The following is a 109,729-nucleotide window of genomic DNA, read 5'->3' as shown; positions in this document are numbered from 1 at the left end:
GCCCTTGGCGCCGGCACGGCCGGTGCGGCCGATGCGGTGGACGTAGTCCTCGGGATCCTCCGGCAGGGTGTAGTTGATCACGTGGCTGACATCCTCGATATGGATGCCGCGGCCGGCCACGTCGGTCGCCACCAGTACCTGGATCTCGCCCTCGCGGAACTGCTCGAGGGTGCGGATGCGCTGGTTCTGGGGCACGTCGCCGGAGAGCATGGCGGCGTTGATGCCGGCCTGCTTGAGCAGCTCGTCGAGCTTGCGCACCAGGTCGCGGCGGTTGCCGAAGACCATCACCCGGTCGAAGCTCTCCTGCTGCAGCAGCTTGACCAGCAGGCGCTGCTTGTCCTCGTCGCCGACCAGGTAGACCCGCTGGTCGATGTCGGCGGCGTTGTCGACGGTGACCGCGATCTCCACGTGGGCCGGCTCATGGGTCCACTGGCTGGCCAGGTTGAGGATGTCCTCGGTGAAGGTCGCCGAGAACAGGAAGGTCTGGCGCTCTTCCTTCTTCGGCGTATGGCGGATGATGCGCTTGACGTCGGGGATGAAGCCCATGGAGAGCATGCGGTCCGCCTCGTCGAGCACCAGCACCTCGACCTGGGTCAGGTCGACGTCGCGCTTCTGGTGGAAATCCAGCAGCCGGCCCGGGGTGGCGACCAGGATATCCAGCCGCTTGCCCAGCCCCTCCAGCTGCTTCTGGTAATCCATGCCCCCCACCACGCTGGCGACATTGAGCTGGGTGAAGCGCGCCAGCGCCTTGGCGTCCTTCTCGATCTGCAGCGCCAGTTCCCGGGTCGGCGCCACGATCAGCGCCCGGGGGGCCCCGGGCTTCTGGCCGTCCGGCGCCTCCTCCTCGAGGAAGTAGGCGAGGATCGAGATCAGGAAGGCGGCGGTCTTGCCGGTCCCGGTCTGGGCCTTGCCCACCACGTCGCCGCCGAGCAGCGTGTGGCGCAGCGCCTCGGCCTGGATCGGCGTGCAGTACTCGAAGCCCTGGGCGTGGATGGCGCGCATCAGCGGCAGCGGCAGATCGAAGTCATGGAAGCGCCACTTGCCCGCGACGGCGGGAACCTGGAACTGGCGCAGGTCCCAGTTCGACTGGCGGCGGCGCGGCTTGCGACGGCGACGCTTGGGCTTGCGGTTCTCGGTCTTGGCCGGTGCTGTGGTCTGTTCCGACTCGCTCATAGGCTGTGCTGTCTCGTCCATGTAGTGGATGAAAGCGTCTCGGGAGGTTGCGTGACGCAAACGGCCATTGTACCAGCCTCCGGCGGCGAGGGCCCGCCCGCTGTCGAAGCGGTGGCTGCGACTGGTAGAATGGCGGCCAGTATCCAAGGAGCATGCGTCATGACACGCAGAAAGAAGACCCGATCGCTGGCCGACAAGGTGACGATTCGCACCGGCCGGCGCAAGGACTACAAGCAGTGGCGCCACGAGAACCCCGACGAGGTCACCTCGTCGCGCCGCTACACCCAGAAGAAGCGCCAGCAGCGCAAGCTGCAGGCGGCCCGCAAGCTGACCCGTCAGGAGACCGGCCAGTCCATCGAGATCCATCCCGACAAGCCCGAGAACAAGGACGACTGACCGATGCGCCTGGTCTCATTCAACATCAACGGCATTCGTGCCCGCCTCCACCAGCTCGAGGCGCTGATCGAGGCGCACCGCCCGGCGGTGATCGGCCTGCAGGAAACCAAGGTCCAGGACAGCGAGTTCCCGGTGGCCGCCGTCGAGGCCATGGGCTACCACGTCTATTTCCACGGCCAGAAGGGGCACTATGGGGTGGCCCTGCTGTGCCGGGACGAGCCCGAGGCGGTCTACCGGGGCTTCCCCGACGACGGCGAGGACGCCCAGCGCCGACTGATCGGCGTGCGCCTGTGCGGCGAGGACGGCGCACCGCTGACGGTCTGGAACGGTTACTTTCCCCAGGGCGAGAACGTCGACCATCCGGTGAAGTTTCCCCACAAGCGCGCCTTCTACGCCCAGCTGAGCCGCCTGCTCGCCGAGCAGCACTCCCCCGAGGAGCGCCTGGCGATCATGGGCGACTTCAACATCTCGCCCGAGGACATCGACATCGGCATCGGCGAGGCCAACCGCAAGCGCTGGCTGCGCGAGGGCAAGACCAGCTTCCAGCCGGTGGAACGGGAATGGCTCGAAGGGATCAAGGGCTGGGGGCTCACCGACAGCTACCGGGTCTGCCACCCCGAGGTGGACGACCGCTTCAGCTGGTTCGACTACCGCTCCAGGGGCTTCGACCGCGACCCCAGGCGCGGCCTGCGCATCGACTACATCCTGGTGACCGAACCGCTGGCCGGGAAGGTCCGGGAGGCCGGCATCGACTACGAACTGCGGGGCATGGAGAGGCCCTCGGATCACGCCCCGGTGTGGGCCGAGCTGGACTGCTGAGGCGTAGTGGAGCCGGTCTCCCCGGCTCCGTCGCCCTGCCCTTCCGGCAGGCTGGCTAGCCAGGCCTCGGCTCCTGCCTCGCCGAGGGCCAGGGCCCGCTCCAGGGCCCGTTCGGCGAGCGCCCACTCGCCCCAACCATGGGCCAGTTGGCCCAGGTGCAGCCAGTCCTCGCCGGCCCCGCTACGCTCGGCAAGCGCCTCCCAGGCGGCCAGGGCCCGCTCGCGGTCCCGCGCCGCCTGCCAGGCCCTGGCCAGCAGGCGGCGGTTGGCCGGGTCGTCGGCCAGCGTGCCCTCCTCCAGCGCCGTGGCGAGCAGCTCGGCGGCCCGGGCCGGGGTGCCGCCGGCCAGGTGCAGGCGAATGCGCTGACGGAGGTCGTCGCGCCCGGTCAGCACGCCACGTCGCCAGCCCGCCTCCCAGAGCGCCGCCGCCCGGCCGGGATCCCCCAGCCGCTGGGCCAGGCCCGCCGCCCGACGCCAGGCCTCGGGGTCGTCCTCGGCGTTCTCCAGCCGACGCTCCAGCACGGCCAGGGCCGAGGCCTCGTCGCCGGCGCGCTGCAGCACGCTGGCGGCCAGCGAGGCCTGCGTCCCGACCGGCTCGCCGCCGGCCTCCAGGGCCCGCCGAACCCAGCGCGCCGCGGCCTCCCAGTTCGTCTCGGCGGCCAGCAGCCGGGCCATCCGCCAGTGGTCGTCGGCCGCACCGCCATGGCGGGACAGCCAGTCGGCGAGCAGCCCCCGGGCCTCCTCGGCCTGGCCGGCCTCGAGGCGCAACCCGACCTCCTGGCGCAGCCAGCGGTCGGCCTGCGCCGCCTCGACGCCCTCGGTGGCGCGGGCGCTGGCCAGGTGATCGGCGGCGGCCCGGGCGTTGCCGAGGCGCGCCTCCGCGCCGGCGGCGAGCTGCAGGTAGAGCGCCCTGGCCCAGCGGTCCGCGGCATTGCCTCCGGCCAGGCGCTCGGCCTGGGCCAGGGCCCGCCCGCGCACCTCGCCGGCGGCGTCGGCCTGGAGGCGCTGCTCCAGGCCATGCAGGTCGCGGATGATACCGCCCGGCAACGACGGGGCGGCCAGCACGGGAGTCACCAGGCCCAGCCAGGCGCCCGCCAGCAGGCCGGCCAGGGAAAGCGTTCGCGTCATGTGCTCACCTCAACTGGAATTCCAGGCGCTGGCGCGCCCGACGTCGCCCGTCGGCCTCGGCGAAGCGCCAGTCGGCGATGGCGCGGCGGGCGGCACGCTCGAAGACCCGCGCCGGCTCGGCCTCCAGCACCTCGATGCTGCCGCGCTCGACCCGGCCATCGGGGGCGATGATGAACTGCACCAGCACATACCCCTGGAGGCCGCGGCGACGGGCCCGGGACGGATACTCCGGGGGCACGCGGCGGGTCGCCTGGGCCGAGTTGCCCACGTCCACGGGCTCATTGGAGACGGCCTGGGACGACGCGGGCGACGCCGAGGCGGACTCGCTGGCCGGCGCCGGGCTCGGCGAGGGCTCCGGGCTGGGAGACGGCTCGGGATCCGGTTGCGGCTCGGGCTCGGGCTGAGGTTCGGGTTGCGGTTCGGGCTGCGGCGGCGTCTCGGTGAGCTCCGGCAGGGACTCGTCCAGGGGCACCTCCGGCGCCTCCATGGGCGGCAGCTCCGGCTCGGGCAGGGCGATGGTGCTGTCCACGGCCGGCGCCGGGGCCGGCTCCGGGGGCGGTGTCGGCGCACTGGGTGGCGGGGGCGGCGCGGCGGAGGCCGGCACCGGCTCCGGCGCCGGTTCGGCCGGCACCTCGGCCAGCGCCAGGGTCAGCTCCTGACGGGGCTCGGGCTCGGCCTGGGGCGGCACCACCAGGAGCGCCAGCAGCAGGAACAGCGCCAGCGTCAGCGCTGTTCCGGCGAGCAGCGAGACCGGCAGCCGCATCAGGCGCCGCTCCGCTGGGCGGCCACGGCCACCTGCTCGACGTCGGCCTCGCGCAGGCGGTCCATCACCTCGATCAGCACGCCGGTGGCCGCCTCGCGGTCGGCCTGGATGACCACCGAGCCGTCGTCGCTGACCAGGCCGGCCACCCTGGGACCCACCCGGTGCAGATCCACCGGCTCGCCATCCACCCAGACCGCCCCTTCCGGGGTGATCGCCACCAGCACCTGGACGTCCGGGCGCGGGGTCGCCGCGCTGGACTCCGGGCGCTCGATCTCCACCCCGCTCTCCTTGATGAAACTGGTGGTGACGATGAAGAAGATCAGCATGATGAAGACCACGTCCAGCATCGGGGTCAGGTTGACCTCGCTGGTCTCCTCGCCGGCGGTGGCCAGTCGGCGTCTACGCATGGGCGTCCTCCACGGCGCGGGCCAGGCGGTCATGCAGCCGCTGGTCCTCGCGCCGGATGATGTGTTCGAGACGGGTGATGAACAGCAGTCCCACCACCGAGACCGCCATGCCGCTCAGGGTGGGCAGGGTGGCCCGGGCCACGCCGTCGGCCATGGCCCGGGCCTGGTTGACCTCGCTGACGGCCAGGCTGTCGAACACCGTGATCATGCCGGTGACGGTGCCCAGCAGGCCGAGCAGCGGGCAGATCACCACCAGCAGCTTCAGCCAGGGCAGCGGGCCGCGCAGCCGGGCGATCAGCTCCCGCGCCCAGACCTCACGCAGGGTCAGGGCGCTCCAGCTGGCGTGGTCGGCCCGCGCCACCCAGCGCGCCACCAGCGCCCGGCGCGCCGGGCGGTAGTGGAGTCGGAAGAACCACCAGCGCTCCAGGGCCAGCGAGAACAGCAGCACGGCCACGCCGACGATGACCACCAGAACGGGGCCACCGGCCTCGACCAGCCGCGCCAGGGGCTCAAGCCAGGGCATCGGCATGGCGCGGCGCTTCACGCGGGGAGGCGGTGCGGCCCGCCTCCAGGGTGTCGGCGAGCACGGCGCTGGCCCGGCCCTCCAGGGTGCCGATCAGCGCGCGACTGCGGCTGGACAGCGCCGTGTGGGCGAACAGCAGCGGCACGGCGGTGATCAGGCCGAGCACCGTGGTGACCAGCGCCTGGCTGATGCCGCCGGCCATCAGTTGGGGGTCGCCGGTGCCGAACACGGTGATCGACTGGAAGGTCACGATCATGCCGGTGACCGTCCCCAGCAGGCCCAGCAGCGGCGCCACCGCGGCGAGCATCTTGACCAGGCCCTGGCCGCGCTCGAGGCGCGGCTGCTCGGCGAGCAGCGCCTCATCGAGGCGGGCCTCCAGGGCCTCGGGGGCGTGGCCGGTGCCGAGGGCCTGGAAACGCTGAAGCGCCCGGCCCAGGGGGTTGTCGTCGCGCAGCCGCGCGAGATCCCCCAGTTGGCGGCGCAGGGTCACGGTGACCCGCAGCAGGTAGAGATACTGGCCGAGCGCCACCAGCAGGCCGCCGAGGCCCAGGGCCACCACCACATAGCCCACGGCGCCGCCCTGGCGGAAGCGCTCCCAGAGGGTCGGCTGCCGAGCCAGGGCCTCGAGGACCCGGCCGTCGGCGGGATCGAAGGACACCACCTCGCCCTCGCCGGCCTGGAAGGCCTGCAGGCGCTCGGCCACGCCGGCCGGGGTATGCGGCAGCACCGTCAGGCGGCCGTCCTCGCCGGCGCGCTCCAGCAACTGGCCGTCGCTGGCCGCCAGCAGGTCGCCGAGGCGGATCACGGTGCGCTCGGCCACCTCACCGTCGGCGCCGGCCACCGGCGCCTGCAGGCCGACCACGCGGGCGGTTTCCCGGGTCAGGCCCATCAGGCTGTCGGCCAGGGTGGCGAGCTGCTCGGCGCGCAGGATGCCGTCGGCGTCCAGGCGCGGCGGCAGGCCGGCCTCGGCGCCCAGGGTCAGCCAGCCGGCGCTCAGCTCGTCGCGCAGCTCGCCGCTGACGCCGGCCACCTCGTCGAAGACCGCCTCGAGGTCACCGCCCTGCTCCTGGCGACGGGCCTGGAGGGCCTCGAGCTCGGCGGTCTGGGCCTGCTGTCGGCTGTCCAGGGTCTCGCGGCGCTCCCGAACCTCGGCCAATTCGGCACGGGCCTGTTCGAGGGCGGCGTCGAGGGCCTGCTCGTCGTCGACCAGCTCGGCCAGCCGCGCCCGGTCCCGAGCCTCGGCGGCCTCGCGCTCGGCGCGCAGGGTCTCGAGGGGCGCGTCCGTCGCCGCGGCGCCCTCCTGGGCCTGGGCCAGCAACGACATCCCCAGCAGCAGGCCGGCCAGCGCGGCGCGCAGGGTAAGGTTCCGGATCATCAGGCGTCCTCCCGGGGTTGCGAGACGGGCAGGTCCAGCAGGGCCGGGGCGCGCTGCTCCCGGGCGATGGCCAGCCCCTTGCGGACCTCGGCCAGGGCGGTCTCGTCCAGGGGGCGCCACTCGCCGGGCTCGGCCTGCCAGACGCCGCCCCGACGGCCGTCGGGAGTCAGGTAGTACCAGCCCACTCGGCCCAGGCGCAGGAAGTCCACCTCCCGCGGGGTCTCGCCGGGCAGCTCGCCGCGCCAGGTATCGAGCTCGCGGCCGTAGTCGAGCTCGGCCTGCCAGGCGGCCAGCACCCGCTCCAGTTTCTCGGCGGTATCGAGCTCGGGGTCGGCCAGCAGGGGCTCGAGGCTGTCCACCCGGGCCAGGCGCTCGTCGCGCAGGAAGGGCATATCGCCTTCCACCCAGGTGCGCAGGCGCTCGACCATGCCGCGCATCAGCCCCGGCAAGGCCTCGCGGGTCTGTGACAGGGTGTCGAGGGCCTCGCGGCGTTCGGCCAGGGTCGCGGCCTGTCGCTCGACCAGGGGGGCCAGCTCGGCGTTGTAGCGGCTCAGGCGCCGGGTCTCTTCCCGAGCCTGACGCAAGGCCTTCAGGCGCTCGCGAACCGCCTGATCGGCGCCGTCGATGCGCGCCTGCAGCTCGGCCTGGGTGCGCTGGGCCGCGATCGCCTCCTCACGCAATTCCGTGGCGGGGGCGCTCGCGGCCGCCGTCAAGGCGAGGCCGGCCAGGCTCCAGCGAATCCATGATGCTCTGTTCTGCACTCTCGTCTCCCGGAAGGTGCGCGGAATGCCAGGCACGCTACCTCAAACAAGAATAGTTATCAATGTACATGGCGGCTGGCGTCATTTGACGGAGGGAGCCATGAACAACGATAATGAGAATCCTTATCATCCTCTGCAGGGCGTCTCATGGCTATCGACCGACCCCGGCTGCACTACACCTGCATCTTCCTTCACGTTTCCTTCCGGGCCATCCGGCAGTCGGTCGACGAGGGTCCGGGCGGCGACGCATCGCCGTGCTGGCTGGACACGGGATCGATCAGGATGCTGCTGGGCGAGATGCATCGCTGCCGGGTCGAGGCCGCCTCCCAGGCGGACCTCTGCCGTGCCCTGGACGGCGCCATTTCCCACGTCGGCCTGCTGCTGCTCCAGTGCCCGGGCGGGCTCGACCGAGGACATTGCCGCCGGCACCTCGACGCCATCATCACCCCCTTGGGGCACGCCACCCGTCTGGCCATGCCGCGGCCGGCCCCCCGCGGCCACTGGCAAGGCTCGGCGCGTCGCCTGTTCCGCCGCCTGGGGCTCGGCTGACGTCCCTCCCGGAGACAAGAAGGGCCGGCCTCCCCTGCGGGAGACCGGCCCCTCGATATCGGCCACACGCGATAGCGTGCTACCGCTGGCGTTCAGAAGCTAGAGCTTGCTCTCCAGCTCCGGGAGGGCCTCGAAGAGATCCGCGACCAATCCGTAATCGGCCACCTGGAAGATCGGCGCCTCCTCGTCCTTGTTGATCGCCACGATCACCTTGGAGTCCTTCATGCCCGCCAGGTGCTGGATGGCCCCCGAGATGCCCACGGCGATGTAGAGCTCCGGGGCGACGATCTTGCCAGTCTGGCCGACCTGCATGTCGTTGGGCACGAAGCCCGCGTCCACCGCCGCCCGCGAGGCGCCGATCGCCGCCCCCAGCTTGTCGGCGATGCCGTCGAGCAGCTTGAAGTTGTCGCCGCTGCCCATGCCCCGGCCGCCGGAGATCACCACCTTGGCCGCGCCCAGCTCGGGACGGTCGCTCGCGGCCAGCTCCTCGCCGACGAAGGACGACAAGGCATTGTCGACCACGGTATCCACCGCCTCGACGCTGGCGGAGCCCGTCTCGGCGACGGCATCGAAGGCGGTGGCGCGCACGGTGATCACCTTGAGGGCGTCGTCGCTCTGCACCGTGGCGATGGCGTTGCCGGCATAGATCGGCCGCTGGAAGGTGTCGGCACTCTCCACCGCGATGATCTCGGAGAGCTGGGCCACGTCCTTCAGCGCGGCCAGCCGCGGCATGACGTTCTTGCCGGTGGTGGTGGCGGCGGCCAGCACGTGACCGTAGTCGTCGGCCAGCGCCACCAGCAGCTCGCCCAGCGGCTCGGCCAGCTGGTGGGCGTAGACGGCGGCATCGGCGACGCGCACCCGGCTCACGCCGTCGAGCCTGGCCGCGGCGTCCGCGATGGCGCCGACGTTCTCGCCTGCCACCAGGACATCGATGTCGCCGCCGCTGTCCTGCTGGATCGCCCGGGCCGCGGCCACCACGTGGGCGGTGGCACCGGCCAGTTGGCCGTCGTGATGTTCGGCAAGGACCAGGATACTCATGAGATCACCTTCGCTTCGTTCTTCAGCTTGTCGACCAGCTCGTCCACCGAGCCCACCTTGACGCCGCCCTGGCGCTCGGCCGGCGGCTCGACCTTGACCAGCGTGAGCCGTGACGCCACCTCAACGCCCAGCTCCTCCGGGGTCTTGACGGAAAGCGGCTTCTTCTTGGCCTTCATGATGTCCGGCAGCTTGGCGTAGCGCGGCTCGTTGAGGCGCAGGTCGGTGGTGACGATGGCCGGCAGCGCGAGTTCGACGGTCTGCAGCCCGCCGTCGATCTCGCGGGTGACCCGGGCCTTGTCATTCTCGATGACCACCTCGGAGGCGAAGGTGCCCTGGGGCCGGCCGGTCAGCGCGGCGAGCATCTGGCCGGTCTGGTTGTTGTCGCTGTCGATGGCCTGCTTGCCGAGGATGGTGAGGCCCGGCTGCTCCTCCTCGACCACCCTGGCCAGCGCCTTGGCGGCGCCCAGCGACTCGACGCGCTCGTCGGTCTGGATGTGGATGGCCCGGTCGGCGCCCAGCGCCAGCGCGGTGCGCAGCTGTTCCTGGGCGGCCTTGGGGCCCACGGTGACCGCGACCACCTCGGTCGCCACGCCCCGCTCCTTGAGCCGCACCGCTTCCTCCACGGCGATCTCGCAGAAGGGATTCATGGCCATCTTGACGTTGGTGAGGTCGACGTCGGAGTTGTCCGGCTTGACCCGGATCTTGACGTTGTAGTCGATGACGCGTTTGACCGCGACGAGTACCTTCATGTTGTCCTCGCTTGGTTCAGTTTCGGAACCTTGGGTAACGGGAGCGGGCATCGCGACACGATGCCCTGCCCTCTTAGAACCGACCGGCATGCCCTTATATGTTTCATGCAAGCGTTTGATAGGCGCCGCACCAAAAAACCCCACTAATGTGCCACAGCCCGGGCGACCACAACAATCCTCGCCATCCCGGGAAACGGCACTCGCGGCGCCTTCCCCCATCGTAAGGGGTGCCCCTTTGACGGTATTATGCCTATCATGGGTCGGACCTAGAAGCAAACGACCGTTTTAAAACCTATCGACGTTAGTGGTGCCCTCGGGACCCGGGCGTCGTCGCCGTGGGAGGAGACACATCCGATGACTGAACAAGTAGAGCGCGACTCCATGGACTTCGACGTGGTCATCGTCGGCGCCGGCCCCTCCGGCCTGGCCGCGGCCTGCCGCCTGATGCAGCAGGCCAATGAGGCGGAGCAGGAACTCACCGTGTGCGTGGTCGAGAAGGGCTCCGAGGTGGGCGCCCACATCCTCTCCGGGGCGGTCTTCGAGCCCCGCGCCCTCCAGGAGCTGTTCCCCGACTGGGAGGCACGCGGCGCGCCCCTGACCACCCCCGCCGTGCGCGACGAGCTCTACCTGCTCAAGGACGCCGAGAAGGCCCAGAAGCTGCCCAACGCCCTGGTGCCGCCGAGCATGCACAACACCGGCGGGGACATCACCCGCTATGTGATCAGCGCCGGCAACCTGTGCCGCTGGCTGGCCGAGCAGGCCGAGGAGCTCGGCGTCGAGGTCTTCCCCGGCTTCGCCGCCCAGGAGGTGATCGTCGAGGATGAAGCGGTCAAGGGCATCCTGATCGGTGACATGGGGGTCGCCGCGGATGGGTCGCCGAAGGATGGCTATATGCCGGGCATGGAGCTGCGCGCCAAGTACACCCTGCTCGCCGAGGGCGCCCGGGGCCACTTGGGCAAGCGCCTGATCGAGCGGTTCGACCTCGATGCCGGCAAGGACCCCCAGCACTACGGCATCGGCTTGAAGGAGCTGTGGGACATCCCCGCCGACAAGCACGAGCCGGGCCTGGTGCTGCACGGCTCCGGCTGGCCGCTGGACAGGCACACCCACGGCGGCTGGTTCCTCTACCATGCGGAGAATGCCCAGGTGGTGGTCGGCCTGATCATGGACCTGTCCTACCGGAACCCTTACCTGTCGCCCTTCGACGAGTTCCAGCGCATGAAGCACCATCCGGTGCTGGCCAGGCACCTGGAGGGCGGCAAGCGGGTCGCCTACGGCGCCCGGGCCATCGCCAAGGGCGGCCTCAACTGCCTGCCCAGGATGACCTTCCCCGGCGGGCTGTTGATCGGCTGCGACGCCGGCACCCTGAACTTCGCCAAGATCAAGGGCCTGCACACCGCCATGAAGTCCGGCATGGTGGCCGCCGAGGCGGTCTTCGAGGCCCTCGCCGGCGGCGACGAGGGCGGCGCCGAACTCACCGCCTTCGAGGGCAAGTGGCAGGCCAGTTGGGCCTATCATGAGCTCGACGAGAGCCGCAGCTTCGGCCCGGCGATCCACAAGTACGGCACCCTGGGTGGCGGCGCCTACAACTTCCTCGACCAACTGCTCGGCGGCAAGCTGCCGACGGTCCACGACACCACCCCGGACCACGCCACCCTGAAGAAGGCGGCCGAGTGCGAGAAGATCGACTACCCCAAGCCGGACGGCAAGCTGTCCTTCGACAAGCCCTCCTCGGTGTTCCTGTCCAACACCAACCACGAGGAGGACCAGCCCTGCCACCTCAAACTCGCCGATCCCGAGCTGCCGATCCGCGACAACCTGCCCGAGTATGCCGAGCCGGCCCAACGCTACTGCCCGGTCGGCGTCTACGAGGTGGTCGAGGACGAGGCGGGCAAGCCGAAGTTCCAGATCAACTTCCAGAACTGCATCCACTGCAAGACCTGCGACATCAAGGACCCGGCGCAGAACATCACCTGGGTGGCGCCGGAAGGCGGCGGCGGGCCGAACTACCCGAATATGTAAGCCGGAAGAAATGAAGAAGGAAGAGGTTCTTCTTCCTTCTTCAAGGCGCGCAGCGCCGCTCTTCAAACTCCAGGCGAAGCCTGGCGCAGCGCTTCCACCACCCGCTCCTGCTGCGCGGCCTCGAGGTAGGCATGCATGGGCAGGCTGAGGATGCGCTCGCATACCGCCTCACAGGCCGGCAGTCGACACCGGGGGTCGGCCAGGGCCGGCTGTCGATACAGCGGAGTGGGGTAGTGGACGGCGGTGGGAATGCCCGCCCCCGCCAGGCCCGCCTGGACCCGCTCCCGCTCGGCCACCTGGATGCTGTACTGGGCATGGATGCTGACGTTGCCGGGCGCCACCACCGGGCGCTCGACCGGCAGTTCGCCCAGCAGACGATCGTATCGCGCGGCCACGCCCCGGCGACGGCGTAGTTCCTCATCGAAGTCGTCGAGCTTCACCAGCAGGATCGCCGCCTGAAGGGTATCCAGGCGGCTGTTCATTCCCAGCCGCACGTGGTGGTAGCGGCCCGCCTCGCCATGGCGGGCGATGCTGCGCAGGGTCTCGGCCAGGTCGCCATCGTCGGTGAACAGGGCCCCGCCGTCGCCGTAGGCGCCCAGCGGCTTGCTGGGAAAGAAGCTGGTGGCCGCGACGCGGCTCAGGCCACAGGAGGGCCGGCCGTGCCGGCTGGCCCCGAAGCTCTGGGCGGCGTCCTCGAGCACCGCGAGCCCATGGCGTCGGGCCAGGACCTTCAACGCCGCCATGTCGGCGCACTGACCGAACAGCGAGACCGGCAAGATGGCCCGGGTACGCGGGGTGATCGCCGCCTCCACCCGCTCGACGGCCAGCAGGCAGGTCCGCGGATCGATGTCCACGTAGACCGGCCGGGCGCCGACCAGGGCCACGCTCTCCGCCGTGGCGACGAAGCTGAACCCGGGCACGATCACCTCGTCACCGGCGCCGACGCCGAGCCCCCGCAGGGCGATCTGCAGGGCATCGGTGCCGCTGGCGCAGGTGATGCAGTGGGCGACCCCGACCCGCCGGGCCAGCCGCCGCTCCAGCGCCTCCACCTCCGGGCCGAGCACGTAGCGGCCATGGCGTAGCACGGCTGCCATCGCGGCCTCGAGACGCGGTCCGAGGCGCGCCTGCTGGGCCCCCAGATCGATGAAGGGCATCATGTCGACTCACCCCGGGCCTGCACCATGGCCTGCAGCTGGGGGTGGGCCTCGCCGTCGCGAGGCGCCTCGGGGGTAGCGTGACGGATGGCATACACGGTTTCCAGGCAGTGACGCACGGCGTCGATGCCGAAGCCGCGTCCGGCCAGCACTTCCCGGTAGCTGACCGTATGCAGGTCCTCGAAGCCGCTGGAGAACTCGAAGGCCTCGCCGTCGCAGAGGATCGCCCGGTAGGTGGGCTGGCGGTCGCGCACCTCCTCCGGCAGGTCCTCGGCATCGATGGAGAGAAACCAGCGCACCCTGGCCTGTTCGTATTCCAGGTAGCCGGCGGCCTTGTGGTCGTCACTGTAGTGCAGCACCAGGCGCTCCAGCGCGCCGAACACCAGGTGCAGCATATCGAAGAAGTGCACGCCGATATCGGCCTCGACCCCGAACGACCGGCGCGGGTCGCCCTTCCAGCTCGCCTGGTACCAGGGTCCCCGGGAGGTGATATAGGTCAGCTCGACGTCGTACTTGGTATCACGCGCCTCGGCCACTACCTTGTCGCGCAGCTCATGGATCGCCGGATGGTGGCGCAGCTGCATGATGCTGTAGACGCGCCGGCCGGTCTCCTGCTCCACGCAACGCAACTCGTCGAGTTGGTCGGGGGTGGGCACCAGGGGCTTCTCGCAGATCACGTCGCAGCCCAACTGCAGGCCGGCGACCACATGGGCAGCATGCAGATGGTTGGGGGAGCAGATCGCCATGTAGTCCAGCGCCCGCGTCCCCTGACGCTTGAGCCGCCAGGCGTGTTCCAGGAAATACTCGAATTCGGTGAAGAAGGCACAGTCGGTCGAGATGGAATCGATGATGCCCACCGAGTCGTTGATGTCATAGGCCGCCACCAGGGCGTTGCCGGTGTCCTTGATGGCCTGCATATGGCGCGGCGCGATATAGCCGGCGGCGCCGATCAACGCAAAGTTCTTGCTCGCCACGGTATCGCCACTCCCTCCGCTGCCCTTCTTCGCACGCTGCGGGAAGCACCGAGGTCAGAGTAGACGCTGGCCAGCGGAGGCTCAACGCGTCTCACCGCGGCGACACTATTCACCTGGCACTTCCCTGTGCCGCGAGTAACCCGACATAAAAGCTTGCCGGGTTACTCGTGATCACCGCGGGCGATGGGTCGGGCGGGATCACGGATCCACTCGCTCCAGGAGCCGGGATAGAGCCGGGGCAGCGGTCGGCCGGCCACGGCGTAGGCCAGGATGTCGTGGCAGGCGGTGACGCCGGAGCCACAGTAGGCGATCACCGCGTCGCCCTCGGGGAGCTCCGCGTCCAGCACCTCGGGGGCCTTGAAGCGGCCGCTCTCGTCGAGGTTCTCGGCACTCGGCCGGCATACCGCTCCGGTGATATGCCCCGCCACCGGGTCCACGGGCTCGGCCTCGCCGCGGAAGCGCTCGCGGGCGCGGGCATCCACCTTGAGGGCGCGGCCGGAGAACACCTCGTCGGCGTCGACGCGGACGGCGTCGCGGTAGGCCGGCGTCCAGTCGCTCGGGGGCGGCAGGGGCTCACGGCCCAGCGGCAGCTCGCCGCCGGCATCCTGCCAGGCCCGAAGGCCGCCATCGAGCACGCGCACCTCGGGATGACCGGCCCAGCAGGCCAGCATCCACCAGGCGCGGGCCGCGGCCAGCTGACCGCCCTGGTCGTCGTAGACCACCACCGCGCGCCCGGGGGCGATGCCCAGTCGCTGGATCACCGCGGTGAAGGCCGCCGGCGGGGGCAAGGGGTGACGCCCGCCCGCGCCGGCGGGCGCGGCCAGGTCGCGGTCCAGGTCCAGGTGCTGGCTGCCGGGCACATGACCCTCCCGCCACAGCCGGTCGCCGGCATCCGGGTCGCCGAGCCGGGCTCGGCAGTCCAGCACCAGGGGGGGAGATTCGCCCTCGAGGGCGCGGGCCAGCTCTCTGGCCTCGATCAGCACACGATTCATGCGCGTTCTCCTTCCAGCAGTTCGATGGGCGCCCGACGGGCGATCAGCCGGCGTCGGCCGGCCCGGTGGAAGCGCACCTCGATCACGGGGTTGTCCGGATCCCCTTCCACCACGCTGATCTCGCCCTCGCCGAACACGGCATGGGTGAGGCGCTGGCCGACCCGGAAATCGCTGGCAGCCGGGGGCATCCCCGTCGGCACGGTGGCCTCCTCGATGGACAGCGAACGGCCCAGCGCCCCGACATAACGGCGTACCAGGCCCGGATGCGCGACCGCCAGCGGCGCCTCGCCCTCGCCTTCCCCTGCCAGGTGCTCGGCGACCCGCTGGCCATCCTGCCAGGCGGTCTCGCCGAGGAAGCGACTGGGCCGGTGGTCGCCACCGTCATGCAGCATGACCAACTGCTCCCGGGCCCGGGTGATGGCCACGTAGAACAGCCGACGCTCCTCCTCGAGGCGCGAGGGGGTCAAGGGGTTGTCCCGGGTGTAGTGGGGAAAGTCCTCCTCGTTGAGGCCCGCCAGCACCACCAGTGGCCACTCCAGGCCCTTGGCCCCGTGCACCGTGGTGATCAGCACCCCGTCATCGCGATTCTGCACCGGCCGGCGCAGCAGCTCGATGAAGGCCGCCAGGTCCGTCGCCTCGCCGGCCTGCTCGACCAGCACATCGAGCAGCCGCACGTCCTCCTCGCCCTTGTCGCGCCGTGCGGCGGCGCGCTTGAGCACCTTCTCCGCCTCCACGCTCTCGATCACGTGCTCGAGCAGGCGGGCCGGCGTCCAGCCGGCATGCCGGGGCAGCTCGCAGAGCAGCGCCCAGCGACGCTTCAGGGTCCGCCGCTGATGGGGCCTGAGGCCGGTCAGGAGGGGGTCGTGACGCTCCGGCCAGCGCCGGGTCTCGGCCAGGCGGGTGGCCAGCGCCACCAGGCGTTCCCGGGCGACGAAGGGGGTGGGCTGGGCGAGCAGGGTCAGCAGGTGGCCGGGATCCTGCAGCAGGCCGGCGTCCTGCGCCAGCATCAGGTAGCCCGCCAGGGCCTCCACCAGGGGCAGGCGAAACACGAAGCGATCCTCCCGGGACAGCCGGAAGGGCACCCCCTCGCGCAGCAGGGCCAGTTGCAGGGGCACCGACAGGGCCCAGCTGCGCACCAGCAGGCAGGCCTCGTCGAGCGCCCGGCCCCGGCGCTGCCAGCCGGCGAGTTCGCCGAGCAGCCCCTGGGTCCCCTGCCCCACCGCCAGCCGGGTGGCGGGGGTGCCGGGCGCGGCCAGGCAGAGCTGGTCGGGGCGACGCCGGTTGGCGGCGATGGCATGGTTGGCGGCCAGCGCCAGGGCATGACCGTGGCGAAAGGTGGTGGACAGCGGGTAGTCCCGCGCCTCGCCGAAGGTGGCGGTGAAGTTCTCGAGCATGGTGTCGGGGTGCGCCCCGCGCCACTCGTAGATGCACTGGTTAGCGTCGCCCACCGCCATCACCGCCGCCTGGTGCCCGGCCAGCACGGCCAGCAGGCGCTGCTGGGCCTGGTTGATGTCCTGGTACTCGTCGATGATGACGTGATCCAGGAAGCCCTGGACCCGCCCGCGCAGGGCCGGGTCGGCTTCCAGCGCCCGCAGGGGGCGGTAGAGCAGATCCGAATAGGTCATCAGGCCCTGCTCGGCCAGCAGGGCCTCGGCATGCTCGAAGGCGGCGACGAAGTGCTCGCTGTCCTCGCCGACATCGAGCCGGGCATAGAGTTCGGCGGGACTCGCCATCTCCGCCTTCACCAGGCCGCAGAAGTGGGCCAGGGCCTCGAGCTTCTCGGCCTCCAGTGCCGCCTCGCCGGGCTCGGGCAGTTCCTGCAGGGCCTGCTGGGTGGCATGGCGCAGCAGCCGCTCCAATTGCCAGTCGGCGGTGAGCAGCTGCCGGGGGGCGAGCGCGCCCCAGCGGGTCAGGCTCCGGGAGAGGCGATGCCCGAGGGAATGGAAGGTGCGCACGTCGGGTAGCGGCTGGCCGGCCGGGGCCATGGCCGCCAGCCGGGCCTGGAAGTCCTCCCGGGCGGAGCGGTTGAACATCAACACCAGGATCCGCCCCGGCGTCACGCCCCGCTCGAGCAGGTGCAGGACCCGGGCCACCATGGTGGTGGTCTTGCCCGCCCCGGCCACGGCCGCCACCCGGGCGTGGCCGCCCGGGTGGCCGACCACGGCCCGCTGCTCCGGCGTCAGCCTCATGGCGCCTCGCCGTCCAGCCGCCCCAGTGGCTGCCAGGCACCGCCGCTGGTCAGGCCGAGCGTCTCGCCGCGCCGTTCGGCGAGCTCCGCCAGGCGGTAGAAGACGTTGCGTCCCAGGCGTGCGGCGAGGCCGAAGCGGACCGGCACCTCGGGCACCGCCTCGCCCCGCGGCGTGGTCGTCACGACCAGGCGATGGGCGTCGTCGAGGCACAGCCGGTCGCCGACATTGGTGGTGAGCCACCAGTCGCCGGCCGCATCCGGCTCGGCATTGACGATGACGAAGGGATGGTCCTCGACGCGGATGCGCTGTTTCTCCACGGGGGTCACCAGGTAGTAGTCACCGTCGGCCTCGCGACGCAGGATGGTCGACAGCAGGCGCACCAGGCGCGGCCGGGAGATCACGCCGCCCTCGTGGATCCAGCGACCGTCGGCGGCGATGGTGAGGTCCATGTCGCCGACCCGCTCCGGCGCCCAGCGCTCCAGCGGGGGAATCTCGCCCTCCGGCTCGATGCCGGCCAGCAGGGTCTCCAGGTTCATGCTGCCCTCCTCGCTTGCGGCGACGGCCGCTAGCCCACCAGGCCTGCCCGGGCCAGGGTCTCACGGATCTCGGCCGGCGCCTCGGGGGCGGCCGCCCGGAACAGGCGATAGAAGTTGGCGGTGGTCTGCATGGCCACCTCCTCGACGCTGATGCCCCGCTCGGCGGCGATGCACTCGGCCACCTCCACCACCCAGGCCGGCTCGTTGGGCTTGCCACGATGGGGCACCGGGGCCAGGTAGGGGCTGTCGGTCTCGATCAGCATGCGGTCCAGCGGCAGGCGCCTGGCCAGCTCGCGGATCGCGCTGGCATTGCGGAAGGTGACGATGCCCGACAACGAGATGTAGAAGCCGTGGGCGACCGCCTCCCGGGCCATGTCCAGATCCTCGGTGAAGCAGTGCAGGACGCCCCCCACCCCGGGGTCCACGTGTTCGCGGATCAGCGCCAGGGTGTCTTCCCGGGCCTCACGGGTGTGGATGATCACCGGCAGCTCGAGCTCGGTGGCCGCGACCAGGTGGCGACGGAAGCGCTCGTGCTGGACCTCCCGGGACACGCCCGCGTAGTGATAGTCGAGACCGGTCTCGCCGATGGCCACCGCGCCGAAGCGCTCGGCGCAGTCCTTGATGGCCGCCACGCTGGGCTCCTCGGGCACCTGGTGGAGGGGGTGGACCCCGGCGGAGATCACCACGTCGTCGTGCGCCCGGGCCAGGGCGGCGATCCCCGGCACCTCCTCCAGGGTGACGGCGATGGCCAGGAACTGGCGCACGTCGCGGGCCCGGGCGGCGTCCAGGGCGGCGGCGACATCGCCGTCATGGGTGCGGGGATCGAGACGATCGAGATGGCAGTGGGAGTCAATGAACATGAAAATCTTCGGCGATAGGTGACTAAAAGTTATAAGAGGGAAGAAACAAGAGGGAAGAAAAACATATAGCCTGTCTTCCCTCTTCCCTCTTCCCTCTTCCCTCTTCCCTCTTCCCTCTTCCCTCTTCCCTCTTCCCTCTTCAAAGGGTGTAGGTCGGGGCGCCCTTGTCCAGCTGGCCGGCCAGCAGGTTCTCGATATGGTCGCGCACCCCCTGGTCCTCGGCGCTGAAGTGGATGCCGATGCCCGGCACCCGGCGTCCGGAGACGCCCTCCGGGGAGACCCACACGACCCGGCCGGTCACCGGCACCCGCTCGGTCTCGTCGGGCAGGGTCAGCAGCAGGAAGACCTCCTGGCCGAGCTCGTAGCGCTCCCGGGTGGGCACGAAGATGCCGCCACGCTCCAACGCCGGCATGTAGGCCGAGAGCAGGGTCGGGATGTCCTGGATGGTCAGGGAGAGGGCTTTCTGTGCGGCCATCGATCGAGCCTCCTTCATCAAGAGCGCAGCAGCGCGGACCAGCGGACCAGCCAGGCCTCGAGCACCAGCTGAGGATTGGGGTTGCCGCCCTCGGCCAGCAGGCGCCGTTGTTCGCGAGCATAGTCCAGGAGCCGGAACCAGTCGCGGACCCGGCCGTTCTTGACCGCCTGACGATACAGTGGCAGCAGGTCGGGATTGCGCAACGCCTCGGTGCCCCCGGACAGCCCCAGACGAATCAGGTCCTCGAGCCAGGCGATACCGTACCACAGGATGGCATCGATGGACTGGCGATCAAGGCGGGCGGCCTCGGCCACCGGCTCGGCGCCCCGTACCAGGGCGTCGAAAGTCTCGTGCAGCTGCTGGCGCAGCCCCCGGGCGTCCGGTTCGGCGAGTTCCAGGGCGCGCAGCGGCAGGCCGCCGGCGGCCCGCCACCAGAAGCGGGCCTCCTCCTCGCCGCCGAGGCGCTCGGCGAGCCAGTCCAGGCAGTCGGCCTCGGCCGGGGGGGCCAGACTCCAGTGCTGGCAGCGGGAGCGGATGGTCGGCAGCAGGTGCGAGGGAATGTCCGAGAGCAGCAGGAAGAGGGTCCGCCCGCCGGGCTCCTCGAGGCTCTTCAGCAGGGCGTTGGAGGCGGCCACGTTCATGGCCTCCGCGGGGCTGATGACGATCACCCGATAGCCGCCCTGCTGGGCGGTCTGGGCGACGAAGCCGTTGACCTCGCGGATCGGGGCGATGCGGATCTGGCGCTTGCCCTCCTCCGGCGCGACGCGCAGCAGGTCGGGATGGTAGCCGGCGGCCAGCATCCGGCAGGCATGGCAGCGGCCACAGGCGAACTCGCCGGGAGCGGCGCACAGGGTGCGGGCGATCAGCGCCTCGGCCAGGGAGGGCTTGCCGACCCCATGGGGTCCGGAGAACAACAGGGCATGAGGCAGGCGACCGCTGTCGGCGAGCCGCACGAGTTCGCGCCAGCGCGACGCCAGCCAGGGCAACGGACGCACGGGGGCAGCCTCGCTCATCGCCAGGCCTCCAGACGGCGGTCGAGGGCCACGCCCAGCTCGGCCCGGACCGCCGCCAGGGGCCGGTCGGCATCGACCACCAGCATGCGCTCCGGGGCGGCGGCGGCCCGTGCCAGGTAGGCCCGGCGGACCGCCTCGAAGAACTCGGCCCGTTCGCGCTCGAAGCGGTCCCGCTCACCGCCGTCGCGGTCGAGCCGGCCCGCCAGGCGACGCTGGGCGGCCTCCATGGGCATGTCCAGCAGCAGGGTCAGGTCCGGCTGCAGGCCCTGCTGGACGAAGGCCTCGAGCTCGGCGATGCGCCCGGCCGCGATGCCGCGTCCCCCTCCCTGGTAGGCGAAGGTGGCATCGGTGAAGCGATCGCAGACCACCCAGGCGCCGCGGGCCAGGGCCGGGCGCACCAGCCGGGCCAGGTGCTGGGCGCGCGCGGCGAAGACCAGCAGCAGCTCGGCGTCGTCGTCCAGCGGCTCGTCCGTGGCCGGGTCCAGCAGCAGGCCGCGGATGGCCTCGGCGCGAGGGGTGCCGCCGGGCTCCCGGGTGCGCACCACCTCGAGGCCCCGGGCCTCGAGGTGCTCGGCGACCCAGGCCAGGTTGGTGGACTTGCCCACCCCCTCGCCGCCTTCCAGGGTGATGAAACGTCCGCGACTCGACATAGGGCCTTCCCGGTTGGGGTGAATGGATCAGCGGTTGCGGATATACCGGTTGACGGCATTGTTGTGCTCGCGCAGCGACCGCGAGAAGTGATGGGAGCCGTCGCCCCGGGCCACGAAGTAGAGGGCCTCGCCCTCGGCCGGCGACACCGCGGCCGCCAGGGCGGCCCGCCCCGGCAGGGCAATGGGGGTGGGCGGCAGCCCATCGATCACGTAGGTATTGTAGGATGTGGCCGCGCGCAGGTCGGCACGGGTGATGTTGCCGTCGTAGGCGTCGCCCATGCCGTAGATCACGGTGGGGTCGGTCTGCAGCCGCATGCCCCGCTCGAGGCGCCGCGCGAAGACCCCGGCGATGCGCCGGCGCTCCTCGGGCACCCCGGTCTCGCGCTCCACCAGGGACGCCAGGATCAACGCCTCGTAGGGGGTCTCGATGGGCAGCCCCTCGTCGCGCCCGGTCCAGGCCTCCTCGAGCATGGCGTCCATGCGCGTCATCGCCTGACGCAGGATCTCGAGGTCGCTGACGCCCTTGTGATAGCGATAGGTATCGGGGAAGAAGCGCCCCTCGGGATGCTTGCCCTCGCGCCCCAGCATCGCCATCACCTCGGCGTCGCTGCGCCCCCGGGTGCGGTGCTCGAGCTTCTCCGCCTCGTCGAGTGCCGCGCGCATCTGGGCGAAGGTCCAGCCCTCGGGGACGGTCAGCGGGTAGGTGACCACCTCGTGGCGGTCCAGCAGCCCGAGCATCTCCCGGCCGGTCATCTCCGGGGTCAGGCGATACTCCCCCGGGCGCAGGTCGGGCACCGCCTCGGGCTCGAGCCGCGTCAGCAGGCGATAGGCCCAGGCGTCGGCGATGACGCCTTGCTCGGCGAGCTCGGCGATCACCTGGTGGAAGCCCGCCCCGCCCGGCACCTCATAGAGGGCCGGCGAGGCGATGGCCAGCGGTGCCTCGAGCCGGGCCTGCCAGTAGCGGTATCCCCCGCCCAGGGCCAGCGCCAGCAGGATCACCAGTGGCGGCAGGAGCTTGATCACACGGGGCATGCGTTGTCCTCGTTCACTCGGTTGAATCGCCCGGCTGGCGCGGGTAACCCAGCAGCCCATGGGCCTCGGCCTGGAGGGCCCGGTGGTGACGCCCCGGCGACCAGCGGGCCAGCGGGCGCCCCTCGGCATCATCGAGGCGGGTCAGCGGCCAGACGCCCTGCACGGAGTTGCCCAGGCACACGGCCTCGCTGCTCGCCAGCACCTCGGGGGAGGCGTCCACCTCGCGGAGGTCCAGACGAGCCAGCAGCGCCTCGCGCAGGGTGCCGGCCACGCCGCAACGGTGCAGGCGAGGCGTCTCCCAGTGACCCTCGCGCCACCAGAAGAGGTTCATGCAGGTGGCCTCGACCAGCCGCCCTTGGGTATCACTGAGCAGCCCCTCGGCGATCTCGGGATCGGACCACTCCGCCCGGGCCAGCACGTTTTCCAGCCGGTTGAGGTGCTTGAGGCCGGCGAGGCGTGGCTGGATCGCCAGGGAGAGCTGGCAGTGGCGGACCCGCACGCCCCGCCAGCGCGACGGCGAGGGCGAAAACGGCGCGACCTGCCAGCGCAGGCGGGGCGTCGGGGCGTCGGGGGGCAGGTAGCCGCGTCCACCGCTGCCGCGGGTCAGCACCAGCTTGAGCACCGCGAGGCCCTCGCCGGCGCGGGCCGGGAGGGCATCGAGGGTCGCCCGGGCCGGCAACGCAATGCCCAGCGCCTCGCCGCCCCGGGCCAGCCGCGCCAGGTGCTGCTCCCACAGCAGCGGCACGCCGTCGCGCACCAGTACGGTCTCGAAGAGGCCGTCGCCATAGGCCAGCCCCCGGTCGTCGAAGGGGACGCCCTCGCCGGGGACGGGCTGTGCCGGCGACCCGCTCACACCCTGGAGAAGACCAGGGTGCCGTTGGTGCCACCGAAGCCGAAGGAGTTCGACAGGCTGATGTCGATCCTCATCTCCCGGGCGGTATGGGGCACGTAGTCCAGCACGCAGCCTTCCTGGGGGGTGTCGAGATTGATGGTCGGCGGCGCCACCTGGTCGCGGATGGCCAGCACGCTGAAGACCGCCTCGACGGCCCCGGCGGCCCCGAGCAGGTGGCCGATCATCGACTTGGTGGAACTCACCGCCACGTCCCGGGCCGCATCGCCCAGGACCCGCTCGACCGCCCGGCTCTCGGCCAGGTCACCGGCCGGCGTGGAGGTGCCGTGGGCATTGATGTAGTCCACGGTCGCCGGATCGAGGCCGGCATCGCGGATGGCATTGCTCATGGACATGGCGGCACCCCGACCATCTTCCGGCGGCGCGGTCATGTGATAGGCGTCGTCGCTCATGCCGAAGCCGGTGAGCTCGGCGTAGATGGTCGCGCCCCGGGCCTGGGCGTGCTCGAGTTCCTCGAGCACCATGACGCCGGCCCCGTCGGAGAGCACGAAGCCGTCGCGGTCGCGATCCCAGGGGCGGCTGGCCGCCGCGGGGTCGTCGTTGCGCGTGGACAGCGCCCGCGCCGCGGAGAAGCCGCCCAGCCCCAGCGGCGTGGTGGCCATCTCGGCGCCACCGCAGACCATCACGTCGGCGTCGCCGTAGGCGATGGTCCGGGCGCTGTAGCCGATGTTGTGGGTGCCCGTGGTACAGGCCGTGGTGATGGCGATGTTGGGCCCGCAGAAGCCATGCTGGATGGCCAGGTTGCCCGAGATCATGTTGATGATCGAGCCCGGCACGAAGAACGGCGAGATGCGCCGCGCGCCGCCCTTCTGCAGGGCGCTGTGGTTGTGCTCGATCATCGGCAGGCCGCCGATGCCGGAGCCGATGGCCACGCCGATGCGGTGGGCGTTGTCCTCGGTGCACTCGATGCCGGCATCGCTGATCGCCTGGGCACCGGCGGCCACCCCGTACTGGATGAACAGGTCCATCTTCCTGGCATCCTTGGGGTTCAGGTAGGGGCTGATGTCGAAATCCTTCACCGAGCCACCGAAACGGGTATTGAAGCCACTGGCATCGAAGTGCTCGATGGGGGCGATACCGCTCTGGCCGGCCAGAATGTTGCCCCAGCTCTCATCGACGGTGTTCCCCACTGGCGTGACCAGGCCCAGCCCGGTCACTACAACCCTTCTACGAGCCATCAGCTTTCCTCCAGACATCCGTAGTGACACGACCCTCGACGGGCCTTCTTTGCGCGCATTATACCCGAGTCCACCCCCGCTGTGACCGACGAAGGACAGCCCCATAGCACGAGAGCCGCCCTGCGCGGCAGGACGGCTCTCACCGGGGCTCGCTGCCCCGGATACACCTCAGCAAGCGGTGTCGAGCACCCTTACTGGTGGGTGTTGACGTAATCGATGGCTTCCTGAACGGTGGTGATCTTCTCGGCTTCCTCGTCGGGGATTTCGGTGTCGAATTCCTCTTCGAGCGCCATCACCAGCTCGACGGTATCCAGGGAATCGGCGCCGAGATCTTCGGTGAATGAAGAAGAGTTCTGGATGTCTTCTTCCTTGACGTTCAGGCGCTCGGCCACAACCTTCTTCACGCGCTCTTCGATGGTGCTCATTATGACGTACTCCAGTCGTTCACGTTAGCCGTTCTGATTACCAGCCGTTTCAATTCCGCGAGCCATAAGCTGCGGGGTAGTTTATAGACCGCTCTGGGTCGACGCAACCGCCGCATGACGCGGCATTACCGCATGTTCATGCCGCCATTGACGTGCAGTGTTTCGCCGGTGATATAGCCGGCCGCCTCGCTCGTCAAGAAGCCCACCGCGGCGGCGATCTCCTCGGGCTGGCCGAGGCGCGACAGCGGGATCTGACCGAGCAGGGCCTGGCGCTGCTCCTCCGGCAGGGACTCGGTCATGTCGGTGGCGATGAACCCCGGGGCCACGGCATTGACGGTGATGGCGCGGGATGCCACCTCGCGGGCCAGGGCCCGGCTGAAGCCTTCCATGCCGGCCTTGGCCGCCGCATAGTTGGCCTGACCCAGGTTGCCCATGGTCGCCACCACCGAGCTGATCGACACGATACGGCCGAAACGGGCCCTGGTCATGCCACGCAGGCAGGCCTTGCTGACCCGGTAGACCGACTTCAGGTTGGCATCCATGACCGCGTCCCACTCGTCTTCCTTCATGCGCATGAGCAGGTTGTCACGGGTGATGCCGGCATTGTTGACCAGGATGGTCGGCGCACCGAACTCCTCGCCGATGGCCTTGAGCAGCGCATCCACGCTGGCCTGGTCGGTGACGTCCAGGCGGCGCCCCGCCCCCTCGAAGCCCTGGGCCTTGAGGTCGGCATCGATGCGCTCGGCCCCGGCCTCGCTGGTGGCGGTGCCGATCACGATGCGCCCCTGGCGACCCAGTTCATGGGCGATGGCGCGGCCGATGCCGCGACTGGCCCCGGTGATCAGGGCGACTCTACGCTCGGTTGTCATGCTCTCTTCCGTTCTCGTCCAGGAGATGGGTCAGCCGTTGGCCGACGGTGACTGGCCGGCCGCTTCACGGGCCAGCTCCAGAGCCGCCAAGAGGCTGTCGGGGTCATTGACCGCCAGCCCCCGGCTGCCCCGGGCGATACGCTTGTTGAGCCCGGTGAGCACCTTGCCCGGCCCGCACTCGATGAACACCTCGGCGCCCTGGGCAGACATCGCCTCGATGCACGAGGTCCAGCGCACCGGCTGGTAGAGCTGCTCGATCAGGCGCGTGCGCAGTGTCTCGACGTCGGCATGGGCCTCGGCGTCGACATTCTGGACCACGGTATAGCGCGGCGGCCGCAGCTCGATGCGGTCCATGGCCTCGGCCAGACACTCGGCGGCCGGACGCATCAGGTCGCAATGCGACGGCACCGACACCGGCAGGGGCATGGCGCGCTTGGCCCCGGCCGCCTGGCAGGCGGCAATGGCCCGCTCCACGGCGGCCTTGCTGCCGGCGATGACCACCTGCCCGGGGGCATTGTAGTTGACCGCCGCCACCACGTCGCCTTCGCCGGCCTGGGCACAGGCCTGCTCCACGGCGGCGTCGTCGAGGCCCAGGATGGCGGCCATCGCGCCCTCGCCCATGGGCACGGCCGCCTGCATCGCCTCGCCGCGCAGCTTGACCAGCCGCACCCCGTCGGCGAAGGGCAAGGCACCGGCGCAGACCATGGCGCTGTATTCACCCAGGCTGTGCCCGGCCATGGCCCCGGGGCGCGGCCCCTCGAGCTCCTGCCAGACACGCCAGATCGCCACGCTGGCCGTCAGCAGCGCCGGCTGGGTACAGGCCGTGGCATTGAGCGCCTCGGCGGGGCCTTCCTGGACCACCTGCCAGAGGTCATATCCCAGCGCATCGGCGGCCTCCTCGAAGGTCGCGCCCACTACGCTGTAGCGCTCCGCCAGCTCGCGCAGCATGCCGATCTGCTGGGAGCCCTGCCCGGGGAAGATGAGGGCAAGGGGTTGTGTCATGTCGATCACCTTTGCTCTTGTTGGCTTGCATCGTCCCCGGCCGCGTCCGTGACGCTCGGGGCAATGATCCTGGCTCCACTGTCGACTCGGTCGTCGACGACGGCCGAGTCGACGGCGGACCGCCGGTGGTCGAGTTCCATGGCGAGCCGGTCCGGCAGGCCATGGCGCACCTCCTGCACCGCCCGCGCCACCGCGAAGTGGAATCCCGCGGCATCGGCGCTGCCGTGGCTCTTGACGACGATGCCCGCCAGCCCCAGCAGGCTGGCGCCGTTGTAGCGCACCGGGTCCAGCTCCCGGCGCAGGCGCGCCAGGGCGGGCCTGGCCAGCAGGCCGACCAGCCGGCTCGACCAGTGGGCCTCGAAGGTCGCCTGCACCCGGCGCACCAGCATCCGCGCCAGGCCCTCGCTGGCCTTGAGCACGGCATTGCCGACGAAGCCGTCGCAGACCACGACATCGACCTCGCCGGAGAAGATCCCGTCGCCCTCGATAAAGCCGAGATAGTTCAGCCCCTCGAGCCGCCGCAGGGCCTCGTCGGCCCGCTGCACGCTGACGGTCCCCTTGGTGCCCTCCACCCCGACGTTGAGCAGGGCGACGCGCGGATGCGCGAGACCGTCGACATGGCGCGCCATGACCTCGCCCATCAGGGCGAAGTCGATCAGGCGGGCCGCCTCGACATCGACGTTGGCGCCGAGGTCGAGCAGGTAGCAGCGGCCCTCCTCGCGGGTCGGGATGGCCGTGCTGATCGCCGGACGCGGCACGCCGCCGACCGTCCCCAGCGCCCGCCGGGCCAGGGCCATGAGGGCTCCGGTGTTGCCGGCACTGACGCCGGCCTCGGCCCCGCCCGCGGCGAGGCAGTCGAGCATGGCGGCCATGCTGGTGTCGCGCCCATGGCGCAGGGCCTGGGCGGGACGCTGATCCTCACGCACCACGGCCGGCGCATCCTCGACCCATAGATGCGACGACGCCGCGGCCAGTGGCCGCGGCAGCCGGGAGATCTCCTCGTCCAGCAGGCGGGCAGGGCCGAACAGCCGGATCTCGAGATCGGGGTCGGCCATGACGGCACCGGCGGCGCCTACCACGGTGGCGCGGGGACCCAGATCCCCGCCCATGGCATCCACGGCTATCCGCATGTCAGCGGCCAGGCGTCACGGCAAAGAGGGCGTCGTCGCCTCAGGCGTCGACGACCTTGCGACCGCGATAGAAGCCGTCCGGGGAGACGTGGTGACGCAGGTGAGTGGTACCGGTCTCCTTGTCCTGGGACAGCGCCTGGCCGGTCAGGGCGTCGTGGCTGCGACGCATGCCGCGCTTGGAACGGGTCTTGCGGTTCTGTTGAACTGCCATGAGATATCACTCCAGAGTGAATCGATGAGTATCAGGTTTTGCCCTTGAGGTGCTTGAGCACGTCGAAGGGACTCTTGGGGGACGCCTCCGACGCGTCGGAGGCCGCCCCGCTGCTCAGCTGGTCGCGCGAGACCGCGCAATCGGCCTCGTCGTGGTAAACCACCTGGGGCAGGCTGAGGATGAGCTCATCCTCGACCACCCCCAGCAGGTTCAGCTGTTCGTTCTCCACCAACACCGGCTCGTGGGTGCTCGGCAGGTCGGCCGCCAAGGCGTCGCTGGTGACCATGCCCAGCAGGAAGTCGCTGGCGACGTCCTGGGCCATGGGCGAGAGGCAGCGGCGACAGGGCAGCTGCAGCTCGGCCTCGAGATGACCGCTGATCACTCGACGCCCCTGGGCATCGATGGTGAAGTCCAGCCACACCCGGGCGTCACCCCGCTGCGCCCCGACCTCGTCGGCGAGCCGCGGCAGGTCGGCCAGCGCCACCAGGCCTTCGAGATGTTCGGCATGCGCGGCGAGCCTGTAAGGCTCGACCCTGCCAGGGAGTCGTGAGGTCAACATAGGCGCGCAATGATAGGCACTCCCCCTGCCCCTGTCAAAGCCACCGTGATTCGCGGTTACAATGCCCGCGGGGCGCAGGGTTGCGCCCTCGCCACAGCGGCGTTCGACCACCTCCGGAGGACCTCCCATGCCACGCCTGGTGCTCGCCTCGAGCTCCCGCTTCCGCCGCCAGCTGCTCGACCGTCTGGAGATCCCCTACGCCTGGGACAGTCCCGACATCGACGAGACGCCCCGCCCCGGAGAATCCCCCCGGGCGCTGGTACACCGCCTCTCTCTGGCCAAGGCCGAACGACTGGCCGCCGACTGGCCGGACCACCTGATCATCGGCTCCGACCAGGTCGCGGTCTTCGACGGCGAGGCGCTGGGCAAGCCCGCCGACGAGGCCGCCGCCCGCGCCCAGCTGGCCCGCTTCTCGGGACGCCGGGTCAGCTTCCTGACCGGGCTGGCGCTGATCGACACGCGCCACGCCAGCCACCGGGTCTGCCACGAGCGCTACGACGTGATCTTCCGCCGCCTCGGCGCCGACGAGATCGCCCGCTACGTGGCCCGGGAACGCCCCCTGGACGCCGCCGGCAGCTTCCATATGGAAGGGCTCGGCATCAGCCTGTTCGAGCGGCTCGAGGGCGACGATCCCAACACCCTGGTCGGCCTGCCGCTGATCCGGCTGTGCGCGCTGCTGCGCGAGGCCGGACTGGATCCGCTGGGCGTGCCGTAACAGGGACGAGAAGAAGAGGGAAGAAAGGGATGGCCACCCGTCTTCCCTCTTTCTGCCGCGAAGCGGCGTCCTTCCTTCTGCTCTCTTCAATAGAGCTGATAGCGCAGCGGTGAATCGGCCCGCGGCACCCCGACCCATTCGGCGACGACGCGCCCGAAGCGCCGCGTCAGCCGCTCGAAGGGATCGAGCCGCGGGGTGTAGTCCTTGACCCGCGGCGTCTCGAGGCGCGCCCGGGCGATGCCGTCGAGGCTGTCGAGGTCATCCACCAGCCCCAGCGCCCGGGCCTGCTCGCCGGTCCAGATCAACCCGCTGAACAGCCGCTCGTCATCGGCCAGCCGCTGGCCCCGGCCGGCCTTGACGTCCTCGATGAACTGGCGGTGAGTGGTGGACAGGACCTTCTGCCAGAACGCCCGCTGATCGGCGGAGATCTCCGAGAAGGGGTCGAGGAAGGCCTTGTTCTCGCCGGCCGTGAAGACCCGTCGCTCCACGCCGAGCCGGTCGATGGCCTCGTCGAAGCCGAAACCGGCGTGGATCACCCCGATGGAGCCGACCAGGCTGGCCGGGGCGGCGACGATCTCGTCCGCCGCCGCGGCGATATAGTAGGCACCACTGGCACCGATATCCTCGATCACCGCGATGATCGGCTTGTCGCCCGAGGCGCGCAGGCGCATCAGCTCGTCATGGATGCGCTGGGACTGGACCGGGCTGCCGCCGGGACTGTCGATGTGCAGCACCACCGCCTCGGCCCCGGGCGCCTTCCAGGCCCGCTCGACCCCCTCGAGGATCCGCTCGGCGTTGGCCGGGGACTCGCGGTCGATGACGCCCTCCACGCGCACCACCCCCAGGTGCGGCCCCTCCGCCGCCACCGGCCCCGGCACCAGGAAGAGCCCATAGAGGGTGGTGGCCAGCGAGGTCAGGATCAGCAGGACGAAGAAGAAGCGGAAGAACAGCTTCCAGCGCCGCGAGCGCCGCTGCTCGGTGAGCACCCCGTCGATCCAGCGGTCGAGCATCGCCTGCTGGGCGAGGCGACGTCGCTCGCGCAGCGTCTCGGCATCCTCCGCCGAATCGGCGGGCGCCGGCTGCCCCTCCCTCGCCTGGCGCGCCTGCTCGGCGGTGAGCTCGGGGCCCCGGGTCCACTTGTCGTCGTGTCGATCGTCGGCCATGAAATGCTTGCCTCCCTGCCGCCGCTCAGGCGTGCAGCCAGTCGATGAGTTCGGGAAAGGCCTCGGCGGTGAACACCGGTCGGCTCGCCGCCAGGCGCTGCGGGGCGTGCACGCCGTAGGTCACGGCGACGCGATCCATGCCCAGGGCCCGGGCCATCTCCAGGTCGTATTCGGTGTCGCCGATCATCACCGCCTCCTCCACCGCCACGCCGAGCTCCTCCAGCAGCTCCTCCAGCATCCGGGGATGGGGCTTGGAGCGGGTCTCGTCGGCGGTGCGGCTGGCATGGAACCAGTGGCCGCAGTCGCTCTCGCGGAAGATCCGGTCGAGCCCCCGCCGGCTCTTTCCGGTGGCCACCGCCAGGCGGGTCGCGTCATCGGCGCGCAGCCGGGCCAGGCCCTCGGCGACCCCGGGATAGAAGGGCATCGGGGTGACGTCCCCCTCGACGAAGTGGTAGGCATAGCGCCCCCGCAGCGCCTCGGCACGCTCGGGGTCGATACCCGGGCAGAGCCGCGCGATGGCCTCGGGCAGGCCCAGGCCGATGATATCTCGCACCTCGTCCTCGCCGAGCTCCCCCCAGCCGATTTCGCGCCCCGCGGCCTGCATGCAGGCGACGATGCGGGCCACGGAATCCATCAGGGTACCGTCCCAGTCGAAGATCATCAGTCGATAGCGCATGGGCATCCCCTCAGCGGTCCTGGCGTGCACGGGCGAGCACCGCGTCGAGTTCCTCGCCCAGGGGGGCGCGGATCTTCACGGGCCTGCCACTGGTGGGCTCGGGAAAGGTCAGCGCGGCGGCATGCAGGAAGAGCCGCGACAGCCCCAGCCGGGCGGCAAGACGCCCGCCCTCCCGGGTGCCGTACTTGTCGTCGCCGAGCAGCGGGTAGCCGGCATGAGCGGCATGCACGCGGATCTGATGGGTACGGCCGGTGATCGGCTCCGCCTCGACCAGGGTCGCGCCGGCGAAGGCCTCGCGCACCGCGAAGCGGGTACGGGCCACCTTGCCGGCCGGATCCACCCGCACGCGCCGCTCGCCATTGCCGGCGTCGAAGCGATCCAGCCGCGCGCTGACGAAGTCCCGACGCGCCGGCCAGCGCCCGGCCACCAGCGCCAGGTACTGCTTGGTCATCTCGTGGCGCTTGAGGGCATTGTTCAGGGTCAACAGGGCGGGACGCGACTTCGCCAGCAGCAGGCACCCCGAGGTATCACGATCGAGACGATGCACCAGCTCGAGGAAGTCCAGGTCCTCGCGAACCTGGCGCAGGGCCTCGATCAGGCCGATCTTGACCCCGCTGCCGCCATGCACGGCGAGCCCCGAGGGCTTGTTGATCACCAGCCAATCGCGGCCTTCCAGCAGCACACTGCCGGCCAGCAGGTTGCGCAGGCTGTCGCTGACCTCGCGCACCGCCTCCCGGGGAGCCAGCCGCAGCGGCGGGATGCGCACCACATCCCCCAGCGCCAGCCGGGTGTCGGCCTTGACGCGTTTCTTGTTCACACGCACCTCGCCCTTGCGCACGATGCGGTAGATCAGCGCCCGGGGCGCCCCCTTCATGCGCGTCATCAGGAAGTTGTCGACCCGCTGGCCCACCTGGCCCTCGGTCACTTCCACCCACTGTACTTCGCGGCCCTCGGCCATGCCGGCACTCCACTGGCAACCTGCGGAAAAGCCGCATTCTATCGCAGTGCGCGCCATCCTGCCGCCCAATTGCCGGTCACCCCCTTTACTGTTATATTGCCAACTCGCTCCAGTGGGCCGACTCTGGCCCGTTCGAGCGCCTGCACGACAGACACGCAGGCCGGAGCGAAAAGATCAGGCCGCGACGACACTCGCCGATTCGAGGTCCCGCCGCCGACAAGCAAGCGATACAACGCCACGCCCGCCCCGCCCCGATGAACGGGCGGCGATCACGGGATACGTACAACATCGTGCCGGAGGCCGGCGTTGGCGAATCGATGAATGCCAGGTGTTGGCGGTGACCGCAGGGCCGGATGGGCGAAGACCCGCCGAGACATGTCCTGCCTCCGCCCCGTACTCAACATGATCATGCCGTGCCGGGCGGCCTCCACCGGAGCCCCGACACGGCCGGGCGCAGTTCCGCATCCGCGACATGCGCTGAGCACAAGCACGCAGCACCCAGCGGTTCGCCTTCGCCGACGCACGGAAGCCTCTCGGGCTTGACCGATCGTCGTGAGAGGCCTGGATTTCGAGACAAGTTTGGTGATCCCGGAGACGAATAGCACGCTATTGAACAGCCGGAATCGCACGACATTGGCCGGAAACCGGGCCTTGCCACCCGTCGGTATCAGGTGAGAGAGGCTCCCTGGGCGCCCACCGGCGCGTCCATCTTGCGAGACGACATGAAACGGATGCTCATCAACGCGACCCAGCCCGAAGAGCTGCGCGTCGCCCTGGTCGATGGACAACGCCTCTACGACCTGGACATCGAATCCGGTGCCCGGGAGCAGAAGAAAGCCAACATCTATCGCGGCAAGATCACCCGCGTGGAACCCTCCCTCGAAGCCGCCTTCGTCGACTTCGGTGCCGACCGCCACGGCTTCCTCCCCCTCAAGGAAATCTCCCGCGAGTACTTCGTCAAGGAGCCCTCGGGCCGCCCCAGCATCAAGGAAGTGCTCAAGGAAGGCCAGGAAGTCATCGTCCAGGTCGACAAGGAGGAGCGTGGCAACAAGGGCGCGGCCCTGACCACCTTCATCAGCCTGGCCGGGCGTTTCCTGGTGCTGATGCCGAACAACGCCCGCGCCGGCGGCATCTCCCGGCGCATCGAGGGCGAGGAACGCAGCCAGCTCAAGGAAGCCATGAGCCAGCTGACCGTGCCCGACAAGATGGGTCTGATCGTGCGCACCGCCGGCATCGGCCGCTCCACCGAGGAACTGCAGTGGGATCTCGACTACCTGGTGCAGGTCTGGGAGTCGATCACCGAGGAGGCCGGCAAGCGCCCCGCCCCCTTCCTGATCTACCGGGAATCCAACGTCATCATCCGCGCCATGCGCGACTACCTGCGCCAGGACATCGGCGAGGTGCTGATCGACAGCGAGCAGGTGCACCAGGAGGCCCTGGCCTTCATCCGCCAGGTGATGCCCTCCTACCAGCAGAAGATCAAGCGCTACGCCGACGAGGTACCGCTGTTCTCGCGCTTCCAGATCGAATCCCAGATCGAGACCGCCTACGAGCGCGAGGTCAAGCTGCCGTCCGGCGGATCCATCGTCATCGACCACACCGAGGCGCTGGTCTCCATCGACATCAACTCGGCCCGGGCCACCCGCGGCAGCGATATCGAGGAGACCGCGCTGCAGACCAACAGCGAGGCCGCCGACGAGATCGCCCGCCAGCTGCGCCTGCGCGATATCGGCGGCCTGGTGGTCATCGACTTCATCGACATGAGCCCGGCGCGCAACCAGCGCGAGGTCGAGAACCGCATGCGCGACGCCCTCAAGCTCGATCGCGCCCGGGTACAGATCGGCCGCATCTCGCGCTTCGGCCTGATGGAAATGTCCCGCCAGCGCCTGCGCCCCTCCCTGGGCGAGACCAGCGGCGTGGTCTGCCCCCGCTGCGACGGCCAGGGCACCATCCGCGACGTGCGCTCCCTCTCGCTGTCGGTCATGCGCCTCCTCGAGGAGGAGGCCATGAAGGAGCGCAGCGCCCAGATCCGCGCCATCCTGCCGGTGCCGGTGGCCACCTACCTGCTCAACGAGAAGCGCGGCGTGCTGGCCGAGATCGAGCGTCGCCAGGGCGTGCGGGTGGTGCTCTTGCCCAACCCGGACATGGACACCCCCCACTACGACGTGCAGCGCCTGCGTGACGACCATGTCGACGAGGAAGGCACGGCCAGCCTGTCCAGCTTCGAGCTGCCCACCGAGACCGAGATCGGCAAGGAGCCCGAGGCGGCCTTCGGCAAGCCGGTCAAGCGGGACGAGGCGGCGGTCAAGACAGTGGTCCATCACGAGCCGGCGCCCGCCTCGCTGCAGCAGGAGGCCCCCGCCAAGGTGACCGACGAGAAACCGGCCGCGGCCGCGAAACCGGCCCCAGCGCCCCGCCCTGCCCCGGCCGCCCCGGCCACCCGGGAAGGCGTGCTGGGCCGCCTGGTGAAGGGCTTCACCCGCCTGCTCGGCGGCGAGGAGGCCAGCGGGCCGTCGGCGGCCCAGCCGACCGCCCCGCGCCAGGACGAAGAGCGCAAGGCCCGCGATGCCCGCCCGTCCGGCGGCGCCCGGGAGCGTGACGACAAGGCACCCGGCGGCAACGGCCGCCAGCGGCAGCGTCGAGGCCAGCGCAGCGAGGGGAGCCGCGACGACAGCCGGGCGCCCAAGGGACGCCAGGTTGCCGAGGACAAGCCGGACCTGGCGGAGAGCCAGGGCCGCGGTAACCGCGGAGGCCGGGGTCGTCGCCAGGATGACACCCGCAGGCCCCAGGATGCCCGCAAGCCCCAGGAGGCTCGCAAGGGGCAGGATGGCCGGGGCAAGCCCCAGGACACCCGCAAGCCCCAGGACACCTCCGGGCAGCGCGTCAAGGCCGATACCTCGGCCCCCCAGAAGGCCGAGGCACCGGCAGAGGCCGCCAGTGCGGATGCCAAGCCCAAGCGCACGCGCAACAACCCGCGTCAGCGGAGCCGCCAGCATGCGCTGAACCCTCAGGCCGAAGCCGAGCAACAGCGCCTGCAGGCCGAGGCCGCCCAAGCCGCGACCGGCGAGGCCCCGGCGGAGACCGGACAGAAGCCCGAGACCGAGCCGCAGCCCCAGGCGGAAGCCAAGGCCGAGAAGCCCGCGCCCCAGGCCGAAGCCAGGCCGGCGGCCAAGGCCGAGAAGCCCGAGCCCCAGGCCGAAAAGCCCGAACCCAAGGCCGAAGCCAAGCCGGCGGCCAAGGCCGAAAAGCCCGAGCCCCAGGCCGAAGCCAGGCCGGAGGCCAAGGCCGAGAAGCCCGAAGCCAAGCCGGAGCCCAAGGCCGAGAAGCCCGAGCCCCAGGCGGAAGCCAGGCCGCAGCCCCAGGCCGAGAAGCCCGAGCCCCAGGCGGAAGCCAGGCCCCAGGCCGAGAAGCCCGCGCCCCAGGCAGAAGCCAAGCTGGCGGCTCAGGCCAAGCCGCAGCCCCGGGCCGAGAAGCCTGAGCCCAAGGCGGGAGCCAAGCCGGAGGCCAAGGCCGAAAAGCCCGAGCCCCAGGCCGAAGCCAGGCCGGAAGCCAAGGCCGAGAAACCCGAGCCCAAGGCCGAAGCCAAGCCGGAGGCCAAGGCCGAAAAACCCGAGCCCCAGGCGGAAGCCAAGCCGGAGGCTCAGACCAAGCCGCAGCCCCAGGCCGAGAAGCCCGAGTCCCAGGCCGAAGCCAAGCCAGAGGCTCAGGCCAAGCCGCAGCCCCAGGCCGAGAAGCCCGAGTCCCAGGCCGAAGCCAAGCCGGCGGCTCAGGCCAAGCCACAGCCCCAGGCCGAGAAGCCCGAGTCCCAGGCCGAAGCCAAGGCCGAGAAGCCCAAGGCCGAAGCCAAGCCGGAGGCCAAGGCCGAGAAACCCGAGCCCAAGGCCGAAGCCAAGCCGGGGGCTCAGGCCAAGCCGCAGTCCCAGGCGGAAGCCAAGCCCGAGCCGCAAGACGCGGCCTCAAGCGAGGAAAAGGCGGCCGCGCGTCGTCGCCGGCGCCGTGCCCATAACGACCCGCGGGAGATCCGCCGGCGCGAGCAGGAGGCGAAACGCCAGGAGGGCAACAAGGGCTGATCGCGGCCCTGCCCGGTGATGGCAAACGCCCGTGGCCTTGGCCACGGGCGTTTTTCGTTACAGGGAGGCGTTGTCGGATCGGGGCCGTCGGCGGGCCCGAGGAGAATGGCGCTAGACGGCGCGAGCCTCGGCGAGGCGCGGCTCACGCTCGAGCGCGATACCGAAGCGACCCTGCACCTCGGCGGCCACGGCGTCGGCAAAGCGCAGCAGCTCCTCGGCACTGCCCCCGCCATGATGCACCAGGACCAGCGCCTGACGGTCGTGGACCCCGAAGTGTCCCCGACGCCAGCCCTTGAGGCCGCAGCGGTCGATCAACCAGCCGGCAGCGAGCTTGACCCGCCCCCCCGGCTGGGGAAAGTGCGGCAGGTCGGGGTGGGCCTGCAGCAGACGCTCGGCCGCGGCCGACGACACCACCGGGTTCTTGAAGAAGCTGCCGGCATTGCCCAGCATGGCGGGATCGGGCAGCTTCTCGCGGCGCACGGCGCAGACCGCTTCGGCCACCTCGAGGGGCGTCGGCGCGGCACCGACCCGGCTCGCCAGGTCGCCGTATGCCAGGCGGGGAGCCGCTCGACGCGACAGGCGCATGACCAGCCGGGTGATCACCACCCGACCCGCCAGGCCCCCCTTGAAGACGCTGTCACGATAGCCGAACGCACAGTCCTCGGGGGCCAGGATGGCCTCGCGGCCGTCATCGAGATGCACCAGGTGCACGGCCTCGAGGACGTCGCAGAGCTCCACGCCATAGGCGCCGATGTTCTGGATCGGTGCCGCGCCGCAATGCCCCGGGATCAGCGCCAGGTTCTCCAGGCCCCAGAGGCCGCGTCGCGCCAGGGACATGACCAGCTCGTGCCAGACCACGCCGGCCTCGGCATGCACCCTGACCCCGTCGCCGCCGTTGTCCTCGAGCCACCACTCGGCCATGGCGGGACGCAGCACCAGGCCGGGGAGGCGTGCGGGAAGGATCAGGTTGCTGCCGCCGCCGAGCAGCAGGGTCGGCCAGGCGCGGGCCCGGGCCGTGTCCAGCGACTCGCGCAGCTGGGGCAGGGTCCGCGGCGCCGCGACACGCTCGGCGACACAGGGCAGCCCCAGGGTATTGGCCCCGGCGAGATCGACCTCGTGCTGCAGCGCGTGATTCAAGAGCCGGCCTCCAGGCGCCGGCGCACCGCCGCCACCAGGCCCAGGGACGCCGCCTCCACCAGGTCCAGCACCTCCTCGAAGCCCTGGTCGCCGCCATAGTAGGGGTCGGGGACCGCACGGCCCTGAAGGCCAGCGAAGTCCAGGAAAAGCCCCATATGGGCCTCGCTACCGGCGGGACGCTGCGCCTCCAGGGCCGCGAGGTTGTCCTGGTCCATGGCCAGCAGGTAGTCGAAGCGTGCGAAGTCGTCCGCCGCCAGCTGGCGGGCCCGCAGGGCGGAGAGGTCGAGGCCGCGTTCGGCGGCCGCCAGCCGGGCGCGGGGATCCGGTGCCTTGCCCACGTGCCAGGGACCGATGCCGCAGGAGTCGACCTCGACGCGTGCGGCGAGGCCCGCCTCGTCGAGGTGGCGCCGGAACATGGCCTCTGCGGTGGGCGACCGGCAGATGTTGCCGAGACAGACGAAGAGCACGCGCATCACCGACCTCCCCCGGCGGCCCGCACCGCCTCGCGAACCCGCTCCAGGTCCTCGGCGGTATCGACGCCTGCCGGATGCGGCTGGCTCGCCAGGGCGACCTGGATGGCATGGCCATGGTGCAGGGCGCGCAGCTGCTCGAGCTGCTCGAGCCGCTCCAGGGGGGATGGCGACCAGTCCCGGTACTCGGCGAGGAAGCCGACGCGATAGGCATAGAGGCCGATATGGCGCAGCCAGGCATCGGTCTCGAGCCACTCGGGCCGGGAGGCGAAGGCATCGCGGTCCCAGGGGATGGGCGCCCGGGAGAAGTACAGCGCGCGTCCCGACAGGGCCCGGACCACCTTCACCGCATTGGCGTTGAAGAGCGTCTCGACGTCGCCGATGGGCTCCGCCAGGGTGGCGATCGAGGCACCGGGATCGGCGAACAGGCGGCTCGCCACCTGGTCGATCAACGCCGGTGGCAGCAGCGGCTCGTCGCCCTGCACATTGACCACCACCGCCTCGTCCGCCAGCCCCAGCCGCTCGGCCACCTCGGCCAGGCGGTCGGTCCCCGAGGGGTGGTCGTCGCGCGTCATCACCACCTCGGCACCATAGCCGGCCATCGCCTCGCGGATGCGCGCGTCGTCGGTGGCCACCACGACCCGGCCGGCGGCACTGGCCTGCGCCTGGCGCCAGACATGGGCGACCATCGGCTCACCGGCGATCTCGAGCAGCGGCTTGCCCGGCAGCCGCGTGGAGGCGAAACGTGCCGGGATCACGGCGATGAAATCCTGCATGGGTCCTCCTCAGGCCTCGCCGTCGCGACCGGCCGACGGCCGCAGTTTCTCGTCCACGTCCAGCGCCCGGGCATCTTCCGGCAGCATCACCGGGATGCCGTCGCGCACCGGGTAGGCCAGGCCGTCGAAGCGACAGATCAGCTCCTCGGCCTCGCGGTCGTACTTCAGCTTGCCCTTGCACAGCGGGCAGACCAGCATCGCCAGCAGTTCCTTGTCCATGTGTCACGCCTCCGTGATCAGAGTCGGCGCCGCCGGTACGGCAGGCGCCCGGATGGTCATAGCGCCGCCAGGCGCGTGTCGAGCCACTCGACGAAGCCCGGCGCGGGGGCCGCCTCGACCTCGAGGACCCAGGTGCCGGGTCCGGCCAGGTCGCGGCACTTGACCGCGTCCTTGGCGGTCATCACCACCGGCAGGTCATCGCCGAACGCCAGGTCCGCGGCCGTGAAGCGGTGGTGGTCGCCGAAGGGATGGGGACGCACCGCGAGTCCCAGCCCGCGCAGGGTGGCGAAGAAGCGTGCCGGTCGGCCGATGCCCGCCACGGCATGCACCTCGCCGGCGAAGGGCGGCGGCGCGGCCGCTCGCCGCTCGCCGCCGGCCAGCGGCCGCCAGGCGGTCGGCGCCAGAGTCATGGCGTGGCCACTGGCGGGCAGCGGACGACGAAGCTCGCCGTTGATCATCACCGCATCCACCGAGGCGAGTCGCCCCGCCGGCTCGCGGAGCGGCCCGGCCGGCAGGCAGCGCCCGTTGCCGAGCCCCCGATGGCCGTCCACCACCAGGATCTCCAGGTCGCGCCCCAGCCCGAGATGCTGCAGGCCATCGTCGCTGAGCAGGATATCGCAGCCCTCCTCCAGCAGCCGCCGCGCCCCCCGCGGGCGATCCGGATCCACCACCACCGGCACGCCGGTCTGGTCGGCCAGCATGCGCGGCTCGTCGCCACAGGCCGCGGCCGGAGTCTCGTCGATCAGGCACAGCGGATAGTGCGCCGCACGACCGCCATAGCCCCGCGACAGGATGCCGGGCGACCAGCCCCGCTCTCGCAGGTGACGGGCCAGCCAGGCCACCAGCGGCGACTTGCCGGTGCCGCCGAGGGTGATGTTGCCGACCACCACCACCGGCACCGGCGCCCGCCAGACCTCCCGCCGCCCCTCGGCATAGGCCCGGGCCCGACGCTCGACGGCCAGCCGATAGAGCGCCTCCAGCGGCCGCAGGGCCCGAAGCCAGGGCGAGCCGGCATAGGCCGCCCGGAGCCAGCGCTCGCCGAGCCCCGCGCTCATGCCGGCTGGGGATCCTGGAACTGCAGGCGATGCAGGGCCGCATAGGCGCCATCGCGGGCCAGCAGCTCGGCATGGGAGCCCTGCTCGACGATCTCGCCGCCCTCCATGACCAGGATGCGGTCGGCCCGCTCGATGGTGGAGAGCCGGTGGGCGATGACGAAGGTGGTGCGGTTCCGACAGACTTCCTCGAGGGCCGCCTGGATATGCCGCTCGGACTCGGTGTCCAGGGCCGAGGTGGCCTCGTCGAGCACCAGCAGCGGCGCGTCCTTGAAGATCGCCCGGGCGATAGCCAGTCGCTGGCGCTGGCCGCCGGAGAGCATCACGCCGTTCTCCCCCACCACGGTGTCGTAGCCCTTGGGCAGCCGTTCGATGAACTCGTGGGCGTGGGCGGCCCGCGCCGCGGCCTCGATGGCCTGCGGCGAGGCGTCATCCACCCCGTAGGCGATGTTGGCGGCGATGCTGGCATTGAACAGGGTCACCTGCTGGGACACCAGGGCGATCCGCCGGCGCAGCGGATGCAGGCGGTAGTCCTCGAGGGACACCCCATCGACCAGGACCCGGCCGGCGGTCGGCCGATAGAACCGCGGCAGCAGGCCCATCAGGGTCGACTTGCCGCTGCCGGAGCGGCCGACGATGGCGACCATCTCGCCGGGCGCCACCTCCAGCTCGATGCCCTTGAGCACCTCCGGCTGGTCCTCGCCGTAGGCGAAGCGCACGCCCTCGAACCGCACCCGGCCCTCGAGACGCCCCGGCTCCACGGTGCCCCGATCCTCCTCGGGCGGCTGCTCCAGCAGCCCGAACAGCTCGCCGGCGGCGGCGATGCCCTTCTGGATGGTGGCGTTGATCTCGGTGAGCTGGCGGACCGGCTTGGCCATCAGCGCTGCGGCGGTGATGAAGGCGACGAACTCCCCGGGGGTCATGTCCGCCATCAGCGCCGGCGACATGGCCAGCCACACCAGCAGCGCCAGCGACAACGCCACCAGCAGCTGGATCACCGGGGTGCTGGTGGCCTTGGTCAGGGCCTCCTTCATGCTCTGGCGACGATTGATCTCGCTGGCCCGGGCGAAGCGGGCCTTCTCGAAGGCCTCGGCGCCGTGGGTGCGCACCACCCGATAGCCGGACAGCGCCTCGGAGGCCACATGGGTGACCTCGCCCATGGAGCGCTGGATGCGTCGGGAGATGCGCCGGAAACGCTTGCTGGCGTAGCTGACCACGCCGCCGATCAGCGGGGTCACGGCCAGGAACAGCAGGGTCAGCATCCAGTTGGTCCACAACAGGTAGGCGACCAGGCCGACCACGAAGAGCCCCTCGCGCAGGAGGATGGTGATGGCCTTGGTGGCGGCGCCGGTGACCTGCTCCACGTGGTAGGTGACCCGGGAGATCAAATGGCCCGAGGAGTGCGCGTCGAAGAAGCGCCCCGGCAGGTGCAGCATGTGATTGAAGACGTCGCAGCGCAGGGCGTGGACCAGGTTGCGGGCCACGTTGCTCATGAAGTAGGTGCCGAGGAAGGTGCCCAGGCCCCGGGCGGCGAACATGCCGACCACGAACAGCGGCAGCATCATCCGGAAGCTCGCGTCGGGATTCTGGATGCCGTCGATCAGGCGCTTCATCATCTCGGCCAGGGCGGTGCTCGAGGCGGCGTAGATGACGTAGCCGACGATGGCCAGGGCGAACGCCTTCCAGTGGGGCCTGACGTAGCCCAGCAGGCGCTTGTAGAGGGTCCAGCCGGAGTGTTCGATCACGGTGTCTCCGCTTCAGTGGATGTCGCCTCGGCGGTGGCGATGCGGACCTGCCGGATGCCCAGGGCCCCGGCCCGGTCGAGGACGCGCACCACCGCGGCATGGGCGGCACGGCCATCGGCTTCCACCACCAGGCCCTGCTCCCGGGCGCGTTCGGCCTCGGCGGCCAGCGCCGAGGCCAACTCGCCAGGCGCCAGGTCACGCTCGCCCAGCCGGTAGTCGCCGCTGGCGGTGACCACCACGGTGACCGGCGAGACCTCCGCGGCCACCCCGGTCTCGCTCTCGGGCAGCTCGAGCTCCAGCGCCTGGCGAGTCTCGAAGGTGGTCGAGACCATGAAGAAGATCAGCAGCAGGAAGACCACATCGATCAGCGGGGTGAGGTTCACCTCCACCGGCTCGCGTCGCGTGCGGGGGACCCTCATGAGGGCTTCACCCGCGGCGCACGGCGCCCGTCGGCCTCCTGCCGATCGTCCTCCTCCTGGGGCTCATGGCGCTCCGCCAGGGTCAGGTCCCCCGGGTAATGCGCCAGGAACTCCACCACCTGCCCGGCCTGCTCCTCGATGCGCACGGTGATGTCCTCCACGCGACGCTGGAAGTAGCGATGGAACATCAGGGCGGGAATCGCCACGGTCAGGCCGGCGGCGGTGGTCACCAGGGCCTGGGAGATACCGCCGGCCAGGTCGGCGGTGCGCTCGACGCCGTCGCTGGCGACGATCACCGCGAACACCTCGATCATGCCCACCACCGTGCCCAGCAGGCCGATCAGCGGCGTGATCGAGGCGATGGTCCCGAGCGGACTCAGGAAGCGTTCCATGTCGTGCACCACCGCGGTGGCCGCCTCCTGGAGACGCGCCCTCACCTGCTCGTGGCCCAGGCGGGCATTGCGCAGGCCGGCCGCCAGCACGCCGCCCAGGGGCGAATGGCTCTCCAGCCAGTAGAGGTTGACCTGGCCCCGGTCCACCAGCGCGCAGACTTCCTGGCCGAGCCCCTGCGGGGCGATACGCGCCGCCCTCAGGGTCCACAGACGCTCGATGACGATCACCACCGCCACGACCGAACATCCCAGCAACGGCAGCATCAGCCAGCCCCCGGCGATCAGGGCCTCCATCATGTTCATATGGCGGTCACCTCCCTCGAGCCCTCACCGGCGAATCTCCGGCATCGATGGGGGCGATTCTACCGCAAGGCAGCCGCCTCCGACACCGCCGCGGTGCCCGGTGGGCGGCCTCTCGGCCCCCACCACCAGGCCCTCCCGGCGGCCCAGGTGCAGGGTCACCGCCCCGTCCCGGGCCGTGTTCCACAGGCAGCTGCCCGCCCGCCGGAAACGGCGGACCACCACCGGGTCGGGGTGGCCGAAGGGGTTGTCCCGGGCGGCACTGAAGATCACCTGGCGCGGCGACACCCGGCGCACGAAGCCCGCCCCGGAGCTGGTGCGGCTGCCATGGTGGCCGGCCACCAGCACCGTCACGGGGCCGTCCAGGGCGGGCAACAGGCTGCGCTCCACCCGTCGCCCGGCATCGCCGGTGATCAGCAGGCGGTGGGGGCCGGCCGTGACCAGCAGCACGCAGGAGCGGTCGTTGTCCGACAGACCCGCGACCGCCTCGGGGGGCCAGAGCACCCGGAACGCCACGCCGTCGCGCCGCCAGCGGCGCCCCGCGGTGCAAGGCGTCGTCGCGACCGGATGGGGATGCCCGACCGGCGCCAGGTAGCGGTCGACGCGGTGGTCGGCGATCAGGCCGGGGAGGCCACCGGCGTGGTCCCGGTCGGAGTGGCCGATGATGACATCGTCGAAGTGCTGACCCGGCGGCCACAGCGAGGACAGCGGCATGAAGCCGGAGCCGAAGCGCGGCCCGGTGTCGACCAGCGCCCGATAGCCGGCGGTGCGCAGGCTCACCAGCTGGCCCTGGCCGACATCGTGGATGCGCACCCACAGCGTGCCGGGCGCCGGCAGCGGCGTCACCAGCCACAGCGGCAGGGTCGCCAGCAGGCCACTGCCGACCAGGCGCAGGCGCCGGTCCAGCCCGGGCAGGGCCCAGAGCAGGCTGAGCAACCCCAGGCCGAGGGCCAGGGGCAGGATCCAGGCGGCCGGCGGATGCCACAGCGGCAGGAGCTCGACGGCCCATGACAGGGCCATGGCCAGGCCCGCCGCCAGCTTCGCGAACAGCCACCAGCAGGCATCCCCCAGGGGCGGCACCCAGGCCAGCAGCCAGCCGGCGAGACCCAGCGGCACCATCAGGCTGCCGACCAGTGGCACGGCGAACAGATTGACCAGGGGGCCGGCCGGGGCCAGACGACCGAAGGCCAGCAGCACCGCCGCCGCCATCAGCGGCGCCAGCAGCAGCTGGGTGCGTCCCAGCGCCCATAGCCAGCCCCGCCAGCCACGTGGACGCGCTCGCCCCTGCCAGACGAGGATCAGCAGCGCCACCGCGGCGAACGACAGCCAGAGCCCGGGCCGCCAGATCGACAGCGGATCGAACCCCACCACCAGGCCGAGTGCCAGCCACCAGGCCTGCCAGGGTCCCGGCGCATGGCGTCCGCTGGCCACCCAGAGCCCCAGCAGGGTCATGATCATGGCACGCAGCGCGGGGGGCTCGAGACCGGCGAGACCGGCGTAGCCCACCGCCGCGGCTGCGGCGAGCCACCAGGGCCAGACGGCCATGCGCCAGCCAGACGGCGCCAGGCACCAGGCCAGGGCACGACCCAGCCACAACGCGAAGCCGGCCACGAGCCCCACGTGGAGCCCCGAGATCACCATCAGGTGGGTGGTGCCGCTGGCATTAAGCAGGTCCCAGTCCGCCGCCTCCAGGCGCTGGCTGGCGCCCAGCGTCAGGGCCGCCAGCCAGCGGGCCGGACGCGCTGGCAGGTCGTGGTCGTCGAGCCAGGTGAGGGCCCGCTGCCGCCAGGAGGGAGACGCCGGTGCGAGTCGTCGGGGCGGTGGATCCTGGCGCACGTAGCCGGTGGCCTGGATGCCTTCCCGCCACAGCCAGGCCCGGTAGTCGAAGGCGCCCGGGTTGGCGAACCCGCTCGGCGGTCGCAGGCGCACGACCAGCCGCCAGGTCGCGCCCGCCCGGAAGGCGCTGCCCGGCGGGAGGGTCCCCGCGAAGGCGCTGAGCCGGACCCGCGACAGGCCGCTGCAGGCCGGCAAGCCGGTCGCCAGGGGACGGCAGTCGCTGACCGCCAGGTCCAGGCGCCACTGGCGCGCCTCCCGGGAGGCGGCCAGCAGCCGTCCCTCGAGCCGCAGCTCCTGACGACTCAGCCCCGGGGCCAGTTCCCCGCCACGCACCACCAGGAGCTGGGCGGCCACCGTCAGCATGACCAGGACCAGCAGCGCCTCCCGGGCGCGCCGGCCGGCCGCCAGGCCCAGCAGTGCCAGGCCCAGCGCCTGGAGCAGCGCCGTCGAGGCGAGGTGGCCCGTGAGTCCGCCCCCCAGGGCGGCGCAGGCCAGGGGCATGGCCAGTCCGCATCGCATCGCATCGTCCCTGATCGGCGCCATGGCACGTCCTCGTTGACGCACGGCATGGCGAGGCAGTCGGCTTGTATGGATAATAGCCCGGGTATCGAAGTCGCGAGCCCGCTCCCATGCCGCGCCGAGTCCTGCAGCGCTACCTGCCCCACCCCGAGACCCTCAGGCGCCAGCGCTCCCTGCGCTTCCTGCGGCACCTGATCGGCAACCCGTCGCTGTGGATGCTGTCCCGGCGCAGCGTGGCCAATGCCTTCTTCGTGGGCCTGTTCAGCGCCCTGCTGCCGATCCCCTTCCAGATGGCGGTGGCCGCCCTGGGCGCCTGGGGCCTGCGCTGCAACCTGCCGCTCTCGGTGGGCCTGGTGTGGATCACCAACCCGCTGACCATGCCACTGATCTTCTACGGCAATTACCGCCTCGGCGCCTGGGTGCTGGACCTTCCCGTCCGCGAGGCCCCCGACCGCCTGTCCACCCACTGGATCGCCGAACAGATGCTCGACATCCTCCCGGCCCTGGCGCTGGGATCGCTGATGGCCGCGGTGCTGGCGGGGCTGGCGGGAAGCCTGGTGATCCGGCTGATCTGGCGCTGGCAGGTGGCGCGCAGCTGGAAGCGCCGCGCCCTGCGCCGCCGCCGCTGCCAGGCCGACGAACGCGCCTGAGCGCCGGGCCCGCCGGCAGCGGGGCCCGGCCGGGGAATCAGCCCGGGTCGGACTGGGGGGAGAGGCGACCGCCGTCCAGGCGCATCACGCGGTCCTGGTGGGCGGCCAGGGCGGGGTCGTGGGTGACGATGACGAAGGCACAGGCGGCGCTGTCGGCCAGCTCGTCCATCAGCGCCAGGATGCTGGCGGCGGTGGCCTGGTCGAGGTTGCCGGTGGGCTCGTCCATCAGCACCAGGCTGGGGTCGGTGACCAGCGCCCGGGCGATGGCCACCCGCTGGCGCTCGCCGCCGGAGAGCTCGCCGGGCTTGTGATCGGCCCGGTCTTCCATGCCCACCCGGGCCAGCAGTTGCAGGGCCCGGGCCTCGGCGACCTTCTTGCGCTGCCCGCGCACGATCAGCGGCAGGGCCGCATTCTCCAGGGCGGTGAACTCCGCCAGCAGGTGGTGGAACTGGTAGACGAAACCGATATGGCGGTTGCGGAAGCGCCCCAGGTCGGCATCGCCCATGGCCAGCAACGACTGGTCGGCGATGCGCACCTCGCCATGGCTGGGCCGGTCGAGCCCGCCCAGCAGGTTGAGCAGGGTAGTCTTGCCGGAACCGGAGCTGCCGACCACGGCCACGCGCTCGCCGGCCCGCACGCTCAGCTCGAGCTCGTCGAGCACGGTGAGATCCCGGGGCCCTTCCCGATAGATGCGGGTCAGGCCGCGACACTCCAGCATCACCTCACCCTGCACCGGCTGCCGGTCGAGGGTCCGGGTCATGGCGGTATCATTCATAGCGCAGCACCTCGGCAGGCTGGACCCGGGCCGCACGCCAGGCCGGGTAGAGGGTCGACAGGAAGGTCAGCACGAAGGCCGCGGCGATGATGTTGCCCACATCCGACCACAGCAGCTGGGAAGGCAGCTCGCTGATGAAGTAGACCCCGGCATCGAGGAAGCTGATGCCCAGCGTCGACTCGAGGAAGCCGATGAGGTCGGCAATGGTCAGCGCCAGCAGCACCCCGAGGCCCACGCCCATCAGGATGCCGATCACGCCGATGGCCAGCCCCTGGACCATGAAGATCCCCATGATCGAGCGGGGCGTGGCACCGATGGTGCGCAGGATGGCGATGTCGGCGTGCTTGTCGGTGACCACCATCACCAGGGTCGAGACGATGTTGAAGGCCGCCACGGCGATGATCACGGTGAGCAGCAGCGCGATCATGCGCTTCTCCATCTGGATGGCCTGGAAGAGGTTGCCACGGGTGTAGGTCCAGTCCAGGCCCCGGTACCCCGGCCCCAGGTCGTCGATGATCGCCCGGGTCACGCCGCCGGCCTGGAAGAGGTCGTCCAGCTCCAGGCGCAGGCCGCCCACGGCGTCGCCCATGCGCGCCAGGGTCTGCATGTCCTCGATGTTGGCGTAGGCCAGGCTCGCATCCAGGTCCGCGCCGACGCTGAAGATGCCGCTCACGGTGAAGCGCTTGAGACGGGGAAAGACGCCGGCGGGGGTGATCGAGGCCTCGGGCACCAGCAGGGTCACGCGGTCGCCCACGCCGACCCCGAGCTGGCGCGCCAGCAGCGAGCCGAGCACGATGTTCCACTCCCCCGGGGCCAGCTCATCGAGGCTGCCCCGGCGCATGTGCTCGTCGATGATCGACACCCGGCTCTCCCATTCGGGCTCGATGCCGTTGACCATGGCCCCCTGGTTGCGACCGCCCACCGAGAACATGCCCTGCTGCTGGATGTAGGGCGCGGCCCCGATGACATGCTCGCGCTGCGTCAGCCGCTCGGCCAGGGGTTGCCAGTCGGTCAGCCCGGAAGGCACCTCGATGCGGGTGTGGGGGACCATGCCCAGCACCCGGGTGCGCAGCTCGCGATCGAAGCCGTTCATCACGGACAGCACCAGGATCAGCACGGCCACGCCCAGGGTCAGCCCCAGCATGGAGGTCAGGGAGATGAAGGAGATGAAGTGGTTGCGACGCTTGGCGCGCACGTAGCGCAACCCGATCAGGAAAGGCAGACGGTCCAGCATATGAGCGTTCCTTGTCGGCGGGCGCTCATGGTACGGTTTTTTTCCAGGCACTGCATCGCCGTCGGGGGAGATTTGCGCGATCCTTGCATCATCCGCCCCGCCGGCCTAAATTCGCGCCTTTCATGACACGCGACGAGACCCCGCCGATGGCCAATCGCCTGCTGCCCGAATGGGCCCCCCAGGATGCCGTGCAACTCACCTGGCCCGGCCCCGACAGCGACTGGGCGCCCCTGATGGCGCGTATCGAGGCCACCCTCGAGAGCCTGGTGATGGCCATCGGCCGCTACCAGACGGTGCTGATCGCCGTGCCCGACGCGGCGACCCGCGTGCGGCTGGCCGAGGGGTTCGCCCGACGCGGCCTGCCCGCCGGGCGCCTGCGACTGGTGGTCGCCGAGGCCGACGACACCTGGGCCCGGGACCATGGCCCGATCGCCGTGATGCAGGATGGCGCCCCGCGGCTGCTGGACTTTGTCTTCACCGGCTGGGGCGGCAAGTTCGCCGCTGGACGCGACGACGGCTTGACCCGCCGCCTGGCCGAGGCCGGCGTCTTCGCCTGCCCCATGATCTCCCGCGACCTGGTGCTGGAAGGCGGGGCCATCGACACCGACGGCGAGGGCACCCTGCTCACCACCGAGGCCTGTCTGCTCAACGACAACCGCAACCCTGGCCTCGACCGTGCCGCCATCGAGGCCCGGCTCGCGGCGGACCTCGGCGTCTCCCGGGTGCTGTGGCTCGCCCACGGCCACCTGGAGGGTGACGACACCGACAGCCATGTGGACACCCTGGCCCGCTTCTGCGACCCGGGCACCCTCGCCTACGTGCGCTGCGACGACCCGGCCGACCCCCACTACCCGGCACTGACCGCCATGGAGGCCGAGCTGCAGGGCCTGCGCCGCGCGGACGGCACGCCCTACCGGCTGGTGCCGCTGCCCTGGCCGCAGCCCTGCCACGACCCCGAGGATGGCCACCGGCTGCCGGCCACCTATGCCAACTTCCTGATCATCAACGCTGCCGTGCTGGTGCCGGTCTACGGCGACCCCGCCGACCACCGGGCCCTCGACGCCCTGGCCGGCGCCTTCCCGGACCGCGACATCGTGCCCATCGACTGCACGACCGTCATCCGCCAGCACGGCAGCCTGCACTGCCTGACCATGCAGCTGCCCCGGGGCACCCTGGCCCCCGTTCCCGCCGAAGGAGAGAGCCCATGACCCGCACCCTCAAGGTCGGACTGGTCCAGCAGTCGGCCTGGCCCGACAAGGCCCGGAGCCTGGCCGAGAGCGAGGCCGGCATCCGCGAGCTCGCCGCCGCCGGCGCCGAGCTGGTGATGCTGCAGGAGCTGCACGCCACCCACTACTTCTGCCAGCACGAGGCCGTCGAGCTCTTCGACCTGGCCGAGCCCCTGGACGGCCCCACCGGCCGCCAGCTGGCGGGGCTGGCCGCGGAACTCGGCATCGTGCTGATGGGCTCGCTGTTCGAGCGTCGCGCCGCCGGTGTCTACCACAACACCGCCGTGGTCTACGATCGCGACCGGGGCCGGGTCGGCCACTACCGCAAGATGCACATTCCCGACGACCCGGGCTTCTATGAGAAGTTCTACTTCACGCCCGGCGACCACGACGACGCCCGCGGCCAGGGCTTCCAGCCCATCGACACCTCGGTGGGCCGGCTCGGCGTGCTGGTGTGCTGGGACCAGTGGTACCCGGAGGCCGCCCGGCTGATGGCCATGGCCGGCGCGGAGCTGCTGCTCTACCCCACCGCCATCGGCTGGCATCCGCCCGACGACGACGACGAGAAGGCCCGCCAGAAGGAGGCCTGGACGCTGATCCAGCGCAGCCATGCGGTGGCCAACGGCCTGCCGGTGGTGGTGGCCAACCGGGTCGGCCACGAGCCCGACCATTCCGGGGTCAGCCCCGGCATCGACTTCTGGGGCGGCAGCTTCATCTGCGGCCCCCAGGGCGAACTGCTGGCCCATGCCGGCGGCGAGGCCGAGCGCCTGCTGGTGACCCTGGACCTGGACCGCGGCGAGGACGTGCGGCGCATCTGGCCCTACCTTCGCGACCGCCGCATCGATGCCTACGGCGACCTGACCCGGCGCTATCGCGACTAGGGTCGAGGTGTGAACCTCGAAGCTCGAAGTATCCCGCTCCCATAGCAAACAACCCCGCCGGCGGCCCGGGCGGGGTTGTTTTTTCTTCCAGCTTCAAGCTGATGGCTTACGGCTTCATTTCCAGAAGTCGCGGATCGAGGCGATCCCCTGGGCTCCCACGGCCCGCGCATGGTTGGCGTCGAAGCGGGTCATGCCGCCCAGCGCGAAGACCGGCATCCCGGCATGCTCGACCAGCTGCTGGAAGTCGTGCCAGCCGATCGGCGCCACTTCCGGGTGCGAGGGCGTGGTGCGCAGCGGCGAGAGGGTGACGAAGTCACAGCCGATGCGATGGGCCTGGACCAGCTGGGCGCGGTCATGGGTGGAGGCGGACAACCACTTGCCCTCGGGCAGGGGACGCCGATCGAGGCTCATCAGCCGCTCGCTGGTCAGGTGGATGCCGTCGGCATCCAGGCCATCCAGCAGCTCCGGCTCGCCGTTCAGCACCAGCCGCGCCTCGTGGCGACGGCACAGCCCCAGGGCCTGCTCGGCACGGGCCAGGTACTCGCCCCGCGCCAGCCCCTTGGCACGCAGCTGCACCAGGCGGATGCCGTCCTCGGTCAGGGCCCGCTCCAGGCGCCCCTGGAAGCTGGCCTCATCGTCCTCCTCCCCGGTGATCAGGTACTCGGTGGGGAGCATCACCGCCCGCAGGATCGGCACATTGGCCGCCGGAAACGGGTAGTTGACCAGCTCGGCCATGGGCACCCAGCGCACCGCCTGCCCCTCGCGGCCGAAGGGCTCGCCGGCGAAGTCATGCACCTGCCAGACATCGAGCAGGATATGCTTGTCGGAGTACTCGTGATGGATGCGGATGAGCGGCTGGGCGCGCCGGATCTCCACGCCCAGCTCCTCGTGGAGTTCGCGCTTCAGGGCCTCGAGCCCCGTCTCGTAGGGTGCCAGCTTGCCGCCGGGGAATTCCCACAGGCCGCCGTGATCCACGCTGGACGGACGCCGGGCGAGCAGCACCTCACGACCGTCGGCACTGATGATGGCGGCAGCCGCCACGTGCACCCTTCTCTTCACCATTGCGTTCATTCACCTTTCCAACTTGTCCACGCACTCGGCGGTGCGGGGGATTTCTCTACTGACTCCGACCGGCCTGGCGCCACCCCCTCGGTGGGGTCAGCTGCGATAGTCGGCATTGATGGCGACGTATTCCCGGGTCAGGTCCGTGGTCCACACGGTGGCCCCCTCCTCGCCGCGCCCCAGGTCGATGCGAATGGCGATCTCGTCCCGGGCCATCACCGAGCTACCGGCCTGCTCGGTGTAGCCGGCGGCACGCCCTCCCCGCTCGACCAGGCGCACGTCACCGAGATCGATGGTCACCCGGGACACGTCGAAGCCTTCCAGCGGAGCGCGGCCGACGGCGGCGAGGATGCGCCCCCAGTTGGCATCGCTGGCGGCCAGGGCGGTCTTGACCAGCGGCGAATGCGCCACGGTGAAGGCCACGTCCAGGGCCTCCCGACGGGTCACCGCCCCTTCCACCTGCAGGCTGACGAACTTGGTGGCGCCCTCGCCGTCGCGGACGATGGCCTGGGCCAGCTCGGTCATCACCCGCTGCAGGGCGTTGCGGAACACCGCCAGGCGTTCCTCGTCGGCCACCGCGACCCCGCGCCCGGTGCTGATCAGCATGCAGGCATCATTGGTGGAGGTGTCGCCATCCACCGTGATGCAATTGAAGGAGCGCGCCACGCTCTCCTGCAGCAGGGTCTCCAGCACCCTCGGCTCGATGGCCGCATCGGTGGCCACGAAGGCCAGCATGGTGGCCATGTTGGGCCTGATCATGCCCGAGCCCTTGCTGATGCCGTTGATGGTCAGCGTCTCGTCGCCCAGCGGCACGGTCACGCTGGCCCCCTTGGGGCGGGTATCGGTGGTGAGGATGCCCTCACCGGCCGCGGCCCAGCCGGCGCCCTCCTCGTCCAGGGACCTCAGCGCCTCGGGCAACCCGCCGAGCAGCCGTTCCATGGGCAGGGTCTCCCCGATCACCCCGGTGGAGAACGGCAGCACCGCGTTCTCGGGCACGCCGGCGAGACGCGCCAGTTCGCTGCAGGTGGCCCGGGCATCGCGCAGGCCGGTCTCGCCGGTGCCGGCATTGGCATTGCCGGTGTTGATCACCAGGTAGCGGGGGGCCTGGCCACGGGTGGTGCAAGCGGCCAGGTGCTCGCGCGCCACCGTCACCGGGGCCGCACAGAAGGCGTTGCGGGTGAAGCTGCCCGCCACGGCGGCCCCCTCGGGCACCTCGATCACCACCAGGTCCCGGCGATCGGCGGTCTTGATACCGGCACGGGCCGTGCCCAGGCGCAGCCCCTCGATCCTCGGCATGTCCGGAAAGCTTGCTTGACCCACTGCCATCGCCTCGTCTCCTGTTTGAATTCGCGTCGAGCGTCGCCCGTCAGCTAAGTTTGCCGCAGCACTGCTTGAACTTCTTGCCCGAGCCGCAGGGGCAGGGATCGTTGCGTCCCACCTTGGGGCCCTCACGGCGCAGGGGGCGGCCGTCGCTGCCCGGCGCCGGGGCGGCTGCCGCGGGCTGCCCCCCCTCCTCGGCGGCGGCCTCCGGGGCATCGTGACGGCTGGCGGCCGCGGCCTTCTCGCGCTCCAGCGACTCGCGGCGCTGCTGCTCCAGGGCCTCGACCTCCTCGGGGCGACGCACCTTCACGTGACTGAGGATGCGGGTCACGTCGGCCTTGATGTTGGTCAGCAGCATCTGGAACAGCTCGAAGGACTCGCGCTTGTACTCCTGCTTGGGGTTCTTCTGGGCATAGCCGCGCAGGTGGATGCCCCGGCGCAGGTGGTCCATGGACTGCAGGTGCTCCTTCCAGCGGGTATCCAGCACCTGCAGCATGACCTGCTTCTCGAAGCGGCGCATCAGCTCGGGACCGGCGACCTCGGCCTTCTCCTCGTAGACCCGACGATGCATCTCCTGCAGGCGCTCGCGCAGCTGCTCCTCGTGGAAGCGCTCGTCCTGCTCGGCCCACTCCACCACCGGCGCCTCGAGGTTGAACTCGGTTTTCAGGTGGGCCTCCAGGCCGGCCAGGTCCCACTGCTCCGGCAGGCTCTGGGGCGGCACGAACTCGCTGATCGCCTCGTCCAGGACCTCCTCGCGAATGCCCATGACGTTGTCGGAGACCTCCTCGGCGGCGAGGATCTCGTTGCGCTGCTCGTAGATGACCCGGCGCTGGTCGTTGGCCACGTCATCGTATTCGAGCAGCTGCTTGCGGATATCGAAGTTGCGGCCCTCGACCTTCTTCTGGGCCCGCTCCACGGCGTTGGAGACCATCTTGTGCTCGATGGCCTCGCCCCGCTCCAGCCCCAGCGCCTGCATCAGGCGCTGCACCCGGTCGGAGCCGAACAGGCGCATCAGGTTGTCTTCCAGGGACAGGAAGAAGCGCGTCGAGCCGGGGTCACCCTGGCGGCCGGCGCGGCCACGCAGCTGGTTGTCGATGCGCCGGGACTCGTGGCGCTCGGAGCCAACCACGTGGAGGCCGCCGGCCTCGAGCACGGCATCGTGGCGCTGCTGCCACTCGGCCTTGAGCCGCGCGACCTGGGTCTCGTCGGGGGCCTCGAGCTTGGCGGCCTCGGCCTCCCAGTTGCCGCCCAGCACGATATCGGTCCCCCGGCCGGCCATGTTGGTGGCGATGGTGATGGCCCCGGGCCGCCCGGCCTGGGCGATGATCTCGGCCTCACTCTGGTGCTGCTTGGCGTTGAGCACGTTGAAGGCCAGGCCGGCCCCCTTCATCAGGCTGGCCAGGTACTCCGAGGTCTCGATGGAGGCCGTGCCCACCAGCACGGGACGCCCGGCCTCGGTCTGTGCCTTGACGTCCTCGATGATGGCCTCGAACTTCTCCTCGGCGGTGAGGTAGACGAGGTCATTGAGGTCGGCACGGATCAGCGGCTTGTTGGTGGGGATCACCACCACGTCGAGCCCGTAGATCTGGCGGAACTCGAAGGCCTCGGTATCGGCGGTACCGGTCATCCCGGACAGCTTCTCGTAGAGGCGGAAGTAGTTCTGGAAGGTCGTGGACGCCAGTGTCTGGCTCTCGCGCTGGACGGTCACGCCCTCCTTGGCCTCCACCGCCTGGTGCAGCCCCTCGGACCAGCGGCGGCCGGGCATGGTGCGGCCGGTGTGCTCGTCGACGATCACCACCTGGCCATCGCTGACGATGTAGTCCACGTCGCGGTGGTAGAGGTGCCGGGCGCGCAGCGCCGAATGCATGTGCTGCAGCAGGTTGAGGTTCTGGGCCGCGTACAGCGAGTCCTCCTCGCCCAGTTGGCCCTCGGCGCGCAGCAGCTCCTCGACCCGGTGATGGCCGCCCTCGGTGAGCTCCACCTGCTTCTGCTTCTCGTCGAGGGTGAAGTCGCCGCTCTCCGGGTCCTCCTCGTCGGTGCACTGGGTCAGGTTCACCGCCAGGCGGTCGATGATCCGGTAGAGCTCGGTGTTCTCGTCCACCGCCCCGGAGATGATCAGCGGCGTGCGCGCCTCGTCGATGAGAATGGAATCCACCTCGTCGACGATGGCGAAGTGCAGCCCGCGTTGGACCTTGTCCTCCAGCGAGAAGGCCATGTTGTCGCGCAGGTAGTCGAAACCGAACTCGTTGTTGGTCCCGTAGGTGATGTCGCAGCCGTAGGACGCACGCTTCTCCTCGGGCGTCTGGCCGGCATAGATGGTGCCGACCGAGAGGCCGAGGAACTCGTAGAGGGGGCGCATCCACTCGGCGTCACGACAGGCCAGATAATCGTTGACCGTGACCACGTGCACTCCCTTGCCCGGCAGGGCATTGAGGTAGACCGCCAGGGTCGCCACCAGGGTCTTGCCCTCGCCGGTCTTCATCTCGGCGATGCGGCCGTCGTGAAGGGTGATGCCGCCGATCATCTGCACATCGAAATGGCGCATGCCCATGACCCGCCTACCGGCCTCGCGGACCGTGGCGAAGGCCTCCGGCAGCAGGGCATCGAGGGACTCGCCGCCGTCGAGACGCTCACGGAAGCCCGCGGTGCGGGCCTTGAGGGTGGCATCGTCGAGGCTCTCGAGGTCGCCCTCCAGGGCGGTGATACGGCCCACGGAGCGGCCCATGCGTTTGACTTCGCGGTCGTTCTTGGAGCCGACGACCTTGCGCAACAGATTATTGATCATGAAGGGTCCCGAAATTGCGTGTGGCATCCTGCCGGGGATTCCCCGGCCTCTCGTCGTTCAACCTCGACGAGCGGATGGCGGACCACGCCGTGTCAGGACATCGTGGGCGGCCACGGCCCGCCGCGGCTCGCCGCGGCCGATGACGGGCCGCCCCGGGCGTGCCGGTATCACGGGCAAGCGCGGCCCGGGCCAGCGGCGATGCGCCCGACGCCGGGCCTGCAGGCGGGAGCTGGCACGGATCAGCGCGGGGGCCAGGATACAGACCTGGATGACACGCTCGACGGGGCGCGACGACTCCAACTGGGCGAACCCCGCCGGCAACAGGCAGCCCACCAGCAGGCCCGCCAACCACCAGCGGGTCGGGCGGCGCTCCATCGGGCGACGCGCCGTGGCGCGAATGTCCGCGGTGAGGGTGGCCATGCTGTCGAGGGACTCCCTTGGGTGTGCTAGGCTCTTGCGTTCAGGGGCCGCCGGCGCGAGCGGCCGACGGCCAACGTCAGGGGTTCGCCCCCGAGAATCAAGCTGATGAGTATAAAGGTTAAGCGGTTCCGAGCACAGCCCATGTCCCGGCTACTGGAAGGCCGCGGGGAGCTGGGGACGCTGATGCGCATGGCCCGACTCATCGAGCGGGCCCAGCAGCACCTGCGCGACCACCTTCCCGTCGAACTCGCGGAACACCTCTTCGTGGGAGGCTTTCATGATGGGCGCCTGACGGTGATCACCGACCGCGCGGTGTGGCTGACCCGCTTGCGCTACGAGCAGGCGCAGCTGCTGTCGCGGCTCCATGAGCTGCCCGGTTTCGAGGCCGTGAGCGGTTTCGACTTCAAGGTCCGGCCGGTCCGCCCCCCCAAGGCGCCGGTGCGCCAGACCCGACGCCTGCCTGCCCGGGCCGCCGACGAGCTCTCCAGCTGCGCCGCCGACGTGGACGACCCCCGGCTCAGGCGGGCCCTCGAACGCCTCGCTTCCCACGCCGAGTCCTGACCCCGATATACGAGACCGCCGCACCTCGGAAGGTGCGGCGGTCGACTGCGGTGGCTGCGCTGCCAGCGTGGCGGATTCAGGCCATGGCCGGGGCGGCGTAGGAGATGGGCGCCTTCTGGGTGTCGTCCTCGAAGGTGACAATCTCCCAGCACTCCGGCTGTTCCATCAGCGCGCGACACAGCTGGTTGTTGAGGGCATGACCGGACTTCACGCCGCGGAACTCGCCGATCAGGCTGTGGCCCAGTTGATAGAGGTCGCCGATGGCGTCCAGCACCTTGTGCTTGACGAACTCGTCATCGTAGCGCAACCCGCCCTCGTTCACGATGCGATAGTCATCGACCACGATGGCGTTGTCGAGGCTGCCGCCGAGCGCCAGGTTGTTCGAGCGCAGGTGCTCGAGGTCGCGCATGAAGCCGAAGGTCCGGGCACGGGACACCTCCTTGACGAAGGAGGTGGTGGAGAAGTCGACCACCGCGGTCTGCTTCTGGTCCTCGAACACGGGGTGGTCGAAGTCGATGGCGAAGGACACCTTGAAGCCCCGATGGGGCAGGAAGATGGCTTCCTTGTCGCCCTCGCGCACCACCACCTCCCGCTTGATGCAAATGAACTTCTTGGCGGCACTCTGCTCGGCGATGCCCGCGGACTGGATCAGGAACACGAAGGGCCCGGCGCTGCCATCCATGATCGGCACCTCGGGGGCGCTCACGTCCACATAGGCGTTGTCGATGCCCAGGCCGGCCAGGGCCGACATCAGGTGCTCGACGGTGGCCACCTTGACGCCATCCTGGGACAGGGCCGTGCACAGGGTGGTGTCGGCGACATTCTCGGCGCGGGCCGGGATCTGCACCTCGGGGTCCAGGTCGGTGCGCACGAAGATGATACCGGTATCGACCGGGGCCGGCCGCAGGGTCAGGTAGACCTTCTTGCCGGAATGCAGGCCGACGCCGGTCGCGCGAATGACGTTCTTGAGAGTGCGTTGTCTGATCATGGGCAGTCGCCAGGCAGTCGTTGGTTATCAAACACCGTTCACTATAACACCGAACGAGTGTTTCAACAAAACTTCCATCCCCTCGGGCTGCCTATGCTTGCGATAGCGCCACTCAATCGGCCTGACGCCGCAGGAACGCCGGAATATCCAGGTAGTCGTCCAGCTCCTGGGACTTGCGCGGCTCCGCCTGGGGACGCGGGGTGTCCTGGGACTCCGCCTTGGGTGCGGCCGCCGCGGCGCGATTGACCGAGGCCTGGGGCCGGCCGGCAGCGGCGGACTGACGCTGGCGATAGTCCCCGCCGGCATCGGCACGGCGCGTGGCCTGGCTCGCCGCCTTGGCCTGACGCTGCCCCTCGAGGCCGGCGGCCACCACGGTGACCCGCAGCTCGTCGGTCATCTCCATGTCGATGGAGGTCCCGACGACGATGGTGGCGTCCTGGGAGGCGAACTCCTGGACCGTGGCACCCACGTCGTTGAACTCCCCGATCGACAGGTCGGGACCGGCGGTGATGTTGACCAGGATGCCGCGCGCACCGTGCAGGTCGATATCCTCGAGCAGCGGGCTTCTGATCGCCTTCTCGGCGGCCTCGCGGGCCCGATTCTCGCCGGTGGCGCCGCCGGTGCCCATCATCGCCATGCCCATCTCGGACATCACGGTGCGCACGTCGGCGAAGTCGACGTTGATGATGCCGGGGCTGGTGATCAGCTCGGCGATGCCCTGGACGGCGCCCAGCAGCACGTCGTTGGCGGCGCTGAAGGCCGTCAGCAGGCTGGCGCTCTTGCCCAGCACCGACAGCAGCTTCTCGTTGGGGATGGTGATCAGCGAGTCGACATGCTCGGAGAGCTCCTTCATGCCCTCCTCGGCGGCCCGCATCCGCTTGGGTCCCTCGAAGGGGAAGGGACGCGTGACCACCGCCACGGTCAGGATGCCGAGCTCCTTGGCGACCTGGGCCACCACCGGCGCACCGCCGGTGCCGGTCCCCCCGCCCATGCCCGCGGTGATGAACACCATGTCGGCACCGCCGAGCAGTTCGGCGATGCGCTCGCGGTCCTCCATGGCCGCCTGGCGTCCCACGTCGGGGTTGGCACCGGCGCCGAGCCCCTTGGTGATCTCGCTACCGAGCTGGAGAACGGTCTTGGCCGCCACCCGCTTCAGCGCCTGGGCATCGGTGTTGGCGCAGATGAATTCCACGCCCTCGATGCTGCTCTCGACCATGTGATTGACGGCATTCCCGCCACCACCACCGACACCGATGACCTTGATGACCGCACTGCTAGAGGGTGCGCTATCTACAAGTTCGAACATTAGCCCCGTCTCCTGGACCGCGTGCGCGGCCCTGTCAGAAATTTCCTTTGAACCAGCCTTTAAGCCTTACCAGCGCCGGAATCCCTTCCTCTGGCCTGCGCCGGGAGACGTCGCCACGTCTCGGTTGCGCCGAGATGCTACTACCCTGCCCCTGTGTGCCCTGATGGCCATGCCCCTGACGGGCCTCCCGTAGAGCGTAATGTAGCAAACCGACTCCCGTCGAATAAATCGGGTTGCGCACCACATCGGCGAGCCCCCGCACGTTCTGTGGACAGGCGATTCGCACCGGCATGTGAAAGATCTCCTCGGCCAGCTCGACGACGCCTTCCATGCGTGCCGTGCCACCGGTCAGCACTACGCCGGCCGCCACCAGATCCTCGTAGCCGCTGCGCCGCAGTTCGTCACGCACCAGGGTAAAAAGTTCCTCGTAGCGTGGTTCGACCACCTCGGCCAGCGACTGGCGGGACAGGTCCCGGGCCGGCCGGTCACCGACACTGGGCACCTTGATCATCTCGTCGCTGGAAGCCAGCTGGGTAAGCGCACAGGCGTACTTGACCTTGATCTCCTCGGCATGCTGCGTGGGCGTGCGCAGCGCCATGGCGATGTCGTTGGTGACCTGGTCACCGGCGATGGGAATCACCGCGGTGTGGCGAATGGCGCCCTCGGTGAAGACCGCGATATCGGTGGTACCGCCGCCGATGTCGACCATGCACACGCCAAGCTCGCGCTCGTCCTCGGTGAGCACGGCATGGCTGGAGGCCAACTGCTCGAGGATGATGGCATCCACCTCGAGACCACAGCGCCGCACGCACTTCTCGATGTTCTGCACCGCATTGAGGGCGGCCGTCACCAGGTGGACCCTGGCCTCCAGGCGCACCCCGGACATGCCCAGCGGCTCGCGGATGCCGCCCTGGGTGTCGATGGCAAACTCCTGGGGCAGCACATGCAGGACCCGCTGCCCCTCGGAGATGGCCCGCGCGCGGGCGGAATCGATGACCCGGTCGATATCGGAGGAAGCGACCTCGCGCTCCTTGATGGCGACCACGCCATCGGAATTCATCGAGCTGATATGGCTGCCGGCGATGCCCACATAGACGGAGTGGATATCGCAGCCCGCCATGAGTTCCGCTTCCTCCACGGCACGCTGGATCGATTGCACCGTGGACTCGATATTGATCACCACCCCTTTCTTCATCCCGCGGGAGGGATGGGAGCCGATACCGGCAATTTCAATGCCGCCATCGTCGGTGGGTTGCCCCACGATCGCCACGACCTTGGATGTTCCGATATCCAGCCCGACTACCATATTGGACGCATTGGATGGACCTGACATGAGCCGGGAAATCTCCTCGAGCCGGACCCGCTAGGGGAAATGCATGTTTGAAACGAATAAAACCTGGGCCAATTATAGGAACAACTCACCGTGATCCACCAGCCCATGGGAAGAAACCCCCGTCACGATACGGCGATTTTCTTCCGAAAGGAACACCCTGGTGCCCCGGGAACCGGGCAATTCACCCTGAAGTGCCATTCAGCCTTGATCGGTAGTGGCATCGTCCACGGGTTCGGTTTGTCCATGCCAGGCCACGGCCACGCCATTGGGATAACGCAGATCGATGTAGCGGATATGCGACGCCGTGTCGGCGAGTTCCCGCTCCCAGGCCGCCAGGAAACGCGCCAGCCGCTCCTCCCGGTGATTGCGCCCGAGCATCACCCAGAGCCCGCCCTCCAGTTGGAACCGCCAGGCGCCGCGCGCCTCGAGCCGCACCTGACGCAGAAACAGCCCCCGGGGCGCGAGCCGCGCCGCCAGAGCGTCGTGATAGGCCAGCACCTCGGCGCCACTGTTCGCCGGCCCCGAGAGCTCGGGCAGCTCGTCGGGCACCTCAAGGGGCGCGTGGTCGAAGGGCTCGCCGGCCGCATTGAGCAGCCGGTCGTCGTTCCAGCGCGCCACGGGCACCTGCTCGACCAGCTCGAAGACCAGCGCATCGGGCCACTCGCGACGGATGCGGACCTCGCTCAGCCAGCCGATGTCCCGTGCCCGCTCGCGCAGCTCGCCCAGGTCCACCGACAACCAGGTCCGGCCCTGGACGAGGGGCGCGAGCCGGCTGCGCAGGTAGTCGGCCCCGGCATGATGCAGCTCGCCGCGGATCGAGACCCGCTCGATGGGACGATCCAGCCACAGCCACAGGGCCCGGCCACCGGCGCCGACCAGCAGCGCCAGCAGCAATACGCCGAGCAGGGTTCCGCGACGCGCCATGGACTAGTCCCGCCCGGCGGTGTCGAGGATACGCATCACCAGCGCATCGAAATCGAGGCCGGCGTGGGCCGCCGCCTGAGGCACCAGGCTATGGTCGGTCATGCCGGGCACGGTATTGACCTCGAGCAGCCAGAAGCGCCCCTGGGCGTCGCGCATGACGTCGACCCGCCCCCAGCCGCTGCAGCCGATGGCCTCGAAGGCCTCCCGGCACAGCGACGCCAGGCGATGCTCCTCGTCCTCGGCCAGTCCGCAGGGCAAGTGGTAGAGGGTCTCGTCGGAGAGGTATTTGGCCTCGTAGTCGTAGAAGCCGCTGGGCACTTCCACGCGAATCGCCGGCAGCACGCTGTCGCCGAGCAACGACACCGTGTATTCCTCGCCGCGAATGAAGCGCTCGGCCATCACCCGGGCATCGAAGCGCACGGCGTCGCGGTAGGCGGCCGCCAGGGCCTCGGGACTGTCGACGATGGTGATGCCGAGCGTCGAGCCCTCGTGGACCGGCTTGACGATCAGCGGCAGGCCGAGCCGCTCCACCACCGCCGCCCAGTCGGCATCGGGGCCGAGCATCACGCTCTCCGGGGTGGGCAGGCCCAGCGCCTGCCAGACCAGCTTGGTGCGCTGCTTGTCCATGCCCAGCGCCGAGGCCAGCACGCCGCTGCCGGTATAGGGGATGTCCAGCAGTTCCAGCGCCCCCTGGAGGGTACCGTCCTCGCCGCCTCGGCCATGCAGGGCGATAAAGACCCTGTCCGGCCTGAGGGCTTCCAGGCCGGACAGGCCGCCCTGCTCGGCCGGGTCGAAGCCGATGGGGGCCACCCCGGCACGCTCCAGGGCGGCGATGACCGCGGCCCCGCTCTTCAACGAGACCTCCCGCTCGGCGGAGTCGCCGCCGTAGAGCACCACCACCCGGCCCTGGCCGGTCCTGTCCGCCGTCATAGCGCCACCTCGTCGAGATCCAGTCGAGCATCGGCCAGTCGCTGGGCGATCCCCCCCACGTCGCCGGCGCCCTGGGTGATCAGGATATCACCGGGACGCAGCACCCTGGCCAGCAGCCCCGGCAGTTCGCTCTTGTCCTGCACGAAGATCGGGTCGACCTCGCCGCGCTGGCGGATCGAGCCGGCCAGGGTCCGGCCGTCGGCCCCGGGCACCGGCGCCTCGCCGGCACTGTAGACATCCAGCAGCAGCAGGGTGTCGACCCCGGCCAGCACTCGCACGAAGTCCTCGTAGAGGTCGCGGGTGCGCGAATAGCGATGGGGCTGGTAGACCATCACCAGGCGTCGCTCTGGCCAGCCGTCGCGGACGGCCTTGATCACCATCTCGACCTCCCGGGGATGGTGGCCGTAGTCGTCGACCAGCATGACCTCGCCCGCCTCGGCCGGGGCCGGGAACTGCCCATGCACCTGGAAGCGGCGGCCGACCCCGGCGAAGCCGGCCAGGCCGCGCAGGATGGCCTGGTCGTCGACGCCGGCGTCGCTGGCCACGGCGATGGCGGCCAGGGCATTGAGGGCGTTGTGGCGCCCCGGCATCGCCAGGCGCACCTCGAGCGGCGCCAGGCCATCGGGACGCCGGACGGTGAAGCGCACCTCGCCGGCCTGCTGGACGAAGTCCTCGAGCCGGTAGTCGGCATCGGCGCTGAAGCCGTAGGTGACGAACTGGCGGTTGACCCGCTCGATCAGCCCACGAACATTGGCGTCATCGATGCACAGCACCGCCAGGCCATAGAACGGCAGGTTGTGCAGGAACTCGATGAAGGTGCCCTTCAGGCGCTCGAAGTCACCGCCGTAGGTGGCCATGTGATCGGCATCGATGTTGGTGACGATGGCCACCATCGGCTGCAGGTGCAGGAAGGAGGCATCCGACTCGTCGGCCTCGGCCACCAGGTACTCCCCCTCCCCCAGGCGGGCATTGGTGCCGGCACTGGTCAGCCGGCCACCGATCACGAAGGTGGGGTCCAGGCCGCCCTCGCCGAGCAGGGTGGCGGTCAGGCTGGTGGTGGTGGTCTTGCCATGGGTGCCGGCCACGGCGATGCCGTGGCGGAAGCGCATCAGCTCGGCGAGCATCTCGGCGCGACGCACCACCGGCACGCGATGCTCGTGGGCCCAGCGGATCTCGGGGTTGGTCTCGTCCACGGCGGTGGAGACCACCACCACGTCGGCGTCGCGGGCATTCTCCGCCGCATGACCGATGGCCACGCCGATGCCGCACCGCTCCAGCCGGGCCACCACCGGCGAGACCTTCAGGTCGCTGCCGCTGACGGTGTAGCCCTGGTTGGCCAGCACCTCGGCGATGCCGCACATCCCGGCGCCGCCGATGCCGACGAAGTGGATGCGACGGATGCGGCGCATGCCCAGCCCGAGGCCGGGACGCGGGGGCGTGGCTTGGCCGGGAACCGGCCCGAGGGTCTCGTCACTCAAAAGCTGTCTCCATGCAACCGGCCACCAGGCGCTCGACGGCGTCGAGATGGGCACAGCGTCGTGCCTGCGCCGCCATGGTGGCAAGGGCTTCGGGGTCGAGCAGCGTCGCCAGGCGATCGGCCAGCGCCGCTGCGCTCATCTCGTTCTGCGGCATCAGGGCGGCGGCGCCCTCCTCCACCAGGGCCGCGGCATTGGCGGTCTGGTGGTCATCCACCGCATGGGGGAAGGGCACGAAGAGCGCCGGCTTGGCCGCCGCCGCCAGTTCGGCCACGGTCAGCGCCCCGGCGCGGCAGACCACCAGGTCGGCCCAGTCGTAGGCCGCCGCCATGTCGTCGATAAAGGCCGTGACGTCCGCTTCGACGCCTTGCTGCTCGTAGGCTTCCCGGGTCGCCGCGTCCTTGTCGCGGCCGGCCTGGTGGTGCACCTCGGGACGGCTCGCCGCCGGCAATCGCGCCAGGGCCTCGGGCAGCCGCTGGTTCAGGGCCAGGGCGCCGAGGGAGCCCCCCACCACCAGCAGGCGCAAGGGGCGCTCGCGCATGGTGGCGGCCGGCCGCGGCGACTCGCCCAGAACGGCGATCTCGCTGCGCACCGGGTTGCCGACCACCTCGGCCCGGCCCGGGAAGGCCTGGGGAAAGGCCGCATAGACACGACACGCCAGGCGTGCCAGGGCGCGGTTGGTCAGGCCGGCCACGGCGTTCTGCTCGTGGATCACCAGCGGTCGCCGCTTGAGCCAGGCGGCCAGGCCGCCGGGGCCGCTGGCGAAGCCCCCCAGCCCCACCACCAGTTGCGGGTCGACGTCGCGGATCACCCGGGCGGCCTGCCCCACCGCCCGGGCCAGCCGCCAGGGCGCCAGCAGCCAGCCGACCAGGCCGTTGCCACGCAGGCCGCTCACCGCGACATGGTGCAGGGGGATGCCGGCGGCCGGCACCAGGCGATTCTCGATGCCCCGGGGGCTGCCCAGCCACGCCACCTCGACCCCGGCCGCCGTCAGCGACCGGGCCAGCGACAGGGCGGGAATGACGTGGCCGCCGGTGCCACCGGCCATGATCAGGGCACGGCGGCCCCCGCGTCGACTCATGATCCGCTTCCTTGTGGCTTGCCGGCCGGCGCCACCCGGCTAGCCGTGGGCCGGGCACGACGCTGCGCCTGTCGGGTCTCGATATCCGCCCGCAGCAGGATCGCCATCATCACGCAGCTGACCACCAGGCTCGAGCCACCGTAGCTGAGCAGCGGCAGCGTCAGCCCCTTGGTAGGCAGCATGCCGGTACTGACGGCGATGTTGATGAAGGCCTGGGCGCCGATCACCAGGGCGATGCCGTAGCTGACGTAGGCGGCAAACGGCAGCCTGGCCAGCTCGGCCCGCCGCCCCACCGCCATGGCCCGCCACACCAGCAGGGCGAACAGCCCCACCACCACGACGGCACCGACCAGGCCCAGCTCCTCGGCGAGCACGGCGAACACGAAGTCGGTGTGGGCCTCGGGCAGGTAGAACAGCTTCTGCACGCTGTTGCCGAGCCCCATCCCCAGCCAGTGCCCTCTGCCGAAGGCGATCAGCGCCTGGGTCAGCTGGTAGCCGCTGGCGAACTGGTCGGCCCAGGGGTCGGCGAAGCTGGTCAGGCGCGCCATGCGGTAGGGCTCGGCGATGGCGGCGATGGCGCCGAGGGCCGCCACCAGCAGCATCAGCAGCAGGAAGCGCCCCCAGGGCGCCCCCGCCATCAGCAGCATGCCCATCACGCAGCCGGTCATCACCACCACCGCCCCGTAGTCCGGCTCCAGGATCAGCAGCCCACCCATCACCGCCATCACCGCCAGCGGCCGCAGGAAGGCGCCCCACTCCCGGCGAACCTGGGGCAGGAAGCGCTCGAGGTAGCCGGCCAGGTAGGTGATCAGGCACAGCTTGGCGATTTCCGAGGCCTGCAGGTTGAAGGGCACGCCGGGCAGCGACAGCCAGCGGCGGCTGCCGTTGACCTCGCGGCCGACCACCAGCACCAGCGCCAGCAGCACCATGCCCACCAGCAGCAACAGGGGCCCGTTGGCCTTCCACCAGCCCAGGGGCACCCGCAGCGCCAGGGCGGCAACGACCAGCGACACCAGCAGGAAGGTGCCGTGGCGCAGGCTGAAGTACCAGGCGTTGCCGGTGAGGCTGGAGGCCACCTCGGTGGAGGCCGAGGTGACCATCACCCAGCCGAGCAGCAGCAGCGCCAGCGCCGCGAGCACCAGCCAGCCATCGAAGGGCTGCTCGGCGGTGGACAGCCGGGCGCGCAGCCGGGACAGGCGACTCATGGCGTGCCCTCCCCGGCCAGGCGCTGCACGGTGCCGCGGAAGGCCTCCCCCCGCGCCTGATAGTCGCGGAACTGGTCGAGACTGGCACAGGCCGGCGACAGCAGCACGCAATCCCCCGGCTCGGCGATCTCCGCGGCCCGCTCCATGGCCGCCCCCAGGTCCTCGACGCGCTGCAGGGGCAAGCCGCCCGCGAGAGCGGCTTCCAGTTTATCCGCGTCACGCCCGAAGAGGATCGCCTCGCGACCATAGCGGGCCAGCGGCGCGGCCAGGGGGGTGAAGTCGGCCCCCTTGCCGACCCCGCCGGCCAACAGGATCAGCCGGCCCGCCAGGGTCGGCCCCAGGCCGGCAATGGCGGCCAGGGTCGCCCCCACGTTGGTGCCCTTGGAGTCGTTGATCCAGCGCACCCCGCCGATCTCGGCCACCAGCTCGCCGCGATGGGGCAGGCCCGGGAAGCGTTCCAGCACCCGGCACATGGCGGCGAGCGGAAACCCCAGGCGATGCCCCATGGCCAGGGCCGCCAGGGCATTGGCCTGGTTGTGCCGACCGGGCAGGCGTACCGCCTCGGCAGGCATCAGGGGCGCGTCGCCATGCATCAGCCAGGGCCGGGGCCCCGTGCCATCATCATGCTCGCCGATGCCCCACTCCCCCGCCTCGGGCGGGCGGGTGGTGAAGCGGTCCAGCGCCGGCAGCGGCACGGCCGGCCAGGTGTCGGGCTCCTCGGCATTGACCACGCCATGGCGGGCTCCCCGGAAGATGCCCAGCTTGGCGGCCCGGTAGCCGGCCAGGTCGCCATGGCGGTCCAGGTGGTCCTCGGAGAGATTGAGGAAGGCGGCGGTGTCGGCGCCGAGACAGGGCGTGGTCTCGAGCTGGAAGCTCGACAGCTCGAGCACGTACAGCTCGGCATCGGGCCGCTCGGCGAGCAGGTCCAGCGCCGGGGTGCCGAGGTTGCCGCCCACCGCCACCCGACGGCCGGCCTCGACCGCCATCTCGCCGAGCAGGGTGGTCACCGTGGACTTGGCGTTGGCCCCGGTGATGGCGGCGATGGGGACCCGGCAGGCCCGCACGAACAGCGCCATCTCCCCCACCACCAGGGGCTCGCCCTGCGGCCCGCGGTGGCCGGCCAGGTCGGCGAGGCCCGGCGAGCGGGGATCGACGCCGGGACTCACCACCACCTCCCGGGTCGCACCCATGTCGAGGTCGGTGAGCGGCCCGCAGTGCACCGCGACCCCCGGATGGGCGTCGCGAAAGGCCTCGAGGCCGGGCGGCTCGGCCCGGGTGTCGACGACCATGAAGGGACGCCCCAGGCGTTGCAGGTGACGACAGATGGCCCGGCCGGACACGCCGAGCCCGACCACCAGCGTCATTCCCTTGGGCACCTTGACCATCAGCGGCTCCTCGCGTGGACGGCGAATGTCGGGCTCCTCGGGAGCGTCAACGGATCTTGAGGGTGGCGAGCCCCAGCAACACCAGCACCACGGTGATGATCCAGAAGCGCACGATGACCCGCGGTTCCGGCCAGCCCTTGAGTTCGTAGTGGTGATGCAACGGGGCCATGCGGAAGATGCGTCGCCCGGTCAGCTTGTAGGAGCCCACCTGGAGGATCACCGAGACGGTCTCCATGACGAAGATGCCGCCCATGATGAACAGCACGATCTCCTGGCGCACGATCACCGCCACCACGCCGAGGGCGGCGCCCAGGGCCAGGGCCCCCACGTCGCCCATGAAGACCTGGGCCGGATAGGTGTTGAACCACAGGAAGCCGAGCCCGGCGCCGGCGATCGTCGCACAGAACACGGCCAGCTCGCCGGCGCCCGGGATCATCGGGATCTGCAGGTAGTCGGCGAAGACCACATTGCCGCTGGCATAGGCGAACACCGCCAGGCCCATGGCCACCAGCACGGTGGGCATGATCGCCAGGCCGTCGAGGCCGTCGGTGAGGTTCACGGCGTTGGAGCTGCCGACGATCACCAGGTAGGTGAGCACGACGTAGAACACCCCGAGCGGCAGCACGAATTCCTTGAACAGCGGCACGATCAGGCTGGTCTCCACCGGCGAGGCGGCGGTGACGTAGAGGATGGCCGCGGCGGCCAGGCCGATCACCGACTGCCAGAAGTACTTCCAGCGGGCCGGTAGCCCCCGGGGGTTCTTCTCCACCACCTTGCGGTAGTCGTCGACCCAGCCGATGGCGCCGAAGCCCAGGGTCACGGCCAGCACCACCCAGACGTAGTGGTTGCGCAGATCCCCCCACAACAGGGTGCTGACGGCGATGGCCATCAGGATCATGGCGCCGCCCATGGTCGGGGTGCCGGCCTTGGAGAGATGCGACTGGGGACCATCGTCGCGCACGGCCTGGCCGATCTGGCGTTCCACCAGCCGGCGGATCACCACCGGGCCGAGCCACAGGCACAGCACCAGGGCCGTCAGGGTGCCCAGGATCATGCGCAGGGTCAGATAGTTGAAGACGTTGAAGGCGCTCTGGAATTGCGCCAGCAGTTCAGCCAGAAAAAGCAGCATGTAGTGCGTTACCTTGATGCATCCGGACACAGCGCCGACACCACGGCTTCCATGCCGGCACTGCGCGAGCCCTTGACCAGCACGCTGGCCCCCGGCGGCAGATGATGGAGGACGTGGCGCGTCAGCGCCTCCCGATCGTCGAAATGGCAACCCGCCTCGCCGAAAGCGCGGCTGGCCGGCCGCGCCGCCTCGCCGAGGGTGCCGAGAAAGTCGATTCCCTGTTCTCTTGCGTATCGCCCGACCTCGTCATGCAACCGGTCGGAGGCCTCGCCCAGCTCCCCCATGGCCCCCAGCAGGCACCAGCGCGGTCCGGGCAGCGTGACCAGCAGGTCGAGGGCGGCCTTCACCGCCCCGGGATTGGCATTATAGGTATCGTCCAGCAGCCGCGAGGACTTGATGCCGGCCACCACGCTGAGCCGCCCCGGCATCGGCGTGACGGCTTCGAGGCCGGCCAGGACATCCGCCTCGTCCAGGCCCATGGCCAGCGCCGCACCGGCGGCGGCCAGGGCGTTGGCGACGTTGTGACGGCCGAGCAGGGCCAGTTGAACGCGTCCCAGTTCGCGATCGTCGCAAAACAGCGTGAAAGCATAGCGCCCGAGGGCATCGCAGACCAGTGTCTCGGCACGCAGACGCGCCGGCCCCTCCACCGAGAAGTCCAGCACGTCCCGTGGGGCGGCGAGACTCGCCCAGCTGGCGAAGTAGCGGTCGTCGCGGTTGAGCACCGCCACCCCGTCACCGGGCAGCGACACCAGGATCTCCGCCTTGGCCTGGGCGATCCGGCCGGGGCTTCCGAACTCGCCGACATGGGCGCCGGTAACGTTGGTGATGACCGCCACCCGGGGCTCGGCCAGGCTCGCCGTCCAGGCGATCTCGCCCAGATGGTTGGCGCCCAGTTCGACCACCGCCTGGCGGTGGTCGTGAGACAGCTCGAGCAGCGTCAGGGGCGCACCGATATCGTTGTTGAGGTTGCCGCGGGTGGCCAGGGTCTCGCCGCGACGGGCGAGCAGCGTGGCCAGCATCTGCTTGACCGTGGTCTTGCCGCTGTTGCCGGTGACGGCCACCAGGGAACCGCCCCAGGCACGGCGGCGTGCGCGTCCCAGCAGGCCCAGCGCCAGCCGGGTGTCGGCCACCTCGAGCTGCGGCAGGGGATCGTCGAGGCGCCGCTCGACCAGCGCCGCCACGGCACCGGCCTCGCGCGCCTGGGCGAGGAAGTCATGGGCATCGAAGCGTTCGCCGGCGAGCGCCACGAACAGCGCCCCCGGTGCCAGGCGGCGGGTATCGGTGACGATCCCGGTCAGCGGGACGTCCTCGGCGGGCGGCGCCAGGCCGAGGGCTCGCGCGACCTCGGCCAGCGAGGCCAGACCGACGCCGCTCATGGGTCGCCCCCCGTGACCCGCGCCGCCAGGGCGGCCTCGGCCTCGGCGAGATCCGAGAAGGCATGGCGCACGCCGGCGATCTCCTGGTAGGCCTCGTGCCCCTTGCCGGCGATCAGGATGACGTCCTCGTCGGCGGCCTCGCGGATCGCCTCGCGGATCGCCGCCGCACGCCCGTCGCGCGCCCGGGCGGCACCGCGCGCCTCCGCCGAGAGGCCGTCGAGGATCTCTCCGCGAATCGCCCCCGGCGACTCGCTGCGGGGATTGTCGTCGGTGACCACCAGGCGGTCGGCATGGCGCTCGGCGGCGGCGGCCATCAGCGGCCGCTTGCCACGGTCGCGATCCCCGCCGCAGCCGAACAGGCACCACAGGTGTCCGCTGCCGGGCAGGTGGGCCCGCAGCGCCGCCAGGGCATTCTCCAGGGCGTCGGGGGTATGGGCATAGTCGATGACTACCGTGGGGCCCGTCCCGGCGGCCAGCGCCTGCATGCGACCGGGCACCGGGCCGAGCTCGGCGGCGGCGGCGAACAGCGCCTCGAGATCGGCGCCGAGGCCGTAGAGGGTGGCCATGGCGAGCAGCACATTGGTGAGGGTGAAGCGCCCCATCAAGGGCAGCGTCAGCACCCGTTCGCCCTCGGGGGTGGCAATCAACGCGCGCTGGCCTTCGGCATGCGGGATCCAGTCCATCACCCGCAGGGTGACGGCCTCATCCTCGCCCACCGCCAGCACGCGCACGTCCTCGGCCAGGCCGGCCAGCATCAGCCGTGCCAGGGGGTCGTCGGCGTTGACCACCGCCAGGGCCAGCTCCGGGCGGCGGAAGAGCCGTGCCTTGGCCGCCGCATAGGCGGCCATGCTGCCGTGATAGTCGAGATGGTCACGGCTCAGGTTGGTGAAGACGGCGGCCTGGAGTCGGCAGCCGTCGAGACGCCCCTGCTCCAGCGCATGGGACGAGACCTCCATGGCCACCCGGGTGATGTCTTCGCCGGCCAGCTCGCCGAGGGCGGCCTGCAGCGCCAGGGGCCCCGGCGTGGTCAGCGTCCCCGGGTGCAGTGCCCCCGGGCGACCGTGCCCGAGGGTGCCGACCATGCCGGCATCGCGGCCCAGGGCCCGGCTGAGGGCGGCGATATAGTGGGTCACCGAGCTCTTGCCGTTGGTGCCGGTGACGCCGATCAGCTCCAGGGCCTCGGGGACGGCGAAGAGGGCCCCGCCGAGTTCGCCGAGCCGCTGGCGCAGGTGCGGCAGCCACAGCACCCGGGGATCATCGGCCGCCGTGCCGGCGTCGGTGCCATCGTCATGGGCCAGTACCAGGGCGGCCCCCGCCGCCAGGGCGGCGGGCACGAAGTCACGGCCATCGGCCGCCACGCCCGGCACCGCCAGGAAGACATCGCCCGGCGCCAGGGCCCGGCTATCCAGGCACAACGACAGCCGCGCGGGCAGCTCGAGGTCGGCCAGGACCGTCCGATGGCCCGGCCAGAATCGGCTCAGCTCGGCGATCAGGCGGGTGGCAGTCAGGTCCATGGGCGTCTCTCGTCACGGGGGGGAAGGAAGGGCTCAGGTCGCATCGTCGGCCGACTCCCGGTCGCCCGCCACCCGATCGGGCGGCACATCGAGTATCCGCAGGGCGTTGCCGGCCACTCGGGAGAACACCGGTGCCGCCACGGCCCCGCCGTAATAGGCATCCCCCCGGGGATGATCGATCATCACCACGGTGATCAGGCGCGGATCGGACACCGGCGCGATGCCCACGAACAGCGAGCGGTAGGCATCTTCCTCGTAGCCCGTGCCGCCGGTCTTGCGCACCGTCCCGGTCTTGCCGGCCACGCTGTAGCCGGGCACCAGGCCGCGCCGGGCGCCCGTCCCCGGCGCCACCACCTGGTCCATCATGCCCAGCACGCGGTCGGCGACCGCCGGCTCGACCACCGGCTGCCCGGCCGGCGGCTCGTCGAGCCGCAGCAGCGAGGGGGGCAGGCGCTCGCCATGGTTGGCGATGGCGGTATAGGCGCTGGCCAGCTGCAGCGCCGAGACCGACAGGCCATAGCCGTAGGACAGCGCCGCCCACTGGCTGCTGGACCAGACCCCCGGCGACGGCACGCTGCCACTGGCCTCGCCCGGGAAGCCGGTGCCCGGCGCACTGGCGAGGCCCAGCGCCCGGTAGCGCTCGGGCACCACCGGGTCGTCGAGCTGCAGGGTCAGCTTGGACATGCCGATGTTGGAGGACTTCTCGAGGATCCCGGCCAGGCTCAGCTCGCCGTAGTTGCGGATGTCCTTGATGGTGTAGCGGTCGATGACCATCCAGCCCGGCGAGGTGTCCACCACGGTGTCGGGCGGGAACTTGCCGGTCTCGAGTAGCGCCGACATGGCCAGCGGCTTCATCACCGAACCGGGCTCGTAGACATCGACGATGGCCCGGTTGCGCAGGCCCTTGGGGTCGAGGCCGGCGCGGTTGTTGGGGTTATAGGAGGGTTGGTTGGCCATGGCCAGCACCTCGCCGGTCCGGGCGTCGAGCATCACCAGCATCCCGCCGTCGGCGTCGTTCTCGCCCACTGCCGCCTTGAGCTCGCGGTAGGCCATGTACTGCAGGCGCTGATCGATGGACAGCGTCAGGTCGCCGCCGGGTTCGGCCTCGCGCAGCACCTCGAGGTCCCGGACCAGCCGCCCCCGGCGGTCCTTGACCACGCGTCGCCGGCCGGGCACCCCGGCCAGGTAGGGCTGATAGGCCAGCTCGAGGCCCTCCTGGCCCTGGTCGTCGATATTGGTCACCCCGATCAACTGGGCGATCACCTCGCCGGCCGGGTAGTAGCGCTTGTACTCGGCTCGCTTGTGCACGCCGGGGACGCGCAGGTCGAGCACCCGCTGGGCGGCCTCGGGGGTCATGCGACGGCGCAAGTACATGAACTCGCGATCGGCATAGCGTTCGATGCGCGCATTCAGGGCGTCGAGGTCCTGGCCCAGGGCCCGTGCCAGCTGCAGGCGCTGGATGCCGTCATCGGGCAGGTCCTGGGGATTCGCCCACAGCGTCACCACCGGGGTGGAAATCGCCAGCGGCTCGCCGTGACGGTCGGTGATCATGCCGCGGTGGGCGGGGATCGCATCGACGCGCAGGGTGCGGGCATCGCCCTGCCCCTGCAGGAAGGAGCGGTCGAAGACATGCAGGTCGACGATGCGCCCGGCCAGCAGCGCCAGGCCGACCAGCACCAGGGTCATCATCACCCGGTAGCGGGCCTTGCCCATGGGCGCCATGGGCGGCGGCTTGCGCGGGGACACGGCCGGGCGCGGGGACTGGCTCATGGCCGGATCACCTCCACTTCGTCGATCTCCGGCAGGCGCATCTCCAGGCGCTGGGTGGCCAGGCGCTCGATGCGGGCCGGGGATGACCAGGCTCCCTCCTCGAGCAGCAGTTGGCCCCACTCGGTCTGCAGCTGCTGGTGCTCGCGCTCGAGTTGCTGCAAACGCGCATACTGGTCGCGGGTGAGATGGCTGGTGGCGATCACCGCCAGCGCCGAGCCCAGGCACAGCGCCAGCAGCACGCCGTTGCCGATCAGCGCCAGGCTGGGTCGCAGGCGCACCGGCCAGGCGAAGGCGGAGGTGGAGGCGTGTCGTCCCTGAGCCATGGCGAGCCTCAGTAGCGTTTGCGCGCCGCGCGCATCACCGCGCTGCGGGCGCGGGGGTTGGCCTCGACCTCCGCCGCGCCGGGCCGGCGCGCCTTGCCCAGGGCCTCGAGGCGGCGCTGGATCTGGTCATCGCGCAGCGGCACGCCGCGCGGCAGGTGGGTATCGCCGCGCACGTGGTCGCGGATGAAGCGCTTGACGCGACGATCCTCCAGGGAATGGAAGCTGATCACCACCAGGTGCCCGCCCGGGGCCAGGGCCTCCAGGGCCGCCGCCAGGGCGGCGTCGAGCTGCTCCAGCTCGCCGTTGACCTGGATGCGCAGCGCCTGGAAGGCCCGGGTCGCCGGGTGCTTGCCCTTTTCCCAGGCGGGATGGGCGGCCTTGATCACCTCGGCGAGGTCCGCGGTGCGGGTGAAGGGCCGCTCGCCGCGGCGCGCGACGATGGCCCGCGCCAGCCGGCGGGCGAAGCGTTCCTCGCCGTAGGCCTTGAAGACCCGAGCGATCTCGCCCTCGTCGGCCCGGGCGAGCCAGGCCGCGGCGCTCTCGCCCCGGGTCGGGTCCATGCGCATGTCGAGCGGGCCGTCGCGCAGGAAGCTGAACCCGCGCTCCGGGTCATCCAGCTGGGGCGAGGACACCCCCACATCGAGCAGCACCCCGGCGAGCCGGCCGTGGAGGTCGTGATGGCGGGCGAAGTCCCCCAGGCGAGCGAAGTCGCCCCGCTCGATGGCGAAGCGGGGATCGGTGACGGCCGCCGCCTCGGCGATGGCCTGGGGATCGCGATCGATGGCCAGCAGACGCCCCTCGGGCGCCAGGCGCTCGAGGATCGCCCGGGAGTGGCCCCCGCGCCCGAAGGTGCCATCGAGGTAGGCACCGGCCGGATCATGGACCAGGGCGTCGACGGCGCCATCGAGCAGCACGCTGGCATGGCGAAAACCGCGGACGGGGTGTTCGGGAGCGGATGACGACATGCACTTCTCGTTGGCGGCTGGCAGGGACCGTGCGCGACGGCAAAATTAAGAAGATGGGGGAGTCGGCCGATAAGCCGGGTTCTGTCGAGGACAGTCATTCCTCTAGGGACGACGTCACCGTCGTCCTCAAGCAACCTACCCGAACCCAACGCGGGCCACGCCATGGGGTTCCTATTTGGTCTTGCTCCGAGTGGGGTTTACCGTGCCACGCACTGTTGCCAGGCGCGCGGTGCGCTCTTACCGCACCCTTTCACCCTTACCGGCCTCCCGGGGGGAGGCGTAGGCGGTCTGCTCTCTGCTGCACTTTCCGTCGGCTCGCGCCGCCCAGGCGTTACCTGGCACTCTGCCCTGTGGAGCCCGGACTTTCCTCCCCTGCCCCGATCCGGGGATCGGGTACAGCGGCGACTGTCTGGCCAACTCCCGCGGCAAGCATACCAGCGCCTCGCCCCCCTCTCAATCCCCGTCCTTGAGCGCCTGGGCCCTCGCGTACCAGGCCTTCTTGGCGCCGCCCAGGATGCGTGCCGCCACCGCGGCGGCCTGCTTGACCCCGACGCCCTCGGCCAGCAGGGCCGCGAGCAGCGTGTCGGCCTCGATGGCCGCGGCCTCGCCGGCCTGGCGCGGCGCGGCCCCGGCCACCATGACCACGAACTCGCCGCGGGCCTGGTCCGGGTCCTCGGCGAGGCGCTCCAGCAGCGCATGGGCGCTGCCCTCCAGGAAGGTCTCGAAGGTCTTGGTCAACTCCCGGGCCAGCACCACCCGACGCGCCCCGAGGGTGACGGCCAGATCGGCCAGGGTGTCGCGGATACGGTGCGGGGACTCGTAGAACACCAGGGTCTCGTCGCGCTCGGCCAGGGCCTCGAGACGCGCCCGTCGCGCGCCGCCCTTGGCGGGCAGGAAGCCGCTGAACAGGAAGCGGTCGGTGGGCAGCCCGGCCGCAGACAGCGCCGCCACCAGGGCGCAGGCCCCGGGCACCGGCACGACCCGCCGCCCCCGGGCCCTCAGCTCGCGCACCAGCACGAAGCCGGGGTCGCTGATCAGCGGGGTACCGGCGTCGCTGACCAGGGCGACGGCCTCGCCGGCGACCAGCCGGGCATCGAGCCGGTCGACCCGGGCGGCCTCGTTATGCTCGTGCAGCGAGAGCATGGCCGGCGCGATACCCAGGTGGCGCAGCAGGCGGGCCGTATGACGGGTGTCCTCGGCGGCCACCAAGGCAACCTCGCCCAGCACCCGGGCGGCCCGGGGGCTCAGGTCATCCAGATTCCCAATCGGCGTGGCGACCACGTACAATACCCCTTCATCGGCGTCTGACATTTCGGCTCCCTGGGATGCATTCCGGACATGAGGACAAGGAAGGATTCATGAAGATCTCGTCTCGCGGCCCCCTGGCCGCCGCGCTCCTGGCGCTGCTTATCGCCGGCTGCACCCTGCAGCCCGGCATCACCCAGCGCGCGCCCGCCGGCGACCCGGACCAGCTGCTCCAGCAGGCCGAGCAGCAGGCCCCCGAGCAGGCCGCCCTGTCCCGACTCGAGGCGGCGGACATCCTAGCACGCCAGGGACGCCGCCCCCAGGCGCTGGAGGTCGCCAAGGACATCGACGACGCGCGCCTGCCGGCCGAGGCCCGTCGCCGCTGGGCCCTGCTGCTCTCCGACCTCGGCGAGACCGAGGACGACCCCTGGGCGGTGATCCAGGCCGCCCAACTCCTCGACGAGGCCGAGCTGCCCCGGGAGGCGGCCAACCTTCTGCGCGAGCGCCAGGGCCGCGCCCTCGGCCGGGTCGACGAGCCCCAGGCCGCGGCGCGCGTGCTGATGCGCCTGCAGGCGGCCACCGATCGCCGGGACCTCAACGACCCCATCTGGGAGCAACTCTCGCGGCTCTCCCCCGGCGGCGTCGCCGAGCTGCGCGAAGGGGCCGACGAGGCGACCCTCGCCTGGCTGGAACTGGCCGACCTGGTGCGCGGCAACAGCGGCGACATCGAGCGCCTCTTCACCCGCCTCGATGACTGGCGGGGCCGCTACCCCGAGCACCCGGCCGCGCGCCGCCTGCCCGCGGATATCCTCGCCCTGCGCGAGCTGCGCGGGCGCGACGTCAGCCATATCGCGGTCTTCCTGCCCGAGTCCGGCCCCCTGGCCGGCGTCGCCGACGCCATCGAGGAGGGCCTGCGCGCCCACCACCTGAATGCCGTGAACGGCGGCGCCAGCGGCACCCGGCTGACGTTCTTCGACTCCGCCCGGGGGGATCTCGACGCCCTCTACCGGGAGGCCCGGAACCGGGGCGCCCAGGTGGTGGTGGGCCCCCTGGACAAGGAAGCCGTCAGCGCCCTCGAGCGCCGCGACCGGATGCCCATGCCGACGCTCGCGCTCAACTACGGCGAGGCCGAGCGCAACGGCGCCGAGGGGCTCTTCCAGTACGGTCTCTCCGCCGAGGACGAGGCTCGTCAGGTGGCCGCCCGCGCCCGTCTCGACGGACACCGCACGGCCTCGCTGCTGGTGCCGGACAACGCCTGGGGCCGGCGGGTCGGCGAGGCCTTCGCGACGGCCTGGCGGGACCGCGACGGCGACATCGCCAACGCCGTGCGCTACAACCCCGGCATGCCGGCCACCGAGAGCACGCGCCGCGCCCTGGGCGCGAACCGGGCCGATCTGCTCTTCCTGCTCGCCCTGCCCGACTACGCCCGCCAGGTGCCGCCGACCATCGACTACTACGCCTATGAGCGGGGCCTGCCGGTGTATGCCACTTCCCACCTCTACGAGGGGCGCCCGCAGCCGCGCCTGGACCAGGACCTCAATGGCGTGATGTTCATCGACATCCCCTGGCAGATCCCGGACGCCGCCGCGGGTGGGGAAGACGCCCTGCCCTTCCTGGCGAGCTACCGCCAGCTGCGCAAGGAATCGGATCCGGCGATGTTCCGGCTGATGGCCATGGGCGTGGACGCCTACGAGCTGGCCCGGCGCCTGCCGCAGCTCCAGGCCATCCCGGGCAGCGAGCTGTTCGGCGCCACCGGGACCCTGAGCGCCGCGGACGATGGCCGCATCCACCGCAGCCTGCCCTGGGCCCGTTTCGTCGAAGGCGTCCCCCAGCCGGTGCTCGGCTCACGGCTGCTGGGCGATGACCGGGCCCGCTGACGCCCGCGCCCGCGGGGCGCGGGTCGAGCGTCTCGCCGCCGACTGGCTGGTGGCCCGCGGCCTCGCCCTCGAGGCCAGCAACCAGCACGCCAAGGGCGGCGAGCTCGACCTGGTGATGCGCGACGGCGAGACCCTGGTGTTCGTCGAGGTACGGCATCGCGCCGACGCCCGCCATGGCCACCCGCTCGAGACCATCACCCTCACCAAGCAGCGTCGCCTGATCCGGGCGGCGCGTTTTTATCTCCAGCGCAACCGGCTATCATGTCCCTGCCGCTTCGACGTGCTGGCCGTTACCGGCCTGCCGCCCGAACTCGAGTTCGAATGGGTGGTCAACGCCTTCGATGCGTACTAGGGAAATGCCGAGCGCATCGGTTTCCCCAACTCGGCAAAGGATCCGGACATCACATGGATTTCCAGCAGCGCATTCTCGATCACTTCAACGCCAGCATCGATACCAAGACCTACGCCAGCGAGGTGCTGCCGCCCTTCATCGAGGTGGCCAGCCAGATGATGGTGCAGGCCCTGGTCAACGAGGGGAAGATCCTGGCCTGCGGCAACGGCGGCAGCGCCGGCGACAGCCAGCACTTCTCGTCCGAGCTGCTCAACCGCTTCGAACGCGAACGCCCCAGCCTGCCGGCCCTGGCGCTGACCACCGATACCTCGACGCTGACCTCGATCGCCAACGACTACAGCTACAACGAGGTCTATTCGAAGCAGGTGCGCGCCCTGGGCCAGCCCGGCGACGTCCTGCTGGCGATCTCCACCAGCGGCAATTCCGGCAACGTCATCCAGGCCATCCAGGCCGCCCATGACCGCGAGATGACGGTGGTGGCCCTGACCGGCCGCGACGGCGGCAACATGGCCTCGCTACTGGGCCAGGACGACTGCGAGATCCGCGTGCCGGCGACCTCCACCGCCCGCATCCAGGAGGTGCACCTGCTGGTGATCCACTGCCTGTGTGACCTGATCGACGAACAACTCTTCGGCGCAAGCGAGTGATGTCATGTCCTACAAGTCCCTGCTGTTTACCCTGTCCCTCGGCCTGATGCTGGCCGTGTCCGGCTGCACCTCCATGACCGCGGCCACGACTCCCGGCACCATTCAGGAGAACTATGGCGAGCGCACCCTGGGCACCCGGGTCGAGGACCAGAGCATCGAGACCAAGATCGGTCACAACCTCGGCCGCACCGATGCCCGGCTGAGCGATGCCCGCATCAACGTCGACAGCTTCAATGGCGTGGTGCTGCTGACCGGCCAGGTCCCCAGCCAGGAGCTCAAGAGCATGGCCGAACAGGTGGCGAGCCAGGTGCGCAACGTGCGCCGGGTCCATAACGAGCTGACCGTCGCCGCCAACCTGCCCGCCAGCCAGCGGCTCAGCGACACCTGGATCAACACCAAGGTCCGCACCGCGCTGGCCGCCAACGAGGCCATCGACGCCAGCCGACTGCACATCGTGACGGAGAACGCCAGCGTCTACCTGATGGGGATCGTCAGCCGCGCGGAGGCCGACCGCATCGTCTCGGCGGTGTCCAACGCCGGCGGCATGCAGCGCATCGTCAAGGTCTTCGACTACCTGGACTGAGCGCCGGCGACCGCGGTCGCCGACCCAACGAAAACGGCAGGCCGGATGGCCTGCCGTTTCGCTCGGGGCGAGGCACTGGGCGCCGCGGGCGCCCGGCACCGATCACTTGACGACGCGCAGCGAGGGACGCCCCTTCCTGGAGGCCTCGCCGCGCTCGCCCTCCTCGTCGGCATCACCGCCCGCCCCCTCGACGCCGGACAGCGCCGGACCGGTGTCCGCCTCGGGCGCGTCGGGTTCGGCCGCAGCCGGCATGACCGGCTCGTGGCCGAAGACCATGCCCACTCCGTTCTCGCGGGCATAGATCGCGATCAGCGCCTCCATGGGCACCATCACCTGCATCGGCTGCCCGCCGAAACGGGCGGAGAAGACGATGGCATCGTTCTCCAGGGACAGGTCGCGTACCGCGGTCACGCCGAGGTTGAGCACGATCTGGCCGTTCTGCACGAACTGCCGCGGCACCTCGACGCCCTCCTGCTCGGCATCGACCACGATGTAGGGCGTCAGCTCGTTGTCCAGCAACCACTGGTACAGGGCCCGGGCGATATAGGGACGGCTCGACTGCATCGATTGACCCTCCTGGGTTGGCGCCCCGACCACGCCGGGGCTTGCATTAAGGGATGATCAGGGGCGCATCTCGCGCTCGCCCTCGCTCAGCGCGGCCTTGAAGCCCTCGCGATCGAAGACCCGCTCCATGTAGCCCATCAGCGGCTTGACCTGCTTTTCCGGCAACTCGATGCCCAGCACCGGCATGCGCCAGAGGATCGGCGCCAGGCAGCAGTCGACCAGGGTGAACTCCTCGCTCATGAAGAACGGCATGTCCTCGAAGATCGGCGAGATGCCGATCAGGCTCTCGCGGAGCTCCTTGCGCGCCTTGTCGGCGTCCTTCTTGGGCCCCTGCTGGATCTGCTCGACCAGCGGGCACCACTCGCGCTCGATGCGATGCATCCACAGCCGGCTCTGGGCACGGGCCACGGGATACACCGGCAACAGCGGGGGATGCGGGAACCGCTCGTCCAGGTATTCCATCATCACCTTGGACTCGTAGAGCACCAGGTCGCGATCCAGCAGCGTGGGTACGCTGTTGTAGGGGTTGAGATCGGCGAGCTCCTCGGGGTGGCTCTCCTCGGTGACCTCGACGATGTCTACGGCCACGCCCTTCTCGGCGAGCACGATACGCACCCGATGACTGTAATGATCATCGCCTCCGGAGTAGAAGATCATCGACGACCGCTTGGCCACTACACCCATGAAACAATCCTCGCATCAATTCGTGCCGAGATGATAACACGACACCCCCCTCCCGGGGGCGCCGTGACCTTGCCCGTGACCGGGCACAGACCATAGGGGGCGCATGGCTCGCACCATGCGCCCCCGCACTCTCCGTCGAGGACGGATCAGTGGATATCGCGCCAGTACTCGCGCTTGAGCAGGTAGGCGATGACCCCGAAGATGAAGATGAAGATCAGCACCTTGGGACCCAGCGCCTGGGCCTGAAGCTTGGAGGGCTCACCGACATAGGCGAGGAAGTTGGTCAGGTCGTAGACCGCCTCCTCGAACTCCTCGGGCTCCATCTGCCCCGGCTGGGTGACCTGCAGGGTCTCGCAGGACTGGTACTTGCCGGTCAACGGGTCGAGCTCGGCGCCCTCCATCGGCCGATCGGAGGCCGCGCAGACCTTCTCCTGCACCCCCTGCAGCGGCTCCAGCACGTTGGGCATGGCCACCAGCGGGAAGACCTTGTTGTTCACCCCGGTGGGGCGCGACGGGTCCCGGTAGAAGCTGAGCAGGTAGGAGTAGACCCAGTCGGTCCCGCGCAGGCGGGCCTCGAGGGTCAGGTCGGGCGGCGGCGCACCGAACCAGTTCTCGCCATCCTCGCTGCGCATGGCGTTGTGCATCTGGTCGTTGAAGCCGAGCTCCTCGGCGAAGACCAGGTTGTCCTCGACCAGGTCCTGGGGGATCCCCAGGTCCTCGGCGGCCCGCGCGAAGCGCTGGTGCTCGAGGGAATGACAGCCCATGCAGTAGTTGACGAAGAGCTTCATCCCGTTCTGCAGCGACGCCTTGTCATGGAGATCCGGATTCATCTCCTGCAGGTGCACGCCACCGCCCCCGGCGGCAAACCCGGCCATCGGCACCAGCGCGAAGAGCAGTGCGAACAGTTGCTTTTTCATTAGCCAGTCACCCTTTCCGGAACGGGTTTGGTCTTCTCCAGCTGGGTATAGAACGGCATCAGCAGGAAGAAGGCGAAATAGATGACGGTACACACCTGGGACAGCAGCGTCCGGCCCTCGGTGACCGGCAGCACCCCCAGCACGCCGAGGATGACGAAGCTCACGGCGAACAGGGCCAGCATCACCCTGGAGATCCAGCCCTTGTAACGCATGGAGCGCACCGGGCTGCGATCGAGCCAGGGCAGCACGAAGAGCACCGCGATGGCCGCCCCCATGCAGACCACGCCGAGGAACTTGGCGTCGAGGCCGAACAGCGAGAAGGTGATGGCGCGCAGGATCGCGTAGAAGGGCGTGAAGTACCACACCGGCGCGATGTGATCCGGCGTCTTCAGCGGGTTGGCCGGCTCGAAGTTGGGCTTCTCGATGAAGTAGCCGCCGCCCTCGGGGAAGTAGAAGATCACCACGCTGAACACGAACAGGAAGACGGCGACGCCGAACAGGTCCTTGACCGAGTAGTAGGGGTGGAAGGGAATGCCGTCCAGCGGCTTGCCGGTCTCGTCCTTCTTCTTCTTGATGTCGATGCCGTCGGGGTTGTTGGAGCCGACCTCGTGCAGGGCGATGATGTGCAGCACCACCAGCGCCAGGATCACGATCGGCAGCGCCACCACGTGCAGGGCGAAGAAGCGGTTCAGGGTAATGCCGGAGATCAGGAAGTCGCCGCGCACCCACTGGGCCAGGTCCGGGCCGATGGCCGGGATGGCGGAGAACAGCGAGATGATCACCTGGGCGCCCCAGTAGGACATCTGGCCCCAGGGCAGCAGGTAGCCCATGAAGGCCTCGGCCATCAGCGCCAGATAGATGGTCATGCCGAAGATCCACACCAGCTCGCGGGGCGCCTTGTAGGAGCCGTAGAGCAGGCCGCGGAACATGTGCAGGTACACCACCACGAAGAAGGCCGACGCCCCGGTGGTGTGCATGTAGCGGATCAGCCAGCCCCACTCCACGTCGCGCATGATGTACTCGACCGAGGCGAAGGCGCCTTCCGCGGAGGGGTTGAAGCTCATGGTCAGCCAGACGCCGGTGAGGATCTGGTTGACCAGCACCAGCAGGGCCAGCGAGCCGAAGAAGTACCAGAAGTTGAAGTTCTTCGGGGCATAGTACCTGGACAGGTGGTCCTGCCACATCTGGGTGGCGGGGAAACGGTCGTCGATCCAGCGCATGACGCCGCGCTCCGCCTTGGCCTTGTTCGGGTTACCCATCAGGCAGTCTCCTCATCTTCGCCGACGACGATGACGTCATCGCTCTCGAAGCGATAGGGCGGCACCTCGAGGTTGATCGGGGCGGGCACGTTGCGGAACACCCGGCCCGCCAGGTCGAAGCGTGAGCCGTGGCAGGGGCAGAAGAAGCCGCCCGGCCAGTCGTCGACCCCGACACCCTCGGCATTGGGCTCCGGCTTGAACAGCGGCGAGCAGCCAAGATGGGTACAGATGCCGATGATCACGCCGATCTCGGGCTTGATGGAACGCAGGGGGCCGTCGGCGTAGCTCGGCTGCTGCGGCTCGGTGGACTCGGGATCGGCCAGCCGATCGGCGCCGAGGGCCTCGGTGCGCTCGATCATCTCCGGCGTACGACTGAGGATCCAGATGGGTCGCCCGCGCCACTCGACGGTCATGCGCTGCCCGGCTTCGAGCTTGGACACGTCCGCCTTGACGGGCGCGCCCGCCGCCCTTGCCCTGGCACTGGGCTGCCAGGAAGCCACAAAGGGGACCGCTACCCCGACAGCGCCCGCCGCACCTACCACGGTGGTCGCGCCCACGAGGAAACGGCGCCGCCCTTTGTTCACGCCGTTATCTGCCATCTTCAGGTTTCTCCCATCAACTTACCCGCTGTTCCATCACGAGCTCCGGATGACCCGCGACCACGGATTTTGAAATGCGTTATATGGTAAAAAAACGGATCGCCCCGCACAAGGACAAGCCCCGAGCCCGGGGGCGAAACGTGGCGGCAAACACTTGACCCAGAACAAAAAAACGCCCAGGTCTGGGACCCGGGCGTTTTTTCGTCGTATCGACGTCCGTCTTAGCGCTTGGAGAACTGCGGACGGCGACGAGCCTTGCGCAGGCCGATCTTCTTGCGCTCGACCTCGCGGGCGTCACGGGTGACGTACCCGGCTTCACGCAGCGGCTTGCGGAAGTCCTCGTTGTACTCCATCAGGGCACGGGTGATGCCGTGACGGATGGCGCCGGCCTGGGCGCTGCCGCCACCGCCCTTGACGGTGACGTAGGCGTCGAACTGGCCGAGGGTATCGGTCAGCTCGAGGGGCTGACGGACCACCATGCGACCGGTGACGCGACCGAAATACTCGTTGAGATCACGGCTGTTGACGGTGATCTTGCCGGTGCCCGGCTTCAGGAAGACGCGCGCGGTAGAGGTCTTGCGGCGCCCGGTACCGTAATACTGCTGTGTCATGGCGAAGACTCCCTCAGATGTTCAGTTCTTGCGGCTGCTGGGCGGCGTGCGGATGCTCGGTGCCGGCGTAGACCTTGAGCTTGGAGTACATGGCACGACCCAGCGGGCCCTTCGGGAGCATGCCCTTGACCGCGGACTCGATGACACGCTCGGGGGCGTGAGCGATCATCTTCTCGAAGTTCATGGAACGCAGGCCACCCGGATAGCCGGTGTGGCGATAGTAGTTCTTGGCGCTGGCCTTGTTGCCGGTGACCTTCACCTTCTCGGCATTGATCACGACGATGTAGTCGCCGGTATCGACATGCGGGGTGTATTCCGGCTTGTGCTTGCCACGCAGGCGGCGAGCGATCTCGGTGGCCAGACGGCCGAGCGTCTTGTCCGCGGCGTCGACGACGTACCAGTCGCGCTGGACGGACTGCGGTTTGGCAGTGAACGTCTTCATGGGTGAATCACCAAATCGATGTGTTGGGTCCTGCCGCCGGCGAGTCGGTGGGGACCATCCCTATTCTTCTTGGTTGCCGCCGTGCGACAACGGTCGAGCGAGCGCGCATTCTACACGACCCGCCACCGGCAAGGCAATGGCGGCGCGCCAGCTTCCAGCCGCGAAGCGGCGCTCTTCCAGCTTCAGGCTCCCGGCCGGGTCAGGGCTTGTGCGGCAGCGCCAGATACTCGCGAGACTGCATCTCCTGAAGCCGCGACAGGGTGCGCTCGAACTCGAACGTCAGCCGGCCATCGCGGTACAGCGACTCGGCCGGCGCCTCGGCAGACATCAGCAGCTTGACCCCGCGGTCGTAGAACTCATCGACCATGTTGATGAAGCGCCGCGCCTGGTCGTCGCTGGCACCGCCCATGCGGGTGACGTTGGATACCAGCACGCTGTGATACTCCCGGGCCAGTTCGATGTAGTCGTTCTGACTGCGCGGCCCGTCGCAGAGCTCGGTGAACTCGAACCATACCACGTCGTCGTGGAGCCGGCGGGTATGCAGCACCCGGTGGTTGATCTCGATGGGCGCCCCCTCCTCGCCCTCGCTGCCGGCGATCTCGCGGAAGCTGCGTGCCAGCTCCGCCTCGGCCTCGGCGTCCAGGGGCGAATGGAAGATCTCGGCGCGCTCCAGGGCGCGCAGCCGGTAGTCGATGCCCGAGTCCACGTTGACCACCTCGCAGTGACGCTCGAGCAGGTCGATGGCCGGCAGGAAGCGGGCCCGCTGCAGGCCGTCCCGGTAGAGCTCGCCGGGCACGATGTTGGAGGTCGCCACCAGCACCACGCCGCGGGCGAAGAGCGCCTCGAGGAGGTTGGCCAGGATCATCGCGTCGGTGATGTCCTTGACGAAGAACTCGTCGAAGCAGATCACCCGGGCCTCGTCGGCGAACTTGTCGGCGACCAGCGTCAGGGGGTTGCGCTCGCCCTTGTAGTGCTCGAGCTCGTTGTGCACCCGCTGCATGAAGCGATGGAAGTGGGTGCGCATCTTCTCGGGAAAGGGCAGGGTCTCGAAGAAGGTATCGACCAGGTAGGTCTTGCCGCGGCCCACGCCACCCCAGAAGTAGAGCCCGGCCACCGGCGGCATTGCCGGCTCGGCCGGGGTCTCGCGCCGGCCGAACAGCCCGGCCACCCGCGACTTCAGCCCCCTGCCCGGGCTCGCGGCCCGTGGCCGCTCGCGGGGCATGGCCACCAGCTCGTCGAAGAGCCGCTGGAGATGCTCCACGGCCCGCTCCTGGGCCGGGTCATACTGGAAGTCGTCGCGCTCGAGGTCGGCATGGTAGCGCGCCAGCGGCGAGGCCGGTCGGCGGTCATCGGGGGCATTCGGCGTCCTGTGGCGTACGGTCTTCGGCATACCTGGCGACCTGTCCTCGGGTGGCATCGAAAGGGGCATTATACGCGCCGCGAGGCCGCTTGGCATCGCCGGCCGGCCGTTGACCGCGCCGACGGCCCCGGCCCTATAATGGGCCGCCGGCTCCGCCCGGCCACCGGCACCGGACCGACGGCCGGGCCGTCCGACAGCTCAGGGAGACAGACGTGGAAGAAAGCAATATCAACTGGGTGCTGGCCATCGCCTGCCTGCTGGCCGGCGTGGGCATCGGCGCCCTGGGCTATCACCTGCTCAACGCCGGCGCCGGCAATGTCCAGCGGCTCCGCCAGCGCCTCGCCGAACGCGACCGCCAGCTCGCCGAGCTGCGCGACGGTCTCGGCGAGCACCTCGAGCGCGTCGGCGCGCTCGCCGAGGCGCTGAACCGTGACGGCCAGGCGCTGCACCGGGAGATGGCGGAAGCCAGCGCGACCCTGGGCGCGACCCCGCCACGCAAGCCGGACTTCACGCCGACCGCCTCCCCCGAGGCGGGGGACGGCGAGGACAGCCCGGCGGCCCCCCGCGACTATGCCGACGGCAACCGCGGCACCCTCTCCGAGGACTTCGGCCTGAGGCGCGGGGAGGCCAGCACGCCCCAGCCTCCCCGCTACTGAACGCGACGGCGCCACCAGGGCGCCGTTGTGCGTGTCGGCCTCAGGCCGGGTTGTCGATATCCACGAAGCGATGCTCGACCGCGAAGGTCTCGGCCAGCCAGGCCCCCAGCGCCTGGACCCCGTAGCGCTCGGTGGCGTGATGCCCCGCGGCCAGGTAGTGAATCCCCATCTCGCGGGCCAGGTGGGTGGTCCGCTCCGAGATCTCGCCGGAGATGAAGGCATCGGCGCCGGCCTCGGCGGCCTGCAGGATCATGTCCTGGGCGCCGCCGGTGCACCAGGCGACCCGCCGCACCTCGCCGACGCCGGGGGCCTCCACCAGCAACGGCGCCCGCTCCAGGCGCGCGCCGACGTGGGCGGCCAGCTCGCCGGCGCTCATCGGTGCCGGCGGCGCCCCCCTCCAGACCAGCCCCTCGCCCAGCGCACCATCGATACAGCCCTCGACCTCGAAGTCCAGCCGGCGGGCCAGGGCGGCATTGTTGCCCAGGGTCGCGTGGGCATCCAGCGGCAGATGATAGGCCAGCAGGCCGATGTCATGGGTCAGCAGGGTGGTCAGCCGGCGCCGCTTCATGCCGGTGATGTTGACTGGTTCGTTCTTCCAGAAGTAGCCGTGGTGGACCAGCAGCAGGTCCGCGCGCCAGGCCACCGCCTCGTCGAGCAGGGCCTGGCAGGCCGTGACGCCGGTCATCACCCGGGCGATGCGCTCGCGACCGCCGACCTGCAGGCCGTTGACGGTGTAATCCTTGAAGCGTTCGGGGACCAGCAGCCGGTCACAGGCCGCCAGCAGTTCGTCGCAAGTCGTCATGTCGCCTCCGCGCGTGCTCGGGGATGCAATGTTACAATTCGCTCATTCTACCCGGCACCCTCCCGCTCCGCGACCACGCACCACCGAGAAGGAATCCCGCCGCATGCGACGCGCCCTCCCCTACCTCTGGCCCGCCCTGATCGGCCTGCTGGTAGCCATCGTGCTGCTCAATGCCTTTCCGCAGCTGCTGGGGCGCCGGGCCGTCCAGCCAAGCCCGCCCGCCCCGGTACCGGAGCAGCAGACCCAGGCTCCGGCACCCCAGCCGGAACCGGTATCGCGGCCCTCCCCCGAGCTGCGCGAGGCCGCGCCCATGGCCCGCGACCAGGGACCGGTCAGCTATGCCGAGGCGGTGGAGCGGGCCGCCCCGGCGGTGGTCAACATCTACTCGTCGCGGGTCGTCGAGCGGGAGGGCCATCCGCTGATGTCGGACCCCTTCTTCCGCCAGTTCTATGGCGACAACATGCCCCGCCGGCAGCGGATGCTGTCGAGCCTCGGCTCCGGGGTCATCGTCAGCGATGACGGCTATGTGCTGACCAATCATCACGTGATCAGCGGCGCCGACCAGATCCAGGTGGCCCTGCGTGACGGGCGCGAGACCCTCGCCGAGGTGATCGGCACCGACCCGGAAAGCGACCTGGCGGTGCTGCGCATCGACCTCGACGACCTGCCGGTCATCGAGCTCGCCGACTCCACCCGGGTGGCGATCGGCGATGTCTCCCTGGCCATCGGCAATCCCTTCGGCGTGGGGCAGACCGTGACCATGGGCATCATCAGCGCCACCGGGCGCAGCCACCTGGGACTCAACGCCTACGAGGACTTCATCCAGACCGATGCGGCCATCAACCCGGGCAACTCCGGCGGCGCCCTGATCAACCCCGAGGGCGCCCTGGTCGGCATCAACACCGCCATCTTCTCCCGCTCCGGCGGCTCCCAGGGCATCGGCTTCGCCATCCCCACCAACCTGGCCCGCAACATCCTCGAGGAGATCGTCACCCAGGGGCGGGTGATCCGCGGCTGGCTGGGCATCGAGGCTCAGGAACTCAATCCCGAGCTCGCCGCCTCCTTCGGCCTCGAGGCCCCCACCGGCGTGATCATCGCCGGGGTGGTGCCGGAGGGCCCCGCCGACCAGGCCGGCCTGCAGGCCGGGGACGTGCTGCTCGAGGTGAACGGCCAGCCCATCCTCGACCCCCGCCAGACCATGAGCGAGATCGCCGCCGTGACGCCGGGCAGCCAGCTGCCGGTGACGGTGGTGCGCGGCGGCGAGACCATGCGGGTGACCCTGGAGGTCGCCGAGCGCCCCACCCCGCGGCGCCCCGCCAGTACCGACACGCCCTGAGTCCCACACCCGCCCCAACGACCACGACCCCGTCGCTGACGGGGTCGTGGTCATGGCGTCGCGGCTCGGCGCTCAGTCACGGATACGGTACTCGGCGCTGCGCGCATGGGCGGTCAACGACTCGCCCCGAGCCAGCACCGAGGCGGTGGCCCCCAGGGTGGAGGCGCCCTCGGCCGAGCACTGGATCAGCGAGGAGCGCTTCTGGAAGTCGTAGACGCCGAGCGGCGAGGAGAAGCGGGCCGTGCCGGAGGTCGGTAGCACATGGTTGGGACCGGCACAGTAATCGCCCAGGGCCTCGGCGGTATAGCGGCCCATGAAGACGGCGCCGGCATGGCGCACCTCGGGCAGCCAGGCCTCGGGGTCGGCCACCGAGAGCTCCAGGTGCTCCGGGGCGATGCGGTTGAGCAGCTCGACCGCCTCGCCACGGTCACGACACTGGATCAGCGCGCCACGGGCGGCCAGGGAGGCGCGAATCATGCCCTCGCGCTCCATGGTCGGCAACTGGCGGGCCATCGCCTCGGCGACCGCCTCCAGGTGGTCGGCGTCCCAGCTCACCAGGATCGCCTGGGCGTCCTCGTCATGCTCGGCCTGGGAGAACAGGTCCATGGCCAGCCAGTCCGGATCGGTACCGCCGTCGGAGATGACCAGGATCTCCGAGGGACCGGCGATCATGTCGATCCCCACCTGGCCGAACACCGCCCGCTTGGCCGTGGCCACATAGATGTTGCCGGGCCCGACGATCTTGTCGACTCGCGGTACCGTCTCGGTGCCGTAGGCCAGGGCGGCCACCGCCTGGGCCCCGCCGATGGTGAAGACATGATCGACGCCGGCCAGGTGGGCGGCGGCCAGCACCAGCTCGTTGAGCACGCCATCAGGGGTCGGCACCACCATGACGATCTCGCGCACCCCGGCCACGTGGGCCGGCAGGGCGTTCATCAGCACCGAGGACGGATAGGCGGCCTTGCCGCCGGGCACATAGATGCCGGCCCGGTCCAGCGGGGTGACCTGCTGGCCGAGCACGGTGCCGTCGGCCTCGGTGTACTGCCAGGACTCGGGCTTCTGGTGTTCGTGGTAGCGGCGTACCCGCTCGGCGGCGGTGGACAGCGCCTGGCGCTGGGCCTCGGGCAGGCCCTCGAAGGCCTCGCGCAGGCGCGCCGGCCCCAGGGTCAACTCCGCCATGCTCGCCACCGAGAGGCGGTCGAAGCGGTTGCTGTATTCGATCAGGGCGACATCGCCGCGGGCCTTCACCGCGGCCAGGATCTCGTCGACGCGCCCCTGGACCTCGCCGCTGGAGACGCCCTCCCAGGCCAGCAGGGCATCGAGGCGGGCGGCGAAGTCGTCGTCCGCGGTGGAGAGCCTGGCAAGCTCGAGGCCGGCGGCGGAAGAGTCAGTCATGGCCATAGGATCCTCTCGCAAGGAATGGAATCGGGGCGGGCCCGCCCGCCACTAGGCGGTGGCCTCGCTGCGGCGGCCTTCCACGGCCTCGCGCAGGCGATGGATGAGCGGCTTCAGCCGCGCGTGCTTCATGGTCATGGCAGCCTTGTTGACCACCAGCCGGGTACTGATCGGGGCGATCAGCTCGCGGGGCTCCATGCCGTTGGCTCGCAGGGTATTGCCGGTGTCGACGATATCGACGATCTCGTCGGCCAGGTTCATCAACGGGGCCAGCTCCATGGCACCGTAGAGCTTGATCACCTCGGCCTGGATGCCCTGTTCGGCATAGTAGCGCTTGGCCACGTTGACGAACTTGGTGGCCACCCGGCGCCGCGCCCGGGCCGGCTCGGCGCCGGTGATGCCCGCGGTCATCAGCTTGCAGCGGGCGATCTCCAGGTCCAGCGGCTCGTAGAGCCCCTCCGCGCCGTGCTCCAGCAACACGTCCTTGCCGGCCACGCCCACATCGGCGGCGCCGAGCTGGACATAGGTGGGCACATCCGTGGCGCGGATCACCACCAGCTTGACGTCCGGCAGGTTGGTGTCGAACAGCAGCTTGCGGCTGGCGCCCAGGTCCTCGGCGGGCGTGATGCCGGCCTCGGCCAGCAGCGGCAGGGTCTCGTCGAGAATACGGCCCTTGGAGAGGGCCAGAATCAGTTGCTTGCTCATGGTCTCGCCTGTTGTCGGCTCAGCCCGGAATGCGCCGTATCCTGGCGCCCAGCAGCTGCAGCTTTTCCTCGATGCACTCGTAGCCACGGTCGATGTGGTAGATGCGGTCGACCAGGGTCTCGCCCTCGGCCATCATCGCCGCGATCACCAGCGAGGCCGAGGCCCGCAGGTCGGTGGCCATCACCGGGGCACCGGAGAGGCTCTCGACCCCGGTGACGACGGCGGTATTGCCCTCCAGGGCGATGCTCGCGCCCATGCGGTTGAGCTCCTGGACATGCATGAAGCGGTTCTCGAAGATCGTCTCGACCACCCGGGCGGTCCCCTCGGCGACCGCGTTCAGCGCCACGAACTGGGCCTGCATGTCGGTGGGAAAGGCCGGATAGGGGGCGGTGCGCACGTTGACCGCCTTCGGCCGCCGCCCCTGCATGTCCAGGGCGATCCAGCCATCACCGGTGGTCACGCTGGCCGCGGCCTCTTCCAGCTTGGCGAGCACCGCCTCGAGGATGTCGGCCCGGGTGTTGCGCACCCGGACCCGGCCCCGGGACAGGGCCGCGGCCACCAGGAAGGTGCCGGTCTCGATGCGGTCGGGCATGACGTCGTGCTCGGCGCCGTGCAGCCGCTCGACGCCCTCGACGACGATGGTGTCGCTGCCATGGCCGCGGATCCTGGCGCCCATCTTGATCAGGCACTCGGCCAGGTCGGCCACCTCCGGCTCCCGGGCGGCGTTCTCGAGCACCGTGGTGCCCTCGGCCAGCGCCGCGGCCATCAGCAGGTTCTCGGTACCGGTGACGGTGACGGTGTCGAAGAAGATGGTGGCGCCCTTGAGCCGCCCGTCGACCCGGGCGCGGATGTAGCCGCCCTCGACGCGGATCTCCGCCCCCATGGCTTCGAGGCCACGGATATGCAGATCGACCGGCCGCGAGCCGATGGCGCAGCCGCCGGGCAGGGAAACGTCGGCATGACCGAAATGCGCCAGCAGCGGGCCCAGCACCAGGATGGAGGCACGCATCTTCTTGACCAGCTCATAGGGCGCATGACAGTCGCGCACCTGGGAGCCGTCGAGCTGGATGCTCATGCGCTCGCCCATCACCGGCTGCACGCCCATGTGGCCGAGCAGCTCCAGGGTGGTGGTGATGTCCTGCAGGTGCGGCAGGTTCCCGATGGTCACCGGCTCGTCGGCCAGCAGGGTGGCGCAGAGGATGGGCAGGGCGGCGTTCTTGGCGCCGCTGGCCCAGACCTCGCCGTCGACGGGGCCGTTGCCGGTAATGATCAGCTTGTCCATGTCGGGTCGACTCAGGCCCCCTTGTTCTCGGCGGCGGACTGCCACTGCTCGGGGGTATAGGTGCGGATAGTCACGGCATGCAGGGCGCCGGAGGCGATCTCCTCGGACAGGGCAGCGTAGATCAGCTGCTGGCGCTTGACCCGGGACAGCCCCTCGAACACCTCGCCCACGGCGACCACCTGGAAGTCGCAGCCCTCGCCCTGGATATGAAATTCGCAGCCGTCGAGTCGGCTCTCGAGCAGCGCCTTGACCTCACTGGGATGCATCGAACCCTCGCTTGTGTGTTGGATCGGTGAATGCGCCAGCGGCGGCAGACGCCGTCTGGCGGGACAACTGGAGACGCCATGGTAAAGAAAAGCGCCGCGCTTGGCGACGTGCGCGTGGAAGAGGAGCAAGGGGTAAGGGGCGAGGAACCCCTCACTCCTCACTCCTCACTCCTCACTCCTCGAACCTCGAACCTCGAACCTCAGGCCTCCACCGCGCCGGCGGGGGCCTCCACGGGCAGCAGGGTGTCCAGCCCCGCCACCTGGGTGAGTCGGGCCAGGGGCCGTGACAGGCGCACCACCTCGAGCTCGAGCCCCCGGGCGCGGACCTGGCGGGTCCATTCCAGCAGCACGCTGATCGCCGCGCTGCTGACCCGGTCGACGCCGCGCAGGTCGAAGGTCACCGGCGTGCCTCCGGGCCGGTCGGCGAGCCAGGCACGACCGGCCGCGGCCAGGGCCGCCGCCCCGTCGAAGTCCACCTCGCCGGTCACCGCCAGGGTGGTCGCGGTGGCCTCGAGACGGTTGTCGCCATTCTCGAGCAGCAGGCTCATCCCTGGCCGCCCTGCTCCAGCTCCTCGACCTCCAGCTCCGGGGCCCAGCCCTGGATCACCGCATCGTAGTCGCGGTTCTGCGCGCGCATGGCCTCGTCGAACTGGTTGCGGAAGGTCAGGCCGAGGTTGATGCCGTTGACGATCACGTTGACCACCTGCCACCGGTCGTCGTCCAGGCGCAGGGTGTAGCTGACGGGATAGACGGTGCCGTCGACGGCGACGACCTCCATGGCCACGCTGGCCTGGTCCTCGTAGCGGCTGGCATCCTGGTTGTCGAGGACCCGCACCTCGCGGTAGTCGAAGGTCACCAGGCCCTTGGCGTAGGTGTCGATGAGCGTCTGACGGAAGGTCTCGACGAAGCGCGCGCGCTGCTCGGGGGTGGCGTTGCGGAAGTAGCGCCCCATCACGCTGGCACCGATATAGCGGAAGTCGGCGATGTCGGCGAGGCTGTCGTCGACGATGGCCTCGAGCTCCTCGGTGTGCTCGGCGAAATAGCTCTCGCGCCCCTCGATGCGCGACATCAGCTCGTCGACGCTGTCGCGGATCAACTGCTCCGGCGAGATCGCCCCCTGGGCCAGCGCCGGCAGCGCGGCCAGCATCAGCACCAGAACGAGCAGCCCGGTACGGCAGCGGGTGAACGGGAAAGGCAGGGTCATCGTCATCACTCCTCGATCATGTTGGACACGAACTGCTGGATGAGTTCTTCCAGCACCAGGGCCGACTGGGTATCGCGGATGCGGTCCCCGTCGCCCAGCATTTCGGGGGCACCGCCGACGGAGAGGCCCACGTACTGCTCGCCGAGCAGCCCCGAGGTCAGGATCGCCGCCGTGCTGTCCTCGGGCAGCGCGCCCTCGAGCTCGGCGTCGAGTTCCATGACCACCCGGGCGTCATACCACTCGCTATCGAGCTCGATGGTCTCGACCCGGCCGACGGTGACGCCGGCCATGGTCACCCGGGCCCGCGGCTTGAGGCCGCCGACGTTGGCGAAGTTGGCCTCCAGCCGGAAGCTGTCACCGGGCGCCTCCAGGCTCAGGCCGCTGACGCGCAGGCCGAGGAATATCAGGCCGAGGATCCCGGCCAGCATGAACAGGCCGACCCCCAGCTCCATCGTCTTGCTGCGTTTCATTCCATGTCTCCAAAAAGTCGCAACGCACCCGACGCTCCCGCCCCGCCGGAGCGAGGCACCGGGGGGGCCTGTCTCGGGCCCTTTCGGCAGGCCGCCATCAGGACAGCTCCCCGAACATCAGCGCGGTCAACAGGAAATCCAGCCCCAGCACCGCCAGGGAGGCGTAGACCACCGTGCGAGTGGTGGCCCGCGAGATGCCTTCCGAGGTGGGGATCAGGGCATAGCCCTGATACACCGCGATCCAGGTCACCACCAGGGCGAACACCAGGCTCTTGATCAGGCCATTGGCCACGTCGTCGAGGAAGTCGACGCTGGCCTGCATGTTGCCCCAGTAGGAGCCCTCGAACACCCCCAGCCACTGGACCCCGACGAGCTGCCCGCCCCAGATGCCGATCACGCTGAAGCCGATGGTCAGCAGCGGCAGGGCCACGAAGCCGGCCCACAGCCGGGGCGCCACGACGCGCCGCAGGGGGTCGACGCCGATCATCTCCATGCTGGTGAGCTGCTCGGTGGCCTTCATCAGGCCGATCTCGGCGGTCAGGGCCGAGCCCGCCCGCCCGGCGAACAGCAGCGCGGCGACCACCGGTGCGAGCTCGCGCAGCAGCGACAGGGCGACCATCTGGCCCAGGGCGTCCTCGGCACCGAAGTCCACCAGGATGGTATAGCCCTGCAGGGCCAGCACCATGCCGATGAACAGCCCCGAGACCAGGATGATGGCCAGCGACATCACCCCGACGAAGTGCATCTGGCGCAGCCACAGCCAGATGCCTTCGGCCGAGGGCAGGCCGACGACCGACAGGCCCAGGAAGATCGCGGCCCGGCCGAGGCCCTCGAGCACCTCGCAGCCCAGCCGGCCGAGACGGCGGATGCGTTCGATCATCGCGGCCCCCCCGTGCCCAGCAGGTCGGCATGGAAGTCCATGGCCGGGTAGTGGAAGGGCACCGGACCGTCGGGCTCGCCGTGGATGAACTGGCTGACCCGTGGGTCGCGGTTCACGTCGAGGCTTTCCGGGGTGCCATGGGCCATGACCCGGCCATCGGAGATCACGTACACATAGTCGGCAATGGACAGGGTCTCCTTGATGTCGTGGGAGACCACCACCGCGGTCAGCCCCAGGGCGTCGTTGAGGCGCCGGATCAGCTGGACCAGCACCCCCATGGAGATGGGATCCTGGCCGACGAAGGGCTCGTCGTAGAGGATCAGCTCGGGATCCAGGGCGATGGCGCGGGCCAACGCCACGCGGCGCGCCATGCCCCCGGACAGCTCCGAGGGCATCAGCTCCCGGGCGCCGCGCAGCCCGACCGCCTGGAGCTTCATCAGCACCAGGTCACGGATCATCGTCTCGGGCAGGTCGGTATGCACGCGCAGGGGAAAGGCCACGTTCTCGAAGACATCGAGATCCGAGAACAGGGCCCCGCTCTGGAACAGCATGCCCATGCGCCGGCGCAACCGGAACAGCGCCTTGCGCGACAGGGCGTGCACCTCCTGGCCATCGATGCGCACCCGCCCGGCATCGGGCGTCAACTGGCCGCCGATCAGCTTGAGCAGGGTGGTCTTGCCGGTGCCGCTGGGGCCCATGATCGCCGTGATCTTGCCCTTGGGCACGGCCATGTCGACGCCGCGGAAGATCTCCGTTTCTCCACGGGAGAAGTGCAGGCCCTCCACTTCGACGAGAGGGGAATCGGTCATCCACTAGCCTTCCCTGTAAAATTATCGAACATCGTATCCTAACGGGGTCCCGGGGCGCCAGCGCCGGGCTGTCGCGGCTTGCGCCGGCGGGACGCAACGGGTTCAATGGGCACCCTTTCAGCCACCGGACGCCCACCCTCACCATGCCGGCTCCCTCGCTCAGCGTGCTTCTCGGCTTCATCGGCCTGCCGTGGAGCACCGACCGCTTCGTCGGCGCCGCCGCCTGACCCCTTGAGACAATCCCCGCAACGGGCAACAATCACTGCCATGACTGACGACACTTCGACTCCCGCCGCCGGCCTTCTCGACAGCGCCGTGCGCACCCTGACCCTGGAACAGCAGGCCATCGCCGCCCTCATCGAGCGGCTGGATGGCGACTTCGAACGAGCGTGCGAGCTGATGCTGGCCTGTCGCGGCCGTGTCGTGGTCACCGGCATGGGCAAGTCCGGGCACATCGCCGGCAAGATCGCCGCCACCCTGGCCAGCACCGGCACGCCGGCCTTCTTCGTGCATCCCGGCGAGGCCAGCCATGGCGACCTGGGCATGATCACCCCGGGCGACGTGGTCCTGGCGCTGTCCAATTCCGGCGAGACCGCCGAGGTCACCGCCCTGCTGCCGCTGCTCAAGCGCCTCGGCACGCCCCTGATCAGCATGACCGGCCGTCCCGGCTCGACCCTCGCCCGCCATGCCGACGCCCACCTGGACGCCGGGGTCGAGCGCGAGGCCTGCCCGCTGGACCTGGCGCCCACCTCCTCGACCACCGCCTCCCTGGCGCTGGGCGACGCCCTGGCCGTGGCGCTGCTCGAGTGCCGGGGCTTCACGGCCGAGGACTTCGCCCTCTCCCACCCGGGCGGCAGCCTCGGCAAGCGCCTGCTGCTCAGGGTCGCGGACCTGATGCACCAGGGCAGCCGCCTGCCCCGGGTGGCGCTCGGCAGCCCGCTGCGCGATGCGCTGCTGGAGATCACTCGCCAGGGCCTGGGCTTCACCTGCGTGGTCGACGACGACGGCCGGCTGGCCGGCGTGTACACCGACGGCGACCTGCGCCGCACCCTCGACCAGCACAGCGACCTCACCGGGCTCCGGGTGGATACGGTGATGACCGTGCCCGGCAAGCGGGTGGCCCCCGACATGCTGGCCGCCGAGGCGGTACGCATCATGGATGACAACCGCATCACGGCCCTGGCCGTGGTGGATGACGAGGGACGCCCGGTCGGCGCCCTGCACATGCATGACCTGCTCGCCAGTGGCGTGATCTGACCCCAAGGAGATTCCATGACCCTCGACGCTCCCCTGATGGACCCTGGTCTCGTCGACCGCCTGCGCCGCATCCGCCTGCTGGCCATGGACGTGGACGGCGTGCTGACCGATGGCCGCCTCTACTTCCAGTCCGACGGCGGCGAGACCAAGGCCTTCCATACCCTGGACGGCCATGGCATCAAGCTGCTGCACCGCGCCGGCATCGAGGTGGCCCTGATCACCGGGCGTGACTCCCCCATGGTCAGCCGCCGCGCCGCCGCCCTGGGCATCCAGCACCTCTACCAGGGCATCGAGAAGAAGCTGCCGACGCTGCGCCAGCTGTGCACCCGGCTGGGCATCGGTCTCGAGCAGGTGGCCTACTGCGGCGACGACATGCCCGACGTGGCCGCCATCCGCCAGGCCGGCGTCGGCATCAGCGTGCCCGGCGCCCCGAGCTATATCCGCCAGCACGCCGACTGGGTGACCGAGCGCGAGGGCGGCCACGGCGCGGTGCGCGAGATCTGCGACACCCTGCTGCAGGCCCAGGGGCACTGGGACGCCGTACTGGACACCTACCTGCACGGCAAGGCCTGACGCCATGCGCCTGCCGCGCCCCGGGTTCCGGACCTGGCTGTTGCTCGTGCTGCTCGCCCTGGGCGGCGGCCTGGCGCTGCTCGACCAGCGCGAGGCCTCGCGCCCGGGTGCGGTGCCCCGGGACGCCGCCGGCGAGCCGGACTACTTCCTCGAGGACGCGCGCCTGACCCGCTTCGACGTCCAGGGCCGCCCCCACCAGCGCCTCGAGACCCCGCGCCTGGTGCATACCCCCGACGATGACGTCACCCGCCTCGCGACGCCCGACGTCCGCCTGCGCGACGACAGCGGGCGACGCTGGCTGGCCACCGCCGCCCGCGGGCGCCTGGGCGCCGGCGGCAACCCCCTGCTGCTGGAGGGAGACGCCCGGCTCTCGGCGCCCCGGGAGCGCTGGCACCTGGAAACCGAGGCCCTTCACTACGACGCCGACACCGGGCACGCCTGGAGCGAGACGCCGGCCCTGCTGCGCCAGCCCCCCCAGCGGATGCGGGGCGAGCGGTTCGATGCCTGGATCCATGACAATCGTGCCCGGCTGACCGACAATGTGCGCGGCCATCACCCGCCGACCACCCCGGAGAACCCCGAGCCATGATGCGACCGCCCCTCGCGACCCTGCTGGCCCTGAGTCTCGCCGCCCTGCCGCTGGCCGCCGGCCCGGCGCTGGCCCTGGAGGGCGATGCCAGCGCCCCCATCCAGGTCGAGGCCGATCGTCTCGACCTGGACGATCGCGCCGGCACGGCCGTCTATCGCGGCGACGTGACGATCACCCAGGGCAGCATGCGGCTGACCGGCGAGCGGATCGAGATCCGGCGCAACGCCGCCGGCCGGCTGACCCGGGCCACCGCCACCGGGAAGCGGGCCTACCTCGAGCAGAAACCCGCCCCCGACGAGCCGCTGGTGCGCGGCTGGGGGCGCACCGTGGTCTACCACGTGGCCGAGCGCCGCATCGAGCTGATCGACCAGGCCGAGCTGCACCAGGGGGGCGATACCTTCGACGGCGGCTACCTGGAGTACTTCCTCGACCGCCGCGTGGTCCAGGCCCGCTCCGCGGCCGAGGGGATCGAGGAGCGCCAGCGGGTGCGCATGACCCTGGAGCCGGAGCAGCAGGACGCCCCATGAAGACCCTCAGCGCCCGCCACCTCGCCAAGAGTTACAAGCGTCGCCGCGTCGTGCACGACATCAGCCTGGAGATCGAGCAGGGACGCATCGTCGGCTTGCTCGGCCCCAACGGCGCCGGCAAGACCACCTCCTTCTACATGATCGTCGGCCTGGTGCGGGCCGATGCGGGCTCGGTGGCCATCGACGACCGGGACCTCTCCGGCACCGCCATGCACGAGCGCGCCCGGGCCGGCATCGGCTACCTGCCCCAGGAGGCCTCGATCTTCCGCAAGCTCTCCGTGGCCGACAACATCATGGCCATCCTCGAGACCCGCCGGGACCTCGAGCGTGCCGGCCGCCAGGCCCGCCTGGAGCAGCTGCTGGAGGACTTCCACGTCACCCATATCCGCGACAACCCGGGCATGAGCCTGTCCGGCGGCGAGCGTCGACGGGTCGAGATCGCCCGCGCCCTGGCCACCGAACCCGACTTCATCCTGCTCGACGAGCCCTTCGCCGGGGTCGACCCGATCTCGGTGGGCGAGATCAAGGGCATCATTCGCCAGCTCAAGGCCCGCGAGATCGGCGTGCTGATCACCGATCACAACGTGCGCGAGACCCTCGACATCTGCGACGGAGCCTACATCGTCGGCGACGGCCAGATCATCGCCGAGGGCGATGCCGAGGCGATCCTCGCCAACCAGAAGGTCCGCGACGTCTATCTGGGCCAGGACTTCCGCCTGTGAGCCGGCATTTATTGGTAAGTTACTGATATAAGGTCGCCAAGCGACGACAGGCACGCCGCTTGCCGTTGGCACGCTAATTGCTAGCTTCAGGGCTTGCATGCCACCCTCCGGCGCACTAGGGTGATGGCTTCATCGCCAGTCGAATGGATCCCCCCATGGCCATGAAGGCTTCCCTGCAACTCCGCGTCGGCACCCAGCTGACCATGACCCCCCAGCTGCAGCAGGCCATCGCCCTGCTGCAGCTCTCCACCCTGGACCTGCGCCAGGAAATCCAGCAGGCCCTGGAGGCCAACCCGATGCTGGAAATGGAGGATGAGTTCGGCGAGCAGGCCGTCAGCGAGGCCGCGGACGACGACTGGGCCAGCGAGATCCCCGACGAGCTGGCCGTGGACAGCGACTGGGCCGATACCTTCCAGGATGCCGGCCTGGGCAGCGGCAGCGGCAGCGGCGGCGAGGCCCCGGACTTCGAGCGCCAGGCCGCCGGCCAGAGCCTGCAGGGCCACCTGGCCTGGCAGCTGGCCATGAGCGGCCTGGGCGAGCGGGAGACGCGCATCGCCGAGAGCCTGATCGATGCCGTGAACGGCGACGGCTACCTGGAGCAGTCCCTCGACGAGCTGCGCGAGGGGCTGCGCGCCCAGGACCTGGAGGGGCTCGCCACCCGCGAGGTCGAGGGCGTGCTGCTGCGCCTGCAGCAGTTCGAGCCCACCGGGGTCTTCGCCCGGGACCTGCGCGAGTGCCTGCTGCTGCAGCTCGCCGCCCTGCCCCCGGACATCCCCCTGCTGCCCCAGGCCCGGCGGCTGGTCCGCCAGTTCCTCGAGGCCCTGGCCGGCAACGACCGGCGCCTGCTCAAGCGCCGGCTGGGGCTGGACGATGCCGTGCTCGACGAGGTGATCGCGCTGATACGCGGCCTCGATCCGCGCCCGGGCAGTGCCTTCTCCGCCAGCGACAACGACTATGTGATCCCCGACCTGATCGCCCGCCACAGCGAGCAGGGTTGGCGGATCGAGCTCAACCCGGAGGCACTGCCGCGGCTGCGTATCCAGCCCGACTATGCGGCGCTGATCAAGCGCGCCGACAAGAGCCAGGACAACCAGTTCCTCAAGGACCACCTCCAGGAGGCGCGCTGGCTGCTCAAGAGCCTGACCAGCCGCAACGACACCCTGCTGCGCGTCGGCCGCGAGGTCATGGCCCGCCAGCTGGACTTCCTGGAACGCGGCGAGGAGGCCATGAGGCCGCTGATCCTCGCCGATATCGCCCAGGCCGTGGAGATGCACGAGTCGACCATCTCCCGGGTCACCACCCAGAAGTTCATCCACACCCCGCGGGGCGTGTTCGAGCTCAAGTACTTCTTCTCCAGCCAGGTGGGCGGTGGCGACGAGGCCCATTCCAGCACCGCGATCCGCGCCCGCATCCGCAAGCTGATCCAGGAGGAGCCGCCGCGCAAGCCGCTGTCGGACAGCAAGCTCGTCGACCTGCTCGCCGAAGAAGGCATCGAGGTGGCCAGGCGCACCGTGGCCAAGTACCGCGAGGCCATGCACATCCCCTCGTCGAGCCAGCGCAAGCGCCTCGCCTGAGGCCGTCCGGCGGCGCCGTCGACAGCGTGGAAGAGCGCCTGGCACGGGGGGTTTGCACGGCACCAAAAAGGGTTACAATCGAGGCACCACCCAAGGAGCAAGGAGCGTGTCATGCAAGTCAATCTCACCGGCCACCACGTGGAACTGACCGACCCCCTGCGTGACTATGTGCAGGAAAAGCTCACGCGCCTGGAACGCCACTACGACAACATCACGACCGTGCAGGTCACGCTCTCCGTCGAGAAGGAACGCCAGCAGGCCGCCTGCACCCTGCATGCCGCCGGTGCCGATCTTCATGCCGAAGCCATGGACGGCGACATGTACGCCGCCATCGATGCCCTCGCCGACAAGCTGGATCGCCAGCTGGTCAAGCACAAGGAAAAGACCCAGGCTCGCGCTCAGGGCGCTGCCGGCGTCCGTTGAGCCACCCCATGTCACTGGAAACCATCCTGCCCCCCGAGCGCACGCTCTTCGCGGTGCCGGGGGGAAGCAAGAAGCGGGTCCTGGAATTCTTCAGCACCTTCATCGCCCAGAACACCCCGAGCCTCGACAGCCAGGAGGTCTTCAGCCGACTGATCGGCCGCGAGCGCCTCGGCAGCACCGGCATCGGTCACGGGGTGGCCATCCCGCATGCCCGCAACCCCCACTGCAAGGCGCCCATCGCCGGCTTCCTCAGGCTCGCCGAGCCGGTGGACTTCGACGCCGTGGACGGCGATCCCGTCGACCTGGTGTTCGTGCTGCTGGTGCCCGAGGAGGCCGACGATGCCCACCTCGCCCTGCTCGGCCAGGTGGCCGGGGTGATGAACGACGCCGAGACCCGCAGCGCCCTGCGCCACGCCGAGAGCCAGCAGGCGCTCCACGAACGCCTCACCGAGGCCATCCGACGACAGACACCGGCCGACAGCAACGGCTAGCCGGCCCGGGCCGGCCGGCCCCGACCAGGAGATCTCCCCCATGCAGCTCGTGATCATCAGCGGCCGCTCCGGCTCGGGCAAGTCGATCGCGCTGCAGGCCCTGGAGGACCTCGGCTACTACGCCATCGACAATCTCCCGGCCATGCTGCTCGGCCCTCTGGTGGACGAACTGCGCAGCGGCCAGTCGCTGCGCAGTTCCATCGCCGTGAGCATCGACGCCCGCAACCTGCCCCACGCTCTGGAACGCTTCCCCGCCCTGCTCGAGGACGTGCGGGCCCGCAACATCCACTGCCAGGTGGTCTACCTGACCACCGACGCCCGCATCCTGCTGGAGCGCTACTCGGCGACCCGGCGCCGCCACCCCCTGACCCGAGACAGCCAGATGACCCTGGCGGAGGCGATCGACTGCGAGGAGGCCGCCCTGGCGGAGATCCGCGACCTCGCCGACCTGGTGATCGACACCTCGCGTCTCTCGGTGCACGACCTCCGGGGCCGCATCACCGACCAGGTGGCCGGTCATCGCCGCGAGGGGCTGACCCTCACCGTGGAGTCCTTCGGCTTCAAGCGGGGCGTGCCCCTGGATGCCGATATCGTCTTCGATGCCCGCTGCCTGCCGAACCCCTACTGGGACCCCCAGCTGCGTGACGCCACCGGCCGCGAGGACAGCGTGATCGCCTTCCTCGACAGCTACCCGATGGTCGCCGAGATGGCCGCCGATATCCTGGCCTGGGTCGAGCGCTGGCTGCCCCGCTACCAGGCCAGCCAGCGCAGCTATCTCACCGTCGCCATCGGCTGCACCGGCGGCCAGCACCGCTCGGTGTACCTCGCCGAAGGGCTGGCTCATCGCCTGGCCGCGGCCTTCCCCGGGGTCCGACTCCGCCACCGAGAACTCGGCCTGCAGCGCAACCTGCCCGACATCGACGAGGACCGCTGAGACGTGCCGAGACGCAAGCTCACCCTGACCAACAAGCGCGGCCTGCACGCCCGCGCGGCCACCCGCCTGGTGCAGTGCTGCCAGCCCTATGCCTCGCGGGTCACCGTCTACCATGGGAAGCAGCAGGCCGACGCGGCCAATATCATGGCACTGTTGATGCTGGCCGCGCCCTGCGGCACCGAGCTCACCCTGGAAGCCGAGGGCGAGGATGGCGAGGCGGTCCTGGATGCCCTCGAGGCGCTCTTCCACGCCCGCTTCGACGAGGACGTCTGAAGAAGAGGGAAGAGGGAAGAGGGAAGAGGGAAGAGGGAAGAGGGAAGAGGGAAGAGGGAAGAGGGAAGAGGGAAGACAAGGTAGGCGCTTATCTTCCCTCTTCAAGGCGCGAAGCGCCGTTCTTCCTTCTTGCAACGGCGCAGCCGCGTCTCGGGCGCTACCCGCCCGCGACGGTCATCTCGTCGATCAGCCAGCTGCCGGAGTGGATGCTGCCGCGGGTGTCGATGTCGTCACCGACGCCGACCAGCCCCTTGAACATCCCCTCCAGGTTGCCGGCGATGGTGAACTCCTCTACGGGGTGCTGGATCTCGCCGTCCTCGACCCAGAAGCCCGCCGCGCCCCGCGAGTAGTCGCCGGTGACGCCGTTGACCCCCTGACCCATCAGCTCGGTGACCAGTACCCCACGCCCCATGCGCTCGAGCAGGGCATCCCGGGAGGCGAGCGGCGCGTCGAGGCGCAGGTTGCGGGCCCCGCCGGCATTGCCGGTGGTCGCCATCCCCAGGCGCCGGGCGCTGTAGGCAGAGAGCATGTAGCTGGCCAGCCGGCCGCGCTCGATGAAGACATTGTCGCGGGTCTGGACGCCGTCGTTGTCGAAGGGGCTGCTGGCCATGGCGCCGACCTCCATGGGCCGCTCGTACAGCGAGAACCAGTCCGGGAAGAGGGTCTCGCCGAGCCGCTCGCAGAGGAAGGAGGACTGGCGGTAGAGGGCCCCGCCGGCGATCGCCCCCATCAGGTGGCCGACCAGGCCCGCGGCCAGGGTCGGGTCGAAGAGCACCGGCAGGCGACCGGTGGCCGGGCGCCGCGCCCCCAGCCGCCGCAGGGTCCGCCGCGCCGCGCTCTCGCCCACCGCCTCCGGGGCGAGCAGGTCGCGAGGGTGGCGCGCGCTGGTGTAGTCGTAGTCGCGCTGCATGCCCCCCTGGTCCTCGGCGATCAGCATGCAGGACAGCGAATGGCGACTGCCGCGCTGGCTGCCCAGGAAGCCATGGCTGTTGGCGTAGACCCGCACGCCCTCGCCGCTGGAGAGGCCGGCGCCGTCGGAACTCTTGATCCCCGCCATGCCGCGACCGGCGCCCTCGCAGGCCAGGGCCAGGTCGATGGCCTGCTCGGTGGTCAGCGGCCAGGGATGGTGGACGTCGAGGTCCGGCAGGTGCCGGGCCATCAGCGCCGCATCGGCCAGCCCCGCGGCCGGGTCCTCGCCGGTGTGGCGGGCGATGGCCAGGGCCTTCTCCACCACGTCGCGGATCGAGGCCTCGCCGGCATCCGTGGACGAGGCACTGCCCTTGCGTTGCCCCACATAGACGGTCACCGCGATGCCCTGGTCCCGGGACAGCTCGACGGTCTCCACCTCGCCCTCGCGCACGTTGACGCCGATCCCCTGATCGACGCTGGCCCCCACCTCGCAGGCGTCGGCGCCCAACCGGCGTGCCAGCGCCAGGGCCGCCTCGGCGCGGGTTTCCAGCAGCGACTGCTGGGCGGCGGCATCGAAAGCCTGTGTCATGATCTCTCTCCTTACTCGACCGGCCTGCGGGCCGATGCTGCAGAATATGGCATTCGTCCAGCCCGCCGCGACGGGCTGGTATACTGGGCCGATGCTCCACGCCCCGAATCTTCACGACCCAGGACGCCGCATGACCCAGGATGATGTCTCTCCGGCCGACGAACGGCCCAGCAAGTCCCAGCTCAAGCGCGAGATGCACGCGCTGCAGGCCCTCGGCGAACGGCTGATCGCCATGAGCGACGCCGAACGGGCCCGCTTCCCCCTCTCCGACGACCTGCTCGCGGCCATCGAGGAGACCGGGCGGATCCGCGCCCGGGAAGCCCGCCGACGCCACATGCAGTACGTCGGCAAGCTGATGCGCCGCGAGGACCTCGCCGGCATCCAGGCGGTGTTCGACGAGATCGACCAGGAGCAGTTGCGCCGCGACCACGCCTTCCACCGCCTGGAGAAGTGGCGCGACCGGCTGGTCGACGAGGGCGACGACGCCGTCGAGGCCTTCGTCGCCGAGTTCCCCGACGTCGACCGCCAGGCGCTGCGCCAGCTGATCCGCAACGCTCGCCGCGAGCGCGACCAGGGCAAGCCGCCCACCAATGCCCGCCGGTTGTTCCGGCTGATCCGCGATACCGCCGGCCTCTGAACCTCGTCTCCTGTCTTCCCATGGCGCGAGAAGCCAGCGAGCGAAGACGAGGCCAGGCGGCGGCGAACGAGCCAGCGGAGTTTAGTCGCTTCTAAATGAGCATGGCGAGTTCGCCGCCAACGCCGCCTCGTCGAGCGCAGCGGCTTCCCCTCAGGATTGCGTGCCGCCCACGGTCAGCTCATCCAGCTTCAGGGTGGGCTGGCCCACCCCCACCGGCACGCCCTGGCCTTCCTTGCCGCACACGCCGATCCCGGTATCCAGTTCCAGGTCGTGGCCGATCATCGACACCCGCCCCATGGCCTCGGGACCGTTGCCGATCAGGGTCGCGCCCTTCACCGGCGCGGTGATCCGGCCGTCCTCGATCAGGTAGGCCTCGCTCGCCGAGAACACGAACTTGCCCGAGGTGATGTCCACCTGGCCACCGCCGAAGCTGACCGCATAGAGCCCCCGCGAGACGCTCCTGATGATGTCGGCGGGGTCGTCCTGGCCGGCCCGCATGTAGGTGTTGGTCATGCGCGGCATGGGCAGGTGGGCGAAGGACTCGCGACGGGCGTTGCCGGTGGGCGCCATGCCCATCAGCCGGGCATTGAGCTTGTCCTGCATGTAGCCGGTGAGGATGCCGTCCTCGATCAGGGTCGTGCTCTGCCCCGGCGTGCCCTCGTCGTCGACGGTCATCGAGCCGCGTCGGTCGGCCAGGGTCGCGTCGTCGACCACGGTGACGCCGGGAGCCGCCACGCGCTGGCCCATGCGGCCGGCGAAGGCCGAGCTGCCCTTGCGGTTGAAGTCCCCTTCCAGGCCGTGGCCGACGGCCTCGTGGAGCAGGATGCCCGGCCAGCCGGCGCCCAGCACCACCGGCATCTGGCCGGCCGGGGCGTCCACGGCGTCGAGGTTGACCAGGGCCTGGCGCACCGCCTCCCGGGCATAGCGCTCGGCGACGTTCTCGTCGCGCAGGCGCGCCATGGCATAGCGACCGCCGCCGCCGGCGCTGCCGCGTTCCCGACGACCGTCGCGGACCGCGATGACGCTGACATTGAGGCGCACCAGCGGGCGGATGTCCGCGGCCAGGGTGCCGTCGCTGGCACGTACCAGCACCACCTCGTGGACGCCGGTCAGGGAGGCGCTGACCTGGCTCACTGCCGGGTCCGCCGAGCGGGCCACCCGGTCGGCCAGCTTGAGCATGGCGATCTTGTCGTCGGCGGACAGCCCCGACAGCGGGTCGATGCCGGCATAGCGGCCCGCCGGCGCGGCCAGCACCTGCGGGGCCGCCGCCAGCCGGGCGCCGCTCCTGACGATGCCGGCGGCGGTGCGCCCGGTCTCGGCCAGGGCATCGGCGGTGATCTGGTTGGAGTAGGCGAAGCCGGTCTTCTCGCCGGCCATGGCCCGCACCCCGACGCCGCCGTCGATGTTGTAGCTGGCCTCCTTGACCTCGCCGTCCTCCAGCACCCAGCCCTCGTGCCAGCTGCGCTGGAAGTAGAGATCGGCGTAATCGATGCCGGGCCCCAGGGCATGGCCGAGGCCGGCGTCCATGGCCGCGAGGTCGAGCCCGCCGGGGGCGAGCAGCACCTCGGCGGCCTGGTCGAGCAGGGAGTGGGTCTGTGATGTCATTCGGCACTTTCCAGAGAGATGCGCGGCGAGGTCCAGGGCCCCTGCACGCGATAGTGAATTCGGGTCACGCGGTCGATGGCCTCGCCGAAGATCTTGTCGGCGAGGAACAGCGCGCCGCCCACCACGGGGGCGCCGGCGATTACCGCCGCCAGTGGCAGGTTGTTGCTCACCGGGACTGTGACGCCGAGCCGCTGATCGAGTTCCCGACGGGCCAGGTCGACGTTGCCCTCCAGGGTGAAACGGGTCGCCGGCCCGTCGATGGTCACCGGGCCACGGGTCTCCAGCACGCCACCATACAGGGTCGCCGCGCCGCTGACACGATCGAAGGCGGTGCCCCGCCCGGTGATGTCGGAAAAGTCCAGGGTCAGCCGGCGCAGCAGGTTGTCGACGTTGAGCAGGCCGACCACCCGGGCGGAGGGCGACTCGAGGTTGATGAAGCGACCGTCGCGCAGCTCGACCTCGAGGCTGCCCCGCGACCGGGCCAGGGCGAACTGCCAGGGGGCGCCGGGCCAGGCCAGCTGGCTGTCGACCCGGGTCTCGGCGCTGCGCACCGCCACCGGCTGGCCCAGGGCCTCCAGGGCCGAGCCCAGGTCGCGGCCGTCCAGCGCCAGCCGTGCCCGGGTCAGGCTGGCCTCGGGACCAGTGGCCTCCCAGGTGAGATTGCCGTGGGCCGAGATCTCCCCCAGGGTCAGGCCCACCGGGTCCACCACCAGCTGCTCGGGGGTGGCCCGCCAGTAGGCGGTCAAGGGGCCGAGGCGCCGGGCCCGCCAGTGGAGATCGGCCACCCGCAGGCGCCCCGACGGCAGCTCCCCGAGCCACGCCGGTATGGGCGCCGGATCCGGCGCCGCCTCGAGTTCGTCGAAGAGCTCGCCGCTGCCCGCGGCCTCGCCGGGCAACCAGCCATCCAGCGACAGGCTGCTCAAGGACACGTCCAGCGGAAGGGCCCGGCGCTCGCGATAGGCGACCCGGCCGGCCAGCAGGGTACCATCGAGGATCAGGTCCCAGCCCCCGGACACGGGCCGACCGTCGACGATCATCGAGCCGAGACAGCGCTCCCGCACACTCAGGCAGTCGGTGTCCAGGGTCACCCGCGACAGGCCCTCGCCGCCACCCGTCGCCCCGAGGTCGCCGGCCAGGGGCGAGAGCTGACGCGCCCAGTCGCCGGGCGCCAGCCGCGGCAGGTAGGCCTGCACCGACCAGCCGGGCTCGGCCGACCAGGTCGAGGGCCCGCCCCCGCCCAGCCACACCTGGCCCTGGCCGCCGCCCCGGTCCCGCCAGCGCAGCCCGAGTTGTGCACCAAGACGGCCGGACACGCGCAGCGTCTCGGCCAGTTCCACGGACAGCCGCAGCGGCCGGATCTCGTTGGCCGCCTTGCCGAGCGGGGCCGGCAGGTCGATGGCGATGCCCTGGAGGGTACTCTCCAGGGTCAGGCCGGGCGGCCCCTCGCCGAGCGACAGGCGTCCCTGCCAGGGCAGCCGCCCCGAGACGATCTGCCTCGCCCCGGCCGGCGCGCCCTGGTCGAGCAGCGCCTCGACGGCGGCGGTCCCGGATATCGCGACCCCCTCCCCGCCGGTGTCGATGTCGGCCTCCAGGGGCCCGCCCAGCAGGCGCCCCGAGAGCCGACCCTCCAGGGCCCCGGTCTCGCCCCGCTGGTGCCAGGCAAGGGGGCCCGCCAGGGACTCGATGACCAGGCCGGTGGGCGCATGCACCAGGCGCGGCAGCGTTGCCTCGCCGCTGATGTTCAGCGACAGGGCCTCGGGGTCGGCCAGCGGCAGGGCCAGGTCGAGGCGCCCGGCCACCCGGCCGTCGCCCTGCCAGTCGGCGGCCAGCGCGGTGCCGTCGACGGGCATGGCGGCGAGATAGCGGGTCAAGGCCGGGACGTCGGCGGTCAGGGGGGCGTCGACCTCGAGGGTCTCGTCGGCCATCCGCACCACGGCGTCCCGGGCCTCGACCCCGAGGCTCTCGGCGCGCGCCACCCGGGCGGTGAGTCGCTTCCCCTCGAGCTCGAGGCGACCCTCGACGCCGTCCACGGCCGGCCAGCCGGGGGCGAAGGGCAGGTGGCCATCGCGGACCTCGAGCGCCAGGCGCAGCGCCGGGTCGATCGTCGCGGCCTCACCGCGGGGCTCACGGGACACGGGCACGTGCAGGCGCAGCGCGCCCTCCGGCACCCGGCCGGCCAGGCCCCCGGCGAGCCAGTCGGCGAGGTCGGCGTCGACCCGCTCGCGCAGCAGCGGCATGGGCAGCCAGTCGGTCAGGGGCCGCGACACGGCGTCCACGTCCCGGAAGTCCAGCTGCAGGCCGAAGCCGCCGCGTCCGGGACCGCCGATGGACAGGCCGAAGCCCCCCTCGACCTCGGCGCCCTGCCAGCCGACCGCCAGCTGGCGGCCGCTGACGAAGCTGCGGGGCCCGTCATACACCCAGTCGACCCGGCCGCTGGCGTGGTCGAGGGCCAGCGGCGCGGTGAAGATCTCGGGGAACACCAGCTCGGCATCGCCGCTGTCGACGAAGCGCACCCGCCCGCGGCTGCCATCGGCCTCGAGCCAGATGTCCAGGGGCCCGCCCCCCGGCGCCTGCTGCCAGGGAGCGACGGCGACGTCGGTGGCGCTGACCCGGGCCCGCCACTGGTCGTCGCGCCAGCCGAGGCCCAGCGCCGAGATCCGCCCCCGGGGGGCCAGGCTGGCGATGACCCGCGACAGCCCCTCGGGCAAGGGCAGCCGCTCCCGCCAGGCGGCCAGCGCGCTCAGGTCGAAGGCGCTGGCATTGAGCCACCAGCCGTTCGGCCGGCTCTGCAGGTGCCAGTAGCGGGGCACGGGGGGACCGGCCGTCGGGTCGACGCCGCCGGTGGCATTGCGGGCGTCGCCCTCGAACCAGGCCTGCCAGCCCTCGCCGGCCTCGTCACGCAGCCACTGGCCCTTGACCATCGCCTCCTCGAGCACGATCCCGTTCTCGGCGGCGCCGTCGGGCGGCGGCGCCTGCTGGTTGAGGGCCAGCCGTGAGGCCTCGATATCCAGGCGGACATCGGCGAGGCGACCGCGGGTCCAGCGTCCCCAGAGCCGCGCCTCGCCCTCGGCGGCGTCGACACTCAGCCAGTCCTCGTAGCCCAGCCGCTCGGACAGCCCGATCAGGCTCGACAGTGGCATGTCGGCCTGCAGGGCGGCGCCGAAGTCGTCCAGCCCCCGCTCTCCCGGCACCACCTCCATCACCACCTGAAAGGCCTGACCCGGCCGGTCGCGACGGTGCACCTCGCCTTCCAGGTGGGCGCTGCGCGCGTCGCCGACCATCAACAGGCGCGGCGCCTCGAATTCCGCCTCGCCCTTGCGGCCGTGCAGCACCACCCGGACCTCCTCGGCCCAGGCACGCTGACGCAGCAGCACGCCGACCCAGAAGTCCAGGCGCGACAGGTTGAACTCGGTCTCGGGAATCAGTTCGGGGGGCAGTTCGGCGGGGGCTGGCCACTGCCAGCTCCGGTCCGCGGCCTGGTAGAGGTGCAGGGTGATCCCGGTGAGGCGCGCATCCGCCACCACCGGCATGCCCTGGCGCAGGCTCGCCGCGGTGTCCAGGCGCAGGCGCGCGGTCTCGATCTCCAGCAGCGGCACGTCGCCCAGCCCCGGGCGGGCCGTGATATCCAGGTCGGCCACCTCGAGCCGGGGATCGAGACCGGCCATGCCGCCCTCGATGCCGCCCAGGGAGACCGCCGCCTCGAAGCGGCTGGCGAGCAGCGCCTCGAGACGCGGCGTCAGCCGATCGGCCTGGCCGAGCAGCAGCTGCGCCAGGATCACCAGCATCGCCGCCAGCGTCAGTAGCAGGGCCAGCAGCGTCAGCGACCAGCGGATGACCAGACGGGTCGGCGACATGGCTCACATCAGCACGATGTCGTACTGCTCCTGGGAATAGTGGGACTCCACCTGGAAGCGGATGGTCTTGCCGATGAACTCCTCCAGGTCCGCCACGGCCGCCGACTCCTCGTCGAGCAGCCGGTCGACCACCGACTGCGAGGCCAGCACCGTATAGGTCTCGGCGCTGTAGGCCCGCTCCTCGCGCAGGATCTCGCGGAAGATCTCGTAGCACACCGACTCGGGGGTCTTGAGGGTGCCACGGCCATGGCAGCAGGGGCAGGCCTCGCAGAGCGTCTGCTCCAGGCTCTCCCGGGTGCGCTTGCGGGTCACCTGGACCAGGCCGAGCTCGGTGACGCCGGTGCACTTGGTCTTGGCGTGGTCGCGCTCCAGCGACTTCTCCAGCACCCGCAGCACCTGGCGCTGGTGCTCCGGGTCCTCCATGTCGATGAAGTCGATGATGATGATGCCACCCAGGTTGCGCAGCCGCAGCTGGCGGGCGATGGCGGTGGCGGCCTCGAGGTTGGTCTTGAAGATCGTCTCCTCGAGGTTGCGGTGGCCCACGTAGCCGCCGGTGTTGACGTCGATGGTGGTCATCGCCTCGGTGGGATCGATGACCAGGTAGCCCCCCGACTTGAGCTGCACCTTGCGGCCCAGCGCCTTCTGGATCTCGTCCTCGACGCTGAACAGGTCGAAGATCGGGCGCTCGCCGGCATAGTGCTCGATGCGCTCCACCGCCGAGGGCATGAACTCCTCGGCGAACTCCAGCAGCTTGACGTGGTTCTCCCGGGAGTCGATGCGCACCTTCTCGATATCGTCGCGCATCACGTCGCGCAGGGTGCGCATGAACAGCGGCAGGTCATCGTAGATGGCGCTGGGCGCCGAGGCGGTGACCTTGCGCTCGCTGACCTTGCGCCACAGG

General features: G+C 70.4%; 110 protein-coding genes and 1 other RNA gene (2 of these 111 running past the window's edge). 27 read left to right on the top strand and 84 right to left on the bottom strand.

Features of this window, described 5'->3' with window-relative positions:
• A protein-coding gene (gene rhlB / locus FHR97_RS12370; RefSeq protein WP_183384116.1) for an ATP-dependent RNA helicase RhlB crosses the window boundary here: on the bottom strand, positions 1–1,173 show its 5' portion. 108 nt of this gene lie to the left of the window's left edge; 1,173 of the gene's 1,281 nt are visible here — the first part of the coding sequence; the start codon lies at positions 1,171–1,173; its stop codon lies off the left edge, out of view.
• A gap of 159 nt (positions 1,174–1,332) precedes the next feature.
• Here rhlB and FHR97_RS12365 point away from each other — a divergent pair, with 159 nt between their 5' ends.
• Both FHR97_RS12365 and xthA read left to right on the top strand, forming a co-directional pair.
• Positions 1,333–1,569 (top strand): hypothetical protein, encoded by a 237-nt coding sequence (locus tag FHR97_RS12365; RefSeq protein WP_183384115.1) that lies wholly within the window; start codon positions 1,333–1,335, stop codon positions 1,567–1,569.
• A 3-nt stretch (positions 1,570–1,572) separates the two neighbouring features.
• Positions 1,573–2,388 (top strand): exodeoxyribonuclease III, encoded by an 816-nt coding sequence (gene xthA, locus FHR97_RS12360; protein ID WP_183384114.1) that lies wholly within the window; start codon positions 1,573–1,575, stop codon positions 2,386–2,388.
• Here xthA and FHR97_RS12355 read toward each other — a convergent pair.
• The 6 genes from FHR97_RS12355 to FHR97_RS12330 are packed head-to-tail and all read right to left on the bottom strand — an operon-like array spanning position 2,355 to position 7,344.
• Entirely contained in the window at positions 2,355–3,515 is a 1,161-nt protein-coding gene (locus FHR97_RS12355) for a tetratricopeptide repeat protein (protein WP_183384113.1), read from the bottom strand. The two genes, xthA and FHR97_RS12355, sit on opposite strands and share 34 nt — an antisense overlap.
• Positions 3,516–3,519: 4 nt before the next feature.
• Complete coding sequence (locus FHR97_RS12350) at positions 3,520–4,278, bottom strand: energy transducer TonB (RefSeq protein ID WP_183384112.1); 759 nt, start codon at positions 4,276–4,278, stop codon at positions 3,520–3,522.
• Positions 4,278–4,685, bottom strand: a complete 408-nt coding sequence (locus FHR97_RS12345; RefSeq protein ID WP_183384111.1) for an ExbD/TolR family protein — start codon at positions 4,683–4,685, stop codon at positions 4,278–4,280. The genes FHR97_RS12350 and FHR97_RS12345 overlap by 1 nt, the downstream gene beginning before the upstream one ends.
• Entirely contained in the window at positions 4,678–5,214 is a 537-nt protein-coding gene (locus tag FHR97_RS12340; protein WP_183384110.1) for a MotA/TolQ/ExbB proton channel family protein, read from the bottom strand. Before FHR97_RS12340 ends, FHR97_RS12345 begins: the two co-directional genes overlap by 8 nt.
• On the bottom strand, positions 5,195–6,583 hold the full coding sequence (locus FHR97_RS12335) for a MotA/TolQ/ExbB proton channel family protein (protein ID WP_183384109.1): 1,389 nt from the start codon (positions 6,581–6,583) through the stop codon (positions 5,195–5,197). The genes FHR97_RS12340 and FHR97_RS12335 overlap by 20 nt, the downstream gene beginning before the upstream one ends.
• On the bottom strand, positions 6,583–7,344 hold the full coding sequence (locus FHR97_RS12330) for a DUF3450 family protein (protein WP_183384108.1): 762 nt from the start codon (positions 7,342–7,344) through the stop codon (positions 6,583–6,585). Before FHR97_RS12330 ends, FHR97_RS12335 begins: the two co-directional genes overlap by 1 nt.
• A gap of 147 nt (positions 7,345–7,491) precedes the next feature.
• On the opposite strand from FHR97_RS12330, the gene FHR97_RS12325 reads away from it, so the two are divergent.
• Positions 7,492–7,893 carry a hypothetical protein gene (locus tag FHR97_RS12325; RefSeq protein WP_183384107.1) on the top strand — a complete coding sequence of 134 codons (402 nt, stop codon included), beginning with the start codon at positions 7,492–7,494 and terminating at the stop codon, positions 7,891–7,893.
• Positions 7,894–7,992: 99 nt separating this feature from the next.
• On the opposite strand, the gene FHR97_RS12320 is transcribed toward FHR97_RS12325, so the two are convergent.
• Positions 7,993–8,931 (bottom strand): electron transfer flavoprotein subunit alpha/FixB family protein, encoded by a 939-nt coding sequence (locus FHR97_RS12320; protein WP_183384106.1) that lies wholly within the window; start codon positions 8,929–8,931, stop codon positions 7,993–7,995.
• Complete coding sequence (locus tag FHR97_RS12315; protein WP_183384105.1) at positions 8,928–9,680, bottom strand: electron transfer flavoprotein subunit beta/FixA family protein; 753 nt, start codon at positions 9,678–9,680, stop codon at positions 8,928–8,930. The genes FHR97_RS12320 and FHR97_RS12315 overlap by 4 nt, the downstream gene beginning before the upstream one ends.
• A gap of 354 nt (positions 9,681–10,034) precedes the next feature.
• On the opposite strand from FHR97_RS12315, the gene FHR97_RS12310 reads away from it, so the two are divergent.
• Positions 10,035–11,702, top strand: a complete 1,668-nt coding sequence (locus FHR97_RS12310; RefSeq protein WP_183384104.1) for an electron transfer flavoprotein-ubiquinone oxidoreductase — start codon at positions 10,035–10,037, stop codon at positions 11,700–11,702.
• Positions 11,703–11,764: 62 nt separating this feature from the next.
• On the opposite strand, the gene FHR97_RS12305 is transcribed toward FHR97_RS12310, so the two are convergent.
• The 18 genes from FHR97_RS12305 to FHR97_RS12220 all read right to left on the bottom strand — a co-directional run bounded on the left by FHR97_RS12305 (position 11,765) and on the right by FHR97_RS12220 (position 27,861).
• Positions 11,765–12,859 (bottom strand): DegT/DnrJ/EryC1/StrS family aminotransferase, encoded by a 1,095-nt coding sequence (locus FHR97_RS12305; RefSeq protein ID WP_183384103.1) that lies wholly within the window; start codon positions 12,857–12,859, stop codon positions 11,765–11,767.
• Positions 12,856–13,830 (bottom strand): Gfo/Idh/MocA family oxidoreductase, encoded by a 975-nt coding sequence (locus FHR97_RS12300; RefSeq protein ID WP_343065597.1) that lies wholly within the window; start codon positions 13,828–13,830, stop codon positions 12,856–12,858. Before FHR97_RS12300 ends, FHR97_RS12305 begins: the two co-directional genes overlap by 4 nt.
• 161 nt (positions 13,831–13,991) lie before the next feature.
• Entirely contained in the window at positions 13,992–14,822 is an 831-nt protein-coding gene (locus tag FHR97_RS12295; protein ID WP_183384102.1) for a sulfurtransferase, read from the bottom strand.
• Complete coding sequence (locus FHR97_RS12290; protein WP_183384101.1) at positions 14,819–17,011, bottom strand: ATP-dependent helicase; 2,193 nt, start codon at positions 17,009–17,011, stop codon at positions 14,819–14,821. The genes FHR97_RS12295 and FHR97_RS12290 overlap by 4 nt, the downstream gene beginning before the upstream one ends.
• Positions 17,008–17,547: a DUF1285 domain-containing protein gene (locus tag FHR97_RS12285; RefSeq protein ID WP_183384100.1), complete on the bottom strand. Its 540-nt coding sequence runs from the start codon at positions 17,545–17,547 to the stop codon at positions 17,008–17,010. The genes FHR97_RS12290 and FHR97_RS12285 overlap by 4 nt, the downstream gene beginning before the upstream one ends.
• Positions 17,548–17,576: 29 nt before the next feature.
• A complete protein-coding gene (locus tag FHR97_RS12280) occupies positions 17,577–18,407 on the bottom strand; it encodes a TatD family hydrolase (RefSeq protein WP_183384099.1) in 831 nt (276 codons plus the stop codon).
• Between the two features lie 139 nt (positions 18,408–18,546).
• Positions 18,547–18,882 (bottom strand): PilZ domain-containing protein, encoded by a 336-nt coding sequence (locus FHR97_RS12275; RefSeq protein ID WP_183384098.1) that lies wholly within the window; start codon positions 18,880–18,882, stop codon positions 18,547–18,549.
• 17 nt (positions 18,883–18,899) lie between these two features.
• Positions 18,900–19,895, bottom strand: a complete 996-nt coding sequence (locus FHR97_RS12270; RefSeq protein ID WP_183384097.1) for a DNA polymerase III subunit delta' — start codon at positions 19,893–19,895, stop codon at positions 18,900–18,902.
• The gene (tmk, locus tag FHR97_RS12265; RefSeq protein ID WP_183384096.1) at positions 19,892–20,545 is read right to left on the bottom strand and encodes a dTMP kinase; all 654 of its coding nucleotides are present in this window, start codon (positions 20,543–20,545) and stop codon (positions 19,892–19,894) included. The genes FHR97_RS12270 and tmk overlap by 4 nt, the downstream gene beginning before the upstream one ends.
• 27 nt (positions 20,546–20,572) lie before the next feature.
• Positions 20,573–21,577 (bottom strand): endolytic transglycosylase MltG, encoded by a 1,005-nt coding sequence (mltG, locus tag FHR97_RS12260; protein ID WP_183384095.1) that lies wholly within the window; start codon positions 21,575–21,577, stop codon positions 20,573–20,575.
• A 13-nt stretch (positions 21,578–21,590) separates the two neighbouring features.
• Positions 21,591–22,430, bottom strand: coding sequence for an aminodeoxychorismate lyase (gene pabC / locus FHR97_RS12255; protein ID WP_183384094.1), 840 nt, complete (start codon positions 22,428–22,430; stop codon positions 21,591–21,593).
• Positions 22,427–23,665 carry a beta-ketoacyl-ACP synthase II gene (fabF, locus tag FHR97_RS12250; protein WP_183384093.1) on the bottom strand — a complete coding sequence of 413 codons (1,239 nt, stop codon included), beginning with the start codon at positions 23,663–23,665 and terminating at the stop codon, positions 22,427–22,429. Before fabF ends, pabC begins: the two co-directional genes overlap by 4 nt.
• Before the next feature lie 191 nt (positions 23,666–23,856).
• Positions 23,857–24,090 (bottom strand): acyl carrier protein, encoded by a 234-nt coding sequence (acpP, locus tag FHR97_RS12245; protein ID WP_083005609.1) that lies wholly within the window; start codon positions 24,088–24,090, stop codon positions 23,857–23,859.
• 125 nt (positions 24,091–24,215) lie between these two features.
• Positions 24,216–24,959, bottom strand: a complete 744-nt coding sequence (gene fabG / locus FHR97_RS12240; protein ID WP_183384092.1) for a 3-oxoacyl-ACP reductase FabG — start codon at positions 24,957–24,959, stop codon at positions 24,216–24,218.
• A gap of 30 nt (positions 24,960–24,989) precedes the next feature.
• Positions 24,990–25,961: an ACP S-malonyltransferase gene (gene fabD, locus FHR97_RS12235; RefSeq protein WP_183384091.1), complete on the bottom strand. Its 972-nt coding sequence runs from the start codon at positions 25,959–25,961 to the stop codon at positions 24,990–24,992.
• A gap of 5 nt (positions 25,962–25,966) precedes the next feature.
• The gene (gene plsX / locus FHR97_RS12230) at positions 25,967–27,091 is read right to left on the bottom strand and encodes a phosphate acyltransferase PlsX (protein WP_183384090.1); all 1,125 of its coding nucleotides are present in this window, start codon (positions 27,089–27,091) and stop codon (positions 25,967–25,969) included.
• A gap of 40 nt (positions 27,092–27,131) precedes the next feature.
• The gene (rpmF, locus tag FHR97_RS12225) at positions 27,132–27,302 is read right to left on the bottom strand and encodes a 50S ribosomal protein L32 (RefSeq protein WP_097788703.1); all 171 of its coding nucleotides are present in this window, start codon (positions 27,300–27,302) and stop codon (positions 27,132–27,134) included.
• 31 nt (positions 27,303–27,333) lie between these two features.
• Entirely contained in the window at positions 27,334–27,861 is a 528-nt protein-coding gene (locus FHR97_RS12220) for a YceD family protein (protein WP_183384089.1), read from the bottom strand.
• 127 nt (positions 27,862–27,988) lie between these two features.
• Between FHR97_RS12220 and FHR97_RS12215 the strand changes: the two genes are divergently transcribed.
• Complete coding sequence (locus FHR97_RS12215) at positions 27,989–28,576, top strand: Maf family protein (protein ID WP_183384088.1); 588 nt, start codon at positions 27,989–27,991, stop codon at positions 28,574–28,576.
• Positions 28,577–28,662: 86 nt separating this feature from the next.
• On the opposite strand, the gene sppA is transcribed toward FHR97_RS12215, so the two are convergent.
• The 3 genes from sppA to FHR97_RS12200 are packed head-to-tail and all read right to left on the bottom strand — an operon-like array spanning position 28,663 to position 31,373.
• A complete protein-coding gene (gene sppA, locus FHR97_RS12210; protein WP_183384087.1) occupies positions 28,663–29,739 on the bottom strand; it encodes a signal peptide peptidase SppA in 1,077 nt (358 codons plus the stop codon).
• Positions 29,740–29,764: 25 nt separating this feature from the next.
• Positions 29,765–30,415, bottom strand: a complete 651-nt coding sequence (locus FHR97_RS12205; protein WP_183384086.1) for an HAD family hydrolase — start codon at positions 30,413–30,415, stop codon at positions 29,765–29,767.
• Between the two features lie 10 nt (positions 30,416–30,425).
• Positions 30,426–31,373 (bottom strand): RluA family pseudouridine synthase, encoded by a 948-nt coding sequence (locus FHR97_RS12200; RefSeq protein WP_183384085.1) that lies wholly within the window; start codon positions 31,371–31,373, stop codon positions 30,426–30,428.
• A 722-nt stretch (positions 31,374–32,095) separates the two neighbouring features.
• Here FHR97_RS12200 and rne point away from each other — a divergent pair.
• A complete protein-coding gene (gene rne, locus FHR97_RS12195) occupies positions 32,096–35,443 on the top strand; it encodes a ribonuclease E (protein WP_183384084.1) in 3,348 nt (1,115 codons plus the stop codon).
• Between the two features lie 111 nt (positions 35,444–35,554).
• Here the strand turns inward: rne and murB are convergent, their stop codons facing one another.
• From murB to FHR97_RS12150, 9 genes are read right to left on the bottom strand one after another with little or no spacing between them, the layout of a single operon-like run.
• The gene (gene murB / locus FHR97_RS12190) at positions 35,555–36,580 is read right to left on the bottom strand and encodes a UDP-N-acetylmuramate dehydrogenase (RefSeq protein ID WP_183384083.1); all 1,026 of its coding nucleotides are present in this window, start codon (positions 36,578–36,580) and stop codon (positions 35,555–35,557) included.
• The gene (locus FHR97_RS12185; RefSeq protein ID WP_183384082.1) at positions 36,577–37,053 is read right to left on the bottom strand and encodes a low molecular weight protein-tyrosine-phosphatase; all 477 of its coding nucleotides are present in this window, start codon (positions 37,051–37,053) and stop codon (positions 36,577–36,579) included. Before FHR97_RS12185 ends, murB begins: the two co-directional genes overlap by 4 nt.
• Positions 37,053–37,826: a 3-deoxy-manno-octulosonate cytidylyltransferase gene (kdsB, locus tag FHR97_RS12180; protein ID WP_183384081.1), complete on the bottom strand. Its 774-nt coding sequence runs from the start codon at positions 37,824–37,826 to the stop codon at positions 37,053–37,055. The genes FHR97_RS12185 and kdsB overlap by 1 nt, the downstream gene beginning before the upstream one ends.
• Before the next feature lie 9 nt (positions 37,827–37,835).
• Entirely contained in the window at positions 37,836–38,045 is a 210-nt protein-coding gene (locus FHR97_RS12175) for a Trm112 family protein (RefSeq protein WP_183384080.1), read from the bottom strand.
• Positions 38,046–38,101: 56 nt separating this feature from the next.
• On the bottom strand, positions 38,102–39,100 hold the full coding sequence (gene lpxK, locus FHR97_RS12170) for a tetraacyldisaccharide 4'-kinase (protein WP_183384079.1): 999 nt from the start codon (positions 39,098–39,100) through the stop codon (positions 38,102–38,104).
• Complete coding sequence (msbA, locus tag FHR97_RS12165; RefSeq protein ID WP_183384146.1) at positions 39,097–40,839, bottom strand: lipid A export permease/ATP-binding protein MsbA; 1,743 nt, start codon at positions 40,837–40,839, stop codon at positions 39,097–39,099. The genes lpxK and msbA overlap by 4 nt, the downstream gene beginning before the upstream one ends.
• Complete coding sequence (locus FHR97_RS12160; protein WP_183384078.1) at positions 40,839–41,261, bottom strand: ExbD/TolR family protein; 423 nt, start codon at positions 41,259–41,261, stop codon at positions 40,839–40,841. Before FHR97_RS12160 ends, msbA begins: the two co-directional genes overlap by 1 nt.
• Positions 41,258–41,956: a MotA/TolQ/ExbB proton channel family protein gene (locus FHR97_RS12155; protein WP_183384077.1), complete on the bottom strand. Its 699-nt coding sequence runs from the start codon at positions 41,954–41,956 to the stop codon at positions 41,258–41,260. The genes FHR97_RS12160 and FHR97_RS12155 overlap by 4 nt, the downstream gene beginning before the upstream one ends.
• Positions 41,957–41,980: 24 nt before the next feature.
• Complete coding sequence (locus FHR97_RS12150) at positions 41,981–44,332, bottom strand: DNA internalization-related competence protein ComEC/Rec2 (protein ID WP_246403983.1); 2,352 nt, start codon at positions 44,330–44,332, stop codon at positions 41,981–41,983.
• Between the two features lie 86 nt (positions 44,333–44,418).
• Here FHR97_RS12150 and FHR97_RS12145 point away from each other — a divergent pair, with 86 nt between their 5' ends.
• Positions 44,419–44,958 carry a DUF2062 domain-containing protein gene (locus FHR97_RS12145; protein WP_183384076.1) on the top strand — a complete coding sequence of 180 codons (540 nt, stop codon included), beginning with the start codon at positions 44,419–44,421 and terminating at the stop codon, positions 44,956–44,958.
• A 37-nt stretch (positions 44,959–44,995) separates the two neighbouring features.
• Here the strand turns inward: FHR97_RS12145 and FHR97_RS12140 are convergent, their stop codons facing one another.
• Together FHR97_RS12140 and FHR97_RS12135 are read right to left on the bottom strand one after the other, a co-directional pair.
• Complete coding sequence (locus tag FHR97_RS12140) at positions 44,996–45,733, bottom strand: ABC transporter ATP-binding protein (RefSeq protein ID WP_183384075.1); 738 nt, start codon at positions 45,731–45,733, stop codon at positions 44,996–44,998.
• On the bottom strand, positions 45,726–46,967 hold the full coding sequence (locus FHR97_RS12135; RefSeq protein ID WP_183384074.1) for a lipoprotein-releasing ABC transporter permease subunit: 1,242 nt from the start codon (positions 46,965–46,967) through the stop codon (positions 45,726–45,728). The genes FHR97_RS12140 and FHR97_RS12135 overlap by 8 nt, the downstream gene beginning before the upstream one ends.
• Positions 46,968–47,113: 146 nt before the next feature.
• Here FHR97_RS12135 and FHR97_RS12130 point away from each other — a divergent pair, with 146 nt between their 5' ends.
• On the top strand, positions 47,114–48,175 hold the full coding sequence (locus FHR97_RS12130) for an agmatine deiminase family protein (RefSeq protein WP_183384073.1): 1,062 nt from the start codon (positions 47,114–47,116) through the stop codon (positions 48,173–48,175).
• Complete coding sequence (locus FHR97_RS12125; protein ID WP_183384072.1) at positions 48,172–49,074, top strand: carbon-nitrogen hydrolase; 903 nt, start codon at positions 48,172–48,174, stop codon at positions 49,072–49,074. Before FHR97_RS12130 ends, FHR97_RS12125 begins: the two co-directional genes overlap by 4 nt.
• 114 nt (positions 49,075–49,188) lie before the next feature.
• Here FHR97_RS12125 and FHR97_RS12120 read toward each other — a convergent pair whose 3' ends face one another.
• From FHR97_RS12120 to FHR97_RS12105, 4 genes are all read right to left on the bottom strand, one after another.
• Positions 49,189–50,145, bottom strand: a complete 957-nt coding sequence (locus tag FHR97_RS12120) for a Nudix family hydrolase (RefSeq protein WP_246403974.1) — start codon at positions 50,143–50,145, stop codon at positions 49,189–49,191.
• A gap of 87 nt (positions 50,146–50,232) precedes the next feature.
• Positions 50,233–51,462 (bottom strand): bifunctional glutamate N-acetyltransferase/amino-acid acetyltransferase ArgJ, encoded by a 1,230-nt coding sequence (gene argJ / locus FHR97_RS12115; RefSeq protein WP_183384071.1) that lies wholly within the window; start codon positions 51,460–51,462, stop codon positions 50,233–50,235.
• Between the two features lie 40 nt (positions 51,463–51,502).
• Positions 51,503–54,241 carry a preprotein translocase subunit SecA gene (secA, locus tag FHR97_RS12110; RefSeq protein WP_183384070.1) on the bottom strand — a complete coding sequence of 913 codons (2,739 nt, stop codon included), beginning with the start codon at positions 54,239–54,241 and terminating at the stop codon, positions 51,503–51,505.
• 57 nt (positions 54,242–54,298) lie between these two features.
• Positions 54,299–54,661 carry a hypothetical protein gene (locus FHR97_RS12105; protein ID WP_183384069.1) on the bottom strand — a complete coding sequence of 121 codons (363 nt, stop codon included), beginning with the start codon at positions 54,659–54,661 and terminating at the stop codon, positions 54,299–54,301.
• Between the two features lie 141 nt (positions 54,662–54,802).
• On the opposite strand from FHR97_RS12105, the gene FHR97_RS12100 reads away from it, so the two are divergent.
• On the top strand, positions 54,803–55,222 hold the full coding sequence (locus FHR97_RS12100) for a DUF721 domain-containing protein (RefSeq protein WP_246403973.1): 420 nt from the start codon (positions 54,803–54,805) through the stop codon (positions 55,220–55,222).
• 76 nt (positions 55,223–55,298) lie between these two features.
• Here the strand turns inward: FHR97_RS12100 and lpxC are convergent, their stop codons facing one another.
• From lpxC to rsmI, 17 genes are all read right to left on the bottom strand, one after another.
• Positions 55,299–56,210 (bottom strand): UDP-3-O-acyl-N-acetylglucosamine deacetylase, encoded by a 912-nt coding sequence (gene lpxC, locus FHR97_RS12095; RefSeq protein WP_183384067.1) that lies wholly within the window; start codon positions 56,208–56,210, stop codon positions 55,299–55,301.
• Between the two features lie 112 nt (positions 56,211–56,322).
• Positions 56,323–57,516, bottom strand: coding sequence for a cell division protein FtsZ (ftsZ, locus tag FHR97_RS12090; RefSeq protein WP_183384066.1), 1,194 nt, complete (start codon positions 57,514–57,516; stop codon positions 56,323–56,325).
• Positions 57,517–57,550: 34 nt separating this feature from the next.
• The gene (gene ftsA / locus FHR97_RS12085; protein ID WP_183384065.1) at positions 57,551–58,849 is read right to left on the bottom strand and encodes a cell division protein FtsA; all 1,299 of its coding nucleotides are present in this window, start codon (positions 58,847–58,849) and stop codon (positions 57,551–57,553) included.
• A gap of 198 nt (positions 58,850–59,047) precedes the next feature.
• Entirely contained in the window at positions 59,048–59,773 is a 726-nt protein-coding gene (locus FHR97_RS12080; RefSeq protein WP_183384064.1) for a cell division protein FtsQ/DivIB, read from the bottom strand.
• A 3-nt stretch (positions 59,774–59,776) separates the two neighbouring features.
• Positions 59,777–60,703 (bottom strand): D-alanine--D-alanine ligase, encoded by a 927-nt coding sequence (locus FHR97_RS12075; RefSeq protein ID WP_183384063.1) that lies wholly within the window; start codon positions 60,701–60,703, stop codon positions 59,777–59,779.
• Entirely contained in the window at positions 60,700–62,112 is a 1,413-nt protein-coding gene (gene murC, locus FHR97_RS12070; protein ID WP_183384143.1) for a UDP-N-acetylmuramate--L-alanine ligase, read from the bottom strand. The genes FHR97_RS12075 and murC overlap by 4 nt, the downstream gene beginning before the upstream one ends.
• 61 nt (positions 62,113–62,173) lie before the next feature.
• Positions 62,174–63,259, bottom strand: a complete 1,086-nt coding sequence (murG, locus tag FHR97_RS12065; RefSeq protein ID WP_183384062.1) for an undecaprenyldiphospho-muramoylpentapeptide beta-N-acetylglucosaminyltransferase — start codon at positions 63,257–63,259, stop codon at positions 62,174–62,176.
• Entirely contained in the window at positions 63,256–64,464 is a 1,209-nt protein-coding gene (gene ftsW, locus FHR97_RS12060) for a putative lipid II flippase FtsW (RefSeq protein ID WP_183384061.1), read from the bottom strand. The genes murG and ftsW overlap by 4 nt, the downstream gene beginning before the upstream one ends.
• A complete protein-coding gene (gene murD / locus FHR97_RS12055) occupies positions 64,461–65,849 on the bottom strand; it encodes a UDP-N-acetylmuramoyl-L-alanine--D-glutamate ligase (RefSeq protein WP_183384060.1) in 1,389 nt (462 codons plus the stop codon). Before murD ends, ftsW begins: the two co-directional genes overlap by 4 nt.
• A 46-nt stretch (positions 65,850–65,895) precedes the next feature.
• On the bottom strand, positions 65,896–66,978 hold the full coding sequence (gene mraY, locus FHR97_RS12050; protein ID WP_183384059.1) for a phospho-N-acetylmuramoyl-pentapeptide-transferase: 1,083 nt from the start codon (positions 66,976–66,978) through the stop codon (positions 65,896–65,898).
• A gap of 8 nt (positions 66,979–66,986) precedes the next feature.
• The gene (locus FHR97_RS12045; protein WP_183384058.1) at positions 66,987–68,354 is read right to left on the bottom strand and encodes a UDP-N-acetylmuramoyl-tripeptide--D-alanyl-D-alanine ligase; all 1,368 of its coding nucleotides are present in this window, start codon (positions 68,352–68,354) and stop codon (positions 66,987–66,989) included.
• The gene (locus tag FHR97_RS12040; protein WP_183384057.1) at positions 68,351–69,868 is read right to left on the bottom strand and encodes a UDP-N-acetylmuramoyl-L-alanyl-D-glutamate--2,6-diaminopimelate ligase; all 1,518 of its coding nucleotides are present in this window, start codon (positions 69,866–69,868) and stop codon (positions 68,351–68,353) included. Before FHR97_RS12040 ends, FHR97_RS12045 begins: the two co-directional genes overlap by 4 nt.
• 33 nt (positions 69,869–69,901) lie before the next feature.
• Positions 69,902–71,581, bottom strand: a complete 1,680-nt coding sequence (locus FHR97_RS12035) for a peptidoglycan D,D-transpeptidase FtsI family protein (protein ID WP_425486085.1) — start codon at positions 71,579–71,581, stop codon at positions 69,902–69,904.
• 53 nt (positions 71,582–71,634) lie between these two features.
• Complete coding sequence (gene ftsL, locus FHR97_RS12030) at positions 71,635–71,961, bottom strand: cell division protein FtsL (protein ID WP_183384055.1); 327 nt, start codon at positions 71,959–71,961, stop codon at positions 71,635–71,637.
• 8 nt (positions 71,962–71,969) lie between these two features.
• A complete protein-coding gene (gene rsmH, locus FHR97_RS12025; RefSeq protein ID WP_183384054.1) occupies positions 71,970–72,926 on the bottom strand; it encodes a 16S rRNA (cytosine(1402)-N(4))-methyltransferase RsmH in 957 nt (318 codons plus the stop codon).
• Between the two features lie 54 nt (positions 72,927–72,980).
• Positions 72,981–73,347: RNase P RNA component class A (gene rnpB, locus FHR97_RS12020), an RNA gene on the bottom strand.
• 32 nt (positions 73,348–73,379) lie between these two features.
• On the bottom strand, positions 73,380–74,237 hold the full coding sequence (gene rsmI, locus FHR97_RS12015) for a 16S rRNA (cytidine(1402)-2'-O)-methyltransferase (RefSeq protein WP_183384053.1): 858 nt from the start codon (positions 74,235–74,237) through the stop codon (positions 73,380–73,382).
• Between the two features lie 47 nt (positions 74,238–74,284).
• Here rsmI and FHR97_RS12010 point away from each other — a divergent pair, with 47 nt between their 5' ends.
• Genes FHR97_RS12010 through FHR97_RS11995 form a run of 4 tightly spaced genes read left to right on the top strand, consistent with a single transcriptional unit; the run spans position 74,285 to position 77,630 of the window.
• Positions 74,285–76,048 carry a penicillin-binding protein activator gene (locus tag FHR97_RS12010; protein ID WP_183384052.1) on the top strand — a complete coding sequence of 588 codons (1,764 nt, stop codon included), beginning with the start codon at positions 74,285–74,287 and terminating at the stop codon, positions 76,046–76,048.
• Positions 76,032–76,400 (top strand): YraN family protein, encoded by a 369-nt coding sequence (locus tag FHR97_RS12005; protein ID WP_183384051.1) that lies wholly within the window; start codon positions 76,032–76,034, stop codon positions 76,398–76,400. Before FHR97_RS12010 ends, FHR97_RS12005 begins: the two co-directional genes overlap by 17 nt.
• 53 nt (positions 76,401–76,453) lie before the next feature.
• Positions 76,454–77,047, top strand: coding sequence for a phosphoheptose isomerase (locus tag FHR97_RS12000; protein WP_183384050.1), 594 nt, complete (start codon positions 76,454–76,456; stop codon positions 77,045–77,047).
• 4 nt (positions 77,048–77,051) lie between these two features.
• On the top strand, positions 77,052–77,630 hold the full coding sequence (locus FHR97_RS11995; protein ID WP_183384049.1) for a BON domain-containing protein: 579 nt from the start codon (positions 77,052–77,054) through the stop codon (positions 77,628–77,630).
• A gap of 102 nt (positions 77,631–77,732) precedes the next feature.
• Here FHR97_RS11995 and FHR97_RS11990 read toward each other — a convergent pair whose 3' ends face one another.
• The 8 genes from FHR97_RS11990 to zapE form a co-directional block, all read right to left on the bottom strand.
• Positions 77,733–78,194, bottom strand: coding sequence for a ClpXP protease specificity-enhancing factor (locus tag FHR97_RS11990; RefSeq protein ID WP_183384048.1), 462 nt, complete (start codon positions 78,192–78,194; stop codon positions 77,733–77,735).
• A gap of 57 nt (positions 78,195–78,251) precedes the next feature.
• A complete protein-coding gene (gene sspA / locus FHR97_RS11985) occupies positions 78,252–78,878 on the bottom strand; it encodes a stringent starvation protein SspA (RefSeq protein ID WP_183384047.1) in 627 nt (208 codons plus the stop codon).
• 146 nt (positions 78,879–79,024) lie between these two features.
• On the bottom strand, positions 79,025–79,795 hold the full coding sequence (locus FHR97_RS11980) for a cytochrome c1 (protein WP_183384046.1): 771 nt from the start codon (positions 79,793–79,795) through the stop codon (positions 79,025–79,027).
• Positions 79,795–81,054, bottom strand: a complete 1,260-nt coding sequence (locus FHR97_RS11975) for a cytochrome b (protein WP_183384045.1) — start codon at positions 81,052–81,054, stop codon at positions 79,795–79,797. Before FHR97_RS11975 ends, FHR97_RS11980 begins: the two co-directional genes overlap by 1 nt.
• Complete coding sequence (petA, locus tag FHR97_RS11970; protein ID WP_183384044.1) at positions 81,054–81,653, bottom strand: ubiquinol-cytochrome c reductase iron-sulfur subunit; 600 nt, start codon at positions 81,651–81,653, stop codon at positions 81,054–81,056. The genes FHR97_RS11975 and petA overlap by 1 nt, the downstream gene beginning before the upstream one ends.
• Positions 81,654–81,874: 221 nt before the next feature.
• A complete protein-coding gene (rpsI, locus tag FHR97_RS11965) occupies positions 81,875–82,264 on the bottom strand; it encodes a 30S ribosomal protein S9 (protein ID WP_183384043.1) in 390 nt (129 codons plus the stop codon).
• Between the two features lie 13 nt (positions 82,265–82,277).
• Positions 82,278–82,706 (bottom strand): 50S ribosomal protein L13, encoded by a 429-nt coding sequence (rplM, locus tag FHR97_RS11960; RefSeq protein WP_097788653.1) that lies wholly within the window; start codon positions 82,704–82,706, stop codon positions 82,278–82,280.
• 199 nt (positions 82,707–82,905) lie between these two features.
• Positions 82,906–84,096: a cell division protein ZapE gene (gene zapE / locus FHR97_RS11955; RefSeq protein WP_246403971.1), complete on the bottom strand. Its 1,191-nt coding sequence runs from the start codon at positions 84,094–84,096 to the stop codon at positions 82,906–82,908.
• A 182-nt stretch (positions 84,097–84,278) separates the two neighbouring features.
• Between zapE and FHR97_RS11950 the strand changes: the two genes are divergently transcribed.
• Positions 84,279–84,722, top strand: a complete 444-nt coding sequence (locus FHR97_RS11950) for a ZapG family protein (protein ID WP_183384042.1) — start codon at positions 84,279–84,281, stop codon at positions 84,720–84,722.
• Between the two features lie 40 nt (positions 84,723–84,762).
• Here FHR97_RS11950 and FHR97_RS11945 read toward each other — a convergent pair whose 3' ends face one another.
• Entirely contained in the window at positions 84,763–85,524 is a 762-nt protein-coding gene (locus tag FHR97_RS11945; RefSeq protein WP_183384041.1) for a Nif3-like dinuclear metal center hexameric protein, read from the bottom strand.
• Between the two features lie 103 nt (positions 85,525–85,627).
• Between FHR97_RS11945 and FHR97_RS11940 the strand changes: the two genes are divergently transcribed.
• A complete protein-coding gene (locus tag FHR97_RS11940) occupies positions 85,628–86,860 on the top strand; it encodes a Do family serine endopeptidase (protein WP_183384040.1) in 1,233 nt (410 codons plus the stop codon).
• Between the two features lie 72 nt (positions 86,861–86,932).
• Here the strand turns inward: FHR97_RS11940 and hisD are convergent, their stop codons facing one another.
• The 9 genes from hisD to FHR97_RS11895 form a co-directional block, all read right to left on the bottom strand.
• Positions 86,933–88,255 (bottom strand): histidinol dehydrogenase, encoded by a 1,323-nt coding sequence (hisD, locus tag FHR97_RS11935; RefSeq protein WP_183384039.1) that lies wholly within the window; start codon positions 88,253–88,255, stop codon positions 86,933–86,935.
• A gap of 51 nt (positions 88,256–88,306) precedes the next feature.
• The gene (gene hisG, locus FHR97_RS11930; RefSeq protein ID WP_183384038.1) at positions 88,307–88,960 is read right to left on the bottom strand and encodes an ATP phosphoribosyltransferase; all 654 of its coding nucleotides are present in this window, start codon (positions 88,958–88,960) and stop codon (positions 88,307–88,309) included.
• A 19-nt stretch (positions 88,961–88,979) separates the two neighbouring features.
• Positions 88,980–90,242 carry a UDP-N-acetylglucosamine 1-carboxyvinyltransferase gene (gene murA / locus FHR97_RS11925; protein ID WP_183384037.1) on the bottom strand — a complete coding sequence of 421 codons (1,263 nt, stop codon included), beginning with the start codon at positions 90,240–90,242 and terminating at the stop codon, positions 88,980–88,982.
• An 11-nt stretch (positions 90,243–90,253) separates the two neighbouring features.
• On the bottom strand, positions 90,254–90,508 hold the full coding sequence (locus FHR97_RS11920) for a BolA family protein (protein WP_183384036.1): 255 nt from the start codon (positions 90,506–90,508) through the stop codon (positions 90,254–90,256).
• Between the two features lie 200 nt (positions 90,509–90,708).
• Positions 90,709–91,056 (bottom strand): STAS domain-containing protein, encoded by a 348-nt coding sequence (locus tag FHR97_RS11915; RefSeq protein WP_183384035.1) that lies wholly within the window; start codon positions 91,054–91,056, stop codon positions 90,709–90,711.
• Positions 91,053–91,712 carry an MlaC/ttg2D family ABC transporter substrate-binding protein gene (locus FHR97_RS11910; protein ID WP_183384034.1) on the bottom strand — a complete coding sequence of 220 codons (660 nt, stop codon included), beginning with the start codon at positions 91,710–91,712 and terminating at the stop codon, positions 91,053–91,055. The genes FHR97_RS11915 and FHR97_RS11910 overlap by 4 nt, the downstream gene beginning before the upstream one ends.
• A gap of 5 nt (positions 91,713–91,717) precedes the next feature.
• A complete protein-coding gene (gene mlaD / locus FHR97_RS11905; RefSeq protein WP_183384033.1) occupies positions 91,718–92,182 on the bottom strand; it encodes an outer membrane lipid asymmetry maintenance protein MlaD in 465 nt (154 codons plus the stop codon).
• A gap of 97 nt (positions 92,183–92,279) precedes the next feature.
• The gene (mlaE, locus tag FHR97_RS11900; protein ID WP_183384032.1) at positions 92,280–93,062 is read right to left on the bottom strand and encodes a lipid asymmetry maintenance ABC transporter permease subunit MlaE; all 783 of its coding nucleotides are present in this window, start codon (positions 93,060–93,062) and stop codon (positions 92,280–92,282) included.
• Positions 93,059–93,871, bottom strand: coding sequence for an ATP-binding cassette domain-containing protein (locus FHR97_RS11895; protein WP_183384031.1), 813 nt, complete (start codon positions 93,869–93,871; stop codon positions 93,059–93,061). The genes mlaE and FHR97_RS11895 overlap by 4 nt, the downstream gene beginning before the upstream one ends.
• Before the next feature lie 267 nt (positions 93,872–94,138).
• Here FHR97_RS11895 and FHR97_RS11890 point away from each other — a divergent pair, with 267 nt between their 5' ends.
• The 10 genes from FHR97_RS11890 to FHR97_RS11845 all read left to right on the top strand — a co-directional run bounded on the left by FHR97_RS11890 (position 94,139) and on the right by FHR97_RS11845 (position 101,234).
• Complete coding sequence (locus FHR97_RS11890) at positions 94,139–95,128, top strand: KpsF/GutQ family sugar-phosphate isomerase (protein ID WP_183384030.1); 990 nt, start codon at positions 94,139–94,141, stop codon at positions 95,126–95,128.
• 15 nt (positions 95,129–95,143) lie between these two features.
• Positions 95,144–95,701, top strand: a complete 558-nt coding sequence (locus FHR97_RS11885) for a KdsC family phosphatase (protein ID WP_126481594.1) — start codon at positions 95,144–95,146, stop codon at positions 95,699–95,701.
• Positions 95,702–95,705: 4 nt separating this feature from the next.
• Positions 95,706–96,290, top strand: coding sequence for an LPS export ABC transporter periplasmic protein LptC (gene lptC / locus FHR97_RS11880; RefSeq protein ID WP_183384029.1), 585 nt, complete (start codon positions 95,706–95,708; stop codon positions 96,288–96,290).
• Complete coding sequence (gene lptA, locus FHR97_RS11875; protein WP_183384028.1) at positions 96,287–96,817, top strand: lipopolysaccharide transport periplasmic protein LptA; 531 nt, start codon at positions 96,287–96,289, stop codon at positions 96,815–96,817. Before lptC ends, lptA begins: the two co-directional genes overlap by 4 nt.
• Positions 96,814–97,539, top strand: a complete 726-nt coding sequence (gene lptB, locus FHR97_RS11870) for an LPS export ABC transporter ATP-binding protein (protein WP_183384027.1) — start codon at positions 96,814–96,816, stop codon at positions 97,537–97,539. Before lptA ends, lptB begins: the two co-directional genes overlap by 4 nt.
• 155 nt (positions 97,540–97,694) lie before the next feature.
• Complete coding sequence (locus FHR97_RS11865; protein WP_183384026.1) at positions 97,695–99,113, top strand: RNA polymerase factor sigma-54; 1,419 nt, start codon at positions 97,695–97,697, stop codon at positions 99,111–99,113.
• A gap of 111 nt (positions 99,114–99,224) precedes the next feature.
• On the top strand, positions 99,225–99,536 hold the full coding sequence (gene hpf / locus FHR97_RS11860; protein WP_126481604.1) for a ribosome hibernation-promoting factor, HPF/YfiA family: 312 nt from the start codon (positions 99,225–99,227) through the stop codon (positions 99,534–99,536).
• Between the two features lie 8 nt (positions 99,537–99,544).
• Positions 99,545–100,027 carry a PTS IIA-like nitrogen regulatory protein PtsN gene (ptsN, locus tag FHR97_RS11855; RefSeq protein WP_183384025.1) on the top strand — a complete coding sequence of 161 codons (483 nt, stop codon included), beginning with the start codon at positions 99,545–99,547 and terminating at the stop codon, positions 100,025–100,027.
• Positions 100,028–100,067: 40 nt separating this feature from the next.
• Complete coding sequence (gene rapZ / locus FHR97_RS11850; protein WP_183384024.1) at positions 100,068–100,961, top strand: RNase adapter RapZ; 894 nt, start codon at positions 100,068–100,070, stop codon at positions 100,959–100,961.
• A gap of 3 nt (positions 100,962–100,964) precedes the next feature.
• Positions 100,965–101,234 (top strand): HPr family phosphocarrier protein, encoded by a 270-nt coding sequence (locus FHR97_RS11845; protein WP_183384023.1) that lies wholly within the window; start codon positions 100,965–100,967, stop codon positions 101,232–101,234.
• 157 nt (positions 101,235–101,391) lie between these two features.
• Here the strand turns inward: FHR97_RS11845 and pmbA are convergent, their stop codons facing one another.
• Positions 101,392–102,732 carry a metalloprotease PmbA gene (gene pmbA / locus FHR97_RS11840; protein WP_183384022.1) on the bottom strand — a complete coding sequence of 447 codons (1,341 nt, stop codon included), beginning with the start codon at positions 102,730–102,732 and terminating at the stop codon, positions 101,392–101,394.
• Positions 102,733–102,862: 130 nt separating this feature from the next.
• Here pmbA and yjgA point away from each other — a divergent pair, with 130 nt between their 5' ends.
• Positions 102,863–103,369 carry a ribosome biogenesis factor YjgA gene (gene yjgA, locus FHR97_RS11835; RefSeq protein WP_183384021.1) on the top strand — a complete coding sequence of 169 codons (507 nt, stop codon included), beginning with the start codon at positions 102,863–102,865 and terminating at the stop codon, positions 103,367–103,369.
• 150 nt (positions 103,370–103,519) lie between these two features.
• On the opposite strand, the gene tldD is transcribed toward yjgA, so the two are convergent.
• The 3 genes in view from tldD to rng are tightly spaced (at most 3 nt apart) and all read right to left on the bottom strand, a layout consistent with a single transcriptional unit that may run on beyond the window.
• Entirely contained in the window at positions 103,520–104,974 is a 1,455-nt protein-coding gene (gene tldD / locus FHR97_RS11830; RefSeq protein ID WP_183384020.1) for a metalloprotease TldD, read from the bottom strand.
• Positions 104,971–108,828, bottom strand: coding sequence for a YhdP family phospholipid transporter (locus tag FHR97_RS11825; RefSeq protein ID WP_183384019.1), 3,858 nt, complete (start codon positions 108,826–108,828; stop codon positions 104,971–104,973). Before FHR97_RS11825 ends, tldD begins: the two co-directional genes overlap by 4 nt.
• A gap of 3 nt (positions 108,829–108,831) precedes the next feature.
• Positions 108,832–109,729: the 3' portion of a ribonuclease G gene (gene rng / locus FHR97_RS11820; protein ID WP_183384018.1), read on the bottom strand. The gene runs 566 nt beyond the window's last position; only the last 898 of its 1,464 coding nucleotides appear in the window; the start codon falls outside the window, past its right edge; its stop codon occupies positions 108,832–108,834.

Source organism: Halomonas stenophila (genome assembly GCF_014192275.1).
In the GTDB taxonomy this organism is placed as follows: domain Bacteria; phylum Pseudomonadota; class Gammaproteobacteria; order Pseudomonadales; family Halomonadaceae; genus Halomonas; species Halomonas stenophila.
The sequence above is the reverse complement of the archived record's forward strand: the minus strand, read 5'-3'. Positions and strand labels throughout refer to the sequence as shown.

What these genes read in the sequence shown, in the direction of transcription:
- FHR97_RS12365 (WP_183384115.1), top strand. Translation starts at nt 1,333, where the DNA reads ATGACACGCAGAAAGAAGACCCGATCGCTGGCCGACAAGGTGACGATT.
- xthA (WP_183384114.1), top strand. Translation starts at nt 1,573, where the DNA reads ATGCGCCTGGTCTCATTCAACATCAACGGCATTCGTGCCCGCCTCCAC.
- FHR97_RS12355 (WP_183384113.1), bottom strand. Translation starts at nt 3,515, where the DNA reads ATGACGCGAACGCTTTCCCTGGCCGGCCTGCTGGCGGGCGCCTGGCTG.
- FHR97_RS12350 (WP_183384112.1), bottom strand. Translation starts at nt 4,278, where the DNA reads ATGCGGCTGCCGGTCTCGCTGCTCGCCGGAACAGCGCTGACGCTGGCG.
- FHR97_RS12345 (WP_183384111.1), bottom strand. Translation starts at nt 4,685, where the DNA reads ATGCGTAGACGCCGACTGGCCACCGCCGGCGAGGAGACCAGCGAGGTC.
- FHR97_RS12340 (WP_183384110.1), bottom strand. Translation starts at nt 5,214, where the DNA reads ATGCCGATGCCCTGGCTTGAGCCCCTGGCGCGGCTGGTCGAGGCCGGT.
- FHR97_RS12335 (WP_183384109.1), bottom strand. Translation starts at nt 6,583, where the DNA reads ATGATCCGGAACCTTACCCTGCGCGCCGCGCTGGCCGGCCTGCTGCTG.
- FHR97_RS12325 (WP_183384107.1), top strand. Translation starts at nt 7,492, where the DNA reads ATGGCTATCGACCGACCCCGGCTGCACTACACCTGCATCTTCCTTCAC.
- FHR97_RS12320 (WP_183384106.1), bottom strand. Translation starts at nt 8,931, where the DNA reads ATGAGTATCCTGGTCCTTGCCGAACATCACGACGGCCAACTGGCCGGT.
- FHR97_RS12315 (WP_183384105.1), bottom strand. Translation starts at nt 9,680, where the DNA reads ATGAAGGTACTCGTCGCGGTCAAACGCGTCATCGACTACAACGTCAAG.
- FHR97_RS12310 (WP_183384104.1), top strand. Translation starts at nt 10,035, where the DNA reads ATGACTGAACAAGTAGAGCGCGACTCCATGGACTTCGACGTGGTCATC.
- FHR97_RS12305 (WP_183384103.1), bottom strand. Translation starts at nt 12,859, where the DNA reads ATGATGCCCTTCATCGATCTGGGGGCCCAGCAGGCGCGCCTCGGACCG.
- FHR97_RS12295 (WP_183384102.1), bottom strand. Translation starts at nt 14,822, where the DNA reads ATGAATCGTGTGCTGATCGAGGCCAGAGAGCTGGCCCGCGCCCTCGAG.
- FHR97_RS12290 (WP_183384101.1), bottom strand. Translation starts at nt 17,011, where the DNA reads ATGAGGCTGACGCCGGAGCAGCGGGCCGTGGTCGGCCACCCGGGCGGC.
- FHR97_RS12285 (WP_183384100.1), bottom strand. Translation starts at nt 17,547, where the DNA reads ATGAACCTGGAGACCCTGCTGGCCGGCATCGAGCCGGAGGGCGAGATT.
- FHR97_RS12280 (WP_183384099.1), bottom strand. Translation starts at nt 18,407, where the DNA reads ATGTTCATTGACTCCCACTGCCATCTCGATCGTCTCGATCCCCGCACC.
- FHR97_RS12275 (WP_183384098.1), bottom strand. Translation starts at nt 18,882, where the DNA reads ATGGCCGCACAGAAAGCCCTCTCCCTGACCATCCAGGACATCCCGACC.
- FHR97_RS12270 (WP_183384097.1), bottom strand. Translation starts at nt 19,895, where the DNA reads ATGAGCGAGGCTGCCCCCGTGCGTCCGTTGCCCTGGCTGGCGTCGCGC.
- tmk (WP_183384096.1), bottom strand. Translation starts at nt 20,545, where the DNA reads ATGTCGAGTCGCGGACGTTTCATCACCCTGGAAGGCGGCGAGGGGGTG.
- mltG (WP_183384095.1), bottom strand. Translation starts at nt 21,577, where the DNA reads ATGCCCCGTGTGATCAAGCTCCTGCCGCCACTGGTGATCCTGCTGGCG.
- fabF (WP_183384093.1), bottom strand. Translation starts at nt 23,665, where the DNA reads ATGGCTCGTAGAAGGGTTGTAGTGACCGGGCTGGGCCTGGTCACGCCA.
- acpP (WP_083005609.1), bottom strand. Translation starts at nt 24,090, where the DNA reads ATGAGCACCATCGAAGAGCGCGTGAAGAAGGTTGTGGCCGAGCGCCTG.
- fabG (WP_183384092.1), bottom strand. Translation starts at nt 24,959, where the DNA reads ATGACAACCGAGCGTAGAGTCGCCCTGATCACCGGGGCCAGTCGCGGC.
- fabD (WP_183384091.1), bottom strand. Translation starts at nt 25,961, where the DNA reads ATGACACAACCCCTTGCCCTCATCTTCCCCGGGCAGGGCTCCCAGCAG.
- plsX (WP_183384090.1), bottom strand. Translation starts at nt 27,091, where the DNA reads ATGCGGATAGCCGTGGATGCCATGGGCGGGGATCTGGGTCCCCGCGCC.
- rpmF (WP_097788703.1), bottom strand. Translation starts at nt 27,302, where the DNA reads ATGGCAGTTCAACAGAACCGCAAGACCCGTTCCAAGCGCGGCATGCGT.
- FHR97_RS12220 (WP_183384089.1), bottom strand. Translation starts at nt 27,861, where the DNA reads ATGTTGACCTCACGACTCCCTGGCAGGGTCGAGCCTTACAGGCTCGCC.
- FHR97_RS12215 (WP_183384088.1), top strand. Translation starts at nt 27,989, where the DNA reads ATGCCACGCCTGGTGCTCGCCTCGAGCTCCCGCTTCCGCCGCCAGCTG.
- sppA (WP_183384087.1), bottom strand. Translation starts at nt 29,739, where the DNA reads ATGGCCGACGATCGACACGACGACAAGTGGACCCGGGGCCCCGAGCTC.
- FHR97_RS12205 (WP_183384086.1), bottom strand. Translation starts at nt 30,415, where the DNA reads ATGCGCTATCGACTGATGATCTTCGACTGGGACGGTACCCTGATGGAT.
- FHR97_RS12200 (WP_183384085.1), bottom strand. Translation starts at nt 31,373, where the DNA reads ATGGCCGAGGGCCGCGAAGTACAGTGGGTGGAAGTGACCGAGGGCCAG.
- rne (WP_183384084.1), top strand. Translation starts at nt 32,096, where the DNA reads ATGAAACGGATGCTCATCAACGCGACCCAGCCCGAAGAGCTGCGCGTC.
- FHR97_RS12185 (WP_183384082.1), bottom strand. Translation starts at nt 37,053, where the DNA reads ATGCGCGTGCTCTTCGTCTGTCTCGGCAACATCTGCCGGTCGCCCACC.
- kdsB (WP_183384081.1), bottom strand. Translation starts at nt 37,826, where the DNA reads ATGCAGGATTTCATCGCCGTGATCCCGGCACGTTTCGCCTCCACGCGG.
- FHR97_RS12175 (WP_183384080.1), bottom strand. Translation starts at nt 38,045, where the DNA reads ATGGACAAGGAACTGCTGGCGATGCTGGTCTGCCCGCTGTGCAAGGGC.
- lpxK (WP_183384079.1), bottom strand. Translation starts at nt 39,100, where the DNA reads ATGAGCGCGGGGCTCGGCGAGCGCTGGCTCCGGGCGGCCTATGCCGGC.
- FHR97_RS12160 (WP_183384078.1), bottom strand. Translation starts at nt 41,261, where the DNA reads ATGAGGGTCCCCCGCACGCGACGCGAGCCGGTGGAGGTGAACCTCACC.
- FHR97_RS12155 (WP_183384077.1), bottom strand. Translation starts at nt 41,956, where the DNA reads ATGAACATGATGGAGGCCCTGATCGCCGGGGGCTGGCTGATGCTGCCG.
- FHR97_RS12150 (WP_246403983.1), bottom strand. Translation starts at nt 44,332, where the DNA reads ATGGCGCCGATCAGGGACGATGCGATGCGATGCGGACTGGCCATGCCC.
- FHR97_RS12145 (WP_183384076.1), top strand. Translation starts at nt 44,419, where the DNA reads ATGCCGCGCCGAGTCCTGCAGCGCTACCTGCCCCACCCCGAGACCCTC.
- FHR97_RS12140 (WP_183384075.1), bottom strand. Translation starts at nt 45,733, where the DNA reads ATGAATGATACCGCCATGACCCGGACCCTCGACCGGCAGCCGGTGCAG.
- FHR97_RS12135 (WP_183384074.1), bottom strand. Translation starts at nt 46,967, where the DNA reads ATGCTGGACCGTCTGCCTTTCCTGATCGGGTTGCGCTACGTGCGCGCC.
- FHR97_RS12130 (WP_183384073.1), top strand. Translation starts at nt 47,114, where the DNA reads ATGGCCAATCGCCTGCTGCCCGAATGGGCCCCCCAGGATGCCGTGCAA.
- FHR97_RS12125 (WP_183384072.1), top strand. Translation starts at nt 48,172, where the DNA reads ATGACCCGCACCCTCAAGGTCGGACTGGTCCAGCAGTCGGCCTGGCCC.
- FHR97_RS12120 (WP_246403974.1), bottom strand. Translation starts at nt 50,145, where the DNA reads ATGAACGCAATGGTGAAGAGAAGGGTGCACGTGGCGGCTGCCGCCATC.
- argJ (WP_183384071.1), bottom strand. Translation starts at nt 51,462, where the DNA reads ATGGCAGTGGGTCAAGCAAGCTTTCCGGACATGCCGAGGATCGAGGGG.
- secA (WP_183384070.1), bottom strand. Translation starts at nt 54,241, where the DNA reads ATGATCAATAATCTGTTGCGCAAGGTCGTCGGCTCCAAGAACGACCGC.
- FHR97_RS12105 (WP_183384069.1), bottom strand. Translation starts at nt 54,661, where the DNA reads ATGGCCACCCTCACCGCGGACATTCGCGCCACGGCGCGTCGCCCGATG.
- FHR97_RS12100 (WP_246403973.1), top strand. Translation starts at nt 54,803, where the DNA reads ATGTCCCGGCTACTGGAAGGCCGCGGGGAGCTGGGGACGCTGATGCGC.
- lpxC (WP_183384067.1), bottom strand. Translation starts at nt 56,210, where the DNA reads ATGATCAGACAACGCACTCTCAAGAACGTCATTCGCGCGACCGGCGTC.
- ftsZ (WP_183384066.1), bottom strand. Translation starts at nt 57,516, where the DNA reads ATGTTCGAACTTGTAGATAGCGCACCCTCTAGCAGTGCGGTCATCAAG.
- ftsA (WP_183384065.1), bottom strand. Translation starts at nt 58,849, where the DNA reads ATGTCAGGTCCATCCAATGCGTCCAATATGGTAGTCGGGCTGGATATC.
- FHR97_RS12080 (WP_183384064.1), bottom strand. Translation starts at nt 59,773, where the DNA reads ATGGCGCGTCGCGGAACCCTGCTCGGCGTATTGCTGCTGGCGCTGCTG.
- FHR97_RS12075 (WP_183384063.1), bottom strand. Translation starts at nt 60,703, where the DNA reads ATGACGGCGGACAGGACCGGCCAGGGCCGGGTGGTGGTGCTCTACGGC.
- murC (WP_183384143.1), bottom strand. Translation starts at nt 62,112, where the DNA reads ATGCGCCGCATCCGTCGCATCCACTTCGTCGGCATCGGCGGCGCCGGG.
- murG (WP_183384062.1), bottom strand. Translation starts at nt 63,259, where the DNA reads ATGAGTCGACGCGGGGGCCGCCGTGCCCTGATCATGGCCGGTGGCACC.
- ftsW (WP_183384061.1), bottom strand. Translation starts at nt 64,464, where the DNA reads ATGAGTCGCCTGTCCCGGCTGCGCGCCCGGCTGTCCACCGCCGAGCAG.
- murD (WP_183384060.1), bottom strand. Translation starts at nt 65,849, where the DNA reads ATGGTCAAGGTGCCCAAGGGAATGACGCTGGTGGTCGGGCTCGGCGTG.
- mraY (WP_183384059.1), bottom strand. Translation starts at nt 66,978, where the DNA reads ATGCTGCTTTTTCTGGCTGAACTGCTGGCGCAATTCCAGAGCGCCTTC.
- FHR97_RS12045 (WP_183384058.1), bottom strand. Translation starts at nt 68,354, where the DNA reads ATGAGCGGCGTCGGTCTGGCCTCGCTGGCCGAGGTCGCGCGAGCCCTC.
- FHR97_RS12040 (WP_183384057.1), bottom strand. Translation starts at nt 69,868, where the DNA reads ATGGACCTGACTGCCACCCGCCTGATCGCCGAGCTGAGCCGATTCTGG.
- FHR97_RS12035 (WP_425486085.1), bottom strand. Translation starts at nt 71,581, where the DNA reads ATGGGCAAGGCCCGCTACCGGGTGATGATGACCCTGGTGCTGGTCGGC.
- ftsL (WP_183384055.1), bottom strand. Translation starts at nt 71,961, where the DNA reads ATGGCTCAGGGACGACACGCCTCCACCTCCGCCTTCGCCTGGCCGGTG.
- rsmH (WP_183384054.1), bottom strand. Translation starts at nt 72,926, where the DNA reads ATGTCGTCATCCGCTCCCGAACACCCCGTCCGCGGTTTTCGCCATGCC.
- rsmI (WP_183384053.1), bottom strand. Translation starts at nt 74,237, where the DNA reads ATGTCAGACGCCGATGAAGGGGTATTGTACGTGGTCGCCACGCCGATT.
- FHR97_RS12010 (WP_183384052.1), top strand. Translation starts at nt 74,285, where the DNA reads ATGAAGATCTCGTCTCGCGGCCCCCTGGCCGCCGCGCTCCTGGCGCTG.
- FHR97_RS12005 (WP_183384051.1), top strand. Translation starts at nt 76,032, where the DNA reads ATGACCGGGCCCGCTGACGCCCGCGCCCGCGGGGCGCGGGTCGAGCGT.
- FHR97_RS12000 (WP_183384050.1), top strand. Translation starts at nt 76,454, where the DNA reads ATGGATTTCCAGCAGCGCATTCTCGATCACTTCAACGCCAGCATCGAT.
- FHR97_RS11995 (WP_183384049.1), top strand. Translation starts at nt 77,052, where the DNA reads ATGTCCTACAAGTCCCTGCTGTTTACCCTGTCCCTCGGCCTGATGCTG.
- FHR97_RS11990 (WP_183384048.1), bottom strand. Translation starts at nt 78,194, where the DNA reads ATGCAGTCGAGCCGTCCCTATATCGCCCGGGCCCTGTACCAGTGGTTG.
- sspA (WP_183384047.1), bottom strand. Translation starts at nt 78,878, where the DNA reads ATGGGTGTAGTGGCCAAGCGGTCGTCGATGATCTTCTACTCCGGAGGC.
- FHR97_RS11980 (WP_183384046.1), bottom strand. Translation starts at nt 79,795, where the DNA reads ATGAAAAAGCAACTGTTCGCACTGCTCTTCGCGCTGGTGCCGATGGCC.
- FHR97_RS11975 (WP_183384045.1), bottom strand. Translation starts at nt 81,054, where the DNA reads ATGGGTAACCCGAACAAGGCCAAGGCGGAGCGCGGCGTCATGCGCTGG.
- petA (WP_183384044.1), bottom strand. Translation starts at nt 81,653, where the DNA reads ATGGCAGATAACGGCGTGAACAAAGGGCGGCGCCGTTTCCTCGTGGGC.
- rpsI (WP_183384043.1), bottom strand. Translation starts at nt 82,264, where the DNA reads ATGACACAGCAGTATTACGGTACCGGGCGCCGCAAGACCTCTACCGCG.
- rplM (WP_097788653.1), bottom strand. Translation starts at nt 82,706, where the DNA reads ATGAAGACGTTCACTGCCAAACCGCAGTCCGTCCAGCGCGACTGGTAC.
- zapE (WP_246403971.1), bottom strand. Translation starts at nt 84,096, where the DNA reads ATGCCGAAGACCGTACGCCACAGGACGCCGAATGCCCCCGATGACCGC.
- FHR97_RS11945 (WP_183384041.1), bottom strand. Translation starts at nt 85,524, where the DNA reads ATGACGACTTGCGACGAACTGCTGGCGGCCTGTGACCGGCTGCTGGTC.
- FHR97_RS11940 (WP_183384040.1), top strand. Translation starts at nt 85,628, where the DNA reads ATGCGACGCGCCCTCCCCTACCTCTGGCCCGCCCTGATCGGCCTGCTG.
- hisD (WP_183384039.1), bottom strand. Translation starts at nt 88,255, where the DNA reads ATGACTGACTCTTCCGCCGCCGGCCTCGAGCTTGCCAGGCTCTCCACC.
- hisG (WP_183384038.1), bottom strand. Translation starts at nt 88,960, where the DNA reads ATGAGCAAGCAACTGATTCTGGCCCTCTCCAAGGGCCGTATTCTCGAC.
- murA (WP_183384037.1), bottom strand. Translation starts at nt 90,242, where the DNA reads ATGGACAAGCTGATCATTACCGGCAACGGCCCCGTCGACGGCGAGGTC.
- FHR97_RS11920 (WP_183384036.1), bottom strand. Translation starts at nt 90,508, where the DNA reads ATGCATCCCAGTGAGGTCAAGGCGCTGCTCGAGAGCCGACTCGACGGC.
- FHR97_RS11915 (WP_183384035.1), bottom strand. Translation starts at nt 91,056, where the DNA reads ATGAGCCTGCTGCTCGAGAATGGCGACAACCGTCTCGAGGCCACCGCG.
- FHR97_RS11910 (WP_183384034.1), bottom strand. Translation starts at nt 91,712, where the DNA reads ATGACCCTGCCTTTCCCGTTCACCCGCTGCCGTACCGGGCTGCTCGTT.
- mlaD (WP_183384033.1), bottom strand. Translation starts at nt 92,182, where the DNA reads ATGAAACGCAGCAAGACGATGGAGCTGGGGGTCGGCCTGTTCATGCTG.
- mlaE (WP_183384032.1), bottom strand. Translation starts at nt 93,062, where the DNA reads ATGATCGAACGCATCCGCCGTCTCGGCCGGCTGGGCTGCGAGGTGCTC.
- FHR97_RS11895 (WP_183384031.1), bottom strand. Translation starts at nt 93,871, where the DNA reads ATGACCGATTCCCCTCTCGTCGAAGTGGAGGGCCTGCACTTCTCCCGT.
- FHR97_RS11890 (WP_183384030.1), top strand. Translation starts at nt 94,139, where the DNA reads ATGACTGACGACACTTCGACTCCCGCCGCCGGCCTTCTCGACAGCGCC.
- FHR97_RS11885 (WP_126481594.1), top strand. Translation starts at nt 95,144, where the DNA reads ATGACCCTCGACGCTCCCCTGATGGACCCTGGTCTCGTCGACCGCCTG.
- lptC (WP_183384029.1), top strand. Translation starts at nt 95,706, where the DNA reads ATGCGCCTGCCGCGCCCCGGGTTCCGGACCTGGCTGTTGCTCGTGCTG.
- lptA (WP_183384028.1), top strand. Translation starts at nt 96,287, where the DNA reads ATGATGCGACCGCCCCTCGCGACCCTGCTGGCCCTGAGTCTCGCCGCC.
- lptB (WP_183384027.1), top strand. Translation starts at nt 96,814, where the DNA reads ATGAAGACCCTCAGCGCCCGCCACCTCGCCAAGAGTTACAAGCGTCGC.
- FHR97_RS11865 (WP_183384026.1), top strand. Translation starts at nt 97,695, where the DNA reads ATGGCCATGAAGGCTTCCCTGCAACTCCGCGTCGGCACCCAGCTGACC.
- hpf (WP_126481604.1), top strand. Translation starts at nt 99,225, where the DNA reads ATGCAAGTCAATCTCACCGGCCACCACGTGGAACTGACCGACCCCCTG.
- ptsN (WP_183384025.1), top strand. Translation starts at nt 99,545, where the DNA reads ATGTCACTGGAAACCATCCTGCCCCCCGAGCGCACGCTCTTCGCGGTG.
- rapZ (WP_183384024.1), top strand. Translation starts at nt 100,068, where the DNA reads ATGCAGCTCGTGATCATCAGCGGCCGCTCCGGCTCGGGCAAGTCGATC.
- pmbA (WP_183384022.1), bottom strand. Translation starts at nt 102,732, where the DNA reads ATGACACAGGCTTTCGATGCCGCCGCCCAGCAGTCGCTGCTGGAAACC.
- yjgA (WP_183384021.1), top strand. Translation starts at nt 102,863, where the DNA reads ATGACCCAGGATGATGTCTCTCCGGCCGACGAACGGCCCAGCAAGTCC.
- tldD (WP_183384020.1), bottom strand. Translation starts at nt 104,974, where the DNA reads ATGACATCACAGACCCACTCCCTGCTCGACCAGGCCGCCGAGGTGCTG.
- FHR97_RS11825 (WP_183384019.1), bottom strand. Translation starts at nt 108,828, where the DNA reads ATGTCGCCGACCCGTCTGGTCATCCGCTGGTCGCTGACGCTGCTGGCC.